General features: G+C 72.5%; 86 protein-coding genes (1 of these 86 only partly in view). 48 read left to right on the top strand and 38 right to left on the bottom strand.

The features are described 5' to 3' along the window. Positions 1-96: 96 nt before the first annotated feature. Positions 97-1,710, bottom strand: a complete 1,614-nt coding sequence (locus ACFY7H_RS07845) for a helix-turn-helix domain-containing protein (protein ID WP_388934637.1) — start codon at positions 1,708-1,710, stop codon at positions 97-99. A 119-nt stretch (positions 1,711-1,829) separates the two neighbouring features. Between ACFY7H_RS07845 and ACFY7H_RS07840 the strand changes: the two genes are divergently transcribed. Then, positions 1,830-3,329 (top strand): DUF6350 family protein, encoded by a 1,500-nt coding sequence (locus ACFY7H_RS07840; RefSeq protein WP_388934634.1) that lies wholly within the window; start codon positions 1,830-1,832, stop codon positions 3,327-3,329. A gap of 495 nt (positions 3,330-3,824) precedes the next feature. Here ACFY7H_RS07840 and ACFY7H_RS07835 read toward each other — a convergent pair whose 3' ends face one another. Continuing rightward, entirely contained in the window at positions 3,825-4,403 is a 579-nt protein-coding gene (locus ACFY7H_RS07835) for a hypothetical protein (protein ID WP_388934632.1), read from the bottom strand. Positions 4,404-4,653: 250 nt separating this feature from the next. On the opposite strand from ACFY7H_RS07835, the gene purN reads away from it, so the two are divergent. After that, complete coding sequence (purN, locus tag ACFY7H_RS07830) at positions 4,654-5,277, top strand: phosphoribosylglycinamide formyltransferase (RefSeq protein WP_388934630.1); 624 nt, start codon at positions 4,654-4,656, stop codon at positions 5,275-5,277. Next, the gene (gene purH, locus ACFY7H_RS07825; protein ID WP_388934627.1) at positions 5,274-6,851 is read left to right on the top strand and encodes a bifunctional phosphoribosylaminoimidazolecarboxamide formyltransferase/IMP cyclohydrolase; all 1,578 of its coding nucleotides are present in this window, start codon (positions 5,274-5,276) and stop codon (positions 6,849-6,851) included. The genes purN and purH overlap by 4 nt, the downstream gene beginning before the upstream one ends. Before the next feature lie 110 nt (positions 6,852-6,961). Here purH and ACFY7H_RS07820 read toward each other — a convergent pair whose 3' ends face one another. Further along, positions 6,962-7,696, bottom strand: a complete 735-nt coding sequence (locus tag ACFY7H_RS07820; RefSeq protein WP_388934624.1) for an RDD family protein — start codon at positions 7,694-7,696, stop codon at positions 6,962-6,964. A 254-nt stretch (positions 7,697-7,950) separates the two neighbouring features. Between ACFY7H_RS07820 and ACFY7H_RS07815 the strand changes: the two genes are divergently transcribed. The 4 genes from ACFY7H_RS07815 (at position 7,951) to ACFY7H_RS07800 (ending at position 11,902) form a co-directional block, all read left to right on the top strand. Continuing rightward, positions 7,951-8,811, top strand: a complete 861-nt coding sequence (locus ACFY7H_RS07815; RefSeq protein ID WP_388934622.1) for a bifunctional methylenetetrahydrofolate dehydrogenase/methenyltetrahydrofolate cyclohydrolase — start codon at positions 7,951-7,953, stop codon at positions 8,809-8,811. Continuing rightward, positions 8,801-9,334: a DUF3017 domain-containing protein gene (locus tag ACFY7H_RS07810; protein ID WP_388934619.1), complete on the top strand. Its 534-nt coding sequence runs from the start codon at positions 8,801-8,803 to the stop codon at positions 9,332-9,334. The genes ACFY7H_RS07815 and ACFY7H_RS07810 overlap by 11 nt, the downstream gene beginning before the upstream one ends. A 351-nt stretch (positions 9,335-9,685) precedes the next feature. After that, a complete protein-coding gene (locus tag ACFY7H_RS07805) occupies positions 9,686-10,675 on the top strand; it encodes a malate dehydrogenase (protein WP_388934617.1) in 990 nt (329 codons plus the stop codon). Positions 10,676-11,146: 471 nt separating this feature from the next. Continuing rightward, positions 11,147-11,902, top strand: a complete 756-nt coding sequence (locus tag ACFY7H_RS07800) for a hypothetical protein (RefSeq protein WP_388934614.1) — start codon at positions 11,147-11,149, stop codon at positions 11,900-11,902. Between the two features lie 26 nt (positions 11,903-11,928). Here ACFY7H_RS07800 and ACFY7H_RS07795 read toward each other — a convergent pair whose 3' ends face one another. Further along, positions 11,929-12,444: a carboxymuconolactone decarboxylase family protein gene (locus tag ACFY7H_RS07795; protein ID WP_388934612.1), complete on the bottom strand. Its 516-nt coding sequence runs from the start codon at positions 12,442-12,444 to the stop codon at positions 11,929-11,931. Positions 12,445-12,490: 46 nt separating this feature from the next. On the opposite strand from ACFY7H_RS07795, the gene ACFY7H_RS07790 reads away from it, so the two are divergent. Next, a complete protein-coding gene (locus ACFY7H_RS07790) occupies positions 12,491-13,912 on the top strand; it encodes a PLP-dependent aminotransferase family protein (protein WP_388934609.1) in 1,422 nt (473 codons plus the stop codon). Between the two features lie 20 nt (positions 13,913-13,932). On the opposite strand, the gene ACFY7H_RS07785 is transcribed toward ACFY7H_RS07790, so the two are convergent. After that, the gene (locus ACFY7H_RS07785) at positions 13,933-14,763 is read right to left on the bottom strand and encodes a hypothetical protein (RefSeq protein WP_388934606.1); all 831 of its coding nucleotides are present in this window, start codon (positions 14,761-14,763) and stop codon (positions 13,933-13,935) included. Between the two features lie 97 nt (positions 14,764-14,860). Between ACFY7H_RS07785 and ACFY7H_RS07780 the strand changes: the two genes are divergently transcribed. Together ACFY7H_RS07780 and ACFY7H_RS07775 are read left to right on the top strand one after the other, a co-directional pair. Then, a complete protein-coding gene (locus ACFY7H_RS07780; protein ID WP_388934603.1) occupies positions 14,861-15,163 on the top strand; it encodes a hypothetical protein in 303 nt (100 codons plus the stop codon). Between the two features lie 6 nt (positions 15,164-15,169). Beyond that, positions 15,170-16,366: a glutathionylspermidine synthase family protein gene (locus ACFY7H_RS07775; RefSeq protein ID WP_388934601.1), complete on the top strand. Its 1,197-nt coding sequence runs from the start codon at positions 15,170-15,172 to the stop codon at positions 16,364-16,366. Between the two features lie 24 nt (positions 16,367-16,390). Here ACFY7H_RS07775 and ACFY7H_RS07770 read toward each other — a convergent pair whose 3' ends face one another. Further along, a complete protein-coding gene (locus tag ACFY7H_RS07770) occupies positions 16,391-16,933 on the bottom strand; it encodes a hypothetical protein (protein ID WP_388934598.1) in 543 nt (180 codons plus the stop codon). A 182-nt stretch (positions 16,934-17,115) separates the two neighbouring features. After that, complete coding sequence (rocD, locus tag ACFY7H_RS07765) at positions 17,116-18,321, bottom strand: ornithine--oxo-acid transaminase (RefSeq protein WP_388934595.1); 1,206 nt, start codon at positions 18,319-18,321, stop codon at positions 17,116-17,118. Between the two features lie 241 nt (positions 18,322-18,562). Between rocD and glyA the strand changes: the two genes are divergently transcribed. The 4 genes from glyA (at position 18,563) to ACFY7H_RS07745 (ending at position 22,797) form a co-directional block, all read left to right on the top strand. Continuing rightward, positions 18,563-19,831 carry a serine hydroxymethyltransferase gene (gene glyA / locus ACFY7H_RS07760; protein ID WP_388934593.1) on the top strand — a complete coding sequence of 423 codons (1,269 nt, stop codon included), beginning with the start codon at positions 18,563-18,565 and terminating at the stop codon, positions 19,829-19,831. Positions 19,832-20,038: 207 nt separating this feature from the next. Beyond that, positions 20,039-21,052 (top strand): tryptophan--tRNA ligase, encoded by a 1,014-nt coding sequence (trpS, locus tag ACFY7H_RS07755; protein ID WP_388934591.1) that lies wholly within the window; start codon positions 20,039-20,041, stop codon positions 21,050-21,052. 82 nt (positions 21,053-21,134) lie between these two features. Further along, the gene (locus ACFY7H_RS07750; protein ID WP_388934588.1) at positions 21,135-21,719 is read left to right on the top strand and encodes a 2'-5' RNA ligase family protein; all 585 of its coding nucleotides are present in this window, start codon (positions 21,135-21,137) and stop codon (positions 21,717-21,719) included. Between the two features lie 169 nt (positions 21,720-21,888). After that, positions 21,889-22,797 carry a YhjD/YihY/BrkB family envelope integrity protein gene (locus ACFY7H_RS07745; RefSeq protein ID WP_388934586.1) on the top strand — a complete coding sequence of 303 codons (909 nt, stop codon included), beginning with the start codon at positions 21,889-21,891 and terminating at the stop codon, positions 22,795-22,797. On the opposite strand, the gene ACFY7H_RS07740 is transcribed toward ACFY7H_RS07745, so the two are convergent. Continuing rightward, the gene (locus tag ACFY7H_RS07740) at positions 22,794-24,071 is read right to left on the bottom strand and encodes a D-alanyl-D-alanine carboxypeptidase family protein (RefSeq protein ID WP_388934583.1); all 1,278 of its coding nucleotides are present in this window, start codon (positions 24,069-24,071) and stop codon (positions 22,794-22,796) included. The genes ACFY7H_RS07745 and ACFY7H_RS07740 overlap by 4 nt on opposite strands. A gap of 121 nt (positions 24,072-24,192) precedes the next feature. Here ACFY7H_RS07740 and ACFY7H_RS07735 point away from each other — a divergent pair, with 121 nt between their 5' ends. Both ACFY7H_RS07735 and ACFY7H_RS07730 read left to right on the top strand, forming a co-directional pair. After that, entirely contained in the window at positions 24,193-24,435 is a 243-nt protein-coding gene (locus ACFY7H_RS07735; protein ID WP_388934580.1) for an SCO4848 family membrane protein, read from the top strand. Then, positions 24,432-25,808 (top strand): metallophosphoesterase, encoded by a 1,377-nt coding sequence (locus ACFY7H_RS07730; protein ID WP_388934577.1) that lies wholly within the window; start codon positions 24,432-24,434, stop codon positions 25,806-25,808. The genes ACFY7H_RS07735 and ACFY7H_RS07730 overlap by 4 nt, the downstream gene beginning before the upstream one ends. Positions 25,809-25,841: 33 nt before the next feature. Here ACFY7H_RS07730 and ACFY7H_RS07725 read toward each other — a convergent pair whose 3' ends face one another. The 8 genes from ACFY7H_RS07725 to ACFY7H_RS07690 form a co-directional block, all read right to left on the bottom strand. Continuing rightward, positions 25,842-26,585: a TetR/AcrR family transcriptional regulator gene (locus tag ACFY7H_RS07725; RefSeq protein ID WP_388934574.1), complete on the bottom strand. Its 744-nt coding sequence runs from the start codon at positions 26,583-26,585 to the stop codon at positions 25,842-25,844. 11 nt (positions 26,586-26,596) lie between these two features. Continuing rightward, complete coding sequence (locus ACFY7H_RS07720; RefSeq protein WP_388934572.1) at positions 26,597-27,016, bottom strand: thiol-disulfide oxidoreductase DCC family protein; 420 nt, start codon at positions 27,014-27,016, stop codon at positions 26,597-26,599. A gap of 15 nt (positions 27,017-27,031) precedes the next feature. Then, positions 27,032-27,451, bottom strand: a complete 420-nt coding sequence (locus ACFY7H_RS07715) for a hypothetical protein (RefSeq protein ID WP_388934570.1) — start codon at positions 27,449-27,451, stop codon at positions 27,032-27,034. 218 nt (positions 27,452-27,669) lie between these two features. Next, positions 27,670-28,428 carry a succinate dehydrogenase iron-sulfur subunit gene (locus tag ACFY7H_RS07710; protein ID WP_388934568.1) on the bottom strand — a complete coding sequence of 253 codons (759 nt, stop codon included), beginning with the start codon at positions 28,426-28,428 and terminating at the stop codon, positions 27,670-27,672. Continuing rightward, positions 28,428-30,182, bottom strand: a complete 1,755-nt coding sequence (gene sdhA / locus ACFY7H_RS07705) for a succinate dehydrogenase flavoprotein subunit (protein WP_388934566.1) — start codon at positions 30,180-30,182, stop codon at positions 28,428-28,430. Before sdhA ends, ACFY7H_RS07710 begins: the two co-directional genes overlap by 1 nt. Before the next feature lie 24 nt (positions 30,183-30,206). Further along, positions 30,207-30,689 carry a succinate dehydrogenase hydrophobic membrane anchor subunit gene (locus ACFY7H_RS07700; protein WP_267033120.1) on the bottom strand — a complete coding sequence of 161 codons (483 nt, stop codon included), beginning with the start codon at positions 30,687-30,689 and terminating at the stop codon, positions 30,207-30,209. A 5-nt stretch (positions 30,690-30,694) separates the two neighbouring features. Then, positions 30,695-31,075 (bottom strand): succinate dehydrogenase, cytochrome b556 subunit, encoded by a 381-nt coding sequence (sdhC, locus tag ACFY7H_RS07695; RefSeq protein WP_388934565.1) that lies wholly within the window; start codon positions 31,073-31,075, stop codon positions 30,695-30,697. A 152-nt stretch (positions 31,076-31,227) separates the two neighbouring features. Further along, positions 31,228-31,809 (bottom strand): 2-oxo-4-hydroxy-4-carboxy-5-ureidoimidazoline decarboxylase, encoded by a 582-nt coding sequence (locus ACFY7H_RS07690; protein WP_388935017.1) that lies wholly within the window; start codon positions 31,807-31,809, stop codon positions 31,228-31,230. A 364-nt stretch (positions 31,810-32,173) separates the two neighbouring features. Here ACFY7H_RS07690 and ACFY7H_RS07685 point away from each other — a divergent pair, with 364 nt between their 5' ends. Both ACFY7H_RS07685 and ACFY7H_RS07680 read left to right on the top strand, forming a co-directional pair. After that, a complete protein-coding gene (locus ACFY7H_RS07685; protein WP_388935013.1) occupies positions 32,174-32,914 on the top strand; it encodes an RNA polymerase sigma factor in 741 nt (246 codons plus the stop codon). Next, entirely contained in the window at positions 32,914-33,921 is a 1,008-nt protein-coding gene (locus tag ACFY7H_RS07680) for a hypothetical protein (RefSeq protein ID WP_388934562.1), read from the top strand. Before ACFY7H_RS07685 ends, ACFY7H_RS07680 begins: the two co-directional genes overlap by 1 nt. Positions 33,922-34,178: 257 nt before the next feature. On the opposite strand, the gene ACFY7H_RS07675 is transcribed toward ACFY7H_RS07680, so the two are convergent. Further along, positions 34,179-35,051, bottom strand: a complete 873-nt coding sequence (locus ACFY7H_RS07675; RefSeq protein WP_388934559.1) for a peptidoglycan-binding protein — start codon at positions 35,049-35,051, stop codon at positions 34,179-34,181. Positions 35,052-35,441: 390 nt separating this feature from the next. On the opposite strand from ACFY7H_RS07675, the gene ACFY7H_RS07670 reads away from it, so the two are divergent. The 10 genes from ACFY7H_RS07670 (at position 35,442) to ACFY7H_RS07625 (ending at position 47,208) form a co-directional block, all read left to right on the top strand. Further along, positions 35,442-37,025, top strand: a complete 1,584-nt coding sequence (locus ACFY7H_RS07670; protein ID WP_388934557.1) for a methylmalonyl-CoA mutase — start codon at positions 35,442-35,444, stop codon at positions 37,023-37,025. Positions 37,026-37,070: 45 nt separating this feature from the next. After that, positions 37,071-37,715: a leucine efflux protein LeuE gene (gene leuE, locus ACFY7H_RS07665; protein WP_388934554.1), complete on the top strand. Its 645-nt coding sequence runs from the start codon at positions 37,071-37,073 to the stop codon at positions 37,713-37,715. A gap of 209 nt (positions 37,716-37,924) precedes the next feature. Then, entirely contained in the window at positions 37,925-39,169 is a 1,245-nt protein-coding gene (locus ACFY7H_RS07660; RefSeq protein ID WP_388935008.1) for an amidohydrolase, read from the top strand. A gap of 229 nt (positions 39,170-39,398) precedes the next feature. Further along, positions 39,399-40,460 (top strand): BMP family protein, encoded by a 1,062-nt coding sequence (locus tag ACFY7H_RS07655; protein WP_388934551.1) that lies wholly within the window; start codon positions 39,399-39,401, stop codon positions 40,458-40,460. 264 nt (positions 40,461-40,724) lie between these two features. Further along, positions 40,725-42,383 carry an ABC transporter ATP-binding protein gene (locus ACFY7H_RS07650; RefSeq protein ID WP_388935005.1) on the top strand — a complete coding sequence of 553 codons (1,659 nt, stop codon included), beginning with the start codon at positions 40,725-40,727 and terminating at the stop codon, positions 42,381-42,383. Next, the gene (locus ACFY7H_RS07645; protein WP_388934548.1) at positions 42,380-43,495 is read left to right on the top strand and encodes an ABC transporter permease; all 1,116 of its coding nucleotides are present in this window, start codon (positions 42,380-42,382) and stop codon (positions 43,493-43,495) included. Before ACFY7H_RS07650 ends, ACFY7H_RS07645 begins: the two co-directional genes overlap by 4 nt. Continuing rightward, positions 43,492-44,754 carry an ABC transporter permease gene (locus ACFY7H_RS07640; RefSeq protein WP_388934544.1) on the top strand — a complete coding sequence of 421 codons (1,263 nt, stop codon included), beginning with the start codon at positions 43,492-43,494 and terminating at the stop codon, positions 44,752-44,754. Before ACFY7H_RS07645 ends, ACFY7H_RS07640 begins: the two co-directional genes overlap by 4 nt. Continuing rightward, positions 44,751-45,149 (top strand): cytidine deaminase, encoded by a 399-nt coding sequence (locus ACFY7H_RS07635; protein ID WP_388934541.1) that lies wholly within the window; start codon positions 44,751-44,753, stop codon positions 45,147-45,149. Before ACFY7H_RS07640 ends, ACFY7H_RS07635 begins: the two co-directional genes overlap by 4 nt. Positions 45,150-45,266: 117 nt before the next feature. After that, positions 45,267-46,544 carry a thymidine phosphorylase gene (locus tag ACFY7H_RS07630; RefSeq protein ID WP_388934538.1) on the top strand — a complete coding sequence of 426 codons (1,278 nt, stop codon included), beginning with the start codon at positions 45,267-45,269 and terminating at the stop codon, positions 46,542-46,544. Between the two features lie 325 nt (positions 46,545-46,869). After that, on the top strand, positions 46,870-47,208 hold the full coding sequence (locus ACFY7H_RS07625; protein ID WP_388934535.1) for an STAS domain-containing protein: 339 nt from the start codon (positions 46,870-46,872) through the stop codon (positions 47,206-47,208). Here ACFY7H_RS07625 and ACFY7H_RS07620 read toward each other — a convergent pair. From ACFY7H_RS07620 to ACFY7H_RS07610, 3 genes are all read right to left on the bottom strand, one after another. Continuing rightward, on the bottom strand, positions 47,104-48,105 hold the full coding sequence (locus ACFY7H_RS07620; protein ID WP_388934532.1) for a sigma-70 family RNA polymerase sigma factor: 1,002 nt from the start codon (positions 48,103-48,105) through the stop codon (positions 47,104-47,106). The two genes, ACFY7H_RS07625 and ACFY7H_RS07620, sit on opposite strands and share 105 nt — an antisense overlap. An 82-nt stretch (positions 48,106-48,187) precedes the next feature. Continuing rightward, entirely contained in the window at positions 48,188-48,895 is a 708-nt protein-coding gene (locus ACFY7H_RS07615; RefSeq protein WP_388934530.1) for a L,D-transpeptidase family protein, read from the bottom strand. A gap of 194 nt (positions 48,896-49,089) precedes the next feature. Continuing rightward, a complete protein-coding gene (locus tag ACFY7H_RS07610; protein WP_388934527.1) occupies positions 49,090-50,400 on the bottom strand; it encodes an MFS transporter in 1,311 nt (436 codons plus the stop codon). A gap of 98 nt (positions 50,401-50,498) precedes the next feature. Here ACFY7H_RS07610 and ACFY7H_RS07605 point away from each other — a divergent pair, with 98 nt between their 5' ends. After that, positions 50,499-51,437, top strand: coding sequence for a LysR family transcriptional regulator (locus tag ACFY7H_RS07605; RefSeq protein ID WP_388934525.1), 939 nt, complete (start codon positions 50,499-50,501; stop codon positions 51,435-51,437). Here ACFY7H_RS07605 and ACFY7H_RS07600 read toward each other — a convergent pair. The 4 genes from ACFY7H_RS07600 to ACFY7H_RS07585 form a co-directional block, all read right to left on the bottom strand. Further along, on the bottom strand, positions 51,376-51,657 hold the full coding sequence (locus ACFY7H_RS07600) for a LuxR C-terminal-related transcriptional regulator (RefSeq protein WP_388934523.1): 282 nt from the start codon (positions 51,655-51,657) through the stop codon (positions 51,376-51,378). The genes ACFY7H_RS07605 and ACFY7H_RS07600 overlap by 62 nt on opposite strands. Before the next feature lie 207 nt (positions 51,658-51,864). Further along, positions 51,865-52,905 carry a LuxR C-terminal-related transcriptional regulator gene (locus ACFY7H_RS07595; RefSeq protein WP_388934520.1) on the bottom strand — a complete coding sequence of 347 codons (1,041 nt, stop codon included), beginning with the start codon at positions 52,903-52,905 and terminating at the stop codon, positions 51,865-51,867. 208 nt (positions 52,906-53,113) lie between these two features. Continuing rightward, on the bottom strand, positions 53,114-53,479 hold the full coding sequence (locus ACFY7H_RS07590; RefSeq protein ID WP_388934518.1) for a cupin domain-containing protein: 366 nt from the start codon (positions 53,477-53,479) through the stop codon (positions 53,114-53,116). A 52-nt stretch (positions 53,480-53,531) separates the two neighbouring features. Further along, on the bottom strand, positions 53,532-54,251 hold the full coding sequence (locus ACFY7H_RS07585) for an alpha/beta hydrolase (protein WP_388934516.1): 720 nt from the start codon (positions 54,249-54,251) through the stop codon (positions 53,532-53,534). A gap of 112 nt (positions 54,252-54,363) precedes the next feature. Here ACFY7H_RS07585 and ACFY7H_RS07580 point away from each other — a divergent pair, with 112 nt between their 5' ends. The 3 genes from ACFY7H_RS07580 to ACFY7H_RS07570 all read left to right on the top strand — a co-directional run bounded on the left by ACFY7H_RS07580 (position 54,364) and on the right by ACFY7H_RS07570 (position 56,810). Then, positions 54,364-55,512, top strand: a complete 1,149-nt coding sequence (locus ACFY7H_RS07580; protein WP_388934513.1) for an adenosine deaminase — start codon at positions 54,364-54,366, stop codon at positions 55,510-55,512. A gap of 140 nt (positions 55,513-55,652) precedes the next feature. Beyond that, the gene (locus ACFY7H_RS07575) at positions 55,653-55,913 is read left to right on the top strand and encodes a hypothetical protein (protein WP_388934510.1); all 261 of its coding nucleotides are present in this window, start codon (positions 55,653-55,655) and stop codon (positions 55,911-55,913) included. Between the two features lie 129 nt (positions 55,914-56,042). Beyond that, a complete protein-coding gene (locus ACFY7H_RS07570) occupies positions 56,043-56,810 on the top strand; it encodes a hypothetical protein (protein ID WP_388934508.1) in 768 nt (255 codons plus the stop codon). A 59-nt stretch (positions 56,811-56,869) separates the two neighbouring features. Here ACFY7H_RS07570 and ACFY7H_RS07565 read toward each other — a convergent pair whose 3' ends face one another. The 3 genes from ACFY7H_RS07565 to ACFY7H_RS07555 form a co-directional block, all read right to left on the bottom strand. After that, positions 56,870-57,082: a PspC domain-containing protein gene (locus ACFY7H_RS07565; RefSeq protein WP_388934506.1), complete on the bottom strand. Its 213-nt coding sequence runs from the start codon at positions 57,080-57,082 to the stop codon at positions 56,870-56,872. Positions 57,083-57,134: 52 nt separating this feature from the next. Continuing rightward, positions 57,135-57,710 carry a VanZ family protein gene (locus ACFY7H_RS07560; protein ID WP_388934503.1) on the bottom strand — a complete coding sequence of 192 codons (576 nt, stop codon included), beginning with the start codon at positions 57,708-57,710 and terminating at the stop codon, positions 57,135-57,137. An 86-nt stretch (positions 57,711-57,796) separates the two neighbouring features. Beyond that, a complete protein-coding gene (locus ACFY7H_RS07555; RefSeq protein WP_388934501.1) occupies positions 57,797-58,426 on the bottom strand; it encodes a PH domain-containing protein in 630 nt (209 codons plus the stop codon). Positions 58,427-58,562: 136 nt separating this feature from the next. Here ACFY7H_RS07555 and deoC point away from each other — a divergent pair, with 136 nt between their 5' ends. From deoC to ACFY7H_RS07540, 3 genes are read left to right on the top strand one after another with little or no spacing between them, the layout of a single operon-like run. After that, on the top strand, positions 58,563-59,525 hold the full coding sequence (gene deoC / locus ACFY7H_RS07550) for a deoxyribose-phosphate aldolase (protein ID WP_388935003.1): 963 nt from the start codon (positions 58,563-58,565) through the stop codon (positions 59,523-59,525). A 5-nt stretch (positions 59,526-59,530) separates the two neighbouring features. Further along, entirely contained in the window at positions 59,531-60,967 is a 1,437-nt protein-coding gene (locus ACFY7H_RS07545; protein WP_388934499.1) for an aldehyde dehydrogenase family protein, read from the top strand. Then, positions 60,960-61,859 carry an aldehyde dehydrogenase family protein gene (locus tag ACFY7H_RS07540; protein WP_388934497.1) on the top strand — a complete coding sequence of 300 codons (900 nt, stop codon included), beginning with the start codon at positions 60,960-60,962 and terminating at the stop codon, positions 61,857-61,859. The genes ACFY7H_RS07545 and ACFY7H_RS07540 overlap by 8 nt, the downstream gene beginning before the upstream one ends. A 63-nt stretch (positions 61,860-61,922) precedes the next feature. Here the strand turns inward: ACFY7H_RS07540 and ACFY7H_RS07535 are convergent, their stop codons facing one another. Beyond that, complete coding sequence (locus ACFY7H_RS07535) at positions 61,923-62,294, bottom strand: hypothetical protein (RefSeq protein WP_388934495.1); 372 nt, start codon at positions 62,292-62,294, stop codon at positions 61,923-61,925. A gap of 143 nt (positions 62,295-62,437) precedes the next feature. Between ACFY7H_RS07535 and ACFY7H_RS07530 the strand changes: the two genes are divergently transcribed. Beyond that, positions 62,438-63,070: a uridine kinase gene (locus ACFY7H_RS07530; RefSeq protein ID WP_388934492.1), complete on the top strand. Its 633-nt coding sequence runs from the start codon at positions 62,438-62,440 to the stop codon at positions 63,068-63,070. Between the two features lie 135 nt (positions 63,071-63,205). On the opposite strand, the gene ACFY7H_RS07525 is transcribed toward ACFY7H_RS07530, so the two are convergent. Further along, entirely contained in the window at positions 63,206-63,904 is a 699-nt protein-coding gene (locus ACFY7H_RS07525) for a SigE family RNA polymerase sigma factor (protein ID WP_388934489.1), read from the bottom strand. A gap of 188 nt (positions 63,905-64,092) precedes the next feature. Between ACFY7H_RS07525 and afsQ1 the strand changes: the two genes are divergently transcribed. From afsQ1 to ACFY7H_RS07510, 3 genes are read left to right on the top strand one after another with little or no spacing between them, the layout of a single operon-like run. Then, positions 64,093-64,770, top strand: coding sequence for a two-component system response regulator AfsQ1 (afsQ1, locus tag ACFY7H_RS07520; RefSeq protein ID WP_388934487.1), 678 nt, complete (start codon positions 64,093-64,095; stop codon positions 64,768-64,770). Beyond that, positions 64,767-66,257, top strand: a complete 1,491-nt coding sequence (locus ACFY7H_RS07515) for a sensor histidine kinase (RefSeq protein WP_388934485.1) — start codon at positions 64,767-64,769, stop codon at positions 66,255-66,257. The genes afsQ1 and ACFY7H_RS07515 overlap by 4 nt, the downstream gene beginning before the upstream one ends. Then, complete coding sequence (locus tag ACFY7H_RS07510) at positions 66,238-66,867, top strand: hypothetical protein (RefSeq protein ID WP_388934483.1); 630 nt, start codon at positions 66,238-66,240, stop codon at positions 66,865-66,867. The genes ACFY7H_RS07515 and ACFY7H_RS07510 overlap by 20 nt, the downstream gene beginning before the upstream one ends. Positions 66,868-67,392: 525 nt before the next feature. Here ACFY7H_RS07510 and ACFY7H_RS07505 read toward each other — a convergent pair. Beyond that, the gene (locus ACFY7H_RS07505; RefSeq protein ID WP_388934481.1) at positions 67,393-67,611 is read right to left on the bottom strand and encodes a hypothetical protein; all 219 of its coding nucleotides are present in this window, start codon (positions 67,609-67,611) and stop codon (positions 67,393-67,395) included. Between the two features lie 271 nt (positions 67,612-67,882). Here ACFY7H_RS07505 and ACFY7H_RS07500 point away from each other — a divergent pair, with 271 nt between their 5' ends. Together ACFY7H_RS07500 and ACFY7H_RS07495 are read left to right on the top strand one after the other, a co-directional pair. After that, positions 67,883-68,638, top strand: coding sequence for an XRE family transcriptional regulator (locus ACFY7H_RS07500; RefSeq protein WP_388934478.1), 756 nt, complete (start codon positions 67,883-67,885; stop codon positions 68,636-68,638). Continuing rightward, the gene (locus ACFY7H_RS07495) at positions 68,625-69,092 is read left to right on the top strand and encodes an NUDIX hydrolase (protein ID WP_388934476.1); all 468 of its coding nucleotides are present in this window, start codon (positions 68,625-68,627) and stop codon (positions 69,090-69,092) included. Before ACFY7H_RS07500 ends, ACFY7H_RS07495 begins: the two co-directional genes overlap by 14 nt. A gap of 681 nt (positions 69,093-69,773) precedes the next feature. Here ACFY7H_RS07495 and ACFY7H_RS07490 read toward each other — a convergent pair. From ACFY7H_RS07490 to ACFY7H_RS07480, 3 genes are all read right to left on the bottom strand, one after another. Further along, positions 69,774-71,420, bottom strand: coding sequence for a phospho-sugar mutase (locus ACFY7H_RS07490; RefSeq protein WP_388934473.1), 1,647 nt, complete (start codon positions 71,418-71,420; stop codon positions 69,774-69,776). A gap of 47 nt (positions 71,421-71,467) precedes the next feature. Next, positions 71,468-72,274, bottom strand: coding sequence for a purine-nucleoside phosphorylase (locus tag ACFY7H_RS07485; RefSeq protein ID WP_388934471.1), 807 nt, complete (start codon positions 72,272-72,274; stop codon positions 71,468-71,470). Positions 72,275-72,410: 136 nt separating this feature from the next. Then, positions 72,411-72,848, bottom strand: a complete 438-nt coding sequence (locus ACFY7H_RS07480; protein ID WP_007266087.1) for a gamma-glutamylcyclotransferase — start codon at positions 72,846-72,848, stop codon at positions 72,411-72,413. A 162-nt stretch (positions 72,849-73,010) separates the two neighbouring features. Here ACFY7H_RS07480 and ACFY7H_RS07475 point away from each other — a divergent pair, with 162 nt between their 5' ends. Beyond that, entirely contained in the window at positions 73,011-74,450 is a 1,440-nt protein-coding gene (locus ACFY7H_RS07475; RefSeq protein ID WP_388934469.1) for an NAD(P)H-quinone dehydrogenase, read from the top strand. Positions 74,451-74,649: 199 nt separating this feature from the next. Continuing rightward, positions 74,650-75,615, top strand: coding sequence for a DeoR/GlpR family DNA-binding transcription regulator (locus tag ACFY7H_RS07470; RefSeq protein ID WP_388934466.1), 966 nt, complete (start codon positions 74,650-74,652; stop codon positions 75,613-75,615). A gap of 147 nt (positions 75,616-75,762) precedes the next feature. Here ACFY7H_RS07470 and ACFY7H_RS07465 read toward each other — a convergent pair whose 3' ends face one another. Next, complete coding sequence (locus ACFY7H_RS07465) at positions 75,763-77,526, bottom strand: acetyl/propionyl/methylcrotonyl-CoA carboxylase subunit alpha (RefSeq protein WP_388934464.1); 1,764 nt, start codon at positions 77,524-77,526, stop codon at positions 75,763-75,765. Positions 77,527-77,915: 389 nt separating this feature from the next. On the opposite strand from ACFY7H_RS07465, the gene ACFY7H_RS07460 reads away from it, so the two are divergent. Further along, a complete protein-coding gene (locus ACFY7H_RS07460; protein WP_388934461.1) occupies positions 77,916-78,359 on the top strand; it encodes a hypothetical protein in 444 nt (147 codons plus the stop codon). Here ACFY7H_RS07460 and ACFY7H_RS07455 read toward each other — a convergent pair. The 4 genes from ACFY7H_RS07455 to ACFY7H_RS07440 form a co-directional block, all read right to left on the bottom strand. Next, positions 78,340-78,948, bottom strand: coding sequence for a Maf family protein (locus ACFY7H_RS07455; protein WP_388934458.1), 609 nt, complete (start codon positions 78,946-78,948; stop codon positions 78,340-78,342). The genes ACFY7H_RS07460 and ACFY7H_RS07455 overlap by 20 nt on opposite strands. Before the next feature lie 34 nt (positions 78,949-78,982). Continuing rightward, a complete protein-coding gene (mmpB, locus tag ACFY7H_RS07450) occupies positions 78,983-79,117 on the bottom strand; it encodes a morphogenic membrane protein MmpB (protein ID WP_388934455.1) in 135 nt (44 codons plus the stop codon). Positions 79,118-79,209: 92 nt separating this feature from the next. Further along, on the bottom strand, positions 79,210-79,422 hold the full coding sequence (locus ACFY7H_RS07445; protein ID WP_388935000.1) for an acyl-CoA carboxylase epsilon subunit: 213 nt from the start codon (positions 79,420-79,422) through the stop codon (positions 79,210-79,212). 21 nt (positions 79,423-79,443) lie between these two features. Next, positions 79,444-81,036 carry an acyl-CoA carboxylase subunit beta gene (locus ACFY7H_RS07440; protein ID WP_388934453.1) on the bottom strand — a complete coding sequence of 531 codons (1,593 nt, stop codon included), beginning with the start codon at positions 81,034-81,036 and terminating at the stop codon, positions 79,444-79,446. 131 nt (positions 81,037-81,167) lie between these two features. On the opposite strand from ACFY7H_RS07440, the gene ACFY7H_RS07435 reads away from it, so the two are divergent. The 4 genes from ACFY7H_RS07435 to ACFY7H_RS07420 form a co-directional block, all read left to right on the top strand. Then, a complete protein-coding gene (locus tag ACFY7H_RS07435) occupies positions 81,168-82,034 on the top strand; it encodes a biotin--[acetyl-CoA-carboxylase] ligase (RefSeq protein WP_388934451.1) in 867 nt (288 codons plus the stop codon). A 238-nt stretch (positions 82,035-82,272) separates the two neighbouring features. Beyond that, positions 82,273-83,430 carry an adenylate/guanylate cyclase domain-containing protein gene (locus tag ACFY7H_RS07430; protein ID WP_388934448.1) on the top strand — a complete coding sequence of 386 codons (1,158 nt, stop codon included), beginning with the start codon at positions 82,273-82,275 and terminating at the stop codon, positions 83,428-83,430. A 38-nt stretch (positions 83,431-83,468) separates the two neighbouring features. Next, complete coding sequence (locus tag ACFY7H_RS07425; RefSeq protein WP_388934446.1) at positions 83,469-84,272, top strand: enoyl-CoA hydratase/isomerase family protein; 804 nt, start codon at positions 83,469-83,471, stop codon at positions 84,270-84,272. A 109-nt stretch (positions 84,273-84,381) separates the two neighbouring features. After that, a protein-coding gene (locus tag ACFY7H_RS07420) for a diguanylate cyclase domain-containing protein (protein ID WP_388934443.1) crosses the window boundary here: on the top strand, positions 84,382-84,941 show its 5' portion. Its footprint extends 559 nt past the window's final position; 560 of the gene's 1,119 nt are visible here — the first part of the coding sequence; it begins with the start codon at positions 84,382-84,384; the stop codon falls past the right edge of the window.

Here is an 84,941-nt window from a genome sequence, read left to right as displayed (position 1 = left end):
GGCCCCCCCCCCCCCCCCCCCCCCCCGCCGCGGCGGCCGGGGCGGCCCCCCCGGGGCGCCCCCCCCCCCCCGGCGCCGCCCCCCCACGCCCGTACCTCATTCGGGCTGCGGGGCGAGCCGGTGGGGTCCGGCGGCCGGGTCGGCCCGCAGCTTGTCCTGGAGGGACCGGCCGGTCTCCGTGAGCCGCGGGGGGCCGCTGAGCGGCGGCACCCCCGAGACGCTCGCGCCGGGGGCGATCGGCGGCTCGTAGTGGTCCGGGGCGGTGACGGTGGTGTATCCCGTCGACGCGGCGATCACGGCGGTCAGGACGAGCGCGGCCCGCGCCAGCCGCCGGGCCCGGTGCTCGCTGACGGTCCGGACGGTGGCCGCCGGGCGCGGCTCCAGGGACACGGCGGGCCGCACCGCGCCGAGCCGTTCGCGCAGCAGGGCCGACCGCTGCTCGGGCGTCAGACCGGCCAGCCCGGGGATCCGGCGGACGAGTTCGGCGTGCGCGCGCAGCAGGCGGTGCCCGGCGGCCGGGGTGCTGGCCTCGGTCTCCGCGGCGGTGTCGGGCAGGTCGAGGCCGACACCGTCGTAGAGCAGCACGGTCCGGCGGTGTACGGGCGGCAGGGCGAGGAGGGCGTCCAGCAGGATCCGGTCGGCGGGGTCGGCCGGGAGCCGGTCGGGGTGGCGGTGGGCCCGGCGGAACCGGTGCCAGGGGGAGAGGGCGTATTCGTACGCGGCCGAGCGGACCCATCCCACGGGGTCGGGGTCGGTGGCCACCTCGGGCCAGCGCCCCCAGGCCTGCCGGAACGCCACCTCGACGGAGTGCAGGGCGAGGGCGCGGCGGCCGGTGAGCAGGTAGGCCTGGCGGACGAGCGCGGCGGCGGCGTGGTCGTAGAGGGCGTCGAAGGCCTCGACCGGATCTTCGGGGGGTTTCGGCCGGGGGCCGTAGGGCCGGGCCGCGCGGGTGGCGGCCGCCGGGGTGGCCGGGAGCCCCTGCGGGGTGCCGGGTTCCGCTCCGGTGTGGGCGGGGCCGCCCTGGTGAAACGGTTCCCCGGGGGCGGGTGCCACCGCGGCCGGGGCGGTGGGGCCCGCGGAGGCGGGGGCGGCCTCGGTGGCGGTGGGTGCCGGGGCGGGGGCAGCCGGGAGGGCCGGCTCCGTCGGGACCGGACGGGCAGGGTGCGCCTGCTGGGCCGGGTGTGTTTCCTGCGGCGTGTGGGTCGCCTGGGCTGTTTGGGCCGTGTGCGTTGTCCGGGCCTCCCCGGGCGCCTGAGCTGCCGCCTGGGTTACCTGAGTCGGCTGGGCTCCCTGGCCCGTCTGAGCTGCCTGAGCCTCCCCGGCTCCCTGGCCCGCCGGAGCTGCCTGAGCAGCCTGGGCCTCCCGGGTCGCCTGGGTCTCCCGGGCCGTCTGGGGCGGCCTGGCCGGCGGCTGTGTGGCGTGTTTCCCGACGTTTCGGGGCCGCCGGGTGGGCAGGCCCGCCGCCACCGGCCGGACCGGGGCGGCCCCGGTGGCGGCGAGCCGGTCCAGGAGCGCCGCGTACGCCTCGCGCGTGCGCCCGCGAGGCTCGGTGCGGCCGCACTCCCAGGAGCGGACGGTGGCCGCGGTGACACCGGCCCGGGCCGCGACCTCCTCGTACGTCAGCCCGCCCGACTCTCGCAGCCACCGGCGCTCCTTGGGGGACGGGAGGCCCAGCTCCGAGCCGGAGGACGTTTCGACGTCTTGTGTCATGCCACTCTCCCCGCGACACGGCTGCTCTGGGCGAAAAAGTACATAAACGTATATTGAGCGACACAACGGTCAATCGGTTGTTACCCGGACATAGCGCGTGTCGAGGGCACCATGGCGGGGTGACCCAAGTGACCGAACGCGGGACCCCGTTGCCGACGGCCCCGCGGGCCGCCACCGCGCGGCGACGCTCACCGGCGGCCGCCGCCTGCGTGCTGGGCGGTGCCGTGGCCGCCGGACTGGGGCTCGGCTTCCTCGCCGTGCTCGTGATCGTGCTGTGGATCAGCTCCCCCTACCCCGACAGCGGCCCCGGCGGCGCACTCCACCTCGCCGCCGGGCTGTGGCTGATGGCCCACGGCACGGAACTCGTCCGCTACGAAACCCTCTCCGGGGCCCCGGCGCCCGTCGGCCTGGTCCCGCTGCTGCTCGTGGCGCTGCCCGTGCTGCTCATGCGGCGCGCGGCCCGGCTCGGCAGCGCCTCGGGGGACGCCGCCGGGGCGGAGGGGGACGAGGTGCTGCCGGCCAGCGCCGTCTTCTCCGCCGTCACCTGCGGTTACCTGACCGTCGGTGCGCTCGCCACGGTGTACGCGGCCGGCGGGCCGATGCCGGCGGACCCGCTCAGCGCCGCCTGGCACGTGCCGCTGGTGGCCGTGCTCGCCGCCGCCGGCGGGGTGTGGGCGGCCAAGGGCAAACCGCTGGGGCCCTTGCCGCAGTGGGTTCCGGGGAGCGTACGCCGGGCCGTCGCGCGCCCCCGGTACGCGCTGGCCCTGCGCTCCGGTGGGGCGGGGGTGCTCGTCCTGCTGGGCGGCGGGGCCCTGCTCGTCGGGGCCTCCCTGATGTGGCACGGGACGGAGGCGCGGAGCTCCTTCCTGGCGCTGACCGGAGTCTGGTCGGGGCGGTTCGCGGTGCTGCTGCTCGCGCTGGCGCTGCTGCCGAACGCGATGGTGTGGGGCGCGGCGTACGGGCTCGGGCCCGGGTTCGCGCTCGGCGCGGGGGCGGTGGCGACCCCGTTCGGGCTGGAGGGGGCGCCCTCGCTGCCGAGGTTCCCGCTGCTGGCCGCGCTGCCGTCGCCGGGGCCCGGGACGCCCGTCACCTGGGCGGCGCTGGCGGTGCCGGTGGCGGCGGGGCTGGCGGTGGGGTGGTTCGCGGTGCGGCGGGCGCGGGAGGTCTCGTACGGGGAGACCGCGCTGACGGCGGCACTGGGCTCGGTGGTGTGCGGCCTGGCGACGGCCGGCCTGGCGGCGGCTTCGGCGGGGCCGCTGGGGTCGCGGGCGCTGGCGGGCGTGGGGCCGGTGTGGTGGGCGGCGGGGGGCGCGGCGGCGGGGTGGACGCTGGTGCTGTCCGTGCCGTTGGCGGTGGGGGTGCAGGCGTGGCGGACGCGGCCGGTGCGTTGTGCGGAGGGTGGGGGGACGGGCAGGGACGCGTGGCACGACTCGGGGGTGCGGGAGCTTCGGTGGGAGGCGTTGCGGAGGGCGGCGGAGCCGTTGGTGGCGCCGATGGCTCCGCCGGTGGATCCGGTGGCTCCGGCGGTGGCCGCACCGGTGCCGGCTCCTGCGGAACCGTTGCTGCCGACGGCGGTGGTGGGGGCGCGGGTGCTGGCGCGGCGGCGTCCCGCGGGCTGAGCCCGGGCGGGGCCGGGGTGCCGCTGCGCGGAGCGGTCCCCTACCCGCCCTTCGCCCGTTCCCCGGGGCGCCGCCCCGGACCCCGCGCCTCAAACGCCGGCGGGGCTGGAGGGTCCCCGAGCGCCTGGGGCCTGTCGGCGGGGCTGGGTTGGGGTGGGCCGGGTCCTTCGGCCGCGGGTCGTGTGCCAGGGGCTCCGCCCCCGGCCCCCGCGCCTCAAACGCCGGCGGGGCTGGAGTTGCCCCAGCGTCGGCGGGCGGAGCCGCCCAGCTGCCGGCTGGGGCTGGGACCGGTAAGCGCCCGGTGGGGCTGGTGGCCAGGCGCCCGGGGGGCTGGAGATGCTTCACGCGCCTTCGAGGTGCCTCGCGGCGCCCGGCGGGCTGGAGGTGCCCAACGCCGGCGGGGCTGGAGGGTGCCCGAGCACCGGCGGGCGGGCGCCGCTCAGCTGCCGGGCTGGGGCTGGAGGTGCACCGAGAGGCGGCGAGGGCGCTTCGGGGTCAGCGTTGGACCTTGAGGATCTTGCCGATGGCGTTGTCCGGGAGGAGGGTGTTGCATTCCAGTTCCGCCGTGCGGGTCAAGGCGTCGTCGCGGCAGACGTAGAAGTCCTTGTACGCCAGCTGCAGCCCGTACGAGGTGGCCGCCAGCAGCAGCGCCAGCGACGCCGTGACCAGGCCGCTCACCGCCGCCGCGCGCTGCGGGCGGGCGGCCGGGCCCAGTGCGGCCAGGCCGCCGGGGTCCGCTTCGGTCGCGGGGCGGCCGCGCAGGGCGCTGATGCCCCAGTACATGGCCAGCGCGCCCAGCAGCAGGCCGACCGACGGGATCCCGAAGATCCCGAAGAAGAACCCCCACATGCCCGACAGCAGCGCGTACCGCGCGCGCCGCTGGACCGGGTCGGTCGGGTCCCACCGGGCCGGGCCCCCGGGGGCGGGGTCCGTGGGGCCGCCGCCCGGACCGCCGCCGCCGTCCTGCGGCCGCTGCGGCTGCCGGGGCTGCCACGGCTGGTCGGGCCGGCCCTCCGGGGGCGCCGCGAAGGGGTTGTCTTCGGTCGAGGGGTCGGGCTGACGGCGGTCCGGCATCGAGTGCGTAACTTCCCCTGTGTCGTGGACGGCGCGCGCCCCGCGTGCGGTGGGCGCGTACCGCGTCGTTCGCGGCTTGTACACCAGACGCTACCGCCCGCCCGTCCCCCCGTCCCTCGGGGGCGGTCCGGTGTGCCGGTATCGTTGCAGGCGGTCGGTGGCTTCGTATGGTCCCCCGTATATCGGTACCCCGAAGTTTCGTATGACCACACAAGACGAACGACGCAAATCCTGTGAGAAAGGGCCTCCCATGGCCGCCTCCCGCCTGGTCGTGCTGGTTTCCGGCTCCGGCACCAACCTCCAGGCCCTGCTCGACGCCATCGACGCCCACCCCGGCGGAGCCGAGGGGTTCGGGGCCGAGGTCGTCGCCGTAGGGGCCGACCGCGAGAACATCGCGGGCCTCGAACGGGCGGAGAAGGCGGGGATCCCCACCTTCGTGTGTCCGGTGAAGGCCTACGGGAGCCGTGAGGAGTGGGACGCCGCCCTCACCGCGGCGACCGACGCCCACGCGCCGGACCTCGTCGTCTCCGCCGGGTTCATGAAGATCGTCGGGAAGAGCTTCATCGACCGCTTCGGCGGACGGTTCATCAACACCCACCCCGCCCTCCTCCCGGCCTTCCCCGGCGCGCACGGGGTGCGCGACGCCCTCGCGTACGGGGCGAAGGTCACCGGCTGCACGGTCCACTTCGTGGACAGCGGCGTGGACACCGGTCCGATCATCGCCCAGGGTGTCGTCGAGATCCGGGACGGGGAGGACGAAGCCGCGCTCCATGAGCGCATCAAGGAAGTCGAGCGCCAGCTGCTCGTCGACGTCGTGGGGCGCCTGGCCCGGCACGGCTACCGCATTGAGGGACGAAAGGTAACAATCCAGTGACCGCCAACGAAACGACGACGACTCAGCGGCCGATCCGCCGCGCGCTCGTGAGTGTCTACGACAAGACGGGACTGGAAGAGCTGGCCCGCGGCCTCCACGAGGCGGGCGTCGCGCTCGTCTCCACGGGCTCCACCGCGTCGCGGATCGCCGAGGCCGGGGTGCCCGTCACCAAGGTCGAGGAGCTCACCGGCTTCCCCGAGTGCCTCGACGGCCGCGTCAAGACCCTCCACCCCCGCGTGCACGCCGGGATCCTCGCCGACCTGCGCCTGGAGGACCACCGGAACCAGCTCGACGAGCTAGGCGTGGAGCCCTTCGACCTGGTGATCGTCAACCTGTACCCGTTCCGGGAGACCGTCGCCTCCGGCGCCACCCCCGACGAGTGCGTCGAGCAGATCGACATCGGCGGCCCCTCGATGGTCCGCGCCGCCGCCAAGAACCACCCCTCGGTCGCGGTCGTCACCAGCCCCGCCCGCTACGCCGACGTCCTCGCGGCCGCCCAGGGCGGCGGCTTCGACCTGACCGCCCGCAAGCGGCTCGCGGCCGAGGCCTTCCAGCACACCGCGGCCTACGACGTGGCCGTCGCCTCCTGGTTCACCAACGCGTACGCCCCGCAGGGCGGGGAGGGCGACCTGCCCGAGTTCCTGGCCGGCGCCTGGGAGCGCAAGGCGACCCTGCGCTACGGCGAGAACCCGCACCAGGCCGCCGCGCTCTACACGGACGGCCGGCCGGGCGGGCTCGCCAACGCCGAGCAGCTGCACGGCAAGGAGATGTCCTTCAACAACTACGTGGACACCGAGGCCGCCCGCCGGGCCGCCTACGACCACGAAAAGCCCTGCGTCGCGATCATCAAGCACGCCAACCCGTGCGGCATCGCCGTGGGCCAGGACGTGGCCGCCGCGCACCGCAAGGCGCACGCCTGCGACCCGCTGTCGGCCTTCGGCGGCGTCATCGCCGTCAACCGCCCGGTGACCGTCGAGCTCGCCGAGCAGGTCGCGGAGATCTTCACCGAGGTCATCGCCGCCCCCGGCTACGAGGACGGCGCGCTGGAGGTCCTGGCCAAGAAGAAGAACATCCGCGTCCTGAAGGTGGACGGCACCCCGCACCAGCCGGGCGACCTCAAGCCGATCTCGGGCGGCACGCTGCTCCAGCAGTCGGACGTCTTCCAGGCCGAGGGCGACGACCCGGCCAACTGGACCCTCGCCACCGGCGACGCGCTGTCCGCGGACGAGCTGGCCGAGCTCGCCTTCGCGTGGAAGGCCTGCCGCGCCGTCAAGTCCAACGCGATCCTGCTCGCCAAGGACGGCGCCTCGGTCGGCGTCGGCATGGGCCAGGTCAACCGCGTCGACTCGGCGAAGCTCGCCGTCGAGCGGGCGGGCGCGGAGCGCGCGCAGGGTTCGTACGCGGCCTCGGACGCGTTCTTCCCCTTCCCGGACGGGCTGGAGATCCTGACCGCGGCCGGCATCAAGGCCGTGGTGCAGCCGGGCGGTTCGGTCCGCGACGAGCAGGTCGTAGAGGTGGCGAAGAAGGCGGGCGTGACGATGTACTTCACCGGCACCCGCCACTTCTTCCACTGAGGCGCGGACAGGCACGGACAGGCACGGACACGGCGAAGGCCGCCACCCGCACCAGCGGGTGGCGGCCTTCGCCGTGTGAGCACGTGTGAGCGGTGACAGCGGTGCTGCGGTTACTTCGTCTTGACGACGATGGTGCCGGCCGCGCGGTCGTGCCAGCCCTGGAGCTTGCCCGAGTTGTCGAAGAACGGGGACAGGTAGACCAGGATCTGGCCGATGCCGCAGAGGAAGCTGCCGACCATCGGGATGATCCAGCGGATGAAGCCGCCGCCGAGGCCGGGGGCCTGGCCGGTGTTCTCCTTGACGACCTTCAGGCTCAGGGCCATCTTGCCGAGCGTCGCGCCGACGAAGGAGATCATCAGCCACTCGTAGAGCAGGGTGGCGATACCGATGAGGGCGAGGGTGCCGAACAGAGCGGCGATCATGCCGCCGGCCGCCTCCGCCTGGTCGTTGACGCACTGCTGGTACGCGGCCGACGCGTAGTCCGTACCGCAGTCCTCGACCGACTCCGCGAGGCCCAGCGCCCCGGCGAGACCGATGGCCATGAGGATCCAGACGAGGACCGAGATGGCCAGGCCGTCGATCAGGCGGGCGCCGAAGCGGCGGCCCATCGTCGCGACCTGGACGGTGCCGAGGCCCGCCACGTTGATGTAGCCGTTGTTGGCCTGGAGGGTGCCCGGCGCCTGCGGCGGGACACCGTACGGCTGCTGGCCCTGCTGCGGGTAGCCGTAACCGGGCTGGCCCTGCTGCGGGACGCCCTGCGGGGCCTGCTGCGGGTAGCCGTAGCCGGGCTGGCCCTGCGGCGGCTGCTGCTGCCCGTAAGGGTTGTTCGGGTCGCCGAAGCTCATCTGGGTCTTTCCTCCGTGAAGTGCGGGGACGCACGGCACACCTGGAGGACACTTGCTTCTGCGGTACGCCCCCCCGGCACTGCCCGCGGCACTCTTTCCGATCGTCTTGCTGCCCGTCATCGTGGTGGGCCCGCACCGGGCTTGTCCAGTTGGTTGCCGGAGCGGGTCAGACTTGTTGTGCAAGTGCAATCAAGAGCGCGATCCGGCCGCCTCCCGATTGGAAGCCGGGCCGCCCCATCCGGGAGGATGCCCCCATGACCGCCCAGATTCTCGATGGCAAGGCCACCGCGGCCGCGATCAAATCCGAACTGAAGGCCCGCGTGGAGCAGCTGAAGGCCCGGGGCGTCACCCCCGGCCTGGGCACCCTCCTGGTCGGCGACGACCCGGGCAGCCGCTGGTACGTCAACGGCAAGCACAAGGACTGCGCCGAGGTCGGCATCGCCTCCATTCAGCGCGAACTGCCCGCGACGGCCTCCCAGGAGGACATCGAGGCGGTCGTGCGGGAGCTGAACGCAGACCCGGCCTGCACGGGCTACATCGTCCAACTGCCGCTCCCCAAGGGAATCGACACCAACCGCGTCCTGGAGCTGATGGATCCGGCGAAGGACGCCGACGGGCTGCACCCGACGTCGCTGGGCCGGCTGGTGCTGGGCGTACAGGGCCCGCTGCCCTGCACTCCGTACGGGATCGTCGAGCTGCTGCGCCACCACGGCGTCGAGATCAACGGCGCGCACGTCGTCGTGCTCGGCCGGGGCATCACCGTCGGCCGCTCCATCGGGCTGCTGCTCACCCGCAAGTCCGAGAACGCCACCGTGACGCTGTGCCACACCGGTACGCGCGACCTAGCGGGGCTGCTGCGCCAGGCGGACATCATCGTCGCGGCGGCGGGCGTCCCGCACCTGGTGAAGCCGGAGGACGTGAAGCCGGGCGCGGCCGTGCTCGACGTCGGCGTGAGCCGCGACGAGAGCGGGAAGATCGTCGGGGACGTCCACCCGGGCGTCGCCGAGGTGGCGGGCTGGCTCTCCCCGAACCCGGGCGGTGTCGGCCCGATGACCCGGGCGCAGCTGCTGGTGAACGTCGTCGAGGCGGCGGAGCGGACCACCAGTGCGGGCTGAGCACGAGGTGAGCGGTACGGGCGGGGCCTCCGCCCCGGAGCCCCGCCGGGAGGACGGCTGCGCGAAGGGCGGCCCGGAGCCCCGCCCGGAGGACGGTCCGAAGGGCGGTGCGGAGCGCGGTCCCGCCGCGGCCGCCGCGCGGTCGCGGCGCTTCCCCACCGTCACCCAGGACACGGCCCGCCCCGAGGGCGGCGGCCGCGCCATCCCCGGAGCGGTGTCCGCGCCCGCCCGCCAGTGGCCGATGCTCAGCGTCCTCGCCGCCACCGCGGTGGGGCTGCTGACCACGGCGGTGGGACAGCCGCGGATCGGCTGCCTGGTGATCGGCGTCGCGCTGATCGCCGCGGCGGTGATGCGGCGCGTCCTGCCCTCGGTGGGCATGCTCGCGGTGCGCTCCCGGTTCACCGACATGATCACGTACGGGGTGCTGGGCGTGGCCATCACCCTGCTCGCGCTGGTCATGGAGCCGAAGCCCTGGCTGGAGATCCCGTTCCTGGAGAGTGCGGTCCGCTTCACGGTCCGCTAGGTGCTGCCGGGGTCCGGCGGGCGTCCCGTCGGGCCCCGTCGGCTCCACCACCGCTGTCGGCCGCTCGCGTCGGATACGTCGAAGGGCGCCGGACGGACGAGATCTTCCCGTGTAAGGGCGGGGAGCAAGGGCATACGCCCGTCCGGACCTTCGAAACCTCCCGATCCGGGGCCCGTGTGCCGCGGACCACAGGGACCGGGGGGTTGGGGGCCCCGCGGGTCGGATAGCCTGACCGCGGATGTCTCTTCACGTCAAGATTCACAGGACAGGGAAGCGGCGTCCTTCCCCCTACAAGGGGTCCAGCACATGGGGCGGGGACGCCCCACCGCCAGCTGTCTAACGGAGAAGGCCATGACCCGCACTCCCGTGAATGTCACTGTCACCGGCGCCGCCGGCCAGATCGGCTACGCGCTGCTCTTCCGCATCGCGTCCGGCCACCTGCTCGGCGCGGACGTGCCGGTCAAGCTCCGCCTCCTGGAGATCCCCCAGGGCATGAAGGCCGCCGAGGGCACCGCCATGGAGCTCGACGACTGCGCCTTCCCGCTGCTCAAGGGCATCGACATCTTCGACGACCCGAACCAGGGCTTCGACGGCGCCAACGTCGCGCTGCTCGTCGGCGCCCGCCCGCGCACCAAGGGCATGGAGCGCGGTGACCTGCTCGCCGCCAACGGCGGCATCTTCAAGCCGCAGGGCGCCGCGATCAACGCGCACGCCGCGGACGACATCAAGGTCCTGGTCGTGGGCAACCCGGCCAACACCAACGCGCTCATCGCGCAGGCCGCCGCTCCGGACGTACCGGCCGAGCGCTTCACCGCGATGACCCGCCTGGACCACAACCGCGCGATCACGCAGCTGGCCCAGAAGACCGGCTCCGACGTCACCGACATCAAGCGTCTGACGATCTGGGGCAACCACTCGGCCACCCAGTACCCGGACATCTTCCACGCGGAGATCGCCGGCAAGAACGCCGCCGAGGTCGTGGCCGACGAGGCATGGCTCGCCGACACCTTCATCCCGACCGTCGCCAAGCGCGGCGCCGCGATCATCGAGGCCCGTGGCGCCTCCTCGGCGGCCTCGGCCGCCAACGCCGCCATCGACCACGTGCACACCTGGGTCAACGGCACCGCCGCGGGCGACTGGACCTCGATGGGCATCCCGTCGGACGGCTCCTACGGCGTGCCGGAGGGCATCATCTCCTCCTTCCCCGTCACCTGCGCCGACGGCAAGTACGAGATCGTCCAGGGCCTGGACATCAACGAGTTCTCCCGTGCGCGCATCGACGCGTCCGTGGCGGAGCTCGTCGAGGAGCGCGACGCGGTGCGCAAGCTCAACCTGATCTGATCGCCCTGACGGCGCTGGCCCCTCGGGTTCACCCGATCGAGTGATCGTCGCGAACGCCCTCGCGCCCCGGCCAAACCAGGCCGGGGCGCTTTGGCGTGAAAGCGCCTGTCTATCCGTGTAGGTGGTAACTAAGGTCGCCCGGTGACCGACCACCTGATTCCCCCTCAGTCCGGCGGCGAGCGGTGGGCCCCGCTGGTGGAGACGCTGGGCGCGGCCACCGCGCTGGGCGGGCTGCCGGCCTCGCTGGGAGGCTGACCGGTGTCCTCGTCCGACGGCGCCCGGTGGGATCCGCAGTCGCAGCGGTGGGAGTGGGGCCCCGCCCCGGCTCCCGCCCCGGACTCCGGCCGGGCCCCCGCCCCGGATCCGGACCCGGGCCCGGCGCCGGATCCCGGCCCTGCTCCGGCTTCCGCTCCCGTTCCGCCACGCCCCGTACCGCCGGACACGCCGACCCCGCTGCCCCCGTTGCCGCCGATGCCCCCGCCCACCGCGCCGGGGTACCACGAGCCGTGGCCCCCGGTGCCGGCCGCGCCCGTGCCCCCGCCGCCCCCGCCGGGCGGCGCGCGGCAGTGGCGTACCCCGGTGCTGGTCGGGCTGGCGGCGGCGGTCGTGGGCGGCGCCGCGGTGGCGGCGTGGCTGGCGCTCGGCGACAAGGACGGCCCCGAGGCCTCGGCGCGGCCGCCGGCCTCCCTGTCGGCGCCGCCGACGGCCACCGGGTCCGGGAGTGAGCCCGCGAGCCCGTCTCCGGCCCCGAGCGGACCCCCGGCCACCGGCCCCTCCCCGGGCGGCAGCGCCGGTTACACCGCGGTGCGCGACGAGAACGGCTTCTCGGTGGCCGTCCCCACCGGCTGGGAGCCCAGCACGGACGAGACGGGCAGCGGGTCCTTCTACCGCCGGCCCGGCGACCGCAGCGCCCTGCTCCAGATCTTCCGGGTCACGGAGAGCGGTGCCATCGGCTCCTGCGAACTGCTGCGCACCTCCTCCGACCAGCTGCGCGACGCGACGTCCGGCTACCGGCAGGTGTCCGTCGAACCGACGGCCGGGGCCGGCTGCGAACTGGTCTACGAGTACGACAGCGTGGAGTCGAACGGCCGCCGCCGGGGCGTGGAGCGGATCGTCACCGCCCCCGACGGCCGGCGGTGGGCCCTGCTGGCGGCCGGCCCGGCCGCCGACAGCGCGACGACGCGCGCGCACCTGACGGCGGCCCTGGAGTCGTTCCGGACCGACTGACCGGACCTTCCCGGCGGGAGGGCCGGTCAGGCCTTCTTCGCCGCCGGGGTGTAGTGCCCCGGGGTCATGCGGGTGGTGACGCCGATCCGGTTCCAGACGTTGATCGTCGCGATGACGGCGATCAGCTGGGCCAGTTCGGCCTCCTCGAAGTGCTTCTCCGCCCGCGCGTACACCTCGTCCGGTACGAAGCCGTCCGTCAGGACGGTGACGGCCTCGGTCAGTTCGATCGCGGCCAGCTCCTTCTCGGTGTAGAAGTGCCGCGACTCCTCCCAGGCGCCGAGCAGCAGGACGCGCTCGATGCTCTCTCCGGCGGCGAGCGCGTCCTTGGCGTGCATGTCCAGGCAGAAGGCACAGTGGTTGATCTGCGAGGCGCGGATCTTGACGAGTTCGACGAGGCTCGGGTCGAGGCCCTTCTTCGCCGCGATCTCCAGGCCGATGACGGCCTTGTAGACCTCGGGGGCGGCCTTGGCGAACTGCATGCGGGGGGCGTGCTCGGCGGCGAGCTCGGGGCTGCGGTCGTGGTTGCTTTCCTGGTTGCTCATGGCTCAACCGTACGGAAGAGGCGGCCCGCCTATATGGTCCATGTTCATGACGGGATCATGGGCCACTTTCGGTGCCGACCTGCACCTGGACCTCGCCGCGGCGGCGGGTGGCCGGGGCCTGCGGGCCGCGCTCACGGAGGCGCTGCGGGAGGCCGCGCGCAGCGGGCGGCTCGCGCCCGGGACACGGCTGCCGTCGTCCCGTTCCTTCGCCGCCGACCTGGGGATCGCCCGCAACACCGTCGCCGAGGCGTACGCGGAACTCGTCGCCGAGGGCTGGCTGACCGCCCGCCAGGGTTCGGGCACCCGCGTCGCCGAGCGGGCCAGGGTCCGCAGGGCCGCCGGCTCCCCGCAGGTACGCCGCCCCGCGCGCCGGGGGCCCGCGTACAGCCTGGTCGCCGGCTCCCCGGACCTGAGCGGCTTCCCCCGCGCCGCGTGGCTGGCGGCGGCCCGGCGGGCCCTGACCGGCGCCCCGAACGAGGCCTTCGGGTACGCCTCCGACGCGCGCGGCCGGGTGGAGCTGCGGGAAGCGCTCGCCGGGTACCTGGCGCGGGCGCGCGGGGTGTACGCGGACCCGGACCGGATCGTGCTGTGCGCCGGCTTCGCGCACGCCCTGACGCTACTCGGCCGGGTACTGAGGGGGCGTCGGGTGCGGGAGGTGGCCGTGGAGGGATACGGCCTCGACGTGCACCGGGAGCTGCTGGCCGGGGCCGGGCTGGTGACCCGGCCGCTGTGGGTGGACGAGGCCGGCGCCCGCACCCCGGACCTGACCGGACTCGGCCCCCGCACGGGCGCGGTGCTGCTGACCCCGGCGCACCAGTTCCCGACGGGCGCGGCCCTCACCCCCGGGCGCCGGGCGGCGGCCGTGGACTGGGCGCGGACCACGGGCGGGGTGATCCTGGAGGACGACTACGACGGGGAGTTCCGCTACGACCGCCAGCCCGTCGGCGCGCTCCAGGGCCTGGACCCGGACCGGGTGGTGTACCTGGGCACCGCGAGCAAGTCCCTGGCCCCCGCGCTGCGGATGGGGTGGATGGTGGTCCCGCCGGACCTGCTCGAGGAGGTGCTGGCGGCGAAGGGCCCGGTCGACTGGACGTCCAGCGCCCTGGACCAGCTGACCCTGGCGGAGTTCCTCACCTCCGGGGCGTACGACCGCCACGTGCGCGGCATGCGCCTGCGCTACCGGCGCCGCCGGGACGAGCTGGTGGCCGCGGTGGCGGGCAGGGTGCCCGTCTCGGGCATCGCGGCCGGGCTGCACGCGGTGCTGGACCTCCCGCCGGGCACGGAGCGGTCCGTCGTCCAGGCCGCCGCCTGGCAGGACCTGGCCCTGGAGGGCCTGGCGCGGTTCCGCCACCCGGACTCGGCGATGCCGCCGCGCGAGGCCCTGATCGTCGGCTACGGCACCCCCTCCACCAGCGCCTGGCCCCCCGCCCTGAGGGCCCTGTCGGCCGCCCTGCCCCCGCCCGCCTGAGCCCGCGCCCCGCCGCGCGCCTACGGTTCCGGCTCCGGTCCGGGTTCGCCGAAGCGCGACAGGACCAGGGATCCGGCCACCGCCACCGCGAAGCCGGCCACCGCGAGCCAGGTCAGCCCCTCGCGCGTGCGGTCCCCGAGCCACGCCACGCCCACGGCCGCCGGGCCGACCGTCTCGCCCAGCACCAGGCCCGCCGTCGCCGCCGTCACCGAGCCGCGCTGCAGGGCGGAGGTGAGCAGCAGGAACGCGGCCGCCCCGCCCAGCAGCAGCGCGTACGGCGCGGGGTCGCGCAGCGCCCGCGGTGAGACGGAGCCGATGAGCCGGACCGCCACCTCCACCACCCCGAAGCCCGTCCCCGCGGCCAGCCCCAGCACCAGCGCGCGCGGCCCGTCCGGCAGCCGCCCCGCCGCCGTGCCGACCGCGGGCACCAGCACCGCCACGCCCAGCAGGCCCAGCTCCAGCGCCAGGGTCCCGCTGCCGGAGCCCTCCTCGCCCGAGGCCAGCCCGAGCATCAGCAGCCCCGCGCACACCACCCCCACCGCGCCCCGTTCCAGCCGCGACAGCCGCACCCGCAGCAGCCGGGCCGCGACCACGGCGGTCACCGCCAGGCTGGCGGCCAGCGCGGCCCCCACCGCGTAGATCGGCACGTGCCGCAGGGCGACGATCTGGAGCGCGAAGCCGAGCGCGTCCAGTGCGAGCCCCGCCACGTACCGCCACTGCCGCACCGCCCGCAGGAACAGTGCCGCGTCCACGCCGGCGGCCGCACCCGGCCGGGCCGCCGCCCGGGCCGCGACCGCCTGGAGTACGGACGCCGTGCCGAAACAGACCGCCGCACCCAGTGTGCAAACCATCCCAAGCAGCACGAACCGACTCTAGGTCACCATCGTGACAAGGGTGTGACGGCGGCCGGATTCCATACCCCCGCGCCACCGCTCTAGGGTGCAGGCCATGGATACCGGCAACACCACCAGACGACGCATGCGCTCCGGCGCGGTCGCCCTCGGCGGCATGGGCCTGCTCGCCGCCACCCTCGTGGCCTGCGGGAGCAACGACGAGCCCGACAAGCGCTGCGCCTCCCGCTCGACGCTCAACCACCTGAACTCGAAGGAGTGCAGGAGCGGCGGCACCGGCGCGTACTACTACGGCGGCACCGTCCGCAACGGCAAGGTGACCGGCGGCAGCTTCGACAAGTCCGCCGTCACCCGCGGCGGCATCGGCGGCCACAGCAGCTCCGGCTCCTCCGGCGGCTGAGCGCAGATGCAGCGGCACACCATCGAACCGCGCCCGGGCTGGCAGAAGACCGTCGAGGAGCAGGGTCTGATCTACCCCCTCACCCGCTACCCCGACGACTCCCTGCGGCCCTACTGGGACGAGAGCGCGTACTACTCCTTCTCGCTCCCGGAGGTCGAGGCCCTGGAGGAGGTCGTCGAGGAGCTGCACGCCATGTGCCTGGCCGCGGCCGCGCACATCGTCGAGCACGACCGCTTCGCGGACCTCGGCATCACCGATCCGAAGCTGGCCGCGCGGATCACCGAGTCCTGGCGGCGGCGCGCCGAACAGCCGTCTCTCTACGGGCGGTTCGACCTGCGCTACGACGGCGCCGGCGAGCCCGCCAAGCTGCTGGAGTACAACGCCGACACGCCGACCTCCCTGGTGGAGGCGGCGAGCCCGCAGTGGTTCTGGATGGAGGAGCGCTTTCCCGGCGCCGACCAGTGGAACTCCCTCCACGAGCGCCTCGTCGAGGCGTGGCGGCACCAGGCCGAGCTGCTGCCGCCGGGCCCGGTGCACTTCGCGCACTCCGAGACCGACGAGCTGGGCGAGGACCTGATGACGGTCGCCTACCTCCAGGAGACGGCCGAGCAGGCCGGGCTGGAGACGCACGCGCTCTCGGTGGAGACGATCGGCTGGGACAGCCTCTCTGGCCGGTTCGTGGACGAGCGGCTCCGCTTCATCCGCAGCTGCTTCAAGCTCTACCCGTGGGAGTGGCTGGTCACCGACGAGTTCGGGCCGCAGGTGCTGGGCACCTACGACCACGGCGGCGGCTCGGGCACCACCGCCTGGATCGAGCCGCTGTGGAAGATGCTGCTCGCCAACAAGGCGCTGCTGGCGATCCTCTGGGAGCTCTTCCCCGACCACCCGAACCTGCTGCCCGCCTACCTCGACGGCCCGCGCGAGCTGGCCGCCACCTGCGGGTACGCGGCCAAGCCGCTGCTGGGACGCGAGGGTGCCGGCGTCACGCTGCACGAGGCGGGCGGGGGCGGCGAGCCCTTCGTGCCGGCCGAGGGGGAGACGTACGTCTTCCAGGCGCTGGCCCCGCTGCCCGACTTCGACGGCAACCGCGTCGTGCTCGGCGCGTGGGTCGTCGAGGAGGAGGCGGCGGGGCTCGGCATCCGGGAATCGGCGGGGCTCGTCACGGACGAGTACGCCCGCTTCCTGCCCCACGTCATCCTGTAGCGCCGTCAGGGCCGTTCAGGGCCGTCAGTTGTCGTCGCCGCAGTAGCTGTCGAAGGACGTTTCGGCCCCCGACCTCCAGCCGCGCCAGTAGGACTCGGAGTGGTCCTGGCTCTTGTCGGGCTGGGGCGGGACGTCGCAGTTCGACCGGGACGCCGCCTTCATGCCGGCCGTGTGCCCGTCCGAATAGCCCTTCTGGTACTCCCTCGAGTCGCCGGCGGAGGGCGTGGACCCCGCGACCTTGCAGTTCACGAAGACGAAGTCCTGGTCCTCGTTGACCGCGAGGACGGTGTAGTCGACGTTCTTCTGGAACCGCTGGACCCGGAAGTTGCCATCGGCGTCGATGTTCAGCGGTTCGGTGGACTCGCCGTCGTTGAGGTTGCGCGGCGGAGTGAACCCCTCGCCGGTGATGACGACGAACCGCCCTTGCGGGTCGGGTGTGACCGTGCAGCTGGCGGCGGGTACCACCGCCTGGGCGGCGGCCGGTGCGGCGAGGGCAGCGGCGCCGCCGAGGGCGACGGAGGACGCCAGGACGCCGCAGAGCAGGGTGTGTCGGTTGCGTCGGTGCATGGGGTTGCTCCCATCGGAGGGTCGGGCCCGGGATCGGCAGGGCGCGCACCCGTACGGGTCCTCCCATCGTCCGGCGGACCGCTCGCGGTGTCCACCGCGGGGCCGGGAGCGGCGACGGGCGCCGCCGGGACCGGAGGGTCCGGCCGCGCCCGTCGCGCCCGCCTCCCGGCGCCGTCGGGCCGTCAGGCGGAGAGCACCGAGCGCAGCTGGTCCAGCCCCCAGTCCAGGTCCTCCTTGGTGATCACCAGCGGCGGCGCGATCCGGATCGTCGACCCGTGGGTGTCTTTCACCAGGACCCCGAGCTCCATCAGCTTCTCGGAGACCTCGCGGCCCGTCCCGCGCGACGGGTCGACGTCCACGCCCGCCCAGAGCCCGCGGCCGCGTACGGCGGTCACCGCGCCGCCGCCGGTCAGCAGGTTCAGCTCCCGGTGCAGGTGGTCGCCGAGTTCGGCGGCGCGCTCCTGGTACTCGCCGGTGCGCAGCATCGCGATCACCTCCAGCGCGACGGCGCAGGCCAGCGGGTTCCCGCCGAAGGTGGACCCGTGCTCGCCGGGGCGGAACACCCCGAGCACGTCCCGGTCGGCGACCACGGCGGACACGGGCACGACCCCGCCGCCGAGCGCCTTGCCCAGGACGTACACGTCGGGCACGACGCCCTCGTGCTCGCACGCGAAGGTCCGGCCGGTGCGGCCCAGGCCCGACTGGATCTCGTCCGCCATGAACAGGACGTTCCGCCGGCGCGTCAGTTCCCGTACGCCCGCCAGGTATCCGGCGGGCGGGACGAGGACCCCCGCCTCGCCCTGGATCGGCTCCAGCAGCACGGCCACGGTGTTGGCGGTGACGGCGGCGTCGAGGGCGGTCAGGTCCCCGTAGGGGACGATCTCGAAGCCGGGCGTGTAGGGGCCGTAGTGGTCGCGGGCCTCGTGGTCGGTGGAGAAGGACACGATGGTCGTCGTACGGCCGTGGAAGTTGTTCGCGGCGACGACGATCTTGGCCTGGCCGTCCGGGACGCCCTTGACCTCGTATCCCCACTTGCGGGCCGTCTTCACCGCGGTCTCCACCGCCTCCGCGCCCGTGTTCATGGGCAGCACCATCTCCTTGCCGCAGAGCGCGGCCAGTTCGGCGCAGAAATCGGCGAAGCGGTCGTGGTGGAAGGCGCGGGAGGTGAGGGTGACCCGCTCCAGCTGGGCGCGGGCGGCTTCGATCAACCTGCGGTTGCCGTGGCCGAAGTTGAGCGCCGAGTACCCGGCGAGCATGTCGAGGTACCGGCGGCCCTCCACGTCGGTCATCCACGCCCCCTCCGCCGTCGCGACGACGATCGGCAGGGGGTGGTAGTTGTGCGCGCTGTGTTCGTCGGCGGAGCGGATGGCATCAGCAGTTCTCGACACGGGGTCTCCGATCGTCCGTCTGGCTGGTGGCGCGGGTGACGTGGGTGACGTCCTTTGTATCGTCGCTCGGATCGTGGGACCGGAAACCTCCCCGGTGCCGCGCCAGCTAAGGTGTCCGGTACGCACGGCGACTGGCGTACGGAGAACCGACTCCGGGGGAGTCGAGCGCGCACGACCGCACACAGGGCCGCTCGCCTGGGCCTCGCGGGGACGAACCGACATCGACCCCGGAGGAGCCGCGATGACCGCGCACCGCCAGCCCGCCCTGTACGCCACCGACCCCGAGCTCGCCTCGCTCGTCACCGCCGAGGAGACGCTCCAGGCGGAGACCCTGCGGCTGATCCCCAGCGAGAACTACGTCTCCGCGGCCGTGCTGGAGGCATCCGGCACCGTCCTGCAGAACAAGTACAGCGAGGGCTACCCGGGCCGCCGCTATTACGAGGGCCAGCAGAACATCGACCGGGTCGAGGCCCTCGCCGTGGAGCGGGCCAAGGGCCTGTTCGGGGTGGACCACGCGAACGTCCAGCCCTACTCCGGCTCCCCGGCCAACCTGGCCGTCTACCTGGCCTTCGCGAAGCCCGGCGACACGGTGATGGGCATGGCCCTGCCGATGGGCGGCCACCTGACGCACGGCTGGGGCGTCTCGGCGACGGGCTCCTGGTTCCGCGGCGTCCAGTACGGCGTGCGGGCCGACACCGGGCTGATCGACTACGACGCGGTCCGGGAGCTGGCCCTGGCGGAGCGCCCGAAGATCATCTTCTGTGGTGGCACGGCCCTTCCGCGGACCATCGACTTCGCGGCCTTCGCCTCGATCGCCGAGGAGGCGGGCTCGGTACTGGTCGCGGACGTGGCCCACATCGCCGGCCTGATCGCGGGCGGCGCCCACCCCTCCCCGGCGGGGCACGTGGACGTGATCTCCACGACCACCCACAAGACCCTGCGCGGGCCGCGCGGCGCGATGCTGATGTGCCGGGAGGAGCACGCGAAGGCCATCGACAAGGCGGTCTTCCCGGGCCTCCAGGGCGGCCCGCACAACCAGACGACGGCGGGCATCGCGGTGGCCCTGCACGAGGCCGCGCAGCCGTCCTTCGTCTCGTACGCGCACGCGGTCGTCGCCAACGCGAAGGCGCTGGCCTCCGCCCTGCTGGAGCGCGGCTTCGACCTCGTCTCGGGCGGCACGGACAACCACCTGATCCTGATGGACCTGACCTCGCGGGACGTGCCGGGCAAGGTCGCGGCGAAGGCGCTGGACCGGGCGGGGATCGTCGTGAACTACAACACGGTGCCGTTCGACCCGCGCAAGCCGTTCGACCCGTCGGGCATCCGCATCGGCACCCCGTCGCTGACGTCGCGGGGCCTGGGGGCGGAGCACATGCCGCTGGTGGCGGGCTGGATCTCCCGCGCGGTCGACGCCGCCGCGAAGTCCGACGAGCCGGCCCTGGCCGGGATCCGCTCCGAGGTCGCGGACCTGATGGCCGCCTTCCCGGCCCCCGGCCTGCCGCTCGCCTGACCGGGAGGGCGGGGCGGGGGACCGACGCCCCCGCCCCGCTTCCCACGGGGCCTGACGGGCCGCCCGGCCGGGGGCGGGATCCGGCCACCGGGCGCCCCTCCGCGCGGGCCGTCCGGGGCCGTCCCCCGGCCCCGGGCCCGAACCGCACCGGTGGGTTCCGGCCGGTGTGCGGCCGGAGAGCGGCCCCGCACCTGAGAGAATGGGGGCATGGCTTCTGATCGTCCCCGCGCGCTCTCCGGCATCCAGCCCACCTCCGGCTCGTTCCACCTCGGGAACTACCTCGGAGCGATCCGCCAGTACGTCGCCCTCCAGGAGACGCACGACGCCTTCTACATGGTCGTCGACCTGCACGCGATCACCATGCCGCAGGACCCGAAGGACCTCCGCGCGAACACCCGGCTGTCCGCCGCGCAGCTCCTCGCCGCCGGCCTGGACCCCGAGCGGTGCACGCTCTTCATCCAGAGCCACGTCCCGGAGCACGCGCAGCTGGGCTGGGTCATGAACTGCATCACCGGCTTCGGTGAGGCCAGCCGGATGACCCAGTTCAAGGACAAGTCCGCCAAGGGCGGGGTCAACAGCGCCAGCGTCGGCCTGTTCACCTACCCGATCCTCCAGGTCGCCGACATCCTCCTCTACCAGGCGAACGCCGTCCCGGTCGGCGAGGACCAGCGCCAGCACATCGAGCTGACCCGCGACCTGGCGGAGCGCTTCAACCAGCGCTTCGGCCGGACCTTCACCCTTCCCGCCGCGCACATCGTCAAGGAGGTCGCGAAGATCTACGACCTCCAGGACCCGGCGATCAAGATGTCGAAGTCCGCGTCCTCCCCCAAGGGCCTGATCAACCTCCTCGACGAGCCCAAGGTCACCGAGAAGAAGATCAAGAGCGCGGTCACCGACACCGGCTCCGAGATCCGCTTCGACACCGAGAACAAGCCGGGCGTCAGCAACCTGCTCACGATCTACTCCACCCTCACGGGCGAGTCGATCCCCGCCCTGGAGGCCCAGTACGAGGGCAAGGGCTACGGCGCGCTCAAGACCGACCTCGCCGGTGTGATGGTCGATTTCGTCACACCCTTCAAGCAGCGCACCCAGGAGTACCTGGACGACCCGGAGACCCTGGACTCCCTGCTGGCCAAGGGTGCGGAGAAGGCCCGGGCGGTCGCCGCGGAGACCCTGGCGCAGGCCTACGACCGCCTCGGTTTCCTGCCCGCCAAGCACTGACGGACCGGCGCCCCTGGCGGCCGAGGGCGTGCTGGCGCCACACTGAGCGGCAGCACCTCGTACACACACCAAGGAGACATACGTGGGGACCGTAACGCTCGGCGTTTCGATCGCGGTCCCGGAGCCGTACGGCCGCCAGCTCCAGCAGCTGCGCGCCGGCTTCGGGGACGCCGCCGCGCACGGCATCCCCACGCACGTCACCCTCGTACCGCCCACCGAGGTGGAGGCGGACCGGCTGCCCGCCATCCGCGCCCACCTGACGGAGGTCGCGCGGGCCTTCCGGGCCTTCCCGATGCGCCTGGAGGGGACGGGAACCTTCCGCCCCCTCTCGCCGGTCGTCTTCGTCCGGCTCGCCGAGGGCACCCCGGACTGCACCCGCCTCCAGGGGCAGGTACGCGACCCCCGCGGGCCGCTCGCCCGCGAGCTGGCCTTCCCGTACCACCCGCACGTCACGGTCGCCCACGGGATCTCCGAGGAGGCGATGGACCGGGCCTACGCCGAGCTGGCCGACTACGCCGCCGACTGGCTGTGCGAGGGCTTCGGGCTCTACGAGCAGGGCTCGGACGGGGTCTGGCGCAAGCTGCGCGAGTACCCCTTCGGCGCGGGCGCCCCCGGCGTCCCGGCACAGCCCGCTCCGGTGGGCGACACCGTCGTGCCGCGCTCCTGACGCAGGGGGCGCAGGACCCGGTGGGCGCGGAACCGCAGGCTCCGAAGCAGCAGGGTGTGGAACGGCCGGGCCGGGGGACGATCCGTAGGGCGAAAAGTCACAATCGACGACCGTAGTGCCCGAAAGCGACAATTCCGGCTATTTCCAGCAGCTCATTTACGGTGGCCCCATGGACTGGCTGAAGAAACTCCCGGTGATCGGCCCGGCGGCGTCCGCCGCCATGCGGACCCACGCCTGGCGTTCGTACGAGCGTCTCGACCGGGTGCACTGGACCCGGCTCGCCGCCGCGATCACCTTCATCAGCTTCCTCGCGCTGTTCCCCCTGATCACGGTCGCCGCCGCCGTCGGCGCCGGGCTGCTCAGCCGGGAACAGCTGGAGCGTCTCCAGCGCAGCCTCGCCGAACAGGTCCCCGGCATCTCCGACCAGCTCGACCTGGAGGCGCTCGTCGCCAACGCCGGCACCGTCGGCCTCGTCGCCGGCGCCCTCCTCCTCTTCACCGGCATCGGCTGGATCGGCTCCATGCGCGACTGCCTGCGCGCCGTCTGGGAGAAGGACGACGAGGACGAGGGCAACCCCTTCCTGCGCAAGGGCAAGGACGCCCTCGTGCTCCTCGGCCTCGGCGGCGCGGCCCTGGCCTCGGCGGCCGCGTCGATCGTCGGAGCCAGCGCGGTCGGCAGGTCCGCCGAGCTCCTCGGCATCCCGCGCGAGGGCGCCGGTGGGGCGCTGCTGCGCGCCGCGGCCTTCCTCGTCGGCGTACTGGCGGCCTTCCTGCTGCTGCTCTACCTGCTCACCCTGCTGCCCGGCGTGGAGCCGCCGCGCGGCCGGCTGATCCAGGCGGCACTGATCGGCGCGGCGGGCTTCGAGCTGCTGAAGCTGCTGCTCAGCGGCTACATCAGGGAGGTCGCGGCCAAGAGCATGTACGGGGCCTTCGGCGTGCCGATCGCCCTGCTGCTGTGGATCAGCTTCACGGCGCGGCTGCTCCTGTTCTGCGCGGCCTGGACGGCGACCCCCGACGGGGACGCGGACGCGGAAGACACCGAAGCCGCCGAAGCCGGCGCCGCCCCGGGGACGGCCTAACCGCCGCTGCCCGCACCGCCCCCCGGGCCGCGGCGGCCGCGCGGCCAGCGGCGGTTGACCGCGAAGGCCCCGCCCGCCAGGGCCGCCAGGGCCCCGCCGGTGATGCCGAACGCCGTGCCGAGGCCGCTGCTGCCGGAGGCGTCGCCGCCCGCCGACGGCCCGCCCTTCTCGTGGGACTGGGCGGGGGAGCCGTGCGGGGAGGTGTCCGCGCTCTTCGGCGGCACCAGCTCGCCCACCGGCTTGACCTTCCCGGCGGCCTCGAAGCCCCAGTCGAAGAGCTGGGCGGTCTCCTCGTACACCCCGTTCAGCCCGCCGTTGTCCGGGTTCATCACCGTCACCAGCAGCTTCTTGTTCCCGCGCTGGGCGGCGCCGGTGAAGGTCGAGCCGGCCATGGTGGTGGTGCCGTTCTTCACCCCGGCGATGCCCTTGTACGGGCTGATGCCGCCCGCCCCGGTCATCAGCCGGTTGGTGTTCTGGATCTCGAAGTACTCGCGCGGCCTGCCCTCCTCCTGCCTGCCGGGGAACTTCGCCTCGACCGTGCCGCAGTACTCCCGGAAGTCCTGCTTCTGGAGCCCGGAGCGGGCGATGAGGGTGAGGTCGTACGCACTCGACACCTGCTCGGGGGCGTCGTAGCCGTCGGGGGACACCACGTGGGTGTCCAGGGCCTGGAGCTCCTCGGCGTGCGCCTGCATGTCCTTGACGGTCTTCTCGACGCCGCCGTTCATGGCCGAGAGGACGTGCACCGCGTCGTTCCCGGAGCGCAGGAACACGCCGAGCCACAGGTCGTGGACGCTGTACTCGTGGTCCTCCTTGACCCCCACCAGGCTGCTGCCGGGGCCGACCCCCTCCATGTCCTCGTCGGTGACCCTGTGCACCCGGTCCTTGGGGAGGCCGGGCAGCACCGTGTCGGCGAAGAGCATCTTCAGGGTGGACGCCGGGGGCAGCCGCCAGTGGGCGTTGTGCGCCGCGAGGACCTCCCCGGTCTCGGCGTCCGCCACGATCCAGGACCGGCCGCTGAGGTTGGCCGGCAGGGAGGGCGCCCCGGGCAGCGGATTGACCTGGGTCCCGGGCAGCCCGAGGCGGGCGCCGCCGACGGTGGACATCGCGGGGGGCGGCGCCGGGGCGTGCGGTGCCTTCCGGGGCCTGCCCTTCCCGTCGGCCGGCGGGGGCGGCGCCGGCGCGGCGAGCGCGGGCGCGCTCGCGGGTGCCACGAGGACCGCTGGTAGCAGCAGTGCGGCGGAAAGGACCGTCAGCGCGGTCTTCTTGGCAGACACGCAGGTGAACGTACATCCCGATGGACTGCCAGGCGTCCGGGACCGGCCAACCGGGCCCAACCACACCCGGTACGGCCCACCCCGGCGCGTCCGTCCTGGGGACGAAACCGATACTGGGGACATGAAACTCAGCCGTACCGCGTCCTGGTTCCTCGCAGCGTTCGGAGCCTGGTCCTGGGTGATCTGGTCCACGTTCGTCAAGAACCTCTTCCACGACGCCAGCGGTCTGGCTTTCGACGGCGGAAAGCCCACGGCCTACTTCTGGGTCCACCTTCTCCTGGCGGTCACGTCGTTTCTGCTGGGGACGGCCGTTGGTGTGATCGGGCTGCGCGGCGTCCTGGCCCTGCGACGGGAATCACGATGACCGTGGTCGTGGCGATCGTGGCGGTGGTCGCGGTACTGGCGCTGCTCGCGTCGGTCCACCGCTGGCTCTGGATCCGGCTGGTCCGCGACACGACCCGCGCGGGCGGCCCGGCACGGAAGGCGGGCACCGTCCTGGCCTTCGCGCTGCCGCTCCTGGCACTGGCGGCGCTGACCGCCGGGCGGGCGGGTGCGCCGTTCTGGCTGGAGCGGCTGGTGGCGTGGCCGGGGTACATGTGGCTGGCGGTGCTGCTGTACCTGACGATGGCGATGGCGGTGGCGGAACCGGTCCGCCGCCTGTGGCTCCGCCGGATTCCCGCACCCCCGGCCCCCCGGGCGCCGGAGGGGCTCGAACTGGCCTCCGCCGCGGGCGGACCGGCCGGGGCGGGCGGGGGAACGGCCCAGCCGGCCCCCGGCGCAGCCCCCGACCCGGCTCCGGGCGCGGCTCCCGAGCCGGCCGCCGGCGCGGCCCCCGACCCGGCTCCCGCCCCGGCTCCCGGCCAGGCCCTCGATCCGGCCGCCGGCCAGGCCCTCGATCCGGCCGCCGGCGCGGTCGGCCGTCGGGTGTTCGTCGCGCGGGTGCTCGGCGGGGCCGCCGTCGCCGCGGCCGCGGTGACCGTCGGGAACGGCACCCACGGCGTGCTGCGCGGGCCCCGCGTGAAGCGCGTGCAGGTGCCGCTGGCCCGGCTGCCCCGCGCCGCGCACGGGTTCCGCATCGCCGTCGTCAGCGACGTCCACCTCGGCCCGGTCCTCGGCCGCGCCCACACCCGCCGCATCGTCGACACCGTCAACCGCACCCAGCCCGACCTCATCGCCATCGTCGGCGACCTCGTGGACGGCGACGTCCGTGACCTCGGCCCCGCCGCCGAGCCGCTGCGCGAGCTGAGCGCCCGCCTCGGGAGCTACTTCGTCACCGGCAACCACGAGTACTTCTCCGGCGCCCAGCAGTGGATCGACCACGTCCGCGAACTCGGCCTCGTCCCCTTGGAGAACGCCCGCCGCGAGCTGCCCCACTTCGACCTCGCCGGGGTCAACGACGTCCAGGGCGAGAAGGAGGGCAAGGGCCCGGACTTCCGCGCGGCCCTCGGCGACCGCGACCGCGCGCGTGCCTCCGTACTCCTCGCCCACCAGCCGATCGTGATCGACGAGGCCGTCCGCCACGGCGTGGACCTCCAGCTCTCCGGGCACACCCACGGCGGCCAGCTGTGGCCCGGCAAGTACCTGGCCGAGCTGGCGAACCCGACCGTCGCGGGCCTGGAACGCTACGGCGACACCCAGCTGTACGTGTCGCGGGGCGCGGGTGCCTGGGGGCCGCCGGTCCGGGTCGGCGCGCCGTCCGACATCACCGTCGTCGAACTGGCCTCGTACCAGGCCTGACCCCGTGACTCCCCGGCCGGTGACCCGGGGCCCTCACTCCTCCCCGGAGCGGACGGAGCGGGGCTCCGGGGTCCGCGTCCCGGCGCGCGAGGCCGCCGTCTGCGCCATGCCCGGCAGGAAGTCCGCGAAGAGCTCGTGCACCTCGCGCACCAGCGGCCGCAGCACCCGGAACCGGGCCAGCACGATGCCGCGCGTGGTCAGCTGCGCCCCGCGCTCGGCGAGCCGGCGGGACTTCTCGCTGCCGGGCGAGCGGTCGAAGACCCAGTACAGGACCAGGCCCATCTGGGAGAGCCACATCAGTTCCGGCAGGGCGTCGGCCAGTTCGGCGGGCACCTTGGTCTTCGCCCCGGCCAGCACCTCGCGGTGGATGTCGATGGCCGCCTTGCGCGCCGGTTCCGATTCCGCGGAGAACGGGCTGAGCGGACTCTCGGGGTCCGCCGCGTTCTTGAAGAACTGCGAGGCGAACTCGTGGTAGGGCTCCGCGATTTCGAGCCAGCTCGTCAGTACGCCGGCGAGCCGCTTCTGGAGATCGGTCTCCTGGTCCAGGATGGGCCGGACCGCCGCCTGGTGGGCCGCGCCGATCCGGTCGTAGAAGCCCTGGACGAGGTGTTCCTTCGACTCGAAGTAGTAGTACGCGTTGCCGACCGAGACCCCCGCCTCCTTGGCGATGCCCCGCATGGTCGTCTTGTCGAACCCGCGCTCCTGGAAGAGCCGGAGCGCGGTTTCGAGAATGAGCGTGCGGGTCTGCTCGCTTTTGGGAGCCTTCTGATCTGTCACGGTGTCCGACTTTATCGGGGCGCGGAGCACTGCTCGTCACAGGCCGGTTCCCCGGGCTCCGCTTCGGACTTGGAACGTACGGCGTGCCGTACGGCGGCGGCCGTGTGCATGGCGGCCCTGGCGAAGGGACGGCCCGCCGGGGTGGCGAGCCAGTCGGCCTTCGCACGGTGCTCGGCCAGGGCCCACAGGCAGACGACGAAGGCGTCCGCCCCGCGCCACAGCTGCCCCGCGTCGCCGACGACGGTGATCTCGCGGAGCGTCTCGGCGTGCGCCAGCTCCGGGAACCGCCGCCGCGCCTCGGCCGAGGCGGCCGGCATCAGCCGCAGCGGGACCAGCTGCCGTTGCCGGCCCAGCCAGTTCCGGATGTGGACGCACACGGGGCAGTCGGCGTCGTACAGGACGGTCAGGGACCGGACGGCACCGGCCCGCACGGCCCGCGCCACGGGTCAGGCCCCGGCCGGCACGGTCCACCCCTGCGGGGGGAGCGGCGGCATCGGCGGCCGCTGCGCGGCCTGCCGCTCCATGATCCCCCGGCGGCGCATCCGGCTCAGCACCCACACGTTGCCGAGGTGCATGACGCCGAGGACCAGCAGGACGACGCCGAGCTTGACCGACAGGGCCTCGAAGAGGCCCCGGGCTTCGAGGATCGTCTCGCCCGAGCGCAGGTACAGGGTCACGAAGCCGATGTTGACGAGGTAGAAGCCGACCACCAGGAGGTGGTTGACGGCGTCCGCGAGCTTCTCGTTCCCCTGGAGGACGTCGGCGATGAAGACGCGGCCGTTGCGGCTGAGCGTACGGGCGACCCAGACGGTCAGTCCGATGCTGATGAACAGGTAGATGACGTACGCGGCCACGGTGAGGTCCATTGCCCCAGCCCCCTTGAACGTGTTCAACTCTCTGGCAGGACCGACTGTAGACCCATTTTTGAACAGGTTCAAGCGACTGGTGACGGGCCCCGGGTACGCGGAAGGGCCCCGCCCCCGGAGGATGTCCGGGGGCGGGGCCCGATGCCCGCCGGTCTCGGCCGAGGCCGGGACCGGCGGGCGGGGTCCTGCTCGGCGCCGCGGGCGGCGCCTCGAAGGGATCAGAAGCGGCGGGTGATCAGCGCCCGCTTGACTTCCTGGATCGCCTTCGTGACCTCGATGCCGCGCGGGCACGCGTCGGTGCAGTTGAAGGTCGTGCGGCAGCGCCACACGCCGTCCTTGTCGTTCAGGATCTCCAGCCGCTGCTCGCCGGCCTCGTCACGCGAGTCGAAGATGAAGCGGTGCGCGTTGACGATCGCCGCCGGGCCGAAGTACTGGCCGTCGTTCCAGAACACCGGGCACGAGGACGTGCACGCGGCGCACAGGATGCACTTGGTGGTGTCGTCGAAGCGCTCGCGGTCCTCGGCGGACTGCAGGCGCTCGCGCGTCGGCTCGTTGCCCTTGGTGACCAGGAACGGCATGACGTCGCGGTACGCCTGGAAGAAGGGCTCCATGTCGACCACGAGGTCCTTCATCACCGTGAGGCCCTTGATGGCCTCGACGGTGATCGGCTTCTCCGGGTTGATGTCCTTGATCAGCGTCTTGCAGGCGAGCCTGTTCTTGCCGTTGATCCGCATCGCGTCGGAGCCGCAGATGCCGTGCGCGCACGAGCGGCGGAAGGTCAGCGTGCCGTCGAGGTCCCACTTGATCTTGTGGAGACCGTCGAGCACGCGCTCCTTCGGGTCGATCTCGATCTGGAAGTCCTGCCACTCCGCCTGGTCGGAGACCTCGGGGTTGAAGCGGCGGATCCGGAAGGTGACCGTGATGTACGGCGAGGCGGCGGCCGCCGCCTCCATCTTGTCCAGGGTCGGGGTGGCCATCAGTACTTACGCTCCATCGGCTGGTAGCGGGTGACGACGACGGGCTTGTAGTCCAGGCGCACGGAGTCCTGGCCGTCGGCGCCGACCTCGCGGTACGCCATGGTGTGGCGCATGAAGTTGACGTCGTCGCGGTTCGGGTAGTCCTCGCGGTAGTGACCGCCGCGGGACTCCTTGCGCGCCAGGGCGGACACGGCCATGACCTCGGCCAGGTCGAGCAGGTTGCCCAGCTCGATGGCCTCCAGCAGGTCCGTGTTGAAACGCTTGCCCTTGTCCTGGACGGACACGTTCTTGTAGCGCTCGCGCAGCTCCGCGATCTTCTCGACCGCGGTCTTGATGGTCTGCTCCGTACGGAAGACCATCACGTTCGCGTCCATCGTCTCCTGGAGCTCCAGGCGCAGGTCGGCGACCCGCTCCTTGCCCGTGGAGTTGCGCAGGTGCTCGACGAGGTCGGCCACCTGCTGCGCCGGGTTCTCCGGCAGCTCGACGTAGTCGTTCTCGGCCGCGTACCTGGCCGCCGCGATGCCGGAGCGCTTGCCGAAGACGTTGATGTCCAGCAGCGAGTTGGTGCCCAGGCGGTTGGCGCCGTGCACCGACACGCACGCGACCTCGCCGGCCGCGTACAGGCCGGGGACGACGGTGGTGTTGTCCGCCAGGACCTCACCCTCGACGTTGGTCGGGATGCCGCCCATGGCGTAGTGCGCGGTGGGCTGGATCGGGATCGGGTCCGTGTACGGCTCGATGCCCAGGTAGGTGCGCGCGAACTCGGTGATGTCCGGGAGCTTCGCGTCGAGCTGCTCCGGCGGCAGGTGCGTCAGGTCCAGGTACACGTGGTCGCCGGCGGGACCGCAGCCGCGGCCCTCGCGGATCTCCGTGTAGATGGAGCGCGAGACGACGTCACGGGACGCGAGGTCCTTCATGACCGGCGCGTACTTCTCCATGAAGCGCTCGCCGTCCTTGTTGCGGAGGATGCCGCCCTCACCGCGGGCGCCCTCCGTCAGCAGGATGCCCATGCGCCAGATGCCCGTCGGGTGGAACTGGAAGAACTCCATGTCCTCCAGCGGCAGGCCGCGGCGGTAGCAGGCCGCCTGGCCGTCACCGGTGAGGGTGTGCGCGTTGGAGGTCACCTTGAAGAACTTGCCGGTGCCGCCGGAGGCGTAGATGACGGCCTTCGCCTGGAACACGTGGATCTCGCCGGTGGCGAGCTCGTACGCGACCACGCCGGCCGACTTCTTGACGCCGTCCTCCTCGACCAGGAGCTGGTCCAGGACGTAGAACTCGTTGAAGAACTCCACGCCCTCCTTGACGCAGTTCTGGTACAGCGTCTGGAGGATCATGTGGCCGGTGCGGTCCGCGGCGTAGCAGGACCGGCGGACCGGGGCCTCGCCGTGGTTGCGCGAGTGGCCGCCGAAACGGCGCTGGTCGATCGTGCCGTCCGGGGTGCGGTTGAACGGCAGGCCCATCTTCTCGAGGTCGAGGACCGCGTCGATGGCCTCCTTCGCCAGGATCTCGGCGGCGTCCTGGTCGACCAGGTAGTCACCGCCCTTGACCGTGTCGAAGGTGTGCCACTCCCAGTTGTCGTCCTCCACGTTGGCCAGCGCGGCGGCCATGCCGCCCTGCGCGGCGCCCGTGTGGGAGCGGGTGGGGTAGAGCTTCGTCAGCACGGCGGTGCGGCTGCGCTTCGTCGCCTCGATGGCGGCGCGCATGCCCGCGCCGCCGGCGCCGACGATGACGGTGTCGTACTTGTGGATCTTCATGAGTCGATTCGCCTCAGCCCGTGCCTAGCGGATGTTCGGGTCGAAGGTGAAGATCACCAGCGTGCCCAGAAGGATGGTGAACACCGTGGCGGTGTAGAGCAGGCCCTTCAGCCACAGCCGCGTGTTGGCGCGCTCCGCGTAGTCGTTGATGACGGTACGCAGACCGTTGGCGCCGTGCAGCATGGCCAGCCACAGCATCAGCAGGTCCCAGACCTGCCAGAACGGGGACGCCCAGCGGCCGGCCACGAAGGCGAAGCCGATCTTGGAGACGCCGCCGTCCAGCACCAGCTGGATCAGCAGGTGGCCGATGACCAGGACGACGAGGACGATGCCCGAGAGGCGCATGAAGAGCCAGGCGGCCATCTCGAAGTTGCCGCGGGTCGAGCGCGGGGTCTTGCCCGTGCGCTTGCGCGGCGCCTCGATGTAGGGCGCCGGGTTGTCGGTGTCGTAGAGGGAAACGCCCTCCACGTCGCCGATCGCCTTGGCGGAAGAAGTGTCAGAGGACATGCGTGTCACTTCCCGAACAGTTCGAGGTAGGCGTGGCCGAGTACGGGGTACAGGGCCCCGCCCATCAGGACGACCCAGACCACGACGACCGACCAGAGCATCGTCTTCTGGTGGCGGGGGCCCTTGGACCAGAAGTCCACGGCGATGACACGGAGACCGTTGAGCGCGTGGAAGAGGATGGCGGCCACGAGGCCGTACTCCAGCAGCGCGACGATCGGGGTCTTGTAGGTAGCCACGACATCGTCGTACGCCTCGGGGGAGACGCGGACGAGAGCGGTGTCGAGGACGTGTACGAACAGGAAGAAGAAGATGAGGACGCCGGTGACTCGATGAGCCACCCAGGACCACATTCCTTCCCGGCCGCGGTACAACGTTCCAGCCGGCACGGAAAACCCTCCGGAAGCGGGGCGGGGGCCAGCCGGCTTCTTTGTCGGTCGGGCCCGGCCGGGTACGGTCCACCGGCCCCGGACATCGTAGCGACGCTTTGTCGGTTCCCTCGCCCGGGGTCCGTCGGTGTGATCAAACAGGCACGGACGGACTACCCCGCAGGGGCAAATAGTCCGAAATCAGCGGCAGGCAGGCCGTCGTCGGGGTCCGGTCGGTGCGCTCCGGCGAGTCGGTCCAGCAGACGGACCATCCGGGAGCGGGCCAGCAGACGCAGTTCGTCGGCGGCGATCGAGCGCTCCTCGTCGATCTCGTGAGCCATCCTCCGGCGGATCGCGGCCAGCAGCTGGTCCACCTGTTCCTCGGGCGGGTGCCCGTCCAGGCAGATCACGAAGGCGTGCCCGAAGGTCCGCTCGTACTCCGCCCGCGCCGCGTCGAGGGCGAGGAGCGCGGCGTACGGGGCTCCCTGGCCCAGCTCCGCCGAGGACTCCAGGGCCAGCGCCTCGGAGAGGTCGCCCTGGGAGAGGTCGTACGCGGCTTCGTCCGCGCCCGCCAGCAGGGAGGCGGTGTCGGGATAGGGGCGGTGGGCGGCCACCCGGTGGGCCCAGCGCCCGCTGCCGCAGCAGCGCAGCAGGACCGCGCGGGCGGTCTCGGGGGGCAGGGCGTTGAAGCGCGCCAGTCCGGCGCCGGGGGCGGAGGCCGGACCGCGGACCTGTGCCGGAAGCTGGCTGGACAGCGGTTCTCCTCGGGGCGTGGCGCGGGTGTGCCGCCACGCTAGCGATCTCGGAGGGGCGGTGCCCTGCCCATACGGGGATTTCACCCGGAAGTGAGCCGAAAGGATGAGGCGGGGAGGTTTGCCCCGACTGGAGAGGGGAGGACGACCGGGGCCGCCACCCCCCACAGGAGAGGCCCCGGTCGCCATCCGTCACGGACTCGTGCGACAAGCCCGTATCCATGTCAGCGTATGGAGTGCGTTTTCTGTCACACCCCGCTCCGCGCAGGCTTGGTCGCTGGTTGTAGAACTCGTGGACGAGAGTGCTTGAAAGCCGTAACGTGCGGATTTGCGCCACACGTACAGGACGTCGAACGGGTTGGGGACTTTGCTGGGGGACGACGCGGAGCTGACCGCCGCGGTGCTCGCGGCACAGGACGGCGACGAGAGCGCGTTCCGGACTGTGTACCGCGCCGTGCACCCGCGCCTGCTCGGATACGTACGCACGCTCGTCGGTGACGGCGATGCCGAGGACGTGACCTCCGAAGCCTGGCTGCAGATCGCCCGCGACCTCGGATCCTTCACCGGCGACGCCGACCGCTTCCGCGGCTGGGCCGCCCGGATCGCCCGCAACCGGGCCCTGGACCACATCCGCATGCGCGGCCGCCGCCCCGCCATCGGCGGCGACGAGACCGAGCTGACCGGCCGGGCCGCGGACTCCGACACGTACGGCGAGGCCATGGAAGCCCTGTCCACCGGGCGGACCATGAAGCTGATAGCCCAGCTCCCGCAGGACCAGGCGGAGGCCGTCGTCCTGCGGGTGGTCGTCGGCCTGGACGCGAAGAGCGCGGCCGAGACCCTCGGCAAGCGCCCCGGAGCCGTCCGCACGGCCGCCCACCGGGGGCTGAAGAAGCTCGCGGAACTGCTGGGCGCGGAGTCCGGCCCCGCCGGCGGGGCGGGCGGGACGGAAAAGGAAGCGGAATCCCGCGCCCGGGTCGGCCATAATGCCGGGGACCAGGCACGGGAGCGCGATCTCGACGCGGTACCCGCACAGCGCGCGCGGGCGGCGGACCTGGTGGAGCAAACCGGTGTGACGCATTCACGTTGGCGGACGCAGAAGGACATGTGATGGCCGACGAGCACAACGCGTGGCTGGACCGGGCCGCGGCGGACGAACTGCTGCGCGGAGGAACCCCCGACCCGGTCGGCGCCGACCCCCGCGCCCGGGCGGAGGCCGCCCGGATGCGCGCCGCCCTCGACGCCCTGACGCCCCGGACCGCCGGCGGCGAGCTGCCCGGCGAGGAAGCCGCCCTGGCCGCCTTCCGCGCGGCCCGCGCCACGGCGCCCGCGACGGAGCCCGCCGGGACCCCCGCTCCGGCCCCCGGCGGCGCCGGCGAACCCCTGGTCGACCTGGCCCCGATGCCCCCCGTACGCATTCCCGCGCAGCGGCGCCCCGCCACGGCCGCGCGGTTCGGGCTGGCGGCCGCGCTGGCCGGCGTCGCCGTCGGCGGGCTCGCGGCCGTCGCCGGAACCGGCCTGCTGGACCGTGCCGCGCACCTGACGGCGGGCCCCGCCCCGGCGGTCTCCGTCACCGCCGACTCGGACCCGGCGCCGGCCGGGGACACCGCGGGCCCCAGCCCCCTCGCCCCGCAGCTGCGGCCGACCCCGTCCCTGGGCGGCGGCGGCTTCTCGTACGGCCCGGACGCCTCGCGGATGCCGGGCACGGACACGCGTACGCCCCCCGGCGCCACCCCCAGCCCGTCGGCGCCGCCCGGCACGGCCGCCACGGGCGGCGGGGGCGCGGCGGGCACCGACGGCACCCCTGACAGGTTCATCGACAGCAGCGCCGGCGGCGCCGGCAGCGGCGGTGCCGGCGGCGGCCACAGCGGCGCCGAAAAGCCCCGGCCCGAGGACCTGTGCCGGGAGAACAAGGCGAAGAACCTCAGCGACGACCGGCGCGAGTACCTCGCCAAGCTCGCGGGCGGGGCCGCGAAGGTCCATCGCTTCTGCGCGACCCTGCTGGACGGAGCCCCCCGGGGCGGCGGCGTCCCGCAGAGCGGTGCGGCCCAGGGCGGCGTTCCGCTGCCCTCGCCGTCCTCCCTGACGAGCGGCGGGCTGGGCTTCCGCAGCCGCTGAAACGGGTGGCCGCGACCGTCGGCTGAATCGTTTCCGCAGACCCTCCGGCCGGGGCAGTAACACTTTTCGAACCGCCGGCGCAGTACGTATCGAGCCGACTGGTCATCGGCCGCGCACGAGCCGGGGTTCCCCCCGTACCCCTGGGCTCGGCGCACCCGGCGCGGGCGGGGCACGTTCCCCCGGCCCTGCCCGCGCCCCCTCTCCTCACGACCGCCACCGGCCCCCGGACCACCGGCCCCCGGACCACCGGGCCCCGGTCACCAGTAGACGACGACCTTGTCGCCCACCTTCACCTGGTCGAACAGCTCCGACAGCTTCTTCTTGTCCCGGACGTTCACACAGCCGTGCGAGGCGCCGTCATAGCCGCGGGCAGCGAAGTCGGACGAGTAGTGCACCGCCTGGCCCTGGCTGAAGAACATCGAGTACGGCATCGACGTGTGGTAGATCGTCGACGTCCACTGCTTCGCCTTCCACTCCACCTGGAAGAGGCCCTCGCGGGTCGGCGTGTTCTCCGAGCCGAAGCGCACGTCCATCGTGGAGACGACCTTGCCGTCGATCATCCAGGCCAGGGTGCGGCTCTCCTTGCTGATGCACATCACCCGCCCCTGCATGCAGCGCGGATCCGGGGCGTCCACCTCGTTGGTGGTCGGCGGACGCAGCTCCTGCTCCGTCGGCTTCTTGCTGAGGCCCTGCACCTTCTGCCAGGTGGCCTCGTCCACCGACCCGGTCGCGGGCAGCCCGTGCTGCGACTGGAAGGCCTTGACCGCAGCGGTGGTCTTAGAGCCGTAGAAGCCGGTGGGCGCCGTCGACACCAGCTTCAGCTGGCGCAGCCGCGCCTGGAGTTCCCGGACCTGCTCGCTCTCGTCGCCGTTGGCCATGAGCGCCTTGGGGCCGGGGGCGGCCGAGGACGACGGCGAGGACGAGGACGACGGGGACTGGGAGGGCGACGCGGAGGGCGAGGACTCGCCCGGCTTGTCGTCCTGCTTGGACGGGGAGGCCGTGGGGGACGCCGTCGGTGAGGAGGGTGCGGCCGAACCGGCCCCGGCGCCCTGGGGAGCGCACGCGGTCGCGGCGAGCGCGACGGCGGCGGCCAGGCCGAGCGTACGGACGATGGTTCTCTGTCGCTGCATGGTGGGGTCCCCCGGATTCAACGTCGTGTATCAGGGTGACGCCTCGACGGCACGGAAAGTTGCACCCGGCCGCGCGGTGTCGCCAAGACGGCTCCGGTCCCACCCGGACAGCGGCGCCGACGAGGCCCCGGACGGCGGCCGGCAGGTGCCCCGGACCTGCCGCCCGTCGGCTCCCCGGCTCTCCCGTGCCGTCATGGCGCCCAGGCGGGGCCCGGGCCCGCTCCCTCTCCGCCGGACCCCCGCACCACACTCGAACGAGTGGCGGCGCGCGCCGTCCGGGCGGCCGGGAGGACGGCCGTCAGGCGCGTCAGCCGCCTCCGGCCCGCCCCCGCGAGGTAGGCAGGGACCCCACCGGTCCCATCCGGGACAGGACCCCACGGAGGCACGTCGATGGCACGAACCGAGAGCGGAATCCCCCTCGAACCCGTCTACGGCCCGGCCGACCTCACGGGCTGGGACCCCCGGGTCCGGCTCGGCAGCCCCGGGGAGTACCCCTACACCCGCGGCATCCACCCCACGATGTACACCGCGCGGCCCTGGACCATGCGCCAGTACGCCGGGTTCGGCACGGCCGCCGAATCCAACGCCCGCTACCGGGCGCTCATCGAGGGCGGCGGGACCGGCCTCTCCGTGGCCTTCGACCTGCCCACCCAGATGGGGCACGACTCCGACGCCCCCCTCGCGCACGGGGAGGTCGGCAAGGTCGGCGTCGCCGTCGACTCGGTCGAGGACATGCGGGCGCTCCTCGACGGCATCCCCCTCGACCGGGTGTCGACCTCGATGACCATCAACGCCCCCGCCGCCCTGCTGCTCCTGATGTACCAGCTGGTCGCGGAGGAACAGGGCATCCCGGGCGGGCGGCTGACGGGCACCGTCCAGAACGACGTCCTGAAGGAGTACATCGCCCGCGGGACGTACATCTTCCCGCCCGGCCCCTCCCTGCGGCTGACGGCCGACGTCTTCGGCTACTGCCGCGAGGAGATGCCCAGGTGGAACACCATCTCCGTCTCCGGCTACCACATGGCCGAAGCCGGGGCCTCGCCCGTGCAGGAGATCGCCTTCACCCTCGCCGACGCGATCGCGTACGTCCGTACCGCGATCGGCGCCGGGATGGCGGTCGACGAGTTCGCGCCCCGGCTGTCCTTCTTCTTCGTCGCCCGCACCACCCTCCTGGAGGAGGTGGCTAAATTCCGGGCCGCGCGGCGGATCTGGGCCCGGGTGATGCGCGAGGAGTTCGGGGCCCGCGACCCGAAGTCCCTGATGCTGCGCTTCCACACCCAGACGGCAGGGGTGCAGCTGACGGCGCAGCAGCCCGAGCTGAACCTCGTACGCGTGGGCGTGCAGGCGCTGGCCGCCGTGCTGGGCGGCACCCAGTCCCTGCACACCAACTCCTTCGACGAGGCCATCGCGCTGCCGACGGAGAAGGCGGCCCGCCTCGCGCTGCGCACCCAGCAGGTGCTGGCGTACGAGACGGACGTGCCGCTGACGGTCGATCCCTTCGCCGGGTCGTACGCGGTGGAGCGGATGACGGACGAGGTGGAGGCGGCCGCGCTCGCCCTGATGCGGCGGATCGAGGACCAGGGCGGGGCGGTCGCGGCGATCGAGGCGGGCTTCCAGAAGGAGGAGATCGAGGCCAACGCCTACCGCATCGCGCGCGAGCAGGAGAGCGGCGAGCGGATCGTGGTCGGCGTCAACCGCTTCGCGCTGGAGCGGGAGGAGCGGTACGAGCCGCTGCGGGTGGACCCGGCGATCGAGGCCCGGCAGTGCGCCGCTCTGGAGCGGCTCAGGGCGACGCGGGACGGACGGGCGGTGGGGCGGACGCTGGCCGCACTGCGGGAGGCGGCGGCCGGCACGCGGGAGAACGTACTGCCCCCGATGAAGGAGGCCCTGCGGGCGCGGGCCACGGTGGGGGAGGTGTGCGGGGTGCTGCGGGAGGTCTGGGGGAGCTACGAACCGTCCGGTCCCACCCACTGAAATCGACTGGCGAGACAGGTGCGTCCTCATGGGACACTCCTGCCCATGCTGGGTGTGACTGATCTTCCTACGTATCTCGCCGCCGTCGTGCTGATCGTGCTGCTGCCGGGGCCCAACTCGCTGTACGTACTCTCCGTCGCCTCCCGGCGCGGGGTCAAGGAGGGGTACAAGGCCGCCTGCGGGGTGTTCAGCGGGGACACCGTGCTCATGGTGCTCGCGGCGGTCGGGGCGGGCGCGCTGCTCCAGGCCAGCCCGGTGCTGTTCACCGTGGTCAAGGTCCTCGGCGCCGGCTACCTCGGCTGGCTGGCCGTCGGCATGCTGCGCGCCGCCCGGGGCATGTGGCGCAGCCGCGGGGTCCGGGACGAGGAGCCGGCTGGGCAGGAGACGGCCGCGGCCGAGCGGCCCTACCGGCGGGCGCTGCTGGTGAGCCTGCTCAATCCGAAGGCGATCCTCTTCCTGCTCTCCTTCTTCGTGCAGTTCGTCGACCCCGGGTACGCCTACCCGGCGCTGTCGTTCCTGCTCCTCGGGGCGGTCTCGCAGCTAAGCAGCTTCCTCTACCTGTCCACCCTGATATTCGCGGGCACCCGGCTGTCCACCGCGTTCCGCCGCCGCAAGCGGCTGTCGGCCGGCGCGACCTCGGCGGCGGGCGCGGTCTTCCTCGGTTTCGCCGCGAAGCTCGCCGTCAGCTGATCACCCCGCCGGGCCGGGGCTGTGCGAGCGGCCGCTTCCGCCCCCGGTACGGAGCGCCGCGGCGGCCGGATGAGCGCGTGAGTTTACCCCCGGCCGCAACCGGTCATGCCTCCAGAGGTCCTTTTCTTTCCCCTAAGGGCATGAACTTTTGGTGATCTCCGGACAGTTGACCCATCCGTGCGCCTACCCTTCAACGGGTGAACCAGTTGATGTCCCGCGAGCCCCAGACCGCCCTGCCCGGCAAGCCTGCCCGGCCCGAGCTGCCCGGCAAGCTGCCGGACCGGCTCCGTGCCGAACTGATCGCTTTCCGCCGGGACCTGCACATGCACCCCGAGCTAGGACACCAGGAGTTCCGTACCACCGCGGCGATCAAGGCCCGGCTGGAGAAGGCCGGCCTGCGACCACGCGTCCTGCAGTCCGGTACCGGGCTCATCTGTGACGTCGGCACCTGGGACGGGGAACGGCCGATGCTGGCCCTGCGCGCGGACATCGACGCCCTGCCCATCCCGGACGCCAAGACGCACGTCCCGTACCGCTCCACCTACCCGGACCGCGCCCACGCCTGCGGCCACGACGTCCACACCGCCGTCGTCCTCGGCGCCGGCCTGGTCCTCGCCGAGCTCGACCGCCAGGGCCTGCTGCCCCGCCCGGTGCGGCTGCTGTTCCAGCCCGCCGAGGAGGTGCTGCCGGGCGGCGCGACCGAGGCCATCGAGTCCGGGGTGCTGGACGGCGTCGGCAGGATCATCGCGGTGCACTGCGACCCCCGGGTCGACGCCGGCATGATCGGCCTGCGCCCCGGCCCCATCACCTCGGCCTGCGACCGCCTGGAGGTGACCCTGGCCGGCCCGGGCGGCCACACCGCCCGCCCGCACCTGACCACCGACATGGTGACGGCCGCCGCGCGGGTCGCCGTCGACGTCCCGGCCCTGCTGGCCCGCCGGATGGACGCCCGCTCGGGCATGTCCGTGACCTGGGGCCGGATCGAGTCCGGGCACGCCTGCAACGTCATCCCGATGCACGCCGAGCTGTCCGGCACGGTCCGCTGCCTGGACCTCAACGCCTGGTACGAGGCCCCGGACATGATCCACGCGGCGATCGACGAGGTCGCCACCATGCACGGGGCCAAGTTCGAGATCAACCACGTGCGCGGGGTGCCCCCGGTGGTCAACGACCCGGTGGTCACCGAGCTGCTCCGGGAGGCCATGGGCGCCCGGTGCGGCCCGGAGTCGGTCGAGGACACCGAGCAGAGCCTCGGCGGCGAGGACTTCTCCTGGTACCTGGAGCACGTCCCCGGCGCCATGGCCCGCCTCGGCGTCCGCCGGCCCGGCGACACCGCCAAGCGGGACCTGCACCGGGGCGACTTCGACGTCGACGAGTCCGCGATCGGCTACGGCGTGGAGTTCTTCACGGCCGCCGCGCTCCTCGACGGACGCCGCGGCAGGCCCGTCGGCTGAAAATCGCGAAAAGCTCTGTACAGCACCGGCGGGCCGGCCGTCGGAGGCGTCCAGCCCTTGGTACGCAAGGGCCGGACGCCCGTCCCGTTACCGATCGGTCACTGTCCGGTTCGCGTCGATCCGATAACGACTCATGAACGGGCCTTTAACTGACATCTACGCGCGTTACGATCGCGGCGAAACCAGCGCCGGTCGTGGCGCTTCGGTCAGGTTTTGAAGGAGCCTCCCCTTGCGCCGGATCACCAGGATCGCCACCGTGGGCCTCGCGTCCGCGGCGCTGGCCCTCTCGGCCACCGCCTGTGGCGGAAAGAAGTCCTCGGACAGCCCGTCTGCCGACGGCAGCGCCTCCTCCTCCGCGGGCGCGGCCATCGCGTACGACATCGGCGGCCGTGGCGACCAGTCGTTCAACGACGCCGCCTACGCGGGCCTCGAGAAGGCCGAGAAGGACCTGAAGGTCAAGGGCGCCGAGGCGGAGCCCACCGAGGGCGAGAGCGAGGCCGACAAGGTCCAGCGCCTCACCGAGCTGGCCCGCAAGGGCAACAACCCGGTCATCGGCGTCGGCTTCGCCTACGCGCCGGCCATCAAGAAGGTCGCGGCGAAGTTCCCGAACACCACGTTCGGCATCATCGACGACACCTCGGTGACCGAGAAGAACATCGCCAACCTGGTCTTCAACGAGGAGCAGGGCTCCTACCTGGCCGGCGTCGCCGCCGCCAAGGCCTCGAAGAGCGGCACGGTCGGCTTCATCGGCGGTGTCGAGGTTCCGCTGATCAAGAAGTTCGAGGCGGGCTTCGCCCAGGGCGTCAAGGACACCAACCCCAACGCGAAGGTACTGACCAAGTACCTCTCTCAGCCGCCGGACTTCGGTGGCTTCGCCAAGCCCGACCTGGGCAAGGCCGCGGCCAAGGGCCAGATCGACGGCGGCGCCGACGTGATCTACGCCGCCGCCGGCCTCGCCGGCTCGGGCGCCATCGAGGCCGCCGCGACCTCCGGCAAGTGGGCCATCGGTGTCGACTCCGACCAGTACAACCAGGCCGGTCTGTCCAAGTACAAGGACAAGATCCTGACCTCGGTCACCAAGGACGTCTCCGACGCGGTCTACAACCTGATCAAGTCGGTCAAGGACGGCAGCCCGCAGTCCGGTGAGGTCCGCTACGGCCTGGACAAGGACGGCGTCGGCCTGGCCGACTCCAACCCCGAGTACAAGAACATGGCCGACCTGATCGCCGCGGTGGACAAGGCGAAGGCCGACATCATCGCGAAGAAGATCACCGTCAAGACCACGCCGTAACGGCCCGTCTGACGTCCCGTCGCGGTCACCGGGGTCCGGGAAGCGGTCTCAACCGCTCCCGGACCCCGCACCGCGTCTCCCCCCTGAGTCGGTGACCACTTGTGGCCAGTTGGCCGCAAGTTTTCACTTCCGACAGTGCTACGCGCGTAGAGGCATGGTGGACGCGATACCGTCCGACTCCCGCCCACCCGCCCGGCCGATCTCCGCCCTGTCCCCCTGCCCACTCGGCTTTTCCAGCTCCTTCCGCGCCAAGGAGAGTGCGTCATCAACGCGTCCAGCCCCCCTCTCGCCGTAGAACTGCACGGCATCACCAAGCGTTTCCCCGGCGTCGTCGCCAACAAGGACATCGCCATCTCCGTCCGCAAGGGCACGGTCCACGCCCTCATCGGTGAGAACGGTGCCGGCAAGTCGACCCTGATGAAGATCCTCTACGGCATGCAGAAGCCGGACGAGGGCACCATCGCCATCGACGGGGAGCAGGTCTCCTTCAACAACCCCGGCGAGGCCATCGCCCGCGGCATCGGCATGGTGCACCAGCACTTCATGCTGGCCGACAACCTCACCGTCCTGGAGAACGTCGTCCTCGGCGGCGAGAAGCTCTACGGCATCGGCGCCAAGGCCCGCAAGAAGATCAAGGAGATCTCGGACGCGTACGGCCTCGGCGTGCGCCCCGACGCCCTGGTCGAGGACCTCGGCGTGGCCGACCGCCAGCGCGTGGAGATCCTCAAGGTCCTCTACCGCGGCGCCAAGACCCTCATCCTCGACGAGCCGACCGCCGTGCTCGTGCCGCAGGAGGTGGACGCGCTCTTCGACAACCTGCGCGAGCTCAAGGCGGAGGGCCTGACGGTCATCTTCATCTCGCACAAGCTGGGCGAGGTCCTGAAGGTCGCCGACGACATCACCGTCATCCGCCGCGGCACCACGGTCGGCACCGCCGACCCGAAGACCGCCACGACCAAGCAGCTCGCCGAGCTGATGGTCGGCAGCGAGCTGCCCTCGCCGGAGACCCGCGAGTCCACGGTGACCACGACGCCCATGCTGAAGGTCGACGGCCTGACCGTCGCCGACGCGGGTGTGGTCATCGCCCCCGAGACCTCCACGAGCGCCCTCGGCGACTCCGACACCGGTATCCGCGAGACCCCGGTGGCCGGCCGGCTGCTGCTCGACGGGATCAGCTTCACGATCCACAAGGGCGAGGTCCTCGGCATCGCCGGTGTCGAGGGCAACGGCCAGACGGAGCTGATCGAGGCCCTCATGGGCATGATCACCCCCGACGCCGGCGTCATCACCCTCGACGGCGACGACATCACCAAGACCCCGGTGCGCAAGCGCCGCGAGGGCGGCATCGGCTACATCCCCGAGGACCGCCACCGCCACGGCCTGCTGCTGGAGTCCCCGCTCTGGGAGAACCGCATCCTCGGCCACGTCACCGAGGCGCCCAACTCCCGGCGCGGCATCCTCGACCCGAAGGCCGCCCGCAAGGACACCGAGCGGATCGTGCGCGAGTACGACGTCCGCACCCCGGGCATCGACGTCACCGCGGCCTCGCTCTCCGGCGGCAACCAGCAGAAGCTGATCGTCGGCCGCGAGATGAGCCACAACCCCAAGTTCCTCATCGCCGCCCACCCCACGCGCGGTGTGGACGTCGGCGCGCAGGCGCAGATCTGGGACGCGATCCGCGAGGCCCGCCGCGAGGGCCTCGCCGTGCTGCTGATCTCCGCCGACCTGGACGAGCTGATCGGCCTGTCCGACACGCTCCGCGTCATCTACCGCGGCCGCCTGGTCGCGGACGCCGACCCGGCGACGATCACCCCCGAGGAGCTCGGCACCGCCATGACGGGCGCCGCCACCGGGCACCTGGAAGCCACTGACGACCACTCCGCCGAGGTCGACGGCGACACGACGGAGGACGAGGCCCGATGAAGAAATTCGACAAGGACCGGCTGCTTCTCGGCTTCGCCGGACCCGCGCTGGCACTGGTCAGCGCCTTCGTACTCAGCATGATCGTGCTGGCCGCTTCGGGCGTGGACCCGATCGAGCCGCTGCGCATCATGATCGAACAGTCCGGCTACGAGGACGTCCAGGTCCTCATCCTGAACCAGGCCGGCACGTACTACCTGGCAGCCCTGGCCGTCGCCATCGGCTTCCGGATGAACCTCTTCAACATCGGTGTGGACGGCCAGTACCGCCTCGCCGCGATGGTCAGCGCCCTGGTCGGCGCGGCGGTCACGCTGCCCGGCCCGCTGCACATCCTGGTGATCGTGCTCGTCGCGATGCTCGTCGGCGCCTTCTGGTCCGGCATCGCGGGCGTCCTCAAGGCCAAGCGCGGCGTGAGCGAGGTCGTCTCGACGATCATGCTCAACGCCATCGCGACCTCGCTGATCGCCTGGCTGATCCTCCCCAAGAACCTCGGCGTGCAGCCGGTCGGCTCCAACGACCTGACCACCGGTGACATCCCGGAGTCCGGCTGGTTCCCGGGCGTGGAGCTCAGCGACGGCCTGGAGATCTACGGCTTCACCTTCATCGCCTTCGCGCTGGGCATCGTCTACTGGTTCGTGCTCAACCGCACCCGCTTCGGCTTCGACCTGCGCGCCACCGGCGCCAGCGAGTCCGCCGCCCAGGCCTCCGGTGTGGACGCCAAGAAGATGATCATGACCTCGATGCTCATCTCGGGCGCCGTCGCCGGTCTGGTCAGCATGCCGCTGCTGCTGGGCGAGTCCCACACGTACAACCTGTCCTTCCCGGCGGGCATCGGCTTCACCGGCATCACCATCGCGCTGCTCGGCCGCAACAACCCGGTCGGCATCTTCTTCGCCGCGCTGCTGATCGCCTTCATCGACAAGGCCTCGGCCGGCCTCGACACGGCCGGCTTCGCCAAGGAAATCGGCACGATCATGAAGGGCCTGATCGTGGTCGCCGTGGTCGTCAGCTACGAGCTCGTCCGCCGCTACGGCATCCGCCGTCAGCAGCAGAAGGTCGGCGAGGAGCTGGCCGCAGGCCACGCCATCAAGACCGAGAAGGAGGTCGCGGCGTGAGCGCCAGCACCGTTTCCACGACGAAAGCCGCGCCCAAGCCGGGCGGCCGCCGCAAGCTCACCCTGCCCTGGATCCTGCTGATCATCGCGGGTGGCCTCGCGCTGGTCTCGCTGGTCCGGGTCATCTCCGGCGCGAACGACCTGACCTCCGTCGGCCAGGTCTCCGGGGCCCTCCAGCTCGCCGTGCCGATCGGCCTCGCGGGCCTCGGCGGCCTGTGGGCCGAGCGGGCCGGCGTGGTCAACATCGGCCTCGAAGGCATGATGATCCTCGGCACCTGGTTCGGTGCCTGGGCCGGCTACCAGTGGGGTCCCTGGTCGGGTGTCCTGATGGGCATCGTCGGCGGGGCCATCGGCGGCCTGCTGCACGCGATCATCACCGTCACCTTCAACGTCAACCACATCGTCTCCGGTGTGGCGGTCACCATCCTGGCGACGGGCTTCACCCAGTACCTGTCGAACTTCACCTTCGACAAGGCCGCGGGCGGCTCCTCCAAGCAGTCCCCGCGCATCGAGTCCATCACCGAGATCACCGTCCCGGGACTCTCCAGCGGGCTGGACGGCCTCCAGGCCAAGCACTGGTTCCTGGTCTCGGACGTCGCGGGCGTCCTCGGCGGCCTGGTCACCCACCTGTCGCTGCTGACCATCGTCGCCGTGCTGCTGATCCCCGCCACCTGGTGGGTGCTGTGGCGCACCGCCTTCGGGCTGCGCCTGCGCTCCTGCGGTGAGAACCCGGTCGCGGCGGAGTCCCTCGGCGTCAACGTCTACAAGTACAAGTACATCGCCGTGATCGTCTCCGGCGGCCTGGCGGGTCTCGGCGGCGCGTTCCTCGCGATCGTCTCCACCGGCATCTACCAGGAGGGCCAGACCGGCGGCCGCGGTTACATCGGTCTCGCCGCGATGATCTTCGGTAACTGGATGCCGGGCGGCATGGCGCTGGGTGCGGGCCTCTTCGGCTTCACCGACAGCCTCAAGCTGCGCGGCGGCGCCGAGAACGTCCACGCGATGCTGCTGCTGATCGCCATCCTGCTGGTGCTCGCCCTCGGCTGGCAGCTGTACAAGAAGAAGTACCTCCAGGCCGGTATCGCCGCCGTCTGCGCCGCCGGGCTCTTCGCCTGGTACGGGGCCACCGATCAGGTGCCCAGCCAGTTCGTGGACGCCGCCCCGTACGTGACGACGCTGCTGGTGCTCGCGCTGTCGGCGCAGCGCCTGCGGATGCCGAAGGCGGACGGCATGCCGTACCGCAAGGGCCAGGGCAAGTGACCCCGGACCAGGCGGTGGACTGGGAGGCCCTGCGGACGGCCGCCCGGGCCGCGATGACCCGGGCGTACGCCCCCTACTCGGGCTTCCCGGTCGGGGTCGCCGCCCTGGTGGACGACGGCCGGGTGGTCACCGGCTGCAACGTGGAGAACGCCAGCTACGGCCTCGGCCTGTGCGCCGAATGCGGCCTCGTCTCCTCCCTCCAGGCCACCGGCGGCGGCCGGCTCACCCACTTCACGTGCGTGGACGGCAAGGGCGAGATCCTCGTGCCCTGCGGCCGCTGCCGCCAGCTGCTCTACGAGTTCGGCGGCCCGGAGCTGCTGGTGGAGACACCGGACGGGATCCTGCCGCTGAGCGCGATGCTGCCGCAGGCCTTCGGGCCCGACCACCTGAGATAGCCGCACCGACGGCCCTCCGCCCTGCCGGGCGGAGGGCCGTCGCCGCTCTCGCCCCCTCCTCGAAAACTCCTTGAACCTCCCTCCCTCATCTCTATGCGCGTAGAAGGAAGTCACCTCATGGACGTCATCTCCGTCATCCGGACCAAGCGGGACCGCGGTGAGCTGAGCCCCGAGCAGATCGACTGGGTCATCGACGCGTACACCCGCGGGGTCGTCGCCGACGAGCAGATGTCGGCGCTCGCGATGGCCATCCTGCTCAACGGCATGAACCGGGCCGAGATCGCCCGCTGGACCGCCGCGATGATCGCCTCGGGCGAGCGGATGAACTTCGACTCCCTCTCCCGCCCGACCGCCGACAAGCACTCCACCGGCGGCGTCGGTGACAAGATCACCCTTCCGCTGGCCCCGCTCGTCGCCGCCTGCGGCGCGGCCGTGCCGCAGCTCTCGGGCCGGGGCCTCGGCCACACCGGCGGCACCCTGGACAAGCTGGAGTCGATCCCCGGCTGGCGGGCCCTGCTCTCCAACGAGGAGATGCTGCACGTCCTCGACACCACCGGCGCCGTCATCTGCGCCGCGGGCGACGGCCTGGCCCCGGCGGACAAGAAGCTCTACGCCCTGCGCGACGTCACGGGCACGGTCGAGGCCATCCCGCTGATCGCCTCCTCGATCATGTCGAAGAAGATCGCCGAGGGCACGGGCTCGCTCGTCCTCGACGTGAAGGTCGGCTCCGGCGCCTTCATGAAGAACATCGAGGACGCCCGCGAACTGGCCTCCACCATGGTGGCCCTGGGCACCGACAGCGGCGTCAGGACGATCGCCCTGCTCACCGACATGTCCACCCCGCTCGGCCTGACCGCGGGCAACGCCCTGGAGGTCCGCGAGTCCGTCGAGGTCCTCGCCGGCGGCGGCCCGGCCGACGTGGTCGAGCTGACCATCGCCCTGGCCAAGGAGATGCTGGACGCGGCGGGCATCAAGGACGCCGACCCCGCGAAGGCCCTCGCCGACGGCTCCGCCATGGACGTGTGGCGCCGGATGATCTCCGCCCAGGGCGGCGACCCGGACGCGGCGCTGCCGGTGGCCCGCGAGCAGCACGTGGTCACCGCTTCCGCCTCGGGCGTGCTGACCCGCCTCGACGCGTACGCGGTCGGCGTCGGCGCCTGGCGCCTGGGCGCGGGCCGCGCCCGCAAGGAGGACCCGGTCCAGGCGGGCGCGGGCATCGAGCTGCACGCGAAGCCGGGCGACACCGTCGCTGCCGGCCAGCCGCTGATGACCCTGCACACGGACACCCCCGAGAAGTTCGAGTACGCCCTGGCCTCCCTGGAGGGCTGCTACGACATCGCCCCGGCCGGCACGGCGTACTCCGCCACGCCCATCGTCCTGGACCGCATCGCGTAGGTCGTCTCTTTCGGATCCTGCCGGTCAAGCCCGCGTCGTCCGGTGCCGTGCATCGCAAGGCGGAGCGGCTCCCGACTACTGGACGTCCTCGGGTGCCGCGACAACGCGGCGAGGTGCGGTACCGGGCGGCGCGGGTCTGGGGGCACCTCCCAGCGGTAGCTGGGGGAGCAAGATCCGGAAGAGAGGGCCTGGCCCCGGCCGGGGGTGTGCCAGGGGCGCCGCCGCGCGGGCGGCTCCCCGGCCCGCCCCCGCCCGTTCCCCGGGGGCCGAGGGGCCGAGGGGCCGGCCGCCGATGAGTCCGGGGGCCGGTGACGGTCATCCACCCGTGGAGATCAGAACCCTGGCCCTGGACGAAGGGCCCCATCCGGACGTCCCCGCGCTCTGCGCACGCCTCGGCGAGCTGTGCCGGGACGGCCCGGGCCGCCCGGTGACCTGCGACGTGCGCGCCGTCACGGCCCCCACCCTCGCCACCGTCGACGCGCTCGCGCGCCTGGCGCTCGCCGCCCGCCGCCACGGGACCCCCCTCCGGCTCACCGGGGCGGGGCCGGCCCTGCTGGCCCTACTGCGCCTCGCGGGTCTCGTCGAGCTGCTCGGGCAGGCCGAACAGGGGGAACCAGCGGGCGGTGTCCAGGAAGGCGTTGAGGCCGACGATCCGGCCGTCTGATATCTCCAGCACCTGGAGCGCCCACGGCACGTGCCCGGGCCGGCCGTCCTCGCGGCGGCGGTACTGGCCGAAGGCCGGCAGGCCGTTCGCCGTCGTCGGGACCAGGCGCGAGCCCTTGCAGCCGATGCCCTGGTTGAGGTGCCACGCGGCGATGTCCTCGTGGCCCCGCAGCCACAGGTCGTACGGCGGCATCGACAGCACCGCGTCCTCGTGCAGCAGCGCGGTGAGCCGCGTGATGTCGTACGCCTCGAAGGCGGACAGGTACTGCTCCAGCAGCTTCGCCTGCTCCGCGTCCAGCGGGTCCGCCGGATCACCCGGGCGCAGCGCCTGCCCCGCCAGGGTCGCCCGCGCCCGCTGGAGCGCGCTGTTCACCGCCGCCACCGAGGTCTCCAGCAGCTCGGCGACCTCCTCCGCCTTCCAGGCCAGCACCTCCCGCAGGATCAGCACGGCCCGCTGCTTCGCCGGGAGGTGCTGGAGGGCCGCGACGAAGGCCAGCCGGACGGACTCCTTGGCCAGGGCCATCTCCGCCGGGTCGGCGGTCTGCGGCAGCACCCGCCCGTCGGGCACCGGCTCCAGCCAGGTCACCTCGGGCCGCTCGCTGAGCACGGCGGAGGCCTGGTGCTGCGGGGCGGACAGGTCCATCGGCCGCGCCCGCCTGTTCCCCGCCTTCAGCAGGTCGAGGCAGACGTTCGTGGCGATCCGGTACAGCCACGACCGCAGCGAGGAACGCCCCTCGAACTTCTTGTACGCCCGCCAGGCGCGGACGTACGTGTCCTGCACCGCGTCCTCGGCGTCGAAGGACGAGCCGAGCATCCGGTAGCAGTAGCCGGTCAGCTCGACGCGGTAGCGGTCCATCGCCGCGTCGAGTTCCGTTGACGAGGTCGCGAGGTCACTCATGGCTGCCGTCCCCCAGGTGGTTTCCGTCCCTTCGGAAACTACCCGAGGGGTCCGACAACGGCAGCCCGAGCGGTGGGGAAGGTCAGGTCCCGGGCTTGCGGCCGTACACGTAGACGTCCTCGCCGTTGCCCAGCATGTTCCAGTACGCCTTGGCGTCGGTCGTCGTCATGTTCACGCAGCCCCCGGAGCCCGGCGGGTTCCACATGCTCTTGGTGACCGAGTGGAAGGCGATCCCCCCGTCGAAGAACTGGGAGTACGGCATCGCGACGTTGTAGATCGTCGACCAGTGGTTGATGCTCCGGTAGTAGATCTTCTTCAGGCCGGTCCGCGTCGGAGTCTCCGCCTTGCCGGTGCGCACCGGCACCGGTCCGTACTTCAGCGTGGCCCCGTCCTGGATCCAGCTGAGCTGGCGGGTCAGGTCGACGCACGCGATCCGACCCAGGTTGGTGGGGCACTTGCGGTCGGCGTTCGGGTTGGTCCCGGCTGCCCGCTGCGCCAGCATCGTGCTCATCGTCTGCCAGGTCAGCGGCCCGGCGTACCCCATGGTCGGGGTGATCCCGTGGGTGGCCTGGAAGGACTGTATGGCCGTGCAGTCGGCCGCCGACTGCACCCCGTCCACCGGCCGCCCCAGGAACTGCTCGACCTGCCGCTGATAGGGCCCGGTGGTCACGTTGCAGGCGGCGGCCTGCGCCGTACCGCCCCCCAGGACCACCAGGGGCGCCGCCAGTGCCAGAGCCCCGCCGAACACCACCGCAGCCCGCCGCCGCGCGCGCACGCGTATCGCCGCCATCCGATCCTCCCCTGCCGCGCCCGCACCGTGGGGGCGCCAATGCCCTCCACGCTAGAGCGAGTTGCGCACGCCGCACAGACTTTGAACGGACTTGGCCGGTGCGGGCCGCAGACGGAGCGCCGGGCGACCGTTTCCGAGGCCCCGCAGCGCCCCCTGAGCCGCCCGCCAGGGCCCCGGGTAGGACCCCGCGAGCCTCAGCGGGCCGCCGCGGCCCGCCCGCCCGGGGTGAGCGTCCGCCGCCGCTCGGCGCGGGCCGCGTGGGACCCGTACAGGGTGATCGCGACGACGCCCAGCACCGCGAGCAGCGCGATGCCGACGGTGGCCGCCCACCCCGAGGCGTGGTACGCCAGCGCGCCCAGGGTGCCGCCCGCGCTGGAGCCGAGGTAGTACGCGGACTGGTAGAGCGCCGAGGCCTGCGCCCGGCCCGTCCTCGCCGTACGGCTCACCGCCGCGGAGGCCACCGCGTGCCCCGCGAAGAAGCCGGCCGTGATCAGCACCAGCCCCGGCAGGACCAGCAGGAGCGAGTCCCCCGGCGACAGCAGCAGCCCCAGGGCCGTCGTGGTCACCGCCAGGTACAGCGCCCCGCGCCGGCCCGCCCGGGCCACCAGCTGCCCGGCCGCCGCCGAGGAGGCCGTACCCACCAGGTAGACCAGGAAGACCGACCCGACCACGCCCTGCCCCAGCGAGAACGGCGCCTCCACCAGGCGGTACCCGATGACGGTGTACACGGCGCCGAAGACGGTCATGAACAGCGCGCCGATCCCGTACAGCCGCAGCAGCAGCGGATCGCGCAGGTGACCGGCGACGGTACGCCCCACCGCACGCGGGTTCAGCGACGCCGGCCGGAAGAACCGCGCCCGGGGCAGCAGCACCAGGAAGGCCACCGCGCAGGCCAGCGCCACCACGCCGACGGCCAGCAGCCCGCCGCGCCAGCCCCACAGCTGCGCGCCCCAGCCGGTGACGATCCGGCCGCTCATGCCGCCGATGGAGTTGCCCGCCACGAACAGGCCGATCGCACCGACCAGTGCCTTCGGCCGGACCTCCTCCGCCAGGTACGCCATCGCGGAGGCGGGGATGCCGGCGATGGCCGCGCCCTGCACCGCGCGAAGCGCCACCAGCCACTCCAGGCTCGGCGCGAACGGCACCAGCAGGCCGATGCCGACGGCCACCACCATCGAGCAGGTCATCATCCGGGTCCGGCCGAACCGCTCGGACAGCGCGCTGAGCGGCAGGACGAACAGGGCGAGCGCGCCGGTGGCCGCGGAGACCGTCCAGCTGGCCCGGCCGGCCGTCACGCCGAAACCGGCGGAGAGCGCGGGCAACAGGGCCTGGGTGGAGTAGAGGAGGGCGAAGGTCGCGAGGCCCGCGGCGAAGAGCGCGAGGCTCATCCGGCGGTAGCCGGGACGGCCGGGGGAGCGGAGTTCGACCAGGGGTGCCGGCGACGACGGGAACGACGGGGTGGAGGCACCCGGGATGACAGGTGCCCCGGTATGAGCGGGAGGCATACGTCGAAGGTAGGTGTCCCTTTTTCATGCGTCCAATGCACGAATCCGGGATAATCGATCCACTCACGCATCAGCACAGCTCACGGCTTCGGATATCAATGAACCGTTACGAAGAAGACATGTCCGTGACACAACAGCTGGCCCCCCGGCTCGCTCAGTTCGTCGCGGTCGCCCGGCACGAGCACGTCACCCGCGCCGCCCACGAACTGGGCGTACCGCAGTCCACCCTGTCCCGGGCCATGGTCCGCCTCGAACAGGACCTGGGCGTCTCGCTGTTCGCCCGCAAGGGCCGTACCGTCGCCCTCACCACGGCCGGCCGCACCTTCCTCGCCTCCGCCGAACAGGCCCTCGACGGGATCGCCCGGGCCGCCGGATCCGTCCAGCACGACGCCGACCCGTCCTCCGGCAAGGTCGCGTTCGGCTTCCTGCACACCCTGGGCCCCGAGACCGTACCCGGTCTCATCCGCGCCTTCCGGGCCGACCACCCGCGCGTACGGTTCTCCCTCGTCCAGAACTACGGCGAGGCCATGCTGGAGAAGCTCCGCGCAGGGGAACTCGACCTCTGCCTGACCTCGCCGGTGCCCGACGCCCCCGACCTGGTGGCCCGCCGCCTCGACGAGCAGCGGCTGCGCCTGGTGGTCCCGGACGACCACCGCCTCGCGGTGCGCAAGCGGATCCGGCTGGCCGAGGCCGCGGAGGAAACCTTCGTCACCCTGGAGGCCGGCTACGGCCTGCGCCGGATCACCGACGACCTGTGCGCGGAGGCCGGATTCACGCCCCGGGTCGCCTTCGAGGGCGAGGAGGCCGAGACCCTGCGCGGCCTGGTCGCGGCGGGCCTCGGAGTCGCCCTGCTGCCCCCGCCGGCGGTGCCCCGCCCGGGGGTGGTGGAGCTGACGGTGACGGCGCCGCGCGCGGTGCGAGAGATCGGCGTGGCCTGGCTGGACGGCCACCCGGACACCCCGCCGGTGGCCGCGTTCAAGCGCTTCCTGCTGTCCCGCAGGGGCCGCCTGATCCCGGAACTGGAGGCCCAGGGTTAGCCGGTGGCTGCCGGGCGCGGAGCAAGTAGCCGGCCTGGAAGCGGGACTTGGCGCCGATCGCGCGCATGATCTCCGCGATGTGGCGCTGACAGGTGCGTTCCGACATGCCCAGGCGGCGTGCGATCACCTTGTCCTCCAGCCCCTCCGACAGCAGCAGGACGATCGTCTGCCGCAGTTCCTCCGAGACCGCCCGGGACGCCTCCGGGCACGCCTTCTTCACGCGCCGCTCGCGCGGCTCGGCGCCGGGGCGCCTCCCCGGCTTCGCGGCGCTGCGCCGGACTCCGTCCGCCGACCCGTCGGGCGGGGCCGGCCTGCCCGCCGGGGCCGCGGTCCGGTTACCGCTGTCGGGCCGTGCGGCATCCTGTTCTCCCTGGGTTGACCGTCGAGCCCGGCCCTGCCCGGTTCTTCCAGGCAGGCCGCGTCGCCGTCACCGGACCGGCCCGTCAGGCCCCCGGGCCTCGGTCCGGCCGGCCGGTGGCTGCCGGGCGCGGAGCAAGTAGCCGGCCTGGAAGCGGGACTTGGCGCCGATCGCGCGCATGATCTCCGCGATGTGGCGCTGACAGGTGCGTTCCGACATGCCCAGGCGGCGTGCGATCACCTTGTCCTCCAGCCCCTCCGACAGCAGCAGGACGATCGTCTGCCGCAGTTCCTCCGAGACCGCCCGGGACGCCTCCGGGCTCACCGTCGTGGGGAACGGCCGCGCGCCCGGCCAGGACCGTTCGAACGCCGCCGTCATGAAGTGCACGACGCCGGGCTCCCGCACCACCAGCGCCGCGCCCTGACGGTCCGGCACCGCCATCACCCCGGTGTGCGCGTCGAAGACCAGCATCCGCATCAGCCCGTCACCGAGCGTGCGCACCTGCGCCCCGAGCGCCGTGACCCGCTCGACGTACGCGGCCGTGGGGCGCGAGTAGCGTGCCGTGTGGTGGTACAGCGTCCGCATCCGGACCCCGCGCGCCAGCAGCGACTCGTCCCGGCCCACCGCCTCCTCCAGGGTCTCCTGCGGCCGCCCCCCGCCCGGCTGGGAGGTCAGCAGTTCCCGCTCGCATCCCGCCGCCAGCTCGGTGATCAGCCCGCGCACCGCGCCCAGGTCGGTCACCAGCTCCAGCCGGCCCGACCCGCTCAGGTCCCGGTGCGCGGCCCCCGCCTCGTACGCGGGCACCAGCGCCTCCAGCCGCCCGCGCAGCCGGTCCATCTCGTCGTGGGTCTCCCGTACGAGCAGCGCCAGCGGAGCCAGTGCCCGGGCCGCCGCCGCGCGGGGCGCCACCGCGCTCCACCGTTCCGGCCCGTCGCCCGGGGCCCGCTGGAGCAGGTGTGCCGCGGCGAGTTCCGTGACCGCCGCCCCGGCGCGGGCTCCCAGGGCGGCGGTGGCCTCGGCGGCGGTGAAGGCGTGCCGCTCGACGGCGTACGCGTACAGGCGCCGTGCCGCGGGGCTCAGGTCCTGGGGGTCTTCGGCATCGGCTGGCATATACACATTCGTCCCGGCCTGTGCCCGTTCGTAAACCCCTCGGGTTTCCGCAAGGCGGCAAGCCGACGCCCGGACGCCGGCTTCCGGCATATGCCGAACCGGCACAGTGGTCCCACGACGCGAGGCCGCGCCGCGGGGCCATCCGACCGTGAGGGGACGGAACGGCCGGCCCCGACCGCCGGCGCGGCCCGTGGCCGGCCCGGTCCGGTCAGGCCGGCTTCGCGTAGTTCCCGAAGCCCGTCCAGTCCACGACCATGCACGGTTCGTCGCCGACCACCCATGCGTCGTGGCCGGGTGCGAGCTGCATGAAGTCCCCGGGGCCGTACTCGGTGCCCTCGCCGTCGTCCATCACGACCTGCATGCGGCCGCTGACGACGTACCCCGTGTGCGCCGACTGGCAGCTGTCCGTGCCCGCCAGCGGCTTGATGTGCTGAGACCACTTCCAGCCCGGCTCGAAGACCGCGCGCCCGACGGCGCCGCCGTCCGTCATGAGCACGTCCAGCCTGCCCTTGCCATCGGTGAACGGGCGCGTCTCGTCCGCGCTGTCGAAGCTCTTGCGCACCATCCCGGCCATGGCGGATCGCCTCCAGGAGAGAACCACCCCGAGTCCACTTCCCACTCTACGCTCAGCCCCGCAGGGACCGCCCGAAGCCGGAGGCCAGCGGCATCCGCAGGCCCAGCGGCGGGGGCGCCGACAGTGCGTCCACGACCGGGCGGGAGTACCGGCCGCAGAACACGGCGCCGAGTACGAAGTCCACCGCCAGCGCCACCACTTCCGACCGGTGCTCGCGCAGGCCGTGCCCGTCCGAGTGCACCTCGAACCGGCAGGTAGAACGATTCGCCTTCTTCGCCCGCGCCGCCAGCCGGAACGAGGATTCCGGGTCGCTGCGCGCGTCGTTCGTGCCGTGCACGATCAGCACCTGCCGGCCCGCGAGCTGTTTCACCGGTTCAGGGGTGCCCGCGTCCTCGCCCTCCGGTAAGCAAGGGGCCAGGGCCACCACCGCGTTGACGGCCGCGTGCCCGGCCGCCCGCAGTGCCGCCCGGCCGCCCGCGCCGAAGCCGGCCAGGCACACCGGTACGTCCCCGTACAGCCGGACCACCTCGTCCGCCGCCCACCCGGCGGCCTCCTCCCGGAGCGCGGCCCCGTGCACCACGGTGTGCGCCACCAGCCCCTGCGCCCCGCCCGCCCGGACCAGTGCCCGCGCGAGCGGACGTACCGGACCGGAGGGGAATCTGGACGCTCCCGGAAGCAGGAGCACCACACCACTGACCGTCGAGACCGAGCCGTTCGCGCCGGCCGCCCGCCCCAGGCGGGCCCCGCGCGCCGGCGGCGCATGCTGTGCCATGGCGGAACAGTCTCAGACCGGCGGGTGTACGCGACCCGTCCGTACGGTCTCTGTTACATATCGACCCCGCTGCCGACGCGCTGCTCTACGCGCGTAGGAGTAGAGTGCCGGGATGACGAGCGAGACCCCCAACCTGCCCACCCCGGACCAGATCCGCCGCTCCCCGAAGGTGCTCCTGCACGACCACCTCGACGGTGGACTGCGCCCCGGCACCATCATCGAGCTGGCCGCCGAGGCCGGTTACGACAAGCTGCCCGAGACGGATGCCGACAAGCTGGGCGTCTGGTTCCGTGACGCCGCGGACTCCGGCTCCCTCCCGCGCTACCTGGAGACGTTCGCGCACACCTGCGCCGTCATGCAGACGAAGGAGGCCCTCTTCCGGGTCGCCGCCGAGTGCGCCGAGGACCTCGCCGAGGACGGCGTCGTGTACGCGGAGATCCGCTACGCCCCCGAGCAGCACCTCGAAGCCGGCCTGACCCTCGAAGAGGTCGTCGAGGCCGTGAACGACGGCTTCCGCGAGGGCGAGCGCCGCGCCAAGGCCAACGGCCACCGCATCCGCGTCGGCGCCCTGCTGACCGCCATGCGCCACGCGGCCCGCGCGCTGGAGATCGCCGAGCTGGCCAACCGCTACCGTGACAACGGCGTGGTCGGCTTCGACATCGCCGGCGCCGAGGCCGGGTTCCCCCCCACCCGCCACCTCGACGCCTTCGAGTACCTCAAGCGCGAGAACAACCACTTCACCATCCACGCGGGCGAGGCCTTCGGCCTCCCGTCGATCTGGCAGGCCCTGCAGTGGTGCGGCGCCGACCGCCTCGGCCACGGCGTGAAGATCATCGACGACATCGAGGTCGCCGAGGACGGCTCGGTCACGCTGGGCCGCCTGGCCTCGTACGTCCGGGACAAGCGCATCCCCCTGGAGATGTGCCCCACCTCGAACCTGCAGACCGGAGCGGCCGTCTCGTACGCCGAGCACCCGATCGGCCTGCTGCGCAAGCTCCACTTCCGGCTGACGGTCAACACCGACAACCGCCTGATGAGCGGCACCAGCATGAGCCGCGAGTTCGAGCACCTGGTCGACACCTTCGGCTACTCGCTCGACGACATGCAGTGGTTCACCGTCAATGCGATGAAGTCCGCGTTCATTCCTTTCGATGAACGACTGGCCATGATCAACGACGTGATCAAGCCGGGCTACGCGGAGCTGAAGTCCGAATGGCTGTTCCGGCAGACCGCTTCCACCAGCGGAACCGTCTCGGCCTAGGCCACGGCCTGACCCACGGAAAGCGTCCGGGAATCGCAATTCCCGGACGCTTTCTCGTATTTAAGGATGTTTGCGGGAGCGGGTTTGAAGTGGCTAGGTTGCGGAGCCGCTCAGTTTCCCCGTCGCAAGGACGATTTTTCATGAAGCAGTCTGCTGCCAAGTCCCTCGGTGTCGCTGTGATTGGTGCCGCCCTCGCCGCGGGCGCCGCCGGTACCGCCTCCGCCTCGGCGCTCCCCGCCGCCAGCCTGACGGACACCCTCGGCTCCCTGACCAGCGCCACGAGCTCCCTCACCGACCAGACGCAGCAGGCGGCCCAGGAGGGCGAGGCCACCGACGCCGCCGCCCCGGTCACCAGCCTGCTCGGCGGCCTGCCCCCGCTGCCCGGCGGCATCGGCGGCTGACCGGAGCGCCGGTAAATCGCACACACGCGCACGCGGCGCACGCCCCTTCGAAGAGGTGTGCGCCGCGTCGTGCGGTGTGCCACGATCACCACCAACTGCCCGCCGACACCATGGGTATGAGGTTCGGTCATGCGCATCACGGCACGTTTCACGGCACCCGCGACGAGGCTCGCGCTGCTCCCCGCCCTGCTCCTCGGAGCGGCCGCGTGCGGCAGCGGTACGCAGGCCCCCGCGCCCGGGAAGACCCCCGACCCCAAGGGCTCCGCGGCCGTCCGCCCCTCGGGCGCGCCCGGCGCTCCGCCGGCCCCCGCCGCGCCCAAGGCCCAGGACGCGAGCCTGGAACGGGCCGCCCTCGTCCAGGGCGACCTGGCCGGCTACCAGATCTCCGCGCAGGGCAAGAACCCGAACGCCCCCGACGGTCAGCCGCAGGCCGACAAGAAGGCCTGCCAGCCGCTCGCCGACATCATGGGCGACAAGCCCGATCCGGCGGCCCGCGAGACCGTCAACCGTGGCATCGGCTCCCAGAAGCAGGTCGGACTCGCGGTCTCCGCCTCCGTCAGCTCCTACGGGGAGAGCGAGGCCAAGCGGGTGGTGTCCCGGCTGCGCGAGGCCGTCGCGGCCTGCGGTACGGGCTTCACCGCCACCGTCGAGAAGCAGACCGGCCGCTACCGGGACGTGAAGGCCGTCCCGTACAGGACGACGGGCGACGAGACGGTCAGCTGGACCACCACCGCCGCCGCCGAGGGCGTCTCGGCTCCGGTCCACCTGGTCGTCGTGCGCGAGGGGGACCGGGTCGTACGGCTGATGGCCCTGAACGTGGCCGCCGCGGACCAGAAGGCGCTGGTCCCGCAGGAAGTGGCCGACAAGCAGCTCGAGAAGGTCCGGAAGGCGGGCTGAGTCCCGCCGGAGCACCGGTCGCGCCCCGGTACCCCGGGGCCGGCTCCCGCGCGCGGGGGCTACCAGGCGGTCCGCGCCGTGCCCGCGCCGGCCTTCTCGTTCGGCAGCAGCAGCCACAGCGCGAGGTAGATGAGGACCTGCGGTCCGGGCAGCAGGCACGAGGCCACGAAGATGATCCGCATCGTGCGGGTCTTGATACCGAAACGCCGTGCGAGCCCGGCGCAGACGCCGCCGATCATCCGTCCGTCACGGGGGCGGGTAATCGCGCTCATTTTCTTCTCCTTCATAGGGATCGCGCTCCGGGATCTTCCCTTCCGCGATGCCTCAATACTCGCGCGGAACCGCCGAAAGGACCTCGGTCCAGGGTCCGATGCCGACCCTGGAAATTCTCGGGGTGGGCCCCTGAGACGCGTGGGCGCGGCGCACCCGGGCGCGCAGTACCGGTACGACGGACAGGTGGACGATCACCACTCCGGCGGTGTTCAGCAACAGCGCGTCCACGTCCAGCACCCGGCCCGGTACCGCGGTCTGGAGCATCTCGATGCCCAGTGAGATCAGTACGGCCGCGGCAGCCGTCCGTGCCAGCGAGGACCAGGCGGCCAGCGGCCCGGGCGTCAGCCGCCCCCCGGCCAGCGGCAGCAGCACCCCCAGCGGGGCCAGCAGCGCCAGCCCCTCGCCGATCCGCCGGGCGGCCTCCAGCGGCCCGTAGGCGAGGTCCGCCCTGATCCCGTCCAGCGGGGTGAGGTTCGCGGCGGCCGCCCAGGGGACGTCCAGGGGGCTCAGGGTCAGCCATCCGACGACCAGCAGGTGCGCGGCCATCAGGGCCCCGCTCAGGAGCCGGGACCGGACCGGGAGCTGTGTGGCGGTGGCGGCGCTGCCGCTGCCCTCATGACGGTGCACACCTGCGAGGACGCACCCCCCGGCGGCACCGGTTCCGGTAGCCGGGGCCGTTACACGGCGGTTACGCCGGTCCGCGTACGGCCCGCTCAGCCCGTGGCCAGGAGCACGGCCAGCAGCACCGCGCCGGCCACGGCGGGCGCGATGATCTCGTACGCCCAGCGCACGGTGACGCCGCCCTGCGCGCCGGGCCGGCCCGCCCCGCGCTCGGCGAGCTCGCGCAGCTCGTCCACGGCCCGGTCGGCGGAGGCCCGCTGCGGCGCGGCCGGCTCGGCCCCCTTGTCCTGGGCCGTCATCCCCTTGCCGGTCAGTGCGTCCCGGCGGCTGAACTGCCGGCCGGCCTTCTTGCGCTCGCGCAGCGACACCGGCACCGACCACAGCTGGTACTTCGACCCCTGCGCCAGCACCTCCGCCGAGTACCCGGCGCGGACCGCGTCGACGGCGGCCCAGGGCAGCTCGATGATCCGGAAGGGGTTGCGGATCCGCATCCGGTCGTCGTTGGCGAAGACGGCCGGCCGCAGGGTGAAGGCGACGATCAGCGGGACGGTGAGCAGGGCGACGGCGATGCCGGTCCACCGCGTGCTCCCCCCGCCCCGTACGGCGGCGTCCCCGCACAGCCACGCGACGAGCGCGAGCAGCAGCACCCCGGTGACGACGGCCATGGGGGAGCGGTAGACGCGGTCGGCGTAGACCGGCTCGTGGGGGGAGGGCGTAGTCATGCCGCCGATTGTGCCGCATGGGTCCGCCGGGGGTGCGGGCGCGCGGCCCCGAAGCTCCGATGGCGGATGTCACGCCCATATGCGCACCGAGGGGGGTGACAGGCGCTACGCGCGTAGATATGCTCATCTGGTGACCATGCCCACCACCCTCTCCGCATTCGCTGACGTGACGGCGTCCGACAGCGCGCTGCGCCGCTTCCTGCACGGGCTGCCCGGCGTAGACGCAGTCGGCCTGGAGGCCCGCGCGGCCTCGCTCGGCACCCGCTCGATCAAGACGACGGCCAAGGCGTACGCCATCGACCTGGCCATCTCGATGATCGACCTGACGACGCTCGAGGGTGCGGACACCCCGGGCAAGGTCCGGGCGCTCTCCGCCAAGGCCGTCCACCCCGACCCGACCGACCGCGGCACGCCCATGACCGCCGCGGTCTGCGTCTACCCCGACATGGTGGCCACCGCCAAGGCGGCGCTGAACGGCGCCGACGTCAAGGTCGCCTCCGTCGCCACGGCCTTCCCGGCCGGGCGCGCCGCCCTGCCGGTCAAGCTGGCCGACACCCGTGACGCCGTCGCCGCCGGCGCCGACGAGATCGACATGGTCATCGACCGTGGCGCCTTCCTCGCCGGCCGCTACCTGGAGACGTACGAGCTGATCAGGGCCGTCAAGGAGGCCTGCGTCCGCCCCGACGGGACCGCCGCCCGCCTCAAGGTCATCTTCGAGACCGGCGAGCTGTCGACGTACGACAACATCCGCCGCGCCTCCTGGATCGGCATGCTCGCGGGCGCCGACTTCATCAAGACCTCCACCGGCAAGGTCGGCGTTAACGCGACCCCCGCCAACACCCTGCTCATGCTCGAAGCCGTACGCGACTTCCGGGCGCAGACTGGAATCCAGATCGGTGTGAAGCCGGCCGGCGGCATCCGCACCACCAAGGACGCCATCAAGTTCCTGGTTCTCGTCAACGAGACCGCGGGCGAGGACTGGCTGACCAACGAGTGGTTCCGGTTCGGCGCCTCCAGCCTGCTGAACGACCTGCTCATGCAGCGCCAGAAGCTGAGCACCGGGCGTTACTCCGGTCCCGACTACGTGACGGTGGACTGATCACCATGGCATCCCTCTTCGAGTACGCACCGGCCCCCGAGTCCCGCTCGGTCGTCGACATCGCCCCCTCCTACGGGCTCTTCATCGACGGCGAGTTCACCGACGCCGCCGACGGCAAGGTCTTCAAGACCGTCAGCCCCTCCAGCGAGGAGGTGCTGGCCGAGGTCGCCCAGGCCGGTGCCGCCGACGTCGACCGCGCCGTCAGGGTCGCCCGCAAGGCCTTCGAGAAGTGGTCCGCGCTGCCCGGCTCCGAGCGCGCCAAGTACCTCTTCCGCATCGCCCGGATCATCCAGGAACGCAGCCGCGAGCTGGCCGTCCTGGAGACCCTGGACAACGGCAAGCCGATCAAGGAGACCCGCGACGCGGACCTCCCCCTGGTCGCCGCGCACTTCTTCTACTACGCGGGCTGGGCCGACAAGCTCGACCACGCCGGCTACGGCGCGAACCCGCGCCCGCTCGGTGTGGCCGGCCAGGTCATCCCGTGGAACTTCCCACTGCTGATGCTCGCGTGGAAGATCGCCCCGGCGCTCGCCACCGGCAACACCGTCGTCCTGAAGCCCGCCGAGACCACGCCGCTGTCCGCCCTGTTCTTCGCGGACATCTGCCGCCAGGCCGGCCTGCCCAAGGGCGTCGTCAACATCATCCCCGGCTACGGGGACGCGGGCGCCGAGCTCGTCGCGCACCCGGACGTCAACAAGGTCGCCTTCACCGGCTCCACCGCGGTCGGCAAGGCCATCGCCCGCCAGGTCGCCGGCACCGACAAGAAGGTCACCCTGGAACTGGGCGGCAAGGGCGCCAACATCGTCTTCGACGACGCCCCCATCGACCAGGCCGTCGAGGGCATCGTCACCGGCATCTTCTTCAACCAGGGCCAGGTCTGCTGCGCGGGCTCCCGCCTGCTGGTGCAGGAGTCGATCCACGACGAGCTGCTCGACTCCCTCAAGCGCCGCCTGTCCACGCTGCGCCTGGGCGACCCGCTCGACAAGAACACCGACATCGGCGCGATCAACTCCGCCGAGCAGCTCGCCCGGATCACCGCGCTCGCGGAGACCGGCGAGGCCGAGGGCGCCGAGCGCTGGTCCCCGGCCTGCGAGCTGCCGTCCGCCGGCTACTGGTTCGCCCCGACGCTCTTCACGAACGTCACCCAGGCACACACCGTCGCCCGCGACGAGATCTTCGGGCCGGTCCTGTCCGTGCTGACCTTCCGCACCCCGGACGAGGCCGTCGCCAAGGCCAACAACAGCCAGTACGGCCTGTCCGCCGGCATCTGGACGGAGAAGGGCTCCCGCATCCTCGCGGTCGCCAACAAGCTCCGCGCGGGCGTGGTGTGGGCCAACACCTTCAACAAGTTCGACCCGACCTCGCCCTTCGGCGGCTACAAGGAATCGGGCTTCGGCCGCGAGGGCGGTCGCCACGGCCTGGAGGGCTACCTCGATGTCTGAGTCTTCTGCGACCCGTCTGAACGTCTTCAAGACCTACAAGCTGTACGTCGGGGGCAAGTTCCCCCGCTCCGAGAGCGGCCGGGTGTACGAGGTGAGCGACTCCAAGGGCAAGTGGCTGGCCAACGCCCCCCTGTCCTCCCGCAAGGACGCCCGTGACGCGGTCGTCGCGGCCCGCAAGGCCTTCGGCGGCTGGGCCGGCGCCACCGCCTACAACCGCGGCCAGATCCTCTACCGCATCGCCGAGATGCTGGAGGGCCGCCGCGAGCAGTTCGTCCGGGAGGTCGGCGACGCCGAGGGACTGTCCAAGTCCAAGGCCGCCGCCGTCGTGGACGCGGCGATCGACCGCTGGGTCTGGTACGCGGGCTGGACCGACAAGATCGGCCAGATCACGGGCGGGGCCAACCCGGTCGCGGGCCCGTTCTTCAACCTGTCCACCCCGGAGCCGACCGGTGTCGTCACCGTCGTCGCCCCCCAGGAGTCGTCCTTCCTCGGCCTCGTCTCGGTGATCGCCCCGGTCATCGCGACCGGCAACACGGCGGTCGTCATCGCGAGCGAGGCGTCCCCGCTCCCCGCGCTCTCCCTGGGCGAGGTGCTGGCCACCTCCGACCTGCCCGGCGGCGTGGTGAACATCCTTTCCGGCAAGGCCGCCGAGATGGGCCCCCACCTGGCGGCCCACCAGGACGTCAACGCCATCGACCTGGCGGGCGCCGACGAGGCCCTCGCCAAGGAGCTGGAGATCGCGGCGGCGGACAACCTCAAGCGCGTCCTGCGTCCACAGCCTGTGGACGACTGGACCGCCGACCCGGGCACCCACCGCATGACGGCCTTCCTGGAGACCAAGACGGTCTGGCACCCGACGGGCTCGCTGGGCTCGGGCGGTTCCTCGTACTAGAACGGCCCGCGTGAGACCGGCCCTGGCGGCGACCCCCGTGCCGCCAGGGCCTTCGCGCGTCCGCTACTTGGGCAGGACCGGACCGAGCAGCGAGGTCACCGCCGCCGTCGGGAGCTCCTTGACCGACGGGCCCTGCGTCAGGATCCCCGTGACCATCGTGGTCCCCACGGCCGGGAAGTCCGCGACCTTCGTCGCCACCCCGTTGTCGAGGGGGTCCACCCCGGTCCTGGCGAGCGGATTCACCTTGAGGTTCCCGATCGGGTCGGCGACCCCGGCCACCGCCGCCTGGAGGTCGGTCTCCGCGGACTGGAGGCGGCTCTCGGCCGCCTGGGCCCCGCCGGCCGCCATCGCCAGGGCCGCCCCGGCCATGGACAGGCTCAGGCCGGCTGCGCGGAGCCGCTGGGAAGACGGTTCGGATGCTGCGTGACGTGCCATGGGTTCCTGCCTGTGGTCGTAGTCGCGTGCGCACACACAGTAGTGGAGGCGGGATCCCGGATTCCAACCGCGCGTGTGAGGCCCGTCGCAGGAGACGTCACCGGTGCGCCGACACCCCGGGTCATGCCTCACACTGGTATCCCGTGAGCCGTTCATCTTCCCTTCCCACACGCGTCGTCCTGCTGACGGGCCCCTCGGGCTCCGGCAAGTCCAGGCTCGCGGCCCGCTCGGGCCTCCCCGTCCTGCGTCTGGACGACTTCTACAAGGAAGCGGCGGACCCGACCCTCCCGCTGGTCGAGGGCAGCTCCGACATCGACTGGGACTCCCCGCTGTCCTGGGACGCGGACACCGCCGTCGCCGCCATCGCGGAACTCTGCGCCACGGGCCGTACGGACGTCCCCGTCTACTCCATCGCCACGTCCTCCCGGACCGGCACGGAGACCCTCGACATCGACCGCACCCCGCTGTTCATCGCGGAAGGCATCTTCGCCGCCGACATCGCGGCCCGCTGCCGGGAACTGGGCCTGCTCGCCGACGCCATCTGCCTGCGCGGGCGGCCCTCGACCACCTTCCGCCGGCGCCTCGCGCGCGACCTGCGCGAAGGCCGCAAGTCCCTGCCGTTCCTGCTGCGCCGCGGCTACCGCCTGATGCGCGCCGAACGCGGCATCGTCGCCCGGCACGTGGCCCTCGGCGCCCACGCCTGCGGCCGCGACGAGGCCCTCGGCCGGCTCACCGCCGCCGCCGCGGGCCGCCACCGCACCCCCACCGCCCTCTGAAGGCGCGGCAAAAACCCGTCCAAAAGCGAAAAGGCGGGATCACGCGGACCCCCGGCCGCTTGATCCCGCCTCTTCTCCCCCTGCGGCCCCCGCCCCACCCCCGTAGGACGGGCCCCCCGGCCCCATGGTCTCTGGTTACGCGACGAGCTCCCCGAAGGACTCCGCCTCGTCACGTCCGAAGCTCAGCACCTCGTCCTCCCGCAGCCGGCGCAGCGAGCGCCAGATGCTCGACTTCACGGTGCCGACGCTGATGCCCAGGATCTCCGCGATCTCCGGGTCCGTACGGCCCTCGTAGTAGCGCAGCACCAGCATCGTGCGCTGCGGCTCCGGAATGCGGGCCAGCGCCTGCCACAGCACCGCGCGCAGCTCCGTGCCCCGCATGGCGTCCGTGTCGGAGGCCGTCTCCGGCAGCTCCTCGGTCGGGTACTCGTTCAGCTTGCGCCGGCGCCAGGCACTGATGTGCAGGTTCGTCATCGTGCGGCGCAGATACCCGCCGACCGCCGCCTTGTCGCTGATCCGGTCCCAGGCGCGGTACGTGGAGAACAGCGCGCTCTGCAACAGGTCCTCGGCCTCGTGGCGGTCGCCGGTGAGGTGGAAGGCCGTCGCGTACAGCGCCGCCCGCCGCTCCTGGACGTACGCGGTGAACTCCGCCTCCGACGTGGAGGACGGCGTGCTGCGCTGCGCGGGAACCGCCTGGTACTGCTTCGCGTCAATGGCTGTGACGTGTGCCGGCCGCTGACGGGCGACCGTCACCGTACGGACACCCGCCCGGCGGTTCACATCGTGCAGCCGCGTGACGACCGCGCTGGTCGTGGTGCTGTGCAGCGTGTTCATCTCGCGCCCCCCGTCGTGGAGTCTGCTTCGGTCCGTCGTGTCGATGAGAAAAGACTGCCCGCCGGGTATAACCAGGGTGTCCGCCGACTGTCACAGGCCTGTCACAGCCACCGGTGCGGCGGCGAGTGGCGCGATTGCACCCCTCCGGACGGTCGAACTGCGCACGGCCGATGGGACAGAATGAGCCCGTGCCTTTCCTGTTGCTGATCGAGGACGACGACGCCATCCGCACGGCCCTCGAACTCTCCCTGTCACGCCAGGGCCACCGAGTGGCCACCGCGGCGACGGGCGAGGACGGCCTGAAACTGCTGCGAGAGCAGCGGCCGGACCTGATCGTGCTGGACGTGATGCTGCCCGGGATCGACGGCTTCGAGGTGTGCCGGCGGATCCGCCGCACCGACCAGCTGCCGATCATCCTGCTCACCGCCCGCAGTGACGACATCGATGTCGTCGTGGGCCTGGAGTCCGGAGCCGACGACTACGTGGTCAAGCCCGTCCAGGGCCGCGTGCTCGACGCCCGCATCCGCGCCGTGCTGCGCCGGGGCGAGCGCGAGGCCAGTGACTCCGCCGTCTTCGGGACCCTGGTCATCGACCGGGCCGCGATGACGGTCACGAAGAACGGCGAGGACCTCCAGCTGACCCCGACCGAACTGCGGCTGCTGCTGGAACTCAGCCGCCGGCCCGGCCAGGCGCTCTCCCGCCAGCAGCTGCTGCGGCTGGTCTGGGAGCACGACTACCTCGGCGACTCGCGGCTCGTCGACGCCTGCGTGCAGCGGCTGCGTGCCAAGGTCGAGGAAGTGCCCTCCTCGCCCACGCTGATCCGTACCGTCCGGGGTGTCGGCTACCGGCTGGACTCCCCGCAGTGACCAAGGCCCTGTTCGCGGGCCGGCGCTGGACGAGCCTGCGGCTGCGCCTGCTGGTGGTGTTCGCGCTGGTCGCGCTGACGGCCGCGGTGTCCGCGTCCGGCATCGCGTACTGGCTCAACCGCGAGGCGGTGCTCACCCGTACCCAGGACGCGGCCCTCGGCGACTTCCGCCAGGAGATGCAGAACCGGGCCGCGGCACTGCCGGCCGAGCCGACGCCCGAGGAGATGCAGCACACCGCCGAGCTGATGGCGGGGAGCAGCCCCGGGTACAGCGTGCTGCTCGTCCACGAACGCAAGGACGGGCGCAAGGTGATCGGCGCCGCGGGCGCGGTCCCCTTCGGGCTGAACGACGTACCGGCCTCCCTCCAGCACGCCGTCAACGACCGGCAGAAGACCACCGCCGCCAACGACTCCGAGTACCACATGTACTGGCAGCGGACGAAGCCGCAGGGCAACCCGTACCTGGTCGGCGGCACGCGGATCGTGGGCGGCGGGCCCACCGGCTACATGTACAAGTCGCTCGCCACGGAGCGGGACGACCTCAACGCGCTGGGCTGGTCGCTGACCATCGCGACCGGACTGGCGCTGCTCGGCTCCGCGCTGCTCGCGCAGGGCGCGGCACGGACCGTACTGAAGCCCGTACAGCGGCTCGGGGACGCGGCCCGGCGGCTCGGCGAGGGCGAGCTGGACCACCGGCTCGACGTCTCGGGGACCGACGAACTCGCCGACCTGTCACGGACGTTCAACCGGACGGCGGAGGCGCTGGAGAAGAAGGTCGCCGACATGAGCGCCCGCGAGGAGGCGAGCCGGCGGTTCGTGGCGGACATGTCGCACGAACTGCGCACGCCGCTCACCGCGCTGACGGCGGTCGCCGAGGTGCTGGAGGAGGAGGTCGAGGACCTCGACCCGATGATCGCCCCGGCGGTCGGGCTCGTCGTCAGCGAGACGCGGCGGCTGAACGACCTCGTGGAGAACCTGATGGAGGTCACCCGCTTCGACGCGGGCACGGCCCGGCTGGTGCTGGACGACGTGAACGTCGCCGACCAGGTCACGGCGTGCATCGACGCGCGGGCCTGGCTGGACGCCGTCGAACTCGACGCCGGACGCGGGATCGTGGCCCGGCTGGACCCGCGCCGGCTGGACGTCATCCTGGCCAACCTCATCGGCAACGCGCTCAAGCACGGCGGCTCGCCGGTACGGGTGTCGGTGCGGGTGGAGGGGGAGTGGCTGGTCATCGCGGTCAAGGACAACGGGCCGGGCATCCCCGAGGAAGTGCTGCCGCACGTCTTCGACCGCTTCTACAAGGCGAGCGCGTCCCGGCCCAAGTCGGACGGCAGCGGGCTCGGCCTGTCGATCGCGATGGAGAACGCGCACATCCACGGCGGTGACATCACGGCCGAGAACGGACCGGAGGGCGGAGCGGTGTTCACGCTGCGGCTGCCGGTGGACGTGGGGAAGGTGATCGCCGGTGGCGGCACGGAGGAGTAGGGCCGCGGCGCTGGCCGTGGGGGTGCTCGCCCTGTCCGGGTGCGGCATCCGGGCCACGACGGTCCCCGTCGACGTGGGACCGGCGCCGTCGCGGGTGTCCTGCGAGACGGCCGGACAGCCGGCGGGGGCCGGCGGGGTACAGGGCTTCCGCGCGACGGTGGAGCTGGTGTGCGGATCGCAGCTGGTCGGCGTGGAGCGGGTGGTGCCCGTACCCGAGAAGCGGGCCTCGCGGGATCCCCTGGTGCTGGTCGCGCAGGCACTGCTGGAGGAACTGGAACGCAGGCCGTCCGGGGAGGAACGGGACGCGGGCTTCACCACCAGCGTCCCCGACGGCCTGTCGGCGGCCCCCGCGCGGGCGGGCGACCCGGCGGGCACGCTGCGGCTGAGCCGCAAGCCGGAGGACCTCCCGCCGGTGGCGCTGGCGCAGATCGTCTGCACCCTGTCGGCGAGCGACGCCCTCTCGGCGGGCCCGGGCCCGGTGGTCCTGGGGGGCCCGGACGCGGACCCGCCGCGCGCGTGGGAGTGCACGGACGCGGTCCGCTCCCGCCCGGAGTCCGTCCCGACCCTGGGGGACCTGGCGTCACCTTCGGCGTCACCTTCGGCGTCGTAGGGGGCGGGGGCCGGGGGGCTGCTGCCCACCCGCCCCCGAGTGCGGGTGGGTGTTGGGGGCCGGATCCCCCTCGACCCGTCTCACAGCCGGTTTGGGGGTTTCCCGTCAGTCCCATCGTCCTTCCGTGTCGTGCCGGCCCGTCAAGGGCGCTCACTTCGTTCGCGTCGCTACGCGATGGCCTTCGGCCACCCTTGACAGCCCGACCCGCCCCGGAAAGCCGAAAGACTGCCGGGAACCCCCCGAAAGAACGGCACGGTCCAAGGGGAAGGGGCGGCTCCCTCAGTGATGAGACGAGGGACCGGGCGTCGGTCCGCCGGGCATCCGGGCCCCATGTCCGCCATTCCCCGCCGGGGCCGGCTACCCGCACCACATGACGACGTGATCCCCCCTGCGGAGCACCCAGACGCAGCAGACCGCTACCCACTCCTCGTCCCCCGGCGTCCGGCGACCGGCTGGAGCTGGTACCCGCACCACATGTTGACCAGGGCAGCGCGGGAAGCGGTCAGGCGTGCCACATGCTTCTCCTCAAGGTCGGCGGGTGGCCGGCTCGACGTTGGCGACGGCGGTGGTGAACTCGCGGCCCGAGGCACCCCGGATGTAGGCCAGCTCCATCCAGCGCGCGATGCCGGTGTCGGAGACGTTCTCGTTGATCACCGCCATCAGCTCGCCCTCGACGCCGGAGGCGAGGTCGCGGACCCGGCGGCGAAGGAGGCGGTGGGGGACGTACTCGTACTGCTCACTCATCGGATGCCTCCTCAAAGGTGTCGAGGAAGCGCTCCCAGCCAACCCGAGCACGGTCGAGGAGCCCCTCGCTGGGCTCAACCATGGCCACCAGCCTCGGCCACGGGACATCCGGGGCATCGTGGGTATTGAGACTCTTCATGGGACCTCCGGTTCGGCGACGTCGAACCGATCGTGGTTCCCACGTGGGGGCGTTACCACTCCGTTTGCGGGACGTTTGGGACGCTTCGCCGCTACCGTCTGATCCGTCCCGGACGGCTGTGGAGAGAGACCTTTGAATCACGCACTGCGCCGCGCGATGGCGAATGCCAAGATGACGGAAAAGCAGCTCGCAGAAGCTTGCGGGGTGGACGCGAAGACGGTCGGACGGTGGATCACAGAGCCGAACCGCGTACCCCACGCCCGCCACCGGTGGACAGCCTGCGAGGCATTAGGCGAGGAGGAAACGGCCTTGTGGCCCAACGCCGTCCGGTCGGCTCTCCCCAGTGGCCCCGACAAGGAGATAGTCCAGGTCTTTCCCTACAGATCCGCTGCTCCTTCGAGCCTTTGGCGCTCGCTGGTGACGAAGGCACAGCACGACCTGCTGTTCGCCGGTTACACCAACTACTTCCTGTGGCTGGAGCAGGCCAACCTCGCTTACGCCCTACGCCGCAAGGCTTTGAGCGGCTGTCGCGTCCGATTCCTCATCGGAGATCCCGACAGTCCCATCACCGCAGCCCGCGAAGCAGAGGAAGACGTACCCCTGACACTTTCGACCCGGATCGCCGTGACCTTGAACGAGCTGGCCAAACTCAGCGATGTCAGCGGCATCGAGGGTCGATTCGAGACGGGCCACGTCAACCTCTCGGTGTTCAGGTTCGATGACGAGATGATCGTGACACCCATCCTGGCCCGCCACGTCGGCCACGATTCGCCGATGATGCACCTACGACGTCGTCAGGCGGACGGCATGTTCGACCGGTTCGCGGCACACACCGAGGAACTGTGGAACCGAGGCCGCGACATCAGGGAGAGCAATGCCCAGGCGTGACTACGAAGACGATCCCAGCGCCCCGCCGGCGAACAGTCTCGTGCCCGCCGCTTCAGCCGTCGTGGTGGACGACGACGGCCGGGTGCTGTTGCAGCGCCGGACCGACAATGGAATGTGGGCCCTGCCGGGCGGCCGGATGGATCTCGGCGAGTCCATCGGCGACTGCGCGATCCGGGAAACCTACGAGGAGACCGGGATCACCGTCGAGATCACCGGCATCGTCGGCACCTACACCAACCCCGGCCATGTCTTCGCCTACGACGACGGCGAAGTCCGCCAGGAGTTCTCCATCTGCCTCCTCGCCCGCCCGACCGGCGGCACGCTACGCACCTCGGACGAATCCTTCGAAGTCGCCTGGTTCGCCCCCCACGAGACCGACGACCTTCCCATGGTCCCCAGTATCCGTAAGCGCCTCAACGACTGGCGAGCCGGCAACGGCCCAGTCGTCCGATGACGGCCGCCAGCACGGAGACGAGCCTTGACCTTCGGGCGTCGCCTGCACGTCACTCCAACGGAGTGAACCATCGGCTGCCGTCCGCCGGCCGGTCTCACACGCCTGACCGCTTCCCGCGCTGCCCTGGTCAACATGTGGTGCGGGTACCAGCTCCAGCCGGTCGCCGGACGCCGGGGGACGAGGAGTGGGTAGCGGTCTGCTGCGTCTGGGTGCTCCGCAGGGGGGATCACGTCGTCATGTGGTGCGGGTAGCCGGCCCCGGCGGGGAATGGCGGACATGGGGCCCGGATGCCCGGCGGACCGACGCCCGGTCCCTCGTCTCATCACTGAGGGAGCCGTCCCTTCCCCTTGGACCGTGCCGTTCTTTCGGGGGGTTCCCGGCAGTCTTTCGGCTTTCCGGGGCGGGCTGGTCTGTCAAGGGTGGCCGAAGGCCATCGCGTAGCGACGCGAACGAAGTGAGCGCCCTTGACGGGCCGGCACGACACGGAAGGACGATGGGACTGACGGGAAACCCCCAAACCGGCTGTGAGACGGGTCGAGGGGGTACCTGTCCCCCACCCCTCGCGGGGGAGACAGCCGGCCCGCGCCGCAAGCCGCGTACGCCCCCGCCCCCGCCGCCCCTCACGCCGACGGCCCCCGCAGCCGGAGCTGCGGGGGCCGTCCAGGTGAGGGCGGGGGGCCGTCAGAGGCCCATGGCCGCCGCGAGGTCCTTCTTGACCGCGTCCAGGATTTCCTGGCCGCGGGTGCGGGCGCTCGCGAGGTCCGAGGCTTCGGCCACCGGGACCACGACCTCCAGGTAGCACTTCAGCTTGGGCTCCGTGCCGGACGGGCGGCAGATGACGCGGGCCTTGTAGTCGCCGTCCAGGTAGTAGCGCAGGCCGTCCGTGGGCGGGAGGGCGGCCGAGCCGACCGACAGGTCCTCCGCCGAGGCCACCCGCAGGCCCGCGAGGGCCGTCGGGGGCTCCGCGCGCAGCCGCGCCATGGCGTTGGCGATGACCGACAGGTCGGAGACGCGGACCGAGAGCTGGTCGGTGTGGTGCAGGCCGTGGGCCATGGCCAGGTCGTCCAGCAGGTCGGTCAGGGTGCGGCCCTGCTCCTTGAGCTCCGAGGCGAGCTCGGCGACCAGGAGGGCGGCGGTGATGCCGTCCTTGTCGCGGACGCCCTCGGGGTCCACGCAGTAGCCGAGCGCCTCCTCGTAGCCGTAGCGCAGGCCCTCGACCCGGGCGATCCACTTGAAGCCGGTGAGGGTCTCCTCGTAGCCGACGCCGGCCGCCTCCGCGATCCGGCCCAGGAGGCTGGAGGAGACGATCGACTCGGCGAAGACGCCCTGGGCGCCCTTGTGGACCAGGTGGGCCGCCAGCAGCGCGCCGACCTCGTCGCCGCGCAGCATGCGCCAGCCGCCGTTGTCCGGGACCGCGACCGCGCAGCGGTCGGCGTCCGGGTCGTTGGCGATCACGATGTCCGGCTGGACCTCGGCGGCCTTCGCGAAGGCCAGGTCCATCGCGCCCGGCTCCTCCGGGTTCGGGAACGCGACCGTCGGGAAGGCCGGGTCCGGCTCCGCCTGCTCGGCGACGAGCACCGGGGTGGGGAAGCCGTGCCGGGCGAAGGCCGCCATGACGACGTCCTTGCCGACGCCGTGCATGGCCGTGTAGACGGTCCGTACGCCCCGGGGCGACCCGGGGGTGAGGACGGCGTCCGTCCGGCTCAGGTAGGCCTCGAGGACCTCCTCGTCGAGCTGGAGCCAGCCGTCGGAGGGGCGCGGTACGTCGGCCAGCGCGCCGACGGCCGCGATCCGCGCCGCGATCTCGGTGTCCGCCGGGGAGACGATCTGCGAGCCGTCGCCGAGGTAGACCTTGTAGCCGTTGTCCCGGGGCGGGTTGTGGCTCGCGGTCACCTCGACGCCGGCGACGGCGCCCAGGTGCCTTATGGCGTACGCGAGGACGGGCGTCGGCAGGGGCCGGGGGAGGACGGCCGCGCGCAGTCCGGCGCCGGTCATCACGGCGGCGGTGTCGCGGGCGAAGTCGGCCGACTTGTAGCGGGCGTCGTAGCCGACGACGACCAGGCCGCCGTCGTGGCCCTGGTCCTTCAGGTAGGCCGCGAGGCCGGCCGCGGCGCGGATGACCACGGAACGGTTCATCCGCATCGGGCCGGCGCCGATCTCGCCGCGCAGCCCGGCGGTGCCGAACTGGAGCGTGCCGGAGAAGCGGTCCGCGAGCTCGGCCGTGTCGTTCGCGTCGATCAGGGCCGCGAGCTCCGCCGCCGTCTGCGGGTCCGGGTCCTCGGCCAGCCAGCCCCGGGCCCGGGTGAGGAGGTCGTCCTGTTCCTGCACTGCTTCCGCCTTTCCTCTCGTACGTCGTCGATCGTCGGGGGTGCCGATCAGATGCGGGCGAGGACCTGCGTCAGCAGCGTGCCCATGCGGGCGGCGGAGTCGCGGCCGGCCTGGAGGACCTCTTCGTGGTTCAGCGGCTCGCCGGACAGGCCGGCGGCCAGGTTGGTGACCAGGGAGATGCCGAGCACCTCGGCGCCGGCCTCACGGGCGGCGATGGCCTCCAGCACGGTCGACATGCCGACCAGGTCGGCGCCCATGACGCGGATCATGTTGATCTCGGCCGGGGTCTCGTAGTGCGGGCCGGGGAACTGGACGTAGACGCCCTCTTCGAGGGTCTCGTCGATCTCCTTGCACATCGCGCGCAGGCGCGGCGAGTACAGGTCGGTGAGGTCGACGAAGTTCGCGCCGACGATCGGCGAGGTGGCCGTCAGGTTGAGGTGGTCGCTGATCAGGACGGGCTGGCCGGGCGCCATGCCCTCGCGCAGACCACCGCAGCCGTTGGTGAGGACGATGGTCTTGCAGCCGGCGGCGACGGCGGTGCGCACGCCGTGGGCGACGGCGGCGACGCCGCGGCCCTCGTAGAAGTGGGTCCGGCCGAGGAAGACCAGGGCGCGCTTGTCGCCGATCTTGTACGAGCGGATCTTGCCGCCGTGGCCCTCGACGGCGGCGGGCGGGAAGCCGGGCAGCTCGGTGACGAGGAACTCGGACTCGGGGGCGCCGAGCGCCTCTGCGGCGGGGGCCCAGCCGGAGCCCATGACGAGGGCGACATCGTGGGACTCGACGCCGGTGAGCTCGCGGAGGCGGGCGGCGGCGGCGTCGGCGGCGGCGAAGGGGTCGGTAACAGATGCGTTCACGCGGACGAGCGTAGCCGCTTCTCGCCTACGCGCGTAGATGGCGCAGCTCACGGTGTTCGGATCGTTGCCTTGTCGTTTCCGCCGAATCGTCCCCCCCCGGCCCGTGTCCGGCAGGGGCCGGCGGGCGCCGGTCGGCCTAGCAGGGGCGCTTGCGGAGTTCCATGACGTAGTCGTGCGGCGCCCCCGCCGATTCGGCGGCGTCGGCGATCTCACCCAGGTAGCGCGCCGAGGGCAGACCGCCCTCGTACCCGTTCAGCACGTAGCACCACGCCGCCTCCTCGCCGTCCAGGGTGTGGACGCGGATCCGCATGCGGCGGTAGATGTCCAGCCCGACGCCCTCCCAGCGGTCCATGGAGTCCTCGTCCAGCGGGGCGATGTCGTAGAGCGCGACGAAGACCTGCTGGCGCGGGGCTTCCACGATGGTGGCGAGGGCACCCTCCCAGCCCATCTGTTCGCCGCCGAAGGTCAGCCGCCAATCGTTGATCCAGCCCGTGCCGCGCAGCGGTGAATGGGGAGCGCGGCGCGTCATCAGCCGCGGGTCGAGGTTGCCGGCGTACGCGGCGTAGAGCGACATGAGGTCGAGGGTACGGGAGGGTCGCCCCGACCGGCGTGTCCGGATGGTGCGAGCACCTTGATGCGTGCGGGACAATGGGGCACGGAATGGATCCCCCGGGGAGACCCCCCGGAACACCGGCCGGGGCGGCAGCCGGCCGGGTAGACGTGAGGCGGACTTTTCGTGACCCGGATCGTGATCATCGGCGGTGGACCCGGCGGGTATGAGGCAGCCCTGGTGGGGGCGCAGCTCGGCGCGGAGGTGACCGTCGTCGACTGCGACGGCCTGGGCGGGGCGTCGGTGCTGACCGACTGCGTGCCCTCGAAGACCCTCATCGCGACCGCAGAGGTCATGACGACCTTCGACTCGTCGTACGAGGAGCTGGGGATCGTCGTCGCGGACGACACCCCGCACATCGAGCAGGCCGCGCGTGTCGTCGGCGTGGACCTCGGCAAGGTGAACCGGCGCGTCAAGCGCCTCGCGCTGGCGCAGTCCCACGACATCACCGCCTCCGTCACCCGGGCCGGAGCCCGCGTCATGCGCGGCCGCGGCAAGCTGGGCGGCCCGCAGGGCATCGACGGCACCCGGGACGTGATCGTCACCGCCGCCGACGGCACGGAGACGATCCTCACCGCCGACGCCGTGCTGATCGCCACCGGCGGCACCCCCCGCGAGATCCCGGACGCGATGCCCGACGGGGAGCGGATCCTGAACTGGACCCAGGTCTACGACCTGGAGGAGCTCCCCGAGGAGCTCATCGTGGTCGGCTCCGGTGTGACCGGTGCCGAGTTCGCCGGCGCGTACCAGGCCCTGGGCTCCCGGGTGACCCTGGTGTCCTCCCGCGACCGCGTGCTGCCGGGTGAGGACCCGGACGCGGCGGCCGTCCTGGAGGACGTCTTCCGGCGCCGCGGCATGAACGTCATCGGCCGTTCGCGCGCCGAGTCCGCCAAGCGGGTGGGCGACCGGGTCGAGGTCACCCTCTCCGACGGCCGCGTGATCACGGGTACCCACTGTCTGATGGCGGTCGGCGCGATCCCGAACACCAAGGACATGAACCTGGAGGAGTCCGGGGTCCGGCTCAAGGAGTCGGGCCACATCTGGACCGACAAGGTGTCGCGCACGTCCTCGCCGGGCGTGTACGCCGCCGGTGACGTGACGGGGATCTTCGCGCTGGCGTCCGTCGCCGCCATGCAGGGGCGCATCGCGATGTACCACTTCCTCGGTGACGCGGTGGCCCCGCTGAACCTGAAGACGGTCTCCTCGAACGTCTTCACCGACCCGGAGATCGCCACCGTCGGCTACACGCAGGCCGATGTGGACGCCGGCAAGATCGACGCCCGCGTGGTGAAGCTGCCGCTGCTGCGCAACCCGCGCGCGAAGATGCAGGGCATCCGGGACGGCTTCGTGAAGCTGTTCTGCCGCCCGGGTACCGGGATCGTGGTGGGCGGCGTGGTCGTGTCGCCGCGCGCGAGCGAGCTGATCCACCCCATTTCGATCGCCGTCGACAACAACCTGACCGTCGAGCAGATCGCAAACGCGTTCACCGTGTACCCCTCGCTGTCCGGTTCGATCGCCGAAGTGGCCCGCCAGTTGCACACCCGCAAGACGGGCAGCGAGGCGTAGGGGCGCTGCGCCGCAGGCTCAACCGCCCCATTCCCCGCGGGGGTTGGGGCGGAAGCCGAGGTGGGGCGGGGATGCGCGGCCACGGCCGCGGAAAGTGGGCCGACCCCGTATACCACTAGTCGGGCCGATGTATGGACAACTTCGGTATTCCGGTGCAAGGAGCTGAAAGCAGACGGTCGTTGGGGTTACTGTCAGTTTCGTGTTCGCTGCTGAACGTCGCCAATTGATCCTCGAAATGGTGCGGGCCAACGGTGCGGTATCGCTCCGTGAGCTCGCCCGTGTCGTCCAGACCTCCGAAGTGACCGTACGGCGGGACGTGCGGGCACTGGAGGCAGAAGGACTCCTCGACCGCCGGCACGGCGGTGCGGTCTTGCCGGGCGGTTTCACGCGGGAGTCCGGCTTTCCGCAAAAGTCCCATCTCGCGACGGCGGAGAAGACCGCCATCGCCGATGTCGCCGCCGGCCTCGTCGAAGAAGGCGAGGCCGTCGTCGTCGGCGCGGGTACCACGACCCAGGAGCTGGCCCGCCGGCTCGCACGGGTGCCCGGTCTGACCGTCGTCACCAACTCGCTGCTCGTCGCCCAGGCGCTCGCGCACGCCAACCGGGTGGAGGTGGTGATGACCGGCGGTACCCTGCGCGGCTCGAACTACGCCCTCGTGGGCAGCGGCGCCGAGCAGTCCCTGCAGGGGCTGCGGGTGTCCCGGGCCTTCCTGTCCGGGAGCGGTCTGACCGCCGAGCGCGGCCTGTCCACGTCCAACATGCTCTCCGCGAGCGTGGACCGGGCGCTGGTGCAGGCCGCGGCGGAGGTCGTCGTACTGGCCGACCACACGAAGCTCGGCACGGACACCATGTTCCAGACCGTGCCGACGGACGTGATGACCCGGCTGGTGACGGACGAGCCCCCGCAGCACGACGAACGGGCCGCCACCGAACTCCAGGCGCTGGCCGACCAGGGCGTGCAGATCACCGTGGCCGGACCGGCCCCGGCGGCCGGCGGCCACGGCGGCGCCGGGGAGGGGATGCAGGGGCGCAGGCCCCGCCGTGACGCCCCCCTGCCGGTCCAGCGGCGCGGCGGCCCCACCGCCCAGCTGCGCAGTGCCCCCGCGTCGCTGCTGGAGCAGCAGGCCGGGGAACGGGCCCGGGTGGCGGACATGCGCCGCCGCTGAGCGCCGGGACCGCCGGGCCCGCTACGGGCGGTGTCCGCCGGGCCGCTCCCGCCAGGGCGGCCCGGCGGACACCGCCCGGGGCGCGTACGGCCGAAGGCCCCGCCCGGGGAACCGGGCGGGGCCTTCGTACGGCCGCGGGCGGGGACGTCAGTCCTTGATCTCGCAGATCGTGGCGCCGGAGGTCAGGGAGGCGCCGACCTCGGCGGTCAGGCCGACGACGGTGCCGGAGCGGTGCGCGTTCAGCGGCTGCTCCATCTTCATCGCCTCGAGTACGACGACCAGGTCGCCCTCGTTGACCTGCTGGCCCTCCTCGACGGCGACCTTGACGATCGTGCCCTGCATCGGGGAGGCCAGGGTGTCGCCGGACGCGGCCGGGCCGGACTTCTTGGCGGCGCGGCGCTTGGGCTTGGCACCGCCGGCGGCGGCCGTGCGGGCCAGGGTCATGCCCAGCGAGGACGGGAGGGAGACCTCCAGGCGCTTGCCGCCGACTTCGACGACGACCGTCTCACGGCCGGGCTCGTCCTCGGTCTCCTCGGCCGCCGGGGCGGAGAAGGGCTTGATCTCGTTGACGAACTCCGTCTCGATCCAGCGGGTGTGGACCTTGAACGGGGTGCCGTCGGTGGGGGCGAAGGCCGGGTCGGCGACGACCGCGCGGTGGAAGGGGATGGCGGTGGCCATGCCCTCCACGTTGAACTCCGCCAGGGCGCGGGCGGCGCGCTGGAGGGCCTGCTCGCGGGTGGCGCCGGTGACGATCAGCTTGGCGAGCAGCGAGTCCCAGGCGGGGCCGATGACCGAGCCGGTCTCCACGCCCGCGTCCAGGCGCACGCCGGGGCCGGTCGGCGGGGCGAAGAGGGTGACGGTGCCCGGGGCGGGCAGGAAGCCGCGGCCCGGGTCCTCGCCGTTGATGCGGAACTCGAAGGAGTGGCCGCGCAGCTCCGGGTCGCCGTAGCCGAGCTCCTCGCCGTCGGCGATGCGGAACATCTCGCGGACCAGGTCGATGCCGGCGACCTCCTCGGTCACCGGGTGCTCGACCTGGAGGCGGGTGTTGACCTCGAGGAAGGAGATGGTGCCGTCGGTGCCGACGAGGAACTCGACGGTGCCCGCGCCGACGTAGCCGGCCTCCTTGAGGATGGCCTTCGACGCGGCGTAGAGCTCGGCGTTCTGGGCGTCCGTCAGGAAGGGGGCCGGGGCCTCCTCGACGAGCTTCTGGTGGCGGCGCTGGAGGGAGCAGTCGCGGGTGGAGACGACGACCACGTTGCCGTGGGAGTCCGCGAGGCACTGGGTCTCGACGTGGCGGGGCCGGTCGAGGTAGCGCTCGACGAAGCACTCGCCGCGGCCGAAGGCGGCCACGGCCTCGCGCACGGCGGAGTCGTACAGCTCCGGCACCTCTTCGAGGGTGCGGGCGACCTTGAGGCCGCGGCCGCCACCGCCGAAGGCCGCCTTGATGGCGATGGGCAGGCCGTGCTCCCGGGCGAAGGCGACGACCTCGTCGGCCCCGGAGACCGGGTCGGGGGTGCCGGCGACGAGGGGGGCCCCGGCGCGCTGGGCGATGTGGCGGGCGGCCACCTTGTCACCGAGGTCCCGGATGGCCTGCGGCGGCGGGCCGATCCAGGTCAGGCCGGCGTCGAGGACGGCCTGGGCGAAGTCGGCGTTCTCGGAGAGGAAGCCGTATCCGGGGTGGATGGCGTCCGCTCCGGAGTCCGCGGCGGCCTGCAGGACCTTCGCGATGTCGAGGTAGCTGGCTGCCGGGGTGTCACCGCCCAACGCGAAAGCTTCGTCTGCCGCGCGGACGTGCAGGGCGTCCCGGTCCGGATCGGCGTAGACGGCTACGCTCGCGATTCCGGCATCCCGGCAGGCCCGAGCAACGCGGACAGCGATTTCGCCACGGTTGGCGATGAGCACCTTGCGCACGATGGCTCCCTCCTTGAAACAAGCTGAGTTTAGGGACTGCCGACACGGCCTTACGACCCTTCCCCGGTGGTGAGCTTGCCCACACGGAGCGTGATTCGAGTGCTCCTTGAGTGTGATTGCCCTTGTGTCGCCCCAGGTCAGGGAGATCCCCGACTGCACAGTAACCCTGTTGCGAGGGCGAGGTCTCTGTTCGGCGGGTCAGCGGACCCTGCTGATTCTTTGTGCAGTCCCTACGAACGGCCTACGCATTCTTTGAGTGAGAGCCGTCACGGTCGTCCGTGTGGCGGGTTTCCCGTAACGAAGCGGTCCCCGGCTCTTGTCCCGAGGTTTACTCGTTAGTAGCCTCCAGGCGTCGAACACGCTTGTGGCGTGGGACGGATGGGGGCGTCGTGCTGCGCAGACTCGTGGCGGGGCTGGCCGCGATCACGCTCGTCGCGGAGGCCGCCGTGCTGGCGCTGGTCCACGTCGTGCTGGGGCGGGCCACCGGGGCGCAGTCGATGTCCATCGCCGGCATGGATCCGGATGTCATGGTCACGGCAACCTATGGGATGGGCGCCGCCATGGCCGCCTTCCTGCTGCTGTGCGCGGTGCCGGCCGCCCTCGCCGCCCTGCGCGACCGCCCGCCGGGCCGTCCCGCCCGGATCCTGCTCGTCGTCGCGGCCGTCACCCACGGGGTGCTCGGCGCCCTCGCCGTGGGACTCGTCGGCTGGGGCGCCTTCGCGGCGACCTCACTGATCCTGTGCCTGCTCGTCCTGACGCTGATGCTCTACCCGGCGCCGGCCGAGGACCCCGGCGGGGATCCCGCGGGAACCCTCAGGCCCACAAGTCCGTGATGGACACGTCCAGCTCGCCCAGCAGGGAACGCAGCAGCGGCATGGACAGGCCGATCACGTTGCCGGGGCACCCGTCGATGCCGTCGATGAACGGCGCCGACAGCCCGTCCAGGGTGAACGCCCCCGCCACGTGCAGCGGCTCGCCGCTGGCCACGTACGCCGCCACCTCCGCGTCCGTCGGCTCGCCGAAGCGGACCGTCGTGGAGGCCGTCGCCGAGACCTGACGGCCGGTGGCCGTGTCGATGACGCAGTGGCCCGTGCGCAGCACCCCGGCCCGCCCGCGCATCGACTTCCAGCGGGCCGTGGCGTCGGCCGCGTCCACCGGCTTGCCGAGCGCCTCGCCGTCCAGCTCCAGCACCGAGTCGCAGCCGATCACGAGGGCGCCCGCGGCCTCCTCCAGACCCGCCACCACGCCCGCCTTGGCCTCGGCCAGGGCCAGCGCCAGGGCGGCCGGGTCGTCGTGGTCCAGCGTGTCCTCGTCGAAGCCGCTGACGATCACGTGGGGGGCGAGCCCGGCCTGCCGCAGCAGGTTCAGCCGGGCGGGCGAGGCGGAGGCGAGGACGAGCGTGCGTACGGTCATGGGGGCCATCGTAGGGCGGCCGGGCGGCGGCCCGGACGGTCGCCTAGAAGGGGGGCCCGCCGAGGACGTACACGGCGATCACCATCGCGAGCACGAGGACCACGAGCATCCGCCGGAGCATCGCCTGGGCGTCGCGCATGTCCTTCGGGGGCTCGTCCTTCGGGTCTGACCAGAGCATGCCCCGATCCTGGCCCGCGGAACGCCGGCGGCGCCTGAGTACGGGTACTCAGGCGCCACCGCCCGTTCGCGCCATCTTCCGGAACGCGGGGCTCAGCCCCGTCCGGGCCAGTACGTACGGCCCCACGCGCGCGGCCCCGGCAGCATCTGCTGCCGGCTGGCCACCCGGCTCGGTGAGGCCCACTCGTCCGGGACCCGGGGCGCGCCCGACGGGGCCGAAGCCAGCGCCGCCGCGCGCGCTCGGACCACCGCCAGAGCGGCGGCCAGCTCCTCGGGGGTCGGGTTGCCCTTGACGACCTTGATCACCACAGAGTCCTCCTGGAGGGCCTAGAGGGGGATGTTGCCGTGCTTCTTCGGGGGCAGCGACTCCCGCTTCGTACGCAGCTGGCGCAGCCCCTTGACCACGTGCGCGCGGGTCTCGGACGGCATGGTCACCGCGTCGATGTAACCGCGCTCGGCGGCCGTGTACGGGTTGAGCAGGGTGTCCTCGTACTCGGTGATGAGCCGTGCCCGGGTTTCCTCCACCTCCTCGGGGGCGGCCTCCGCGATGGTGCGCCGGTGCAGGATGTTCACCGCGCCCTGCGCGCCCATGACGGCGATCTGGGCCGTCGGCCAGGCCAGGTTCAGGTCCGCGCCGAGGTGCTTGGAGCCCATGACGTCGTAGGCGCCGCCGAAGGCCTTGCGCGTGATGACGGTGATGAGGGGGACGGTGGCCTCGGCGTACGCGTAGATCAGCTTCGCGCCGCGCCGGATGATTCCGTTGTACTCCTGGTCGGTGCCGGGCAGGAAGCCCGGGACGTCGACGAACGTCAGCACCGGGATGTTGAAGGCGTCGCACGTCCGGACGAACCGCGCGGCCTTCTCGGAGGCGTCGATGTCCAGGCAGCCGGCGAACTGCATCGGCTGGTTGGCGACCACGCCCACCGGGTGCCCCTCGACCCGGCCGAAACCGGTGAGGATGTTCGGGGCGAACAGGGACTGCGTCTCCAGGAACTCCGCGTCGTCCAGCACGTGCTCGATGACAGTGTGCATGTCGTACGGCTGGTTCGCACTGTCCGGGATCAGGACGTCGAGCTCCAGGTCGGCGTCGGTGACCTCCGTGTCCGCCTCCTCCGGGAAGGCGGGCGGCTCGGACAGGTTGTTCGACGGCAGGTACGACAGGAGCGACTTGACGTACTCGATCGCGTCCTTCTCGTCCCCGGCCATGTGGTGGGCGACGCCCGAGGTGGCGTTGTGGGTGCGCGCCCCGCCCAGCTCCTCGAAGCCGACGTCCTCGCCGGTGACCGTCTTGATGACGTCCGGGCCGGTGATGAACATGTGCGAGGTCTGGTCGACCATGACCGTGAAGTCGGTGATGGCCGGCGAGTACACGGCGCCGCCCGCGCAGGGCCCCACGACCAGGCTGATCTGCGGGATCACGCCGGAGGCGTGCACGTTGCGGCGGAAGATCTCGCCGTACATGCCGAGCGCGCTGACGCCCTCCTGGATGCGGGCACCGCCGGAGTCGTTGATGCCGACGACCGGGCAGCCGGTCTTCAGGGCGAAGTCCATCACCTTGATGATCTTCTGCCCGTACACCTCGCCGAGGGCGCCGCCGAAGACGGTGAAGTCCTGCGAGAACACGGCCACCGGGCGGCCGTCCACCGTGCCGTAGCCGGTCACGACGCCGTCGCCGTACGGGCGGGTCTTCTCCAGTCCGAAGTTGGTCGACCGGTGCCGGGCGAACTCGTCCAGCTCTACGAAGGACCCCTCGTCCAGCAGCAACGCCACGCGCTCACGTGCCGTCAGCTTGCCCTTGGCGTGCTGCTTCTCGACGGCGCGCTCGGAACCGGCGTGCGTGGCTTCCTCGACGCGGCGCCGCAGGTCCGCGAGCTTGCCCGCGGTCGTGTGCATGTCGATCGGCTCTGAGGGTTGGGACATCGGGGTCGCGGCTCCCTGTGTGGTGTCAACTGCCTGGTCAATTGATTGACTGCTGCTGGCTACTGGTGCGTAGCGTATCGGCGGGCATGGCGCTCGGCAGTGCGGCGTTTGACACACCTACATTTGCTTGCATGACTCCACAAGATGCTTCAGCCGGAGCGGGCCCGGGACGCTGGTCGAGCCTGGAGCGCCCGCCACTGAACGCCACCGCCCTCACGCGGGCGCTCGTCGGCCCCGACGGCCTGTGGACCTCCCTGGAGGTCGTCGCCGCCACCGGGTCCACCAACACCGATCTCGCGGCGCGGTCCGGCGCGCTGTCCGAGGGCGCGGTGCTGGTCGCCGAGGAGCAGACCGCCGGACGGGGCCGGCTCGACCGCAGCTGGGTGGCTCCGCCGCGGTCGGGGCTGTTCTTCTCCGTGCTGCTCAAGCCGGGGGCGGACGTACCCCAGGAGCGGTGGGGCTGGCTGCCGCTGCTGGCCGGGGTGGCCACGGCGGCCGGGCTGGAGCGGGGCGCCGGCGTGGACACCGCGCTCAAGTGGCCGAACGACCTGCTGGTGAGCGTGGAGGGGGAGGAACGCAAGGCCGGCGGCATCCTCGCCGAGCGGGTCGAGGGCGGGGTCGTCCTCGGGATCGGCCTCAACGTCACCCTCACGGAGGACGAGCTCCCCGTACCGGGCGCCGGGTCGCTGACCTTGGCCAAGGCGGCGGTGACCGACCGGGAGCCGCTCCTGAAGGCCGTGCTGCGGTCGCTGGAGGAGTGGTACGGGCGCTGGCGCGACGCCGCCGGCGACCCGGCGGACAGCGGGCTCCAAGAGGCGTACGCGGCCGGCTGCGCGACGCTGGGCCGTCATGTCCGGGCGGACCTGCCGGGCGGGCGCGAGCTCACCGGAACGGCCGAAGCGGTGGACGCGGACGGGCGGCTGGTGATCCGCACGGCCGACGACGCCCGGGAGGCGGTGGGGGCGGGGGACGTGGTCCACCTGAGGTCGGTGCGCTAGGTCCGAGGGGCAGGCGGGTCCGGGTGCCGCCGCGGGCCCGGCTCCGGCCCCCGGACCTCCCGCGGGCCGCCGCCGGGGCCCGTCGCGGACGCCGGCGGGGCCGGGGTGGCTCGATCGGAGCCGGGGCCGGAACTGGGGGAGTGAGCTACGGCACACCTGCCGTATGGTTTAGGCGATCCCGGTCCTCCCGGTGATCACCCGGTTCGGCAGCGCGCACGGAATGGACAGGAGGCGGCCCTTGACCGTCGACGACTCTGCGTCCAGCCCGTCCGGGTCCGGTCCGGCGGGCGGTCCGGGCACCCCGATCGGGCGGGACCGGCACGCCCCGTTTCACGAGGTCGACCACGCGGCCCAGCCGACGGCCGACCCGCTCGCCATCCGCCTGGAGCAGCTGATCCTGGGCGCCGAGCGGCGGTACACGCCGTTCCAGGCGGCCCGCAGCGCCGGGGTGTCGATGGAGCTGGCCTCCCGCTTCTGGCGGGCCATGGGCTTCGCGGACATCGGGCAGGCGAAGGCCCTGACGGAGGCGGACGTGCTGGCGCTGCGGCGGCTGGCCGGTCTGGTGGAGGCGGGGCTGCTGAGCGAGCCGATGGCGGTGCAGGTGGCGCGGTCCACCGGGCAGACCACCGCCCGGCTGGCCGAATGGCAGATCGATTCCTTCCTGGAGGGGCTGACGGAGCCGCCGGAGCCGGGCATGACCCGGACGGAGGTCACCTACCCGCTGGTCGAGCTGCTGCTGCCGGAGCTGGAGGAGTTCCTCGTCTACGTGTGGCGGCGCCAGCTGGCGGCCGCGACCGGCCGCGTGGTGCAGGTCGCGGACGACGAGGAGATGGTCGACCGGCGCCTCGCGGTGGGCTTCGCGGACCTGGTCGGCTTCACCCGGCTCACGCGCCGGCTGGAGGAGGAGGAGCTCGGCGAGCTCGTCGAGGCCTTCGAGACGACGGCGGCGGACCTGGTGGCCGCGCACGGCGGCCGGCTGATCAAGACGCTGGGCGACGAGGTGCTGTACTGCGCCGACGACGCGGCGACGGCGGCGGAGATCGCGCTGCGGCTGATCGAGACGATGGAGGCGGACCCGCAGATGCCCGAGCTGCGGGTGGGCATCGCCTTCGGGACGGTGACGACCCGCATGGGCGACGTCTTCGGGACCACGGTGAACCTGGCCAGCCGGCTGACCTCCATAGCCCCCAAGGACGCCGTACTGGTGGACGGGGCGATGGCCGAGGAGCTGAGCCGGACGGGGGCCGCGCCGAAGTCCGAGAAGGACGCCGAGACCGAGGAGGGCGGCGGCGCCTACCGCTTCGCGCTCCAGCCGATGTGGCAGCGGCCGGTGCGCGGACTGGGCGTCGTGGAGCCCTGGTCGCTGACGCGGCGGACACCTAGGATCCCCGGGTAACGTTCGTTAACCATTTGCGGGGAGAGTGCGCCGTGGGCGTGAGCGAGAGCCGTTTCGGGGAGTTCGTGGCGGTACGGCGGCACGGTGACGGCGGGGTGGTCGCGGAGCTGGTGCTGGACCGCCCCAAGGCGATGAACGCCGTCTCGACGGAGATGGCCCGCTCGGTCTCCGCCGCGTGCGACGCGCTCGCCGCGGACCCCGGCGTACGGGTCGTCGTACTGAGCTCCACCCACGAGCGGGCCTTCTGCGTGGGCGCGGACCTCAAGGAGCGCAACTCGCTGTCCGACGCCGAGCTGGTGCGGCAGCGGCCCACCACCCGGGGGGCGTACGGGGGCGTGCTGGAGCTGCCGATGCCGACGGTCGCGGCGGTGCACGGCTTCGCCCTGGGCGGCGGCTTCGAACTGGCGCTGGCCTGCGACGTGATCGTGGCCGACGAGACGGCCGTGGTCGGACTGCCCGAGGTGTCGGTGGGCGTGATCCCGGGCGGCGGCGGTACGCAGCTGCTGCCGCGGCGGGTCGGCGCGGCGCGGGCGGCGGAGCTCATCTTCACGGCCCGCCGGGTGGAAGCCGCCGAGGCGCTGTCGCTGGGCCTGGTCGACGAGGTGGCCCCGGCGGGAGAGGACCGTACGCGGGCCCTGGAGCTGGCGCTGACGATGGCCGCGAACTCCCCCGTGGGACTGCGCGCTGCTAAGCGGGCGCTGCGGCTCGGGCACGGGATGGACCTGGCGGCCGGGTTGGAGATCGAGGACGCGGCCTGGCGGACGGTGGCCTTCTCCGGGGACCGGGCGGAGGGCGTGGCGGCGTTCAACGAGAAGCGCAAGCCGAACTGGCCGGGGCAGTAGGGCGGGGGCCGGCGGGCCGGTGGGCCGCCCGGCCGGCGGATGCGGTCCAGGATCACCCGGAGGGGCGTCCATCATCACTTAATCGGATAAAAGTCCCTAGTGTGGGGTGATGGGAGTTGACGGGCGGCTGCGGGCCGTCGTAGGCCTCGCTCAGGCCATGGCGGCGGCCTGCGCACCACGGGACAGCGTCCGGGCCGCCGCCCGGAGCGCCCGGCTGGCGATGGACGGCTCGTTCGCCGCGATCTCCGCCTGGGAACGCGAACGGGGCCGGCTGCGGGTCCTCGTCAACGAGGGCGAGCTGCGGCCGGGGGAGGAGGAGTTCCCCGAGGACGAGTCCTACCCGGTGCACGACTTCCCCGAGATCGCCGAGTTCCTGCACGCGCGCTGGGCGGGCGGCGGCGGCCCGCACCCCTGGGTGGAGAGCGCCGTCGGCGACCGGCCCGGGCGGCGCGGCGAGGCCCTGCGCCGGCGGGGGCGCGGTACGTGTGTGGTCGCCCCGATCGTCCTCAGCGGCAGGGCCTGGGGCGAGCTGTACGTGGCCCGGGACGAGGGCCTGCCGGACTTCGACGAGGACGACGCCGACTTCGCGGCGGTACTGGCGGCGGTGGTGGCGGCCGGGCTCGCGCAGAACGAGCGCCTGGAGGAGGCCCGGCGGCTGGCCTTCACCGA

This window comes from Streptomyces sp. NPDC012794 (assembly GCF_042901085.1).
In the GTDB taxonomy this organism is placed as follows: Bacteria; Actinomycetota; Actinomycetes; order Streptomycetales; family Streptomycetaceae; genus Streptomyces.
This window is presented reverse-complemented; position numbering and strand designations above follow the sequence as displayed.

What these genes read in the sequence shown, in the direction of transcription:
- ACFY7H_RS07845 (WP_388934637.1), bottom strand. Translation starts at nt 1,710, where the DNA reads ATGACACAAGACGTCGAAACGTCCTCCGGCTCGGAGCTGGGCCTCCCG.
- ACFY7H_RS07835 (WP_388934632.1), bottom strand. Translation starts at nt 4,403, where the DNA reads ATGCCGGACCGCCGTCAGCCCGACCCCTCGACCGAAGACAACCCCTTC.
- purN (WP_388934630.1), top strand. Translation starts at nt 4,654, where the DNA reads ATGGCCGCCTCCCGCCTGGTCGTGCTGGTTTCCGGCTCCGGCACCAAC.
- ACFY7H_RS07820 (WP_388934624.1), bottom strand. Translation starts at nt 7,696, where the DNA reads ATGAGCTTCGGCGACCCGAACAACCCTTACGGGCAGCAGCAGCCGCCG.
- ACFY7H_RS07815 (WP_388934622.1), top strand. Translation starts at nt 7,951, where the DNA reads ATGACCGCCCAGATTCTCGATGGCAAGGCCACCGCGGCCGCGATCAAA.
- ACFY7H_RS07805 (WP_388934617.1), top strand. Translation starts at nt 9,686, where the DNA reads ATGACCCGCACTCCCGTGAATGTCACTGTCACCGGCGCCGCCGGCCAG.
- ACFY7H_RS07800 (WP_388934614.1), top strand. Translation starts at nt 11,147, where the DNA reads ATGCCCCCGCCCACCGCGCCGGGGTACCACGAGCCGTGGCCCCCGGTG.
- ACFY7H_RS07795 (WP_388934612.1), bottom strand. Translation starts at nt 12,444, where the DNA reads ATGAGCAACCAGGAAAGCAACCACGACCGCAGCCCCGAGCTCGCCGCC.
- ACFY7H_RS07790 (WP_388934609.1), top strand. Translation starts at nt 12,491, where the DNA reads ATGACGGGATCATGGGCCACTTTCGGTGCCGACCTGCACCTGGACCTC.
- ACFY7H_RS07785 (WP_388934606.1), bottom strand. Translation starts at nt 14,763, where the DNA reads ATGGTTTGCACACTGGGTGCGGCGGTCTGTTTCGGCACGGCGTCCGTA.
- ACFY7H_RS07780 (WP_388934603.1), top strand. Translation starts at nt 14,861, where the DNA reads ATGGATACCGGCAACACCACCAGACGACGCATGCGCTCCGGCGCGGTC.
- ACFY7H_RS07775 (WP_388934601.1), top strand. Translation starts at nt 15,170, where the DNA reads ATGCAGCGGCACACCATCGAACCGCGCCCGGGCTGGCAGAAGACCGTC.
- ACFY7H_RS07770 (WP_388934598.1), bottom strand. Translation starts at nt 16,933, where the DNA reads ATGCACCGACGCAACCGACACACCCTGCTCTGCGGCGTCCTGGCGTCC.
- glyA (WP_388934593.1), top strand. Translation starts at nt 18,563, where the DNA reads ATGACCGCGCACCGCCAGCCCGCCCTGTACGCCACCGACCCCGAGCTC.
- trpS (WP_388934591.1), top strand. Translation starts at nt 20,039, where the DNA reads ATGGCTTCTGATCGTCCCCGCGCGCTCTCCGGCATCCAGCCCACCTCC.
- ACFY7H_RS07745 (WP_388934586.1), top strand. Translation starts at nt 21,889, where the DNA reads ATGGACTGGCTGAAGAAACTCCCGGTGATCGGCCCGGCGGCGTCCGCC.
- ACFY7H_RS07735 (WP_388934580.1), top strand. Translation starts at nt 24,193, where the DNA reads ATGAAACTCAGCCGTACCGCGTCCTGGTTCCTCGCAGCGTTCGGAGCC.
- ACFY7H_RS07730 (WP_388934577.1), top strand. Translation starts at nt 24,432, where the DNA reads ATGACCGTGGTCGTGGCGATCGTGGCGGTGGTCGCGGTACTGGCGCTG.
- ACFY7H_RS07715 (WP_388934570.1), bottom strand. Translation starts at nt 27,451, where the DNA reads ATGGACCTCACCGTGGCCGCGTACGTCATCTACCTGTTCATCAGCATC.
- ACFY7H_RS07710 (WP_388934568.1), bottom strand. Translation starts at nt 28,428, where the DNA reads ATGGCCACCCCGACCCTGGACAAGATGGAGGCGGCGGCCGCCGCCTCG.
- sdhA (WP_388934566.1), bottom strand. Translation starts at nt 30,182, where the DNA reads ATGAAGATCCACAAGTACGACACCGTCATCGTCGGCGCCGGCGGCGCG.
- ACFY7H_RS07700 (WP_267033120.1), bottom strand. Translation starts at nt 30,689, where the DNA reads ATGTCCTCTGACACTTCTTCCGCCAAGGCGATCGGCGACGTGGAGGGC.
- ACFY7H_RS07680 (WP_388934562.1), top strand. Translation starts at nt 32,914, where the DNA reads ATGGCCGACGAGCACAACGCGTGGCTGGACCGGGCCGCGGCGGACGAA.
- ACFY7H_RS07675 (WP_388934559.1), bottom strand. Translation starts at nt 35,051, where the DNA reads ATGCAGCGACAGAGAACCATCGTCCGTACGCTCGGCCTGGCCGCCGCC.
- ACFY7H_RS07670 (WP_388934557.1), top strand. Translation starts at nt 35,442, where the DNA reads ATGGCACGAACCGAGAGCGGAATCCCCCTCGAACCCGTCTACGGCCCG.
- leuE (WP_388934554.1), top strand. Translation starts at nt 37,071, where the DNA reads ATGCTGGGTGTGACTGATCTTCCTACGTATCTCGCCGCCGTCGTGCTG.
- ACFY7H_RS07660 (WP_388935008.1), top strand. Translation starts at nt 37,925, where the DNA reads ATGTCCCGCGAGCCCCAGACCGCCCTGCCCGGCAAGCCTGCCCGGCCC.
- ACFY7H_RS07645 (WP_388934548.1), top strand. Translation starts at nt 42,380, where the DNA reads ATGAAGAAATTCGACAAGGACCGGCTGCTTCTCGGCTTCGCCGGACCC.
- ACFY7H_RS07630 (WP_388934538.1), top strand. Translation starts at nt 45,267, where the DNA reads ATGGACGTCATCTCCGTCATCCGGACCAAGCGGGACCGCGGTGAGCTG.
- ACFY7H_RS07620 (WP_388934532.1), bottom strand. Translation starts at nt 48,105, where the DNA reads ATGAGTGACCTCGCGACCTCGTCAACGGAACTCGACGCGGCGATGGAC.
- ACFY7H_RS07615 (WP_388934530.1), bottom strand. Translation starts at nt 48,895, where the DNA reads ATGGCGGCGATACGCGTGCGCGCGCGGCGGCGGGCTGCGGTGGTGTTC.
- ACFY7H_RS07610 (WP_388934527.1), bottom strand. Translation starts at nt 50,400, where the DNA reads ATGCCTCCCGCTCATACCGGGGCACCTGTCATCCCGGGTGCCTCCACC.
- ACFY7H_RS07605 (WP_388934525.1), top strand. Translation starts at nt 50,499, where the DNA reads ATGAACCGTTACGAAGAAGACATGTCCGTGACACAACAGCTGGCCCCC.
- ACFY7H_RS07595 (WP_388934520.1), bottom strand. Translation starts at nt 52,905, where the DNA reads ATGCCAGCCGATGCCGAAGACCCCCAGGACCTGAGCCCCGCGGCACGG.
- ACFY7H_RS07590 (WP_388934518.1), bottom strand. Translation starts at nt 53,479, where the DNA reads ATGGCCGGGATGGTGCGCAAGAGCTTCGACAGCGCGGACGAGACGCGC.
- ACFY7H_RS07585 (WP_388934516.1), bottom strand. Translation starts at nt 54,251, where the DNA reads ATGGCACAGCATGCGCCGCCGGCGCGCGGGGCCCGCCTGGGGCGGGCG.
- ACFY7H_RS07580 (WP_388934513.1), top strand. Translation starts at nt 54,364, where the DNA reads ATGACGAGCGAGACCCCCAACCTGCCCACCCCGGACCAGATCCGCCGC.
- ACFY7H_RS07575 (WP_388934510.1), top strand. Translation starts at nt 55,653, where the DNA reads ATGAAGCAGTCTGCTGCCAAGTCCCTCGGTGTCGCTGTGATTGGTGCC.
- ACFY7H_RS07570 (WP_388934508.1), top strand. Translation starts at nt 56,043, where the DNA reads ATGCGCATCACGGCACGTTTCACGGCACCCGCGACGAGGCTCGCGCTG.
- ACFY7H_RS07565 (WP_388934506.1), bottom strand. Translation starts at nt 57,082, where the DNA reads ATGAGCGCGATTACCCGCCCCCGTGACGGACGGATGATCGGCGGCGTC.
- ACFY7H_RS07555 (WP_388934501.1), bottom strand. Translation starts at nt 58,426, where the DNA reads ATGACTACGCCCTCCCCCCACGAGCCGGTCTACGCCGACCGCGTCTAC.
- deoC (WP_388935003.1), top strand. Translation starts at nt 58,563, where the DNA reads ATGCCCACCACCCTCTCCGCATTCGCTGACGTGACGGCGTCCGACAGC.
- ACFY7H_RS07545 (WP_388934499.1), top strand. Translation starts at nt 59,531, where the DNA reads ATGGCATCCCTCTTCGAGTACGCACCGGCCCCCGAGTCCCGCTCGGTC.
- ACFY7H_RS07540 (WP_388934497.1), top strand. Translation starts at nt 60,960, where the DNA reads ATGTCTGAGTCTTCTGCGACCCGTCTGAACGTCTTCAAGACCTACAAG.
- ACFY7H_RS07535 (WP_388934495.1), bottom strand. Translation starts at nt 62,294, where the DNA reads ATGGCACGTCACGCAGCATCCGAACCGTCTTCCCAGCGGCTCCGCGCA.
- ACFY7H_RS07525 (WP_388934489.1), bottom strand. Translation starts at nt 63,904, where the DNA reads ATGAACACGCTGCACAGCACCACGACCAGCGCGGTCGTCACGCGGCTG.
- ACFY7H_RS07505 (WP_388934481.1), bottom strand. Translation starts at nt 67,611, where the DNA reads ATGAGTGAGCAGTACGAGTACGTCCCCCACCGCCTCCTTCGCCGCCGG.
- ACFY7H_RS07495 (WP_388934476.1), top strand. Translation starts at nt 68,625, where the DNA reads ATGCCCAGGCGTGACTACGAAGACGATCCCAGCGCCCCGCCGGCGAAC.
- ACFY7H_RS07480 (WP_007266087.1), bottom strand. Translation starts at nt 72,848, where the DNA reads ATGTCGCTCTACGCCGCGTACGCCGGCAACCTCGACCCGCGGCTGATG.
- ACFY7H_RS07455 (WP_388934458.1), bottom strand. Translation starts at nt 78,948, where the DNA reads ATGGCCCCCATGACCGTACGCACGCTCGTCCTCGCCTCCGCCTCGCCC.
- mmpB (WP_388934455.1), bottom strand. Translation starts at nt 79,117, where the DNA reads ATGCTCTGGTCAGACCCGAAGGACGAGCCCCCGAAGGACATGCGCGAC.
- ACFY7H_RS07440 (WP_388934453.1), bottom strand. Translation starts at nt 81,036, where the DNA reads ATGTCCCAACCCTCAGAGCCGATCGACATGCACACGACCGCGGGCAAG.
- ACFY7H_RS07435 (WP_388934451.1), top strand. Translation starts at nt 81,168, where the DNA reads ATGACTCCACAAGATGCTTCAGCCGGAGCGGGCCCGGGACGCTGGTCG.